This is a genomic window from Streptomyces sp. NPDC002309, assembly GCF_053593375.1.
On the sequence record NZ_JBSFCI010000027.1, the window covers coordinates 1 to 111,412 of the forward strand.

General features: G+C 72.9%; 101 protein-coding genes, 4 pseudogenes and 1 riboswitch (1 of these 106 cut by a window edge). Of the genes and pseudogenes, 52 read left to right on the forward strand and 53 right to left on the reverse strand.

The annotated features are described in order from the left end of the window. From ACWCPM_RS22590 to ACWCPM_RS22600, 3 genes are all read right to left on the reverse strand, one after another. The coding region (locus ACWCPM_RS22590) for a phytoene desaturase family protein (RefSeq protein ID WP_450978035.1) at positions 1-1,652 on the reverse strand (1,652 nt) is incomplete at its 3' end. Between the two features lie 78 nt (positions 1,653-1,730). Continuing rightward, positions 1,731-3,929 carry a tetratricopeptide repeat protein gene (locus tag ACWCPM_RS22595; protein WP_450978036.1) on the reverse strand — a complete coding sequence of 733 codons (2,199 nt, stop codon included), beginning with the start codon at positions 3,927-3,929 and terminating at the stop codon, positions 1,731-1,733. Between the two features lie 62 nt (positions 3,930-3,991). After that, positions 3,992-4,789: an oxygenase MpaB family protein gene (locus ACWCPM_RS22600; RefSeq protein WP_450978129.1), complete on the reverse strand. Its 798-nt coding sequence runs from the start codon at positions 4,787-4,789 to the stop codon at positions 3,992-3,994. A 372-nt stretch (positions 4,790-5,161) separates the two neighbouring features. On the opposite strand from ACWCPM_RS22600, the gene ACWCPM_RS22605 reads away from it, so the two are divergent. After that, positions 5,162-5,848 (forward strand): SDR family oxidoreductase, encoded by a 687-nt coding sequence (locus ACWCPM_RS22605; RefSeq protein WP_450978037.1) that lies wholly within the window; start codon positions 5,162-5,164, stop codon positions 5,846-5,848. A gap of 106 nt (positions 5,849-5,954) precedes the next feature. After that, positions 5,955-6,713 carry an SDR family oxidoreductase gene (locus ACWCPM_RS22610; protein ID WP_450978038.1) on the forward strand — a complete coding sequence of 253 codons (759 nt, stop codon included), beginning with the start codon at positions 5,955-5,957 and terminating at the stop codon, positions 6,711-6,713. Positions 6,714-6,738: 25 nt separating this feature from the next. Here ACWCPM_RS22610 and ACWCPM_RS22615 read toward each other — a convergent pair whose 3' ends face one another. Next, a complete protein-coding gene (locus ACWCPM_RS22615) occupies positions 6,739-7,917 on the reverse strand; it encodes an acyl-CoA dehydrogenase family protein (protein ID WP_450978039.1) in 1,179 nt (392 codons plus the stop codon). 91 nt (positions 7,918-8,008) lie between these two features. After that, positions 8,009-8,383: a ferredoxin gene (locus tag ACWCPM_RS22620; RefSeq protein WP_450978040.1), complete on the reverse strand. Its 375-nt coding sequence runs from the start codon at positions 8,381-8,383 to the stop codon at positions 8,009-8,011. 98 nt (positions 8,384-8,481) lie between these two features. Here ACWCPM_RS22620 and ACWCPM_RS22625 point away from each other — a divergent pair, with 98 nt between their 5' ends. After that, complete coding sequence (locus ACWCPM_RS22625) at positions 8,482-8,847, forward strand: DUF6479 family protein (RefSeq protein WP_450978041.1); 366 nt, start codon at positions 8,482-8,484, stop codon at positions 8,845-8,847. A 59-nt stretch (positions 8,848-8,906) separates the two neighbouring features. Here the strand turns inward: ACWCPM_RS22625 and ACWCPM_RS22630 are convergent, their stop codons facing one another. The 9 genes from ACWCPM_RS22630 to ACWCPM_RS22670 all read right to left on the reverse strand — a co-directional run bounded on the left by ACWCPM_RS22630 (position 8,907) and on the right by ACWCPM_RS22670 (position 17,851). Then, the gene (locus ACWCPM_RS22630) at positions 8,907-9,362 is read right to left on the reverse strand and encodes an RpiB/LacA/LacB family sugar-phosphate isomerase (RefSeq protein ID WP_450978042.1); all 456 of its coding nucleotides are present in this window, start codon (positions 9,360-9,362) and stop codon (positions 8,907-8,909) included. Positions 9,363-9,448: 86 nt separating this feature from the next. After that, positions 9,449-10,339, reverse strand: a complete 891-nt coding sequence (locus ACWCPM_RS22635; protein ID WP_450978043.1) for an NAD(P)-dependent oxidoreductase — start codon at positions 10,337-10,339, stop codon at positions 9,449-9,451. A gap of 101 nt (positions 10,340-10,440) precedes the next feature. Continuing rightward, positions 10,441-12,810, reverse strand: a complete 2,370-nt coding sequence (locus ACWCPM_RS22640) for a glycoside hydrolase family 65 protein (protein WP_450978044.1) — start codon at positions 12,808-12,810, stop codon at positions 10,441-10,443. 173 nt (positions 12,811-12,983) lie between these two features. Next, positions 12,984-13,388 carry a luciferase domain-containing protein gene (locus ACWCPM_RS22645; protein ID WP_450978045.1) on the reverse strand — a complete coding sequence of 135 codons (405 nt, stop codon included), beginning with the start codon at positions 13,386-13,388 and terminating at the stop codon, positions 12,984-12,986. 70 nt (positions 13,389-13,458) lie between these two features. Next, on the reverse strand, positions 13,459-14,427 hold the full coding sequence (locus tag ACWCPM_RS22650; protein WP_450978046.1) for an ATP-grasp domain-containing protein: 969 nt from the start codon (positions 14,425-14,427) through the stop codon (positions 13,459-13,461). A 320-nt stretch (positions 14,428-14,747) separates the two neighbouring features. Continuing rightward, positions 14,748-15,191: a DUF7144 family membrane protein gene (locus ACWCPM_RS22655; protein WP_450978047.1), complete on the reverse strand. Its 444-nt coding sequence runs from the start codon at positions 15,189-15,191 to the stop codon at positions 14,748-14,750. A gap of 57 nt (positions 15,192-15,248) precedes the next feature. Next, on the reverse strand, positions 15,249-15,731 hold the full coding sequence (locus ACWCPM_RS22660; protein ID WP_450978048.1) for an SHOCT domain-containing protein: 483 nt from the start codon (positions 15,729-15,731) through the stop codon (positions 15,249-15,251). A 113-nt stretch (positions 15,732-15,844) separates the two neighbouring features. Further along, positions 15,845-17,179 carry a hypothetical protein gene (locus ACWCPM_RS22665; RefSeq protein WP_450978049.1) on the reverse strand — a complete coding sequence of 445 codons (1,335 nt, stop codon included), beginning with the start codon at positions 17,177-17,179 and terminating at the stop codon, positions 15,845-15,847. 12 nt (positions 17,180-17,191) lie between these two features. Further along, positions 17,192-17,851 carry an HdeD family acid-resistance protein gene (locus tag ACWCPM_RS22670; protein ID WP_450978050.1) on the reverse strand — a complete coding sequence of 220 codons (660 nt, stop codon included), beginning with the start codon at positions 17,849-17,851 and terminating at the stop codon, positions 17,192-17,194. Positions 17,852-18,051: 200 nt separating this feature from the next. On the opposite strand from ACWCPM_RS22670, the gene ACWCPM_RS22675 reads away from it, so the two are divergent. Both ACWCPM_RS22675 and ACWCPM_RS22680 read left to right on the forward strand, forming a co-directional pair. After that, entirely contained in the window at positions 18,052-18,594 is a 543-nt protein-coding gene (locus tag ACWCPM_RS22675) for a potassium channel family protein (protein WP_450978130.1), read from the forward strand. Beyond that, positions 18,591-20,000, forward strand: coding sequence for a DUF2252 domain-containing protein (locus ACWCPM_RS22680; RefSeq protein WP_450978051.1), 1,410 nt, complete (start codon positions 18,591-18,593; stop codon positions 19,998-20,000). Before ACWCPM_RS22675 ends, ACWCPM_RS22680 begins: the two co-directional genes overlap by 4 nt. A gap of 6 nt (positions 20,001-20,006) precedes the next feature. Here ACWCPM_RS22680 and ACWCPM_RS22685 read toward each other — a convergent pair whose 3' ends face one another. The 4 genes from ACWCPM_RS22685 to ACWCPM_RS22700 form a co-directional block, all read right to left on the reverse strand. Next, positions 20,007-20,204 (reverse strand): hypothetical protein, encoded by a 198-nt coding sequence (locus tag ACWCPM_RS22685; protein ID WP_450978052.1) that lies wholly within the window; start codon positions 20,202-20,204, stop codon positions 20,007-20,009. A 115-nt stretch (positions 20,205-20,319) separates the two neighbouring features. Further along, a complete protein-coding gene (locus ACWCPM_RS22690) occupies positions 20,320-20,844 on the reverse strand; it encodes a hypothetical protein (protein ID WP_450978053.1) in 525 nt (174 codons plus the stop codon). An 87-nt stretch (positions 20,845-20,931) separates the two neighbouring features. After that, complete coding sequence (locus ACWCPM_RS22695; RefSeq protein ID WP_450978054.1) at positions 20,932-23,604, reverse strand: LuxR C-terminal-related transcriptional regulator; 2,673 nt, start codon at positions 23,602-23,604, stop codon at positions 20,932-20,934. 293 nt (positions 23,605-23,897) lie between these two features. Continuing rightward, complete coding sequence (locus ACWCPM_RS22700) at positions 23,898-24,461, reverse strand: PadR family transcriptional regulator (RefSeq protein WP_450978055.1); 564 nt, start codon at positions 24,459-24,461, stop codon at positions 23,898-23,900. Positions 24,462-24,605: 144 nt separating this feature from the next. Here ACWCPM_RS22700 and ACWCPM_RS22705 point away from each other — a divergent pair, with 144 nt between their 5' ends. After that, the gene (locus ACWCPM_RS22705) at positions 24,606-24,998 is read left to right on the forward strand and encodes a nuclear transport factor 2 family protein (protein ID WP_450978056.1); all 393 of its coding nucleotides are present in this window, start codon (positions 24,606-24,608) and stop codon (positions 24,996-24,998) included. Between the two features lie 27 nt (positions 24,999-25,025). Here ACWCPM_RS22705 and ACWCPM_RS22710 read toward each other — a convergent pair whose 3' ends face one another. After that, positions 25,026-25,316 (reverse strand): zinc-ribbon domain-containing protein, encoded by a 291-nt coding sequence (locus ACWCPM_RS22710; protein ID WP_450978057.1) that lies wholly within the window; start codon positions 25,314-25,316, stop codon positions 25,026-25,028. A 224-nt stretch (positions 25,317-25,540) separates the two neighbouring features. Between ACWCPM_RS22710 and ACWCPM_RS22715 the strand changes: the two genes are divergently transcribed. From ACWCPM_RS22715 to ACWCPM_RS22745, 7 genes are all read left to right on the forward strand, one after another. After that, complete coding sequence (locus ACWCPM_RS22715) at positions 25,541-25,783, forward strand: DUF6411 family protein (RefSeq protein WP_450978058.1); 243 nt, start codon at positions 25,541-25,543, stop codon at positions 25,781-25,783. 149 nt (positions 25,784-25,932) lie between these two features. After that, positions 25,933-26,517 (forward strand): AMIN-like domain-containing (lipo)protein, encoded by a 585-nt coding sequence (locus ACWCPM_RS22720; protein ID WP_450978059.1) that lies wholly within the window; start codon positions 25,933-25,935, stop codon positions 26,515-26,517. A gap of 712 nt (positions 26,518-27,229) precedes the next feature. Further along, positions 27,230-27,724 (forward strand): DUF2617 family protein, encoded by a 495-nt coding sequence (locus tag ACWCPM_RS22725; protein ID WP_450978060.1) that lies wholly within the window; start codon positions 27,230-27,232, stop codon positions 27,722-27,724. Next, on the forward strand, positions 27,721-28,122 hold the full coding sequence (locus tag ACWCPM_RS22730) for a DUF4247 domain-containing protein (protein ID WP_450978061.1): 402 nt from the start codon (positions 27,721-27,723) through the stop codon (positions 28,120-28,122). Before ACWCPM_RS22725 ends, ACWCPM_RS22730 begins: the two co-directional genes overlap by 4 nt. Before the next feature lie 84 nt (positions 28,123-28,206). Further along, a complete protein-coding gene (locus ACWCPM_RS22735; protein ID WP_450978062.1) occupies positions 28,207-28,644 on the forward strand; it encodes a DUF350 domain-containing protein in 438 nt (145 codons plus the stop codon). 10 nt (positions 28,645-28,654) lie between these two features. Then, a complete protein-coding gene (locus ACWCPM_RS22740) occupies positions 28,655-30,253 on the forward strand; it encodes a polyamine aminopropyltransferase (protein ID WP_450978063.1) in 1,599 nt (532 codons plus the stop codon). 59 nt (positions 30,254-30,312) lie between these two features. Further along, a complete protein-coding gene (locus ACWCPM_RS22745) occupies positions 30,313-30,969 on the forward strand; it encodes a hypothetical protein (protein WP_450978064.1) in 657 nt (218 codons plus the stop codon). A 61-nt stretch (positions 30,970-31,030) separates the two neighbouring features. Here the strand turns inward: ACWCPM_RS22745 and ACWCPM_RS22750 are convergent, their stop codons facing one another. Next, positions 31,031-31,537, reverse strand: coding sequence for a DUF6584 family protein (locus ACWCPM_RS22750; protein ID WP_450978065.1), 507 nt, complete (start codon positions 31,535-31,537; stop codon positions 31,031-31,033). A gap of 405 nt (positions 31,538-31,942) precedes the next feature. On the opposite strand from ACWCPM_RS22750, the gene ACWCPM_RS22755 reads away from it, so the two are divergent. The 6 genes from ACWCPM_RS22755 (at position 31,943) to ACWCPM_RS22780 (ending at position 38,827) form a co-directional block, all read left to right on the forward strand. Next, the gene (locus tag ACWCPM_RS22755; protein ID WP_450978066.1) at positions 31,943-33,469 is read left to right on the forward strand and encodes a hypothetical protein; all 1,527 of its coding nucleotides are present in this window, start codon (positions 31,943-31,945) and stop codon (positions 33,467-33,469) included. A gap of 41 nt (positions 33,470-33,510) precedes the next feature. Next, positions 33,511-34,557 carry a hypothetical protein gene (locus ACWCPM_RS22760; RefSeq protein WP_450978067.1) on the forward strand — a complete coding sequence of 349 codons (1,047 nt, stop codon included), beginning with the start codon at positions 33,511-33,513 and terminating at the stop codon, positions 34,555-34,557. Next, positions 34,554-35,720 carry a CbiQ family ECF transporter T component gene (locus ACWCPM_RS22765; RefSeq protein ID WP_450978068.1) on the forward strand — a complete coding sequence of 389 codons (1,167 nt, stop codon included), beginning with the start codon at positions 34,554-34,556 and terminating at the stop codon, positions 35,718-35,720. Before ACWCPM_RS22760 ends, ACWCPM_RS22765 begins: the two co-directional genes overlap by 4 nt. Further along, positions 35,717-37,333, forward strand: a complete 1,617-nt coding sequence (locus ACWCPM_RS22770; RefSeq protein ID WP_450978069.1) for an ABC transporter ATP-binding protein — start codon at positions 35,717-35,719, stop codon at positions 37,331-37,333. The genes ACWCPM_RS22765 and ACWCPM_RS22770 overlap by 4 nt, the downstream gene beginning before the upstream one ends. An 8-nt stretch (positions 37,334-37,341) precedes the next feature. Further along, entirely contained in the window at positions 37,342-38,208 is an 867-nt protein-coding gene (locus ACWCPM_RS22775) for an ECF transporter S component (RefSeq protein WP_450978131.1), read from the forward strand. A gap of 85 nt (positions 38,209-38,293) precedes the next feature. Then, the gene (locus tag ACWCPM_RS22780) at positions 38,294-38,827 is read left to right on the forward strand and encodes a flagellar hook-length control protein FliK (protein ID WP_450978070.1); all 534 of its coding nucleotides are present in this window, start codon (positions 38,294-38,296) and stop codon (positions 38,825-38,827) included. Between the two features lie 235 nt (positions 38,828-39,062). On the opposite strand, the gene ACWCPM_RS22785 is transcribed toward ACWCPM_RS22780, so the two are convergent. After that, positions 39,063-39,602 carry a GNAT family N-acetyltransferase gene (locus ACWCPM_RS22785; RefSeq protein WP_450978071.1) on the reverse strand — a complete coding sequence of 180 codons (540 nt, stop codon included), beginning with the start codon at positions 39,600-39,602 and terminating at the stop codon, positions 39,063-39,065. A gap of 237 nt (positions 39,603-39,839) precedes the next feature. Here ACWCPM_RS22785 and ACWCPM_RS22790 point away from each other — a divergent pair, with 237 nt between their 5' ends. The 4 genes from ACWCPM_RS22790 (at position 39,840) to ACWCPM_RS22805 (ending at position 46,207) form a co-directional block, all read left to right on the forward strand. Continuing rightward, positions 39,840-43,574 (forward strand): S8 family serine peptidase, encoded by a 3,735-nt coding sequence (locus tag ACWCPM_RS22790; protein ID WP_450978072.1) that lies wholly within the window; start codon positions 39,840-39,842, stop codon positions 43,572-43,574. A 598-nt stretch (positions 43,575-44,172) separates the two neighbouring features. Next, positions 44,173-45,165, forward strand: a complete 993-nt coding sequence (gene dhaK, locus ACWCPM_RS22795; RefSeq protein WP_450978073.1) for a dihydroxyacetone kinase subunit DhaK — start codon at positions 44,173-44,175, stop codon at positions 45,163-45,165. 39 nt (positions 45,166-45,204) lie between these two features. After that, entirely contained in the window at positions 45,205-45,804 is a 600-nt protein-coding gene (gene dhaL, locus ACWCPM_RS22800) for a dihydroxyacetone kinase subunit DhaL (protein WP_450978074.1), read from the forward strand. Beyond that, a complete protein-coding gene (locus tag ACWCPM_RS22805; RefSeq protein ID WP_450978075.1) occupies positions 45,797-46,207 on the forward strand; it encodes a PTS-dependent dihydroxyacetone kinase phosphotransferase subunit DhaM in 411 nt (136 codons plus the stop codon). Before dhaL ends, ACWCPM_RS22805 begins: the two co-directional genes overlap by 8 nt. Positions 46,208-46,298: 91 nt before the next feature. Here ACWCPM_RS22805 and ACWCPM_RS22810 read toward each other — a convergent pair whose 3' ends face one another. Further along, positions 46,299-47,000, reverse strand: a complete 702-nt coding sequence (locus tag ACWCPM_RS22810; protein WP_450978076.1) for a glycoside hydrolase family 75 protein — start codon at positions 46,998-47,000, stop codon at positions 46,299-46,301. A gap of 361 nt (positions 47,001-47,361) precedes the next feature. Between ACWCPM_RS22810 and ACWCPM_RS22815 the strand changes: the two genes are divergently transcribed. Both ACWCPM_RS22815 and ACWCPM_RS22820 read left to right on the forward strand, forming a co-directional pair. Next, entirely contained in the window at positions 47,362-48,342 is a 981-nt protein-coding gene (locus ACWCPM_RS22815; RefSeq protein ID WP_450978077.1) for a fibronectin type III domain-containing protein, read from the forward strand. Between the two features lie 168 nt (positions 48,343-48,510). After that, positions 48,511-49,062, forward strand: a complete 552-nt coding sequence (locus tag ACWCPM_RS22820; RefSeq protein WP_450978078.1) for a hypothetical protein — start codon at positions 48,511-48,513, stop codon at positions 49,060-49,062. A 19-nt stretch (positions 49,063-49,081) separates the two neighbouring features. Here the strand turns inward: ACWCPM_RS22820 and ACWCPM_RS22825 are convergent, their stop codons facing one another. From ACWCPM_RS22825 to ACWCPM_RS22835, 3 genes are all read right to left on the reverse strand, one after another. Continuing rightward, positions 49,082-49,645, reverse strand: coding sequence for a PadR family transcriptional regulator (locus ACWCPM_RS22825; RefSeq protein WP_450978079.1), 564 nt, complete (start codon positions 49,643-49,645; stop codon positions 49,082-49,084). Positions 49,646-49,673: 28 nt separating this feature from the next. After that, positions 49,674-51,689, reverse strand: a complete 2,016-nt coding sequence (locus tag ACWCPM_RS22830) for an FAD-dependent oxidoreductase (RefSeq protein ID WP_450978080.1) — start codon at positions 51,687-51,689, stop codon at positions 49,674-49,676. Between the two features lie 100 nt (positions 51,690-51,789). Further along, the gene (locus tag ACWCPM_RS22835; RefSeq protein ID WP_450978081.1) at positions 51,790-52,164 is read right to left on the reverse strand and encodes a hypothetical protein; all 375 of its coding nucleotides are present in this window, start codon (positions 52,162-52,164) and stop codon (positions 51,790-51,792) included. A gap of 318 nt (positions 52,165-52,482) precedes the next feature. Between ACWCPM_RS22835 and ACWCPM_RS22840 the strand changes: the two genes are divergently transcribed. Then, on the forward strand, positions 52,483-54,561 hold the full coding sequence (locus ACWCPM_RS22840) for a SpoIIE family protein phosphatase (RefSeq protein WP_450978082.1): 2,079 nt from the start codon (positions 52,483-52,485) through the stop codon (positions 54,559-54,561). 28 nt (positions 54,562-54,589) lie between these two features. On the opposite strand, the gene ACWCPM_RS22845 is transcribed toward ACWCPM_RS22840, so the two are convergent. Further along, a complete protein-coding gene (locus ACWCPM_RS22845; protein WP_450978083.1) occupies positions 54,590-55,372 on the reverse strand; it encodes a putative protein N(5)-glutamine methyltransferase in 783 nt (260 codons plus the stop codon). 450 nt (positions 55,373-55,822) lie between these two features. Between ACWCPM_RS22845 and ACWCPM_RS22850 the strand changes: the two genes are divergently transcribed. The 6 genes and pseudogenes from ACWCPM_RS22850 to ACWCPM_RS22875 all read left to right on the forward strand — a co-directional run bounded on the left by ACWCPM_RS22850 (position 55,823) and on the right by ACWCPM_RS22875 (position 60,718). Beyond that, positions 55,823-56,428: a sulfite oxidase-like oxidoreductase gene (locus tag ACWCPM_RS22850; protein WP_450978084.1), complete on the forward strand. Its 606-nt coding sequence runs from the start codon at positions 55,823-55,825 to the stop codon at positions 56,426-56,428. Next, entirely contained in the window at positions 56,421-57,176 is a 756-nt protein-coding gene (locus ACWCPM_RS22855) for a ferredoxin reductase (RefSeq protein WP_450978085.1), read from the forward strand. Before ACWCPM_RS22850 ends, ACWCPM_RS22855 begins: the two co-directional genes overlap by 8 nt. A gap of 142 nt (positions 57,177-57,318) precedes the next feature. Continuing rightward, on the forward strand, positions 57,319-57,903 hold the full coding sequence (locus ACWCPM_RS22860; protein WP_450978086.1) for an Rv1733c family protein: 585 nt from the start codon (positions 57,319-57,321) through the stop codon (positions 57,901-57,903). Between the two features lie 85 nt (positions 57,904-57,988). After that, positions 57,989-58,489, forward strand: a pseudogene (locus tag ACWCPM_RS22865) (acetylxylan esterase); the annotation flags it as partial. A gap of 164 nt (positions 58,490-58,653) precedes the next feature. Beyond that, positions 58,654-59,820 carry a serine hydrolase domain-containing protein gene (locus ACWCPM_RS22870; protein ID WP_450978087.1) on the forward strand — a complete coding sequence of 389 codons (1,167 nt, stop codon included), beginning with the start codon at positions 58,654-58,656 and terminating at the stop codon, positions 59,818-59,820. Between the two features lie 151 nt (positions 59,821-59,971). Then, on the forward strand, positions 59,972-60,718 hold the full coding sequence (locus ACWCPM_RS22875) for a GntR family transcriptional regulator (RefSeq protein WP_450978088.1): 747 nt from the start codon (positions 59,972-59,974) through the stop codon (positions 60,716-60,718). 43 nt (positions 60,719-60,761) lie between these two features. Here the strand turns inward: ACWCPM_RS22875 and ACWCPM_RS22880 are convergent, their stop codons facing one another. Next, positions 60,762-61,487 carry a class I SAM-dependent methyltransferase gene (locus tag ACWCPM_RS22880; RefSeq protein WP_450978089.1) on the reverse strand — a complete coding sequence of 242 codons (726 nt, stop codon included), beginning with the start codon at positions 61,485-61,487 and terminating at the stop codon, positions 60,762-60,764. Positions 61,488-61,867: 380 nt separating this feature from the next. Between ACWCPM_RS22880 and rho the strand changes: the two genes are divergently transcribed. Continuing rightward, positions 61,868-63,010 (forward strand): transcription termination factor Rho, encoded by a 1,143-nt coding sequence (gene rho / locus ACWCPM_RS22885; RefSeq protein WP_450978090.1) that lies wholly within the window; start codon positions 61,868-61,870, stop codon positions 63,008-63,010. Between the two features lie 45 nt (positions 63,011-63,055). Here the strand turns inward: rho and ACWCPM_RS22890 are convergent, their stop codons facing one another. The 3 genes from ACWCPM_RS22890 to ACWCPM_RS22900 all read right to left on the reverse strand — a co-directional run bounded on the left by ACWCPM_RS22890 (position 63,056) and on the right by ACWCPM_RS22900 (position 64,987). Further along, positions 63,056-63,346 (reverse strand): MarR family transcriptional regulator, encoded by a 291-nt coding sequence (locus tag ACWCPM_RS22890; RefSeq protein ID WP_450978091.1) that lies wholly within the window; start codon positions 63,344-63,346, stop codon positions 63,056-63,058. Beyond that, entirely contained in the window at positions 63,312-64,037 is a 726-nt protein-coding gene (locus ACWCPM_RS22895) for a hypothetical protein (RefSeq protein ID WP_450978092.1), read from the reverse strand. Before ACWCPM_RS22895 ends, ACWCPM_RS22890 begins: the two co-directional genes overlap by 35 nt. A 248-nt stretch (positions 64,038-64,285) precedes the next feature. Next, complete coding sequence (locus ACWCPM_RS22900) at positions 64,286-64,987, reverse strand: hemerythrin domain-containing protein (protein WP_450978093.1); 702 nt, start codon at positions 64,985-64,987, stop codon at positions 64,286-64,288. A gap of 72 nt (positions 64,988-65,059) precedes the next feature. Between ACWCPM_RS22900 and ACWCPM_RS22905 the strand changes: the two genes are divergently transcribed. Further along, a complete protein-coding gene (locus tag ACWCPM_RS22905) occupies positions 65,060-65,683 on the forward strand; it encodes a TetR/AcrR family transcriptional regulator (RefSeq protein ID WP_450978094.1) in 624 nt (207 codons plus the stop codon). 444 nt (positions 65,684-66,127) lie between these two features. Here ACWCPM_RS22905 and ACWCPM_RS22910 read toward each other — a convergent pair whose 3' ends face one another. Both ACWCPM_RS22910 and ACWCPM_RS22915 read right to left on the reverse strand, forming a co-directional pair. Next, a complete protein-coding gene (locus ACWCPM_RS22910) occupies positions 66,128-66,544 on the reverse strand; it encodes a cupin domain-containing protein (RefSeq protein ID WP_450978095.1) in 417 nt (138 codons plus the stop codon). A gap of 925 nt (positions 66,545-67,469) precedes the next feature. Beyond that, positions 67,470-68,687, reverse strand: coding sequence for an NAD(P)/FAD-dependent oxidoreductase (locus ACWCPM_RS22915; protein ID WP_450978096.1), 1,218 nt, complete (start codon positions 68,685-68,687; stop codon positions 67,470-67,472). Between the two features lie 251 nt (positions 68,688-68,938). Between ACWCPM_RS22915 and ACWCPM_RS22920 the strand changes: the two genes are divergently transcribed. The 3 genes from ACWCPM_RS22920 (at position 68,939) to ACWCPM_RS22930 (ending at position 73,682) form a co-directional block, all read left to right on the forward strand. Then, complete coding sequence (locus tag ACWCPM_RS22920; protein ID WP_450978097.1) at positions 68,939-69,424, forward strand: RrF2 family transcriptional regulator; 486 nt, start codon at positions 68,939-68,941, stop codon at positions 69,422-69,424. Positions 69,425-69,540: 116 nt separating this feature from the next. Then, positions 69,541-72,219 (forward strand): pyruvate dehydrogenase (acetyl-transferring), homodimeric type, encoded by a 2,679-nt coding sequence (aceE, locus tag ACWCPM_RS22925; RefSeq protein WP_450978098.1) that lies wholly within the window; start codon positions 69,541-69,543, stop codon positions 72,217-72,219. A gap of 380 nt (positions 72,220-72,599) precedes the next feature. Further along, positions 72,600-73,682 carry a DUF6518 family protein gene (locus tag ACWCPM_RS22930; protein WP_450978099.1) on the forward strand — a complete coding sequence of 361 codons (1,083 nt, stop codon included), beginning with the start codon at positions 72,600-72,602 and terminating at the stop codon, positions 73,680-73,682. Positions 73,683-73,933: 251 nt separating this feature from the next. Here the strand turns inward: ACWCPM_RS22930 and ACWCPM_RS22935 are convergent, their stop codons facing one another. Beyond that, positions 73,934-74,515 (reverse strand): hypothetical protein, encoded by a 582-nt coding sequence (locus tag ACWCPM_RS22935; protein WP_450978100.1) that lies wholly within the window; start codon positions 74,513-74,515, stop codon positions 73,934-73,936. A gap of 60 nt (positions 74,516-74,575) precedes the next feature. On the opposite strand from ACWCPM_RS22935, the pseudogene ACWCPM_RS22940 reads away from it, so the two are divergent. Further along, a pseudogene (locus tag ACWCPM_RS22940) lies at positions 74,576-75,412 on the forward strand (D-alanyl-D-alanine carboxypeptidase family protein); the annotation flags it as partial. 83 nt (positions 75,413-75,495) lie between these two features. Here ACWCPM_RS22940 and ACWCPM_RS22945 read toward each other — a convergent pair. The 10 genes and pseudogenes from ACWCPM_RS22945 to ACWCPM_RS22990 all read right to left on the reverse strand — a co-directional run bounded on the left by ACWCPM_RS22945 (position 75,496) and on the right by ACWCPM_RS22990 (position 83,964). Continuing rightward, positions 75,496-76,851 carry a glycosyltransferase 87 family protein gene (locus tag ACWCPM_RS22945; protein ID WP_450978101.1) on the reverse strand — a complete coding sequence of 452 codons (1,356 nt, stop codon included), beginning with the start codon at positions 76,849-76,851 and terminating at the stop codon, positions 75,496-75,498. Then, the gene (gene mptB / locus ACWCPM_RS22950) at positions 76,848-78,242 is read right to left on the reverse strand and encodes a polyprenol phosphomannose-dependent alpha 1,6 mannosyltransferase MptB (protein WP_450978102.1); all 1,395 of its coding nucleotides are present in this window, start codon (positions 78,240-78,242) and stop codon (positions 76,848-76,850) included. Before mptB ends, ACWCPM_RS22945 begins: the two co-directional genes overlap by 4 nt. Before the next feature lie 93 nt (positions 78,243-78,335). Continuing rightward, positions 78,336-78,815: pseudogene (locus tag ACWCPM_RS22955) on the reverse strand (glutaminase); the annotation flags it as partial. 100 nt (positions 78,816-78,915) lie between these two features. Continuing rightward, complete coding sequence (locus tag ACWCPM_RS22960; RefSeq protein WP_450978132.1) at positions 78,916-79,935, reverse strand: asparaginase; 1,020 nt, start codon at positions 79,933-79,935, stop codon at positions 78,916-78,918. A gap of 47 nt (positions 79,936-79,982) precedes the next feature. Further along, a complete protein-coding gene (locus tag ACWCPM_RS22965; protein ID WP_450978133.1) occupies positions 79,983-80,660 on the reverse strand; it encodes a FadR/GntR family transcriptional regulator in 678 nt (225 codons plus the stop codon). 224 nt (positions 80,661-80,884) lie between these two features. After that, a complete protein-coding gene (crcB, locus tag ACWCPM_RS22970) occupies positions 80,885-81,259 on the reverse strand; it encodes a fluoride efflux transporter CrcB (RefSeq protein ID WP_450978103.1) in 375 nt (124 codons plus the stop codon). 13 nt (positions 81,260-81,272) lie between these two features. Further along, positions 81,273-81,704, reverse strand: a complete 432-nt coding sequence (gene crcB / locus ACWCPM_RS22975) for a fluoride efflux transporter CrcB (RefSeq protein WP_450978134.1) — start codon at positions 81,702-81,704, stop codon at positions 81,273-81,275. Positions 81,705-82,026: 322 nt separating this feature from the next. Beyond that, entirely contained in the window at positions 82,027-82,992 is a 966-nt protein-coding gene (locus tag ACWCPM_RS22980; protein ID WP_450978104.1) for an SMP-30/gluconolactonase/LRE family protein, read from the reverse strand. A gap of 78 nt (positions 82,993-83,070) precedes the next feature. Next, positions 83,071-83,544, reverse strand: coding sequence for a GNAT family N-acetyltransferase (locus ACWCPM_RS22985; RefSeq protein WP_450978135.1), 474 nt, complete (start codon positions 83,542-83,544; stop codon positions 83,071-83,073). Positions 83,545-83,676: 132 nt separating this feature from the next. Beyond that, positions 83,677-83,964, reverse strand: coding sequence for an ArsR family transcriptional regulator (locus ACWCPM_RS22990; RefSeq protein ID WP_450978105.1), 288 nt, complete (start codon positions 83,962-83,964; stop codon positions 83,677-83,679). Positions 83,965-84,190: 226 nt separating this feature from the next. Between ACWCPM_RS22990 and ACWCPM_RS22995 the strand changes: the two genes are divergently transcribed. Together ACWCPM_RS22995 and ACWCPM_RS23000 are read left to right on the forward strand one after the other, a co-directional pair. Continuing rightward, entirely contained in the window at positions 84,191-84,580 is a 390-nt protein-coding gene (locus ACWCPM_RS22995; RefSeq protein ID WP_450978106.1) for a MarR family winged helix-turn-helix transcriptional regulator, read from the forward strand. Positions 84,581-84,741: 161 nt separating this feature from the next. Next, positions 84,742-85,011, forward strand: coding sequence for a hypothetical protein (locus ACWCPM_RS23000; protein ID WP_450978107.1), 270 nt, complete (start codon positions 84,742-84,744; stop codon positions 85,009-85,011). A 13-nt stretch (positions 85,012-85,024) separates the two neighbouring features. On the opposite strand, the gene ACWCPM_RS23005 is transcribed toward ACWCPM_RS23000, so the two are convergent. The 4 genes from ACWCPM_RS23005 to ACWCPM_RS23020 all read right to left on the reverse strand — a co-directional run bounded on the left by ACWCPM_RS23005 (position 85,025) and on the right by ACWCPM_RS23020 (position 90,372). Next, on the reverse strand, positions 85,025-85,894 hold the full coding sequence (locus ACWCPM_RS23005; protein WP_450978108.1) for an MBL fold metallo-hydrolase: 870 nt from the start codon (positions 85,892-85,894) through the stop codon (positions 85,025-85,027). 93 nt (positions 85,895-85,987) lie between these two features. Further along, positions 85,988-86,395 (reverse strand): SseB family protein, encoded by a 408-nt coding sequence (locus tag ACWCPM_RS23010; RefSeq protein WP_450978109.1) that lies wholly within the window; start codon positions 86,393-86,395, stop codon positions 85,988-85,990. 1,030 nt (positions 86,396-87,425) lie between these two features. After that, on the reverse strand, positions 87,426-89,492 hold the full coding sequence (locus ACWCPM_RS23015) for a galactose-binding domain-containing protein (RefSeq protein WP_450978110.1): 2,067 nt from the start codon (positions 89,490-89,492) through the stop codon (positions 87,426-87,428). 229 nt (positions 89,493-89,721) lie between these two features. Next, positions 89,722-90,372 (reverse strand): DUF4360 domain-containing protein, encoded by a 651-nt coding sequence (locus ACWCPM_RS23020; protein ID WP_450978111.1) that lies wholly within the window; start codon positions 90,370-90,372, stop codon positions 89,722-89,724. Between the two features lie 331 nt (positions 90,373-90,703). On the opposite strand from ACWCPM_RS23020, the gene ACWCPM_RS23025 reads away from it, so the two are divergent. Next, positions 90,704-91,159: a DUF6174 domain-containing protein gene (locus ACWCPM_RS23025; RefSeq protein WP_450978112.1), complete on the forward strand. Its 456-nt coding sequence runs from the start codon at positions 90,704-90,706 to the stop codon at positions 91,157-91,159. A gap of 387 nt (positions 91,160-91,546) precedes the next feature. Here ACWCPM_RS23025 and ACWCPM_RS23030 read toward each other — a convergent pair whose 3' ends face one another. Beyond that, entirely contained in the window at positions 91,547-92,518 is a 972-nt protein-coding gene (locus ACWCPM_RS23030; protein WP_450978113.1) for a quinone oxidoreductase family protein, read from the reverse strand. Positions 92,519-92,848: 330 nt separating this feature from the next. Continuing rightward, a pseudogene (locus tag ACWCPM_RS23035) lies at positions 92,849-93,640 on the reverse strand (MFS transporter); the annotation flags it as partial. A gap of 274 nt (positions 93,641-93,914) precedes the next feature. On the opposite strand from ACWCPM_RS23035, the gene ACWCPM_RS23040 reads away from it, so the two are divergent. The 8 genes from ACWCPM_RS23040 (at position 93,915) to ACWCPM_RS23075 (ending at position 102,623) form a co-directional block, all read left to right on the forward strand. After that, the gene (locus ACWCPM_RS23040; protein WP_450978114.1) at positions 93,915-95,468 is read left to right on the forward strand and encodes an ABC transporter substrate-binding protein; all 1,554 of its coding nucleotides are present in this window, start codon (positions 93,915-93,917) and stop codon (positions 95,466-95,468) included. Positions 95,469-95,488: 20 nt separating this feature from the next. Next, positions 95,489-96,457, forward strand: a complete 969-nt coding sequence (locus tag ACWCPM_RS23045; protein ID WP_450978115.1) for an ABC transporter permease — start codon at positions 95,489-95,491, stop codon at positions 96,455-96,457. Between the two features lie 14 nt (positions 96,458-96,471). Beyond that, entirely contained in the window at positions 96,472-97,368 is an 897-nt protein-coding gene (locus ACWCPM_RS23050; protein WP_450978116.1) for an ABC transporter permease, read from the forward strand. A 122-nt stretch (positions 97,369-97,490) separates the two neighbouring features. Beyond that, positions 97,491-98,513, forward strand: a complete 1,023-nt coding sequence (locus ACWCPM_RS23055; protein WP_450978136.1) for an ABC transporter ATP-binding protein — start codon at positions 97,491-97,493, stop codon at positions 98,511-98,513. After that, entirely contained in the window at positions 98,506-99,204 is a 699-nt protein-coding gene (locus ACWCPM_RS23060; protein ID WP_450978117.1) for an ABC transporter ATP-binding protein, read from the forward strand. The genes ACWCPM_RS23055 and ACWCPM_RS23060 overlap by 8 nt, the downstream gene beginning before the upstream one ends. 216 nt (positions 99,205-99,420) lie before the next feature. After that, positions 99,421-100,539 (forward strand): MFS transporter, encoded by a 1,119-nt coding sequence (locus ACWCPM_RS23065; RefSeq protein WP_450978137.1) that lies wholly within the window; start codon positions 99,421-99,423, stop codon positions 100,537-100,539. Further along, positions 100,536-101,513, forward strand: coding sequence for a sugar ABC transporter permease (locus tag ACWCPM_RS23070; RefSeq protein WP_450978118.1), 978 nt, complete (start codon positions 100,536-100,538; stop codon positions 101,511-101,513). Before ACWCPM_RS23065 ends, ACWCPM_RS23070 begins: the two co-directional genes overlap by 4 nt. Before the next feature lie 222 nt (positions 101,514-101,735). Next, entirely contained in the window at positions 101,736-102,623 is an 888-nt protein-coding gene (locus ACWCPM_RS23075; protein ID WP_450978119.1) for a septum formation family protein, read from the forward strand. A 45-nt stretch (positions 102,624-102,668) separates the two neighbouring features. Here the strand turns inward: ACWCPM_RS23075 and ACWCPM_RS23080 are convergent, their stop codons facing one another. Then, entirely contained in the window at positions 102,669-103,847 is a 1,179-nt protein-coding gene (locus ACWCPM_RS23080) for an acyl-CoA dehydrogenase family protein (RefSeq protein ID WP_450978120.1), read from the reverse strand. A 111-nt stretch (positions 103,848-103,958) separates the two neighbouring features. On the opposite strand from ACWCPM_RS23080, the gene ACWCPM_RS23085 reads away from it, so the two are divergent. Then, on the forward strand, positions 103,959-105,701 hold the full coding sequence (locus tag ACWCPM_RS23085; RefSeq protein ID WP_450978121.1) for a CoA transferase: 1,743 nt from the start codon (positions 103,959-103,961) through the stop codon (positions 105,699-105,701). Next, entirely contained in the window at positions 105,698-107,374 is a 1,677-nt protein-coding gene (locus ACWCPM_RS23090; RefSeq protein ID WP_450978122.1) for a class I adenylate-forming enzyme family protein, read from the forward strand. Before ACWCPM_RS23085 ends, ACWCPM_RS23090 begins: the two co-directional genes overlap by 4 nt. A gap of 70 nt (positions 107,375-107,444) precedes the next feature. Here ACWCPM_RS23090 and ACWCPM_RS23095 read toward each other — a convergent pair whose 3' ends face one another. From ACWCPM_RS23095 to ACWCPM_RS23105, 3 genes are read right to left on the reverse strand one after another with little or no spacing between them, the layout of a single operon-like run. Continuing rightward, on the reverse strand, positions 107,445-108,263 hold the full coding sequence (locus ACWCPM_RS23095) for an ABC transporter substrate-binding protein (protein ID WP_450978123.1): 819 nt from the start codon (positions 108,261-108,263) through the stop codon (positions 107,445-107,447). Next, a complete protein-coding gene (locus ACWCPM_RS23100; RefSeq protein WP_450978124.1) occupies positions 108,221-109,090 on the reverse strand; it encodes a metal ABC transporter permease in 870 nt (289 codons plus the stop codon). Before ACWCPM_RS23100 ends, ACWCPM_RS23095 begins: the two co-directional genes overlap by 43 nt. Continuing rightward, positions 109,087-109,722 (reverse strand): ATP-binding cassette domain-containing protein, encoded by a 636-nt coding sequence (locus tag ACWCPM_RS23105; RefSeq protein WP_450978125.1) that lies wholly within the window; start codon positions 109,720-109,722, stop codon positions 109,087-109,089. The genes ACWCPM_RS23100 and ACWCPM_RS23105 overlap by 4 nt, the downstream gene beginning before the upstream one ends. Before the next feature lie 155 nt (positions 109,723-109,877). After that, positions 109,878-110,099, forward strand: a riboswitch (cobalamin riboswitch). 170 nt (positions 110,100-110,269) lie between these two features. Here ACWCPM_RS23105 and metE point away from each other — a divergent pair. Next, positions 110,270-111,412 carry the 5' portion of a 5-methyltetrahydropteroyltriglutamate--homocysteine S-methyltransferase gene (gene metE / locus ACWCPM_RS23110; RefSeq protein WP_450978126.1) on the forward strand. The gene runs 1,176 nt beyond the window's last position, so the window shows 1,143 of its 2,319 coding nt (coding positions 1-1,143); it begins with the start codon at positions 110,270-110,272; its stop codon lies off the right edge, out of view.

A 111,412-nucleotide genomic window follows, 5' to 3' on the forward strand; every position in this document is an offset into this window, starting at 1 on the left:
CAGCGGACGCCCTCGAACTGGGTGTACTCGTTCATCGCCTTCGGGAAGGTGGTGTCCGGGTCGATGCCCGACTTCTCGAAGCCAGCATCAGGGCCCGCCTCCAGCACCGCCATGGCCGCGTTGTGCCCCGGCACCCCGCTCACCCCGCCGCCGCGCACGGCGCCCGCACCGCACAGCAGCACGTTGGCGTGCCGGGTCTCCACTCCCCAGCGGCCGGTGCCCTCCTGGGCGTACGGCCAGGACAGGTCGCGGTGGAAGATGTTGCCGCCGGGCAGCCGCAGGTCGCGTTCCAGGTCGAGCGGCGTCTTGGCCTCGATGCACGGCCGCCCGTCGGCGTCCGTCGCCAGGCAGTCCGCGAGAGGCTCGGCGAGGTGGGCGTCGAGCTGGGCGAGGGTCGGCTTCAGCAGGGCCTCGCGGGCGGCGGCGTTGTCCGCGGCGAACAACCGGGCCGGTGTGTGCAGTCCGAACAGCGTGAGGGTCTGGTAGCCCTGCTCGACCAGCTCCGGGGCGAGGATCGAGGGGTCGGTCAGGGAATGGCAGTAGATCTCGGAGGGCGGGACGGCCGGCAGTTCACCGGCGGCGGCCTGGGCGTGGGCGGCGGCCAGCTGCTCGTACCCCTCGGCGATGTGGAAGGTGCCGGCGAACGCCTCGCGCGGGTCGACCGAGGTGTCGCGCAGTCTCGGCAGCCGCTTCAGCAGCATGTTGACCTTGAGCTGGGCGCCCTCGGCCGGGGCGGGCGGGGCGTCGCCGGTGAGGGCGGCCAGTTCCTGTGGCGAGGCGCCCACGAGGACGTGCCGGGCGACGGCGACGCCCTCGCCGTCGTGCGTGCGGTAGGCGACCTCGGCGGTGCGCCCGTCGGTGTCGATCCGCAGGACCTCGTGACCGGTGGCGATGACGGCGCCCGCCTCCCGGGCGGCGGTGGTGAGCGCGCCGGTCAGGGCTCCCATACCGCCGACGGGGACGTCCCAGTCGCCGGTGCCGCCGCCGATCACGTGGTAGAGGAAGCACCGGTTCTGACGCAGTTCCGCGTCGTGCGCGTCGGCGAACGTCCCGATCAGCGCGTCGGTCAGGACCACTCCGCGCACCAGGTCGTCGGCGAACCGGTCCTCGACTGCGACGCCGATGGGCTCCTCGAAGAGCATCCGCCAGGCGTCCTCGTCGTCGACGCGCCGGCGCAGCTCCTCCCGCGTGGGCAGCGGTTCCGTCAGCGTGGGGAAGACCCGCTGGGCGACGCGGCCGGTCATGCCGTAGAAGCGCTGCCAGGCCTCGTACTCGCGGTCCCCGCCGGTGAGCCGGGCGAATGCCTCCCGGGTCCGTTCCTCGCCACCGCCGACGAGCAGCCCCGTCGGACGTCCGTCGCGCTCGACGGGGGTGTACGACGAGATGGTGCGGGAGCGCAGCCGGAAGTCCAGGCCGAGCTCCCGCACGATCTTCTGCGGGAGCAGGCTGACCAGGTAGGAGTAGCGCGAGAGGCGGGCCTCGACGCCCGGGAAGGGGCGGGTGGAGACGGCGGCGCCACCGGTGTGGTCCAGCCGTTCCAGCACCAGTACCGACCGTCCGGCGCGGGCCAGGTAGGCGGCGGCGACCAGGCCGTTGTGGCCGCCTCCGACGATGACGGCGTCGTACGCGCGGGATCCCTCGTGTGCAGGCATGGTTCTTGGTAACACGTGATGATCCCGACCGGCCAGGGCGGGTCCGGCCCAGGCCCGTCAGACCCCGTGCCGGTCCCCCTACCGGCGCAGCTCCGCCACCCTGCGGTACAACTCCGCCGCCTCCTGCCCCCGGCCGAGCTGTTCCAGGCAGTGCGCCTCGTCGCCCCGGCCCGCGAGGGTGTCGGGGTGGCCGGCGCCCAGGACGCGTTCGCGGGCGTCGGCGACCGCGCGGTACTCGGCGAGCGCGTCGGCCCAGCGGCCCAGCCAGCCGTGCCCGACGGCGATCTCACGGCGGCTGACCAGGGTGTCGGGGTGGTCGGGGCCGAGCACGCGGTCGCGGATCGCGCGCACGTCACGGGACTCGGTGAGGGCCTCCTCCCAGCGTCCGAGACGGCCGAGGTTCACCCCGAGGCCGTGCCGGGCGCGCAAGGTCTCCGGGTGGTCGGAGCCGTGGAGGCGCGTGCGGTCGTCGACCAAGGCGCGGTACACCTCGAGCGCCTCCACGCCGCGGTTCAGACGGCCGAGGCTGATGCCGATCTCATGGCGGGCGGCGAGGGTGTCGGGGTGGTCGGCGCCCAGCGCCCGGCCGCGGGCCTCGGCGACCTCCCGGTAGGTGTCCAGCGCCTCCTGCCAGCGACCCAGCTGACCGAGCACGTAGGCCACTTCGTAGCGGGTGACCAAGGTGTCGGGATGTCCGGCCCCGAGCACCCGGGCGCGGGCCTCGGCCACCTCGGAGGCCAGACGGTGGGAATCCTCCAGGCGGCCGAGTCTGCTGAGGTTGAAGGCGAGGTTGTGACGGCAGCGCAGCGTGTCGGGGTGGTCGGCGCCGACAGTGCGCTCGCGCACCGTGAGCACCGACGTGTACACCTGGTGCGCCTCCAGGGGCCGCCCCAACTGGCCGAGTTCGTACGCCGTCTCCTGCCGGGCGGCGAGGGTGTCGGGGTGCTCGGTGCCGAGCAGCCGCTCACGTGCCCGGGCCACGTGCGTGTACTCGCGCAGGGCGTCGGCCGCGCGGCCGGTGCGGCTGAGGGTGAAGGCGACCTCGTAGCGGCTCGCGAGGGTGTCGGGGTGATCGGCTCCGAGGAGGTGCTCGCGTTCGGCCGCGACCGCGCGGTGCACCTCGCCCGCCTCCGTCCAGCGCCCGAGGCGCGCGAGGCTCAGGCCCGCGTTGTGGCGTCCGGCCAGGGTGGTGAGCGCCTCCTCGGGCGGGTCGGGCGGGATGTCCGGCACCGGGAGGGGCGTGGGGACGGTGGCGGGGCGGGCGATCCACTCGCCGGTGAGTCCGTCGCGGGCGGCGTCCGGCGGCGGGGTGCGCAGCGCGGCGCCGGCCGCCTTGTGGCCGGTGGTCATGCCGTGCGTCCAGGACGGCAGCCGGGCCTGGCGGGTGGAGGGTTCGACGGCGAGCACGGTCGGGACGTACGCGGGTGCGGTCCGGGCCGCGCTGATTCTTCGCCCCAGTTCACCTGCGTCACCGGGCCGTTGCTCCGGTTGCTTGGCGAGCAGGTCCAGGATGATCCGCTCCAGGTGGGCGGGCAGGTCGGCGCGGTGGCTGCGCGGCGGCACGGGCGGGGTGTCGCGGTGCCCGACGAGGATCGCCCAGGCGTCACCGAGGTCGAACGGCGGTACTCCGGTGGCCAGTTCGTAGAGCACGCACCCCAGGGAGTACAGGTCGCTGCGCTGGTCCACGTCCTCGCCGCCGATCTGCTCCGGCGACATGTAGTGCGGGGTGCCCATGGCGACACCGGTCCCGGTCAGCCGGGAGGTGAAGCCGATGTCGGCGCCCAGGCGGGCGATCCCGAAGTCGCAGATCTTCACCGTGCCGTCGGTCAGCCGCACCATGTTGGCGGGCTTGAGGTCCCGGTGCACGATGCCCTGCCGGTGGGTGTACTCCAGGGCCGCGGAGACCTGCTCGGCGATGTCGACTATGTCCGGGACGGGCAGCGGACGGCGTTCGTCGTCCTCCAGCACCTGACTGAGGTTGCGGCCCTGGAGCAGCTCCATCACCAGGTACAGCACCCCGTCGGACTCGCCGAAGTCGTGCACGACGGTCACCCCGCGGTGCTGGAGCCCGGCGGCCACCCGGGCCTCACGGCGGAACCTCTCCCGCAGCACGCCGGTGAAGGACTGGTCGTGGAGCGGGCCGAGGGGCTTGAGGCACTTCACGGCGACATGCCGGCCGAGCGACTCGTCGCGCGCCCGCCACACCTCGCCCATGCCGCCGCGCCCGATCGGATCCAGCAGCCGGTAGCGGCCATGGATCAGCCTGGTCTCCCCCATCGCGTGCTGTCGCCCCCGTCGCTGTGAGCCCCGCCCTCCCCTGGCACGAACAGTATGGCCACCTACGGTGCGAGTTTGTACGGCGCGGGGCGGGCGGCCGGGCCGAGCCGGGCCATGGCGCGCAGGATGTGCCGGGGCGGAAGTTGCCATCGCACATGTGCGGGGACGGCTCGCAGCAGTGCGCCGGTGCGGCGCAGACGGCGGGTGACGACGTCGGGCGCGGGTGCCGGACGGCCGTACAACTCCCGTGCGTACGGCGGCAGTGAGGCGTACGCGAGGCCGGCGACCCGGCTCCACAGCAGTTCGCGCAGTGGCACCAGCGCGGTGGGGGCCGGCGGGCGGCGCAGGAAGGCGTCGACCTCCATGGCCTCCGGCCCGGCGGCGAGTTCGTGCCGTACCTCGCCGAAGTAGGCGGCCAGCTCCGCCCGGTCGCCCGGTACGCCGCCGGGATCGAGGCCGACCAGGCGGGCGCCGACCCGCTGTTCGCGTACGTAGCGGTCGGCCTGGGCGTCGGAGAGGGGGTATCCGGAGCGGCGCAGCACGTGCAGATACGAGTCGATCTCGGCGCAGTGCACCCACAGCAGCAGGCCGGGGTCGTCCACCGGGTACGCCTCGCCGGTCTCCGGGTCGGTGGCGCGCAGCATGGCGTGGATCTTCCGGACACGGGCACCGGCCCGCTCCGCGGCGTCGCTGGTGCCGTACGTCGTGGTGCCGACGAAGTTCGCGGTGCGCATCAGGCGCCCCCAGGCGTCGCGCCGGAAGTCGCTGTTCTGCAGGACGCCGCGGACCGCGCGCGGGTGCAGTGCCTGGAGGTGGAGCGCGCGGATGCCGGCGATCCACATCATCGGGTCGCCGTGCATCTGCCAGGTCACCGAAGCGGGGGTGAACAGTCCTGGATCACCCGCCGCACGGGTCCGCGGTCCGGTCTCCGGGACGGCGGTGCGGCGCCTGGTGACGCCACCGGACCTCCGTGCTGCCAACGAACTCACCTCGCCTGGGATCCGCGTGCCGCGATCGCCTCCCCACTCTCCCTCAGCCGGCGCGCCCGCGATACGTCCGCCGCGAACACGTCCGCCGTGGTACGCCTCCCGCCGCACCGGCGGGGCGACGGCCGGGCCCGGCTCGCCACATGCAGAGCCCGGGCATCCGGTGCAGGCTGGCAGTGGAGGAAGGGTGCGTCGCTCTCCCCGATCGCCCGTCGGCCCCGCGGGCGCCGGCAGGAAGGAAGCGCGATGGAGATCGCAGGATCGATCGCCCTGGTCACGGGAGCCAATCGCGGCATCGGACGAGAGTTCACGCGCGCGCTGAGAAACCGCGGCGCGGCCAAGGTGTACGCCGGTGCGCGCGATCCGGCGAGCGTGCGGGACGAGGGCGTCACCGCGCTGCGCCTGGACGTCACCAGACCCGAGGAGGTCGCCGCGGCGGCGGAGGCGGCGGGGGACGTCACCGTCGTGGTCAACAACGCCGGAGTCGGGGGTTTCACCACGCAGCTGTTCAAGGGCCCGCTGGACGGCGCCCGCGAGGCGATGGAGATCAACTACTTCGGCACCTGGATCGTCTCCCGCGCCTTCGCCCCCGTGCTGGCCCGCAACGGCGGCGGAGCCCTGGTGAACATGCTCTCGGCGGCGTCCTGGGCCTTCCGGCCGCAGTATCCCGGGTACGCGGCCTCCAAGGCGGCCCAGTGGTCGCTGACGGGCTCGCTGCGTGAGGGCCTGCGCGACCAGGGGACGCTCGTGATCGGGGTGCACGCCGGTTTCGTGGAGACGGAACTGAGTTCCTTCACGGACGCGCCGAAGATCAGCCCGGCCGACGTCGTGGAGCAGACCCTGGACGCCCTGGCGGACGACCGCGTCGAGGTCCTCGCCGACGAGCGGACCAGGCAGGCCAAACAGGCCCTGTCCCGACCCCTCGAACGGTGAGCGGCGCCGGTGCCGCCCCCGACGGGTGGATGCCGTGCCCACTCCTGGCACGGAGGAGTCACCGGATCACCGCTCGCATGCTCGCGCGCACCGCTGAGGAGGGTTCATGAGTGTCGAGCCGTCGGCGGGCCGCGGCCCGCGGGAGCCGGCCCTGTCCGGACAGACCCTGGTCGTGATCGGCGGGAGCGCGGGCATCGGGCTGGCGACCGCCGCGCACGCCCGTGCGGAGGGAGCGGAGGCCGTCCTCACCGGACGCGACCCCGAGCGGCTGCGTGCCGCGGCCGAGGAGGTGGGCGCGCTCGCCACCGCCGCCTTCGACGCGGGCGATCCGGCGGAGCTGCGGCGCTTCTTCGGGGAGCTGTCCCGTCCGGTCGACCATGTGATGGTCACGGCGGGACACCCGACCTACGGGAATCTGCTGGACATGGACGACGAGGAGGTGCGCGCGGCGATCACGGGGCACATGGTGCTGGCCGTCGACGTCGCGCGCAACGCCGTGGGGGTGGTGCGGCCGGGCGGCTCGCTGGTGCTGCTGGGCGGCACGGGCGCCCGGAAGGTCCGCGCCGGCCTCGGGAGCGCGCCCGCGGCCACCGCGGCGATGCCCGCCCTCACCGCGAGCCTGGCGCTCGAACTCGCCCCGGTCCGGGTCAACCTGATCGCGGCCGGGTTCGTGGACACACCGCTGTCGGCCAGGCTCCTCGGCGAGGGACTGGACGACCGCCGTGCCGAACTGCGGGCCACGCTGCCGATCGGCCGTGTCGTCGTACCGGCGGACGTCGCGGCGCTCGCGGTCCACCTGATGACCAACACGGCACTGACCGGCGCGACCTACGACGTCGACGGCGGCCAGCAGTTCGTCGGCTGAGCTCGCACGGGGCGGTCCGCAGCGGTCAGCGTCGTACCCTCGGCATGCCCAGGCCGATCCAGGAGATGATCTCGCGCTGGATCTCGTTGTTGCCGCCGCCGAAGGTGAAGATGACCGCGGAGCGGTAGCCGCGCTCCAGTTCGCCGTGCAGCACCGCGCCGGCGGAGCCCTCCTGCAGGGCGCCGGTCGCGCCCACGACCTCCATGAGCCAGGCGTAGGCGTCGCGGCGTGCCTCCGAGCCGTAGACCTTGACGGCGGAGGCGTCCTGCGGGGTGAGGGTGCCGTGCTGGACGGCGCTGACCATCTGCCAGTTGAGCAGCTTCATGGCGTCCAGGCGGGTGTGGGTCCGGGCCAGTCGGCGGCGCACCCAGGGCAGGTCGATGACACGGCGGCCGTCGGTGAGCTTGGTGCGGCCCGCCCAGCGCCGGACGTCGTGCAGGGCGCGGATCGCCATGGTGCCGTGCGCGGCGAGGGTGACGCGTTCGTGGTTGAGCTGGTTGGTGATCAGCCGCCAGCCCTGGTTCTCCTCGCCGACCCGTCGGGAGACGGGGACGCGGATGTTCTCGTAGTAGCTGGCCGTGGTGTCGTGGCCGGCGAGGGTGTTGATGAGGGTGCACGAGTAGCCGGGGTCGGAGGTCGGCACGAGGAGCATGGTGATGCCCCGGTGCGGCGGGGCGTCCGGGTCGGTGCGCACGGCCAGCCAGACCCAGTCGGCGGTGTCGCCGTTGGTGGTCCAGATCTTGTGGCCGTCCACCACGTAGACGTCGCCCTCGCGCACCGCGCGGGTCTTGAGGGCGGCGAGATCGGTGCCCGCGCCGGGCTCGCTGTAGCCGATCGCGAAGTCGATCTCCCCGGCGAGGATCTTCGGCAGGAAGTACGCCTTCTGCTCCTCGGTGCCGTACTGCATGATCGTCGGCCCGACGGTGTTGAGGGCCATCAGCGGCAGCGGCACGCCCGCCTGGGCTGCCTCGTCGAAGAAGATGAACTGCTCCATGGCGGTCAGCCCGCGTCCGCCGTACTCCTCGGGCCAGCCGACGCCGAGCCGGCCGTCCCTGCCGAGCCGGCGGACGGTGTCGCGGTAGAAGCGCTTCTGCGCGGCGGGCCCGTCGTGCCGCACATGCGCGTCGTCCGGCACCAACTCGGCGAAGTAGGCGCGCAGTTCGTTGCGCAGCTGCTGCTGCTCGGGCGTGTAGTCGAGGTGCACGGCGCCTCCAGGCTCCCCAGGGCCGGTCCTGCCTGACGGCGCACACCGTAGAACGTGTTCCAGAAATTGGGAATGGCGGCGGTACGGGAAGTCAGCCCAGCGCGCTCAGGAACTCCGTGCACGCCCGGGCGCAGCCGCGGCACGCCTCCGCCGCGCGCTCGGCGGCGGGGTGTCCGTCGAAGACGTGCGCCGACTCCAGGCACACGGCCCGGCACCACTCCAGCTGGACCCGCAGTCCGCCCTCGTCGGCGAGGCTCTGCTCGGACAGCATCCGGCAGGTCGCGTCGCAGACCTCCGCACACATGATCCCCTTGCGGCGCAGGAGTTCCTGATCCTCGGTACCGTCCGGATCCACCAGGCTCGCACGCAGCGCGCACGCCCGGGCACAGTCGGTGCACGCCTGCGCACAGGCGAAGCGGTCCTCCAGGAACCGGAAGACGTCCTGCTGCGAAGTCGTCGAAGTCACACCGCGCGGGTAGCCCTCGAGGCCACTGCCAAACCCCTACCGGGAGGGTGGGATCCGGCGGCCGGATTTGATGTCTGATTTAAGGGTATTCAGCCGATATGAACACAGCCTCCATGCAGCTGGCAGCGCCGAGTGGGCTGCTCAGCCTTGTCCTGTTCGTGGTCGCCATCGCCGTCGTCGGGGTGCTGGGGGGAAGCTTCTGGCTGGGCAACCGGATCAAGTTCAACGAGCCCCCTCGCCCACGCCCGGAGGAGCAGCCGAAGCTGCCGCCGGAAGGCGCCGTCCACGAGGTCCGCCAGAACCGGGAGCCCGACGAGGTGCCCGTGATGCCCAAGGGAGGCCGCCCGCTCACCCCGTACGAGCTGACCAACATGCAAACGAAGCCCGGTACCGGCACGGACCGGCGCCGCTGGAGCACGGGCACGACCGGCTCGTTCGGCGGAGGCGGGCTCGGCGCGCACTGACCGCCGCACCACCGCGTCAGCGGCCGCGGGGCACCGTGCCTCGCGGCCGCCGGGACGCGTCAGGGCAGGGCGCGGACGTCGTCCAGCTGCTCGACGCGCGCCACGTTCCCCCGGTCCTCGGCGTCCTCGCTGAGCTCTCCGGCGAACCACGCGTCGAGGATCTCCTTCAGGACCGGCCCGGAGGTCAGCCGCAGACTGAGCGCCAGCACGTTGGCGTCGTTCCAGCGGCGGGCGCCGTCGGCCGCGTAGGCGTCCCCGCACAGGGCGGCGCGGACGCCCGGCACCTTGTTCGCCGCGATGGACGCGCCCGTGCCGGTCCAGCAGCACACCACGGCCATCGCCGAGGTCCCGTCAGCCACGTCCCGCGCGGCGGCCGACGAGCACGCCGCCCACTGCGGGTCGTCGCCGGGACGCAGGGCGCCGTGGGTCAGCACCTCGTGCCCACGGCTTCGCAGCTCCGTGACGAGCAGGCGGGCGACGGGTTCGTCCATGTCCGAGGAGACGGAGATCCGCATGTCGCGGAGCCTACGCCAGACGCGGCTCGGGCGGAGGCCCGCTCGCCGCCCTGCGGGGAGCGCCGACCGGGCCGGAGGGAGGGCTGTCAGGCGGGCGGCGCCTCGTCGAAGCTGGCGAAGTACGCGGCGGCCATGTCCTCGTCGCCGTGACCCTGCTCGGCGGCGCGGGCGAACCGCCTCGCCCCCGCGGCCGCCAGGTCGAGCCGCACGCCGTTGCGCTCCCCCGCCTCGACGATCAGCCGGGCGTCCTTGGCGGCCGTGGTCACCGCGAACTGGGGCGGGGACAGCCGTCCGTCGAGGATCATTCCGCTCTTGACGCGCAGATAGCCCATGTCGAGCCCGCCGCCGGCGATGGCGTCGAAGAAGTGCTGCGGGTCCACACCGAGCGCCCGGGCCAGCGCGAGGGTCTCGCCGGCCGCGTTGGTGACGGCGAGGACCCAGCTGTTGGCGACCAGCTTCAGCCGGGTCGCGGTGCCGGCGGCGCCGTCCTCGCCGGTCCACACCGTACGCGCGCCGACCGCGTCGAAGACCGGGATGACCGCTTCCCGGCCCTCGACGGGACCGGCGGCGAGCACCAGCAGTTGTCCGTCCTCGGCGGGCTGACGGGTGCCGAGGACGGGGGCGTCGTAGAAGGCGAGGCCGTGCTCCCGTGCGAAGGCGGCGAGTTCGCCGACGGACTCCACGCCCGCGGTCGTCGACTGCGACCATGCGGTGCCGGCGCGCAGGGCGGGGGCCGCCTGGCGCATCACGTCCAGGGCGGTCGCCCCGTCGTAGAGGATCGTGAGGACGACGTCGGCGCCCTCGACGGCCTCCGCGGGGGTGTCCGCGACGTGAGCGCCGACGGCGGCGAGCGGTTCGGCCTTGGCGCGGCTGCGGTTCCAGGCGCGGACGGTGTGTCCCGCCCGGGCGATGTTCCGGGCCATCGCGGCGCCCATGATGCCGGTGCCCAGGACGCTCACGGTGAGTGTGTCGGTCATGCTCGACTTCCCTGTCGGTGCGGTGTCGGGTGGGATGGACGTGGGGTGATCGCTGTCGTGGTCGGGCGGTCGTCCCCGGAGGTGCTGGTGTCGCGCCGCGCTCAGTCCGGCAGCAGCAGGCGTCCCGTCTCCCCCGGCTCCAGACGCACCGCCCGGTCCGGCAGGCGTACGTCGACCGGGGTGGCGTCGGACGACGGGACGGTGATCTCCAGACGGCCGTGGCGCAGACGCAGGCGGACGCCCCAGTTGCCCTGGTACCGCAGGGAGAAGCCGTAGGACGACAGCTCCGGCAGCGGGACCGGATCCAGCCACAGGGCGCCCTCGCGGGTCTCCAGACCGGTCAGGCCGCGCTGGACGAGGTCGAGGGTGCCGGCCATGGCGCCGAGGTGGATGCCCTCGCCGGTGGTGCCGCCCTGCACGTCGGCGATGTCGCCGCGCAAGGCCTCCTGCACGAACTGCCAGGCCTCGGCGCGCCGTGCCCGGGCGAGGATCCAGCCGTGCACGAGGCCGCTGAGGGTGGAGCCGTGACTGGTGCGGTGGAGGTAGTAGTCGACGGTGCGCCGCCAGGTCTCCTCGTCGACGCGCACCCCCAGCCGAGCGAACACGCCGTGCAGTTCGTCCGGTGAGAACAGGTAGCCGAGCATCAGCACGTCGGCCTGCTTGGACGCCTGGTAGCGGTTGACCGCGTCGCCCTCGGCCTCCAGGATCCGGTCCAGCCTGCGGATGTCGCCGTACTCCTTCCGGTACCGGTGCCAGTCGAGCTCGGCCAGGGCGCCGAAGCCCTCGAACTGACTGATGACACCGTCGTGGAAGGGCACGTGCAGGGCGCGGGAGACCTCCTCCCACTGGTCGAGTTCGGCGTCGTCCAGGCCCGTGCGCTCGGCGAGTTCGCGGCGCCGTGGCTCGGGCAGGCCGCTCAGCAGCTCCAGTGTGCGGGTGAGCACCCAGGAGGCGGTGACGTTGGTGTAGGCGTTGTCGTCCAGGCCCGGCCGCTCGGCGCCGGGGTAGGCGTCGTGGTATTCGTCCGGGCCGACCACGCCCCGGATGCGGTACCGGCCGAGGGCCTTGTCGTAGTGCGCCGCGTCGGCCCAGAAGCGGGCGATCTGGAGCAGCATCTCGGCGGCTTTGGTGTGCCGGAACTCGATGTCGCCGCTGGTCTCGCAGTACTGCCACACGTTGTACGCGATGGCCGAGCCGACATGGTGCTGGAGGTGGGAGTTGTCGGGCAGCCAGCGGCCCGAGCGCGGGTTGAGGTGGAGCTGCTGGGTCTCCTCACGGCCGTCGCTGCCGCTCTGCCAGGGGTACATCGCGCCCCGGCGTCCGACGTCCAGGGCGGCGGTGCAGGCCTGTTCGAGGCGGCGGTGGCGGTAGCGCAGCAGTGCCCGGGAGACCTCGGGGAAGTGCAGGTTGAGGAAGGGCAGGACGAACAGCTCGTCCCAGAAGACATGGCCGCGGTACGCCTCGCCGTGCAGTCCCCGCGCGGGCACGCCGACGTCGAGGTCGGCGGTGTGCGGGGACAGCGTCTGGAGCACGTGGAACAGGTGCAGCCGCAGGATGCTGCCGGCCTCGCCGGCGACGTCGAGGTCGGCGCGGCGCCAGAGCTGGGCCCAGGCGGTGCGGTGGCCGCGCAGCAGGTCGTCGAAGCCGGGGGCGCGGCCGACCCGGGCGACCGCCGCGTACAGCGGATCGCTGATCGCCGGGTCGCGCGAGGTGTGCAGGGCGACGGTCTTGTCGACGGTGGCGGTGCGGCCGGGCACCAGGTTCAGCCGGATCCGCTGGGTGGTGCGCGGCCGGGCGTGCCGGACGGTGACGGGCGCGTCGGCCGTGAGCCGTGACGCGATGCCGACGCGGATGTCGGAGGTGCGGGTGCGGCAGCGCAGCCACACCGTGTCGTGCTCGGCGGTGCCCGCGTGCTCGTGGGTGAGGTGCCGGCCGTCCAGGTCCCGGTAGCGGCCGACGCCGGCGTTGCGGACGCCGCCGTCGAGCCCGGCCTCGACGTGCAGTTCGCCGGAGAAGCCGTCGGCGGTGAACTCGGTGCGCAGCGCCGCCAGATGCGGGTCGCCCATGTGCACCATCCGCTGCTGGCGCACCGTGAGGGCCCGCCCGTTGCCGAGGCCGAAACGGGTCAGCCGCTCCAGCACCCCCGAGGACAGATGCAGCACCAGACGGTGTTCGAGCACGGTCGCGGTGTCCGGGGTGAGCCAGGGCCGGCCGCGCAGCCGGAAGCGCAGCTGCAGCCAGTTGGGCAGGTTGACCATGTCCTCGTTCTCGACCCTGCGACCGCCCACGTCGGAGACGAGCCGGTTGTAGCAGCCGGCCACATAGGTCCCGGGGTAGTGGACGTCGTCCGCCGAGCACTCGGGAAGCGCTCCCCGGGTGGCGAAGTAGCCGTTGCCGAGTGTGCACAGCGACTCGCGCAGCCGCTCGTCGGCCGGCTCGTAGCCCTCGTACTCCCAGGTCCAGGCCGTCACCTCGGTGCTCCTCCCGCAACGGGCGGCGCGCCGAGATCCGGTACGGCCGGCTCGGCACCGTGCGCAAGCAGTGTCTCCCCGGCGCACTGCCCAGGGGTGTGGCCCACGCCGGTGACGAGCGGGAACCGCGCCGAAGGGGTCCTGACCCGCCCGCGGGGCGGCCTGCCCCGTCCCTAGGGAGCCGGTTGCGCCACGCCGGCCGGGTCGCGGCGCAGGACCGTGACCCGGTGGAGGTTGCACCCGGCGGACGGGGCGGGTTCTCCCGGGGGCTCCTCCTGAGCCTGGAGGGCGACGCTCACCAGGCCCAGCAGCAGGTCGACATCCGTTTCGCAGTCGAGGTGGACGGTCACCCACCGGGAGCCGGGTACCAGCCGGATCGCCGAGGAGACGGTGAGGTCCTGGGCGAACCGCCCGACCGCCCGGCTCGTGAGGTTGACGTCCACGTCATGGGCCGTGTGGAAGTGGGCTATCTCGCTGCGGGTGGAGCGAACTGCCCGCCCTGTGCCGCAACCGGCCGGTCCCGCCGTGAGGTCGGGCCAGGATTCCAGTTGCTCCAGGGCGCGCTGGACCAGAGTCATGTCCCCATCGTCACCGCATCACCCCACGGATACCAGTGGTTGGACACTTCGTAACCCAGGCGTGAGGATCTCAGGCGGGCAGCCGCCGTGCCGGACGCGCCCTGCGGGCCGCCGCCAGGGCGTTGAGATGCGCCTCGACGTAGGGCACGGCCGCCGTCTCGACCTCGCCCTCGACGAAGGCGGGCTGGACGTTCACCTCGAAGACCACCCCGCCGTTCTCGATGGCGAGGTCGACCCCCGCGAAGGGCAGCCCGACCGAGGCGGTGGCCGCGACGGCCAGCTGGGCGAGGCGCGGCGGGAGGGCGGACGGGGCGATGGGCACGGCGGTCGCGCCCTGGCAGGTGTTGCAGGGGATGTCCGGCTCGGGCTGGACGTGCTCGCGGGCGTGGATGACACGGCCGCCGAGGACGAAGACGCGGTACTGGTGGCGTGAACCGTCGGCCGTGACGTTGCCGGCGTCCCGGGACAGCAGCCAGTCGGTGCCGCGGTCGGCGTAGAAGGCGGTCGCCCGCTCCACCTCCTCCTCGGTGGTGACGTGGAAGGTGTCGCCGCCCCCGGTGCCGACGACGGGCCGGGCCCAGGTGTCCCGGCCCAGCTTGTCGAAGGCGGCCAGCGCCTCGGTCACTCCGGGCCGGGACAGCACGGCGGTCTCCATGTGGGCGATGCCGTCCCGCCGGAAGCGCTCCACGGTGAGGTCCTTCTCGGTGGCGGTCCGCCAGGCGGCGACGCCGGTGCCGAGGGTCACCACGTCGTGGTGTTCCAGGAGGCGCTGGAAGGCGACCAGTTCGCTGCGGCGGTGCGGGGGGATCTCGTAGAGCAGGATGATGTCGGGCACGAGGTCGAGCTGCTCGTCGGGGACGTGCAGCCGTAAGCCGTCCCCGGCCGGGACGCCTCGACCGGTGCCACCGGTCGCGAAGTGGCGCGAGTCGATGGGGACGGGGGCGGCACCGGTGAGCAGCTCCACGGCGCGGGTGAGGTACTCGGCGCAGCCCTCGGGCGAGGTGGGGTCGGTGATCAGGGCGATGCACGGGCGGGACACGGCGGCCTCCAGTGGTTCTCGACGCACGGGTGCCGCACACACTCGGTCGCGCGGTCCGAGCCAACTCACGGGGTGGTCCCGGCCGCGCGGGCGGTCGGCGGCGGCCCTCGCTGCGGGGCCACGCGTGCCGGACACCCGGCGCGGACCGGGGCGCCACACTGTAGGCGCACGGCGGAACGCCATGACAGGGCGCACACACGCCCGCCGCCTGCTCCCGTCTCTGCGCCGTCCGCCCCCTGGTGTGCGCCTTGCGGGCGGTGGCGACAGCCGCTGCCGGACACCGGGTCCGGGGTTCGCGCCGGCGGGTGTTCCCCCGGGCCTCACCCGTCACGCGGCCCGCGGCCGAGCGGGGCGAGGTCCTCCTTCCGGGCGACGCACAGCGCCCAGATGACGAACCCGGAGAACGCGATCATCAGGACCGACCAGAGCGGGGAGTACGGCAGCGAGAGGAAGTTCGCGATGACGATGAGTCCGGCGATCACCACGCCGCCGACCCGCGCCCAGGTCGCCGCCTGGAACAGGCCGACGCTGACGGCCACCGCGACCGCTCCGAGGACCAGATGGATCCAGCCCCAGCCGGTGAGGTCGAACTTGAACACATAGCTCGGTGTGGTGACGAAGACGTTGTCCTGGGCGATCGCCATGATCCCGCGGAAGACGGCGAGTATCCCGGAGATCATGAGCAGGATGGCCCCGAAGACCATCAGCCCCGCGGCCCACTGGTGCCGCGTCGTGTGCGTGCCTGGCGTGTGTGTGGCGGTCATGTCCGTCCTCGGCTTCCTGTCGCTCGGTCGTGGTGGTGTGGTGGTGCGTTCGTGGGGTCAGTGGTGGGCCTCGGTGCCGGTCGGGGTGCCGGCCGCGGTGCCGGTTCCGGGCTGGGGGCCGTGGCCGGCCAGGACGAGTTCCTTGGCGCGGCGGAACTCGTCGTCCGTGATGTCCCCGCGGGCGCGGATCTCGGACAGCTTGGCGAGTTCGTCGGCGCTCGTCGGACCGCTGCCGCCGCCCGCCGTCTCGCGGATGTAGGAGTCGAACGCCTGCTGCTGCGCCCGGGCGTGCTTGATCTCCCTGCCGCCCATGCCCTTGCCTCGGGCGATGAGGTAGATGAACACGCCGAGGAACGGGAGCACGATGACGAGCACCAGCCAGCCCGTCTTGCCCCAGCCGCTGAGGCCGTCGTCGCGGAAGATGTCGCCGATGATGCGGAAGAGCAGGATGAACCACATGATCCACAGGAAGAACCAGAGCAGGGTCCAGAACATGCTCAGCAGCGGATAGTCGTAGGCGAGGTAGATCTGAGTGCTCATCCTTCGTCTCCGTTCGGAGCAGGGCACGACGGGCGTCGCCCGCCGATCCAGGCTGCGCTCGGCGTCGCGCGGGGGCCTCACCCGGCGGGGGTGACCCGGCCGGCGCGGACGCCTCATGGCGCCCGGGGCACGGTCCGTCCCGGCCCGCCGGCCGCCGCGAGGAGCGCGAGGACCACCAGGACCAGCAGGACGAGGCCGACGACGAGGGCCACGGCCCCGACCGTCGGGTAGTTCCACAGCACGAGGGTGAGGACGCCGGCCGCGACGACGATGCCGGTGGTCCACGAACGGTGGGTTCCCAGCCACTCTCCGGCGGCCCCGGTGCTCAGGCCCCGGCGCCGCAGCGCGCGGCCCGTGGCGTCGGTGCCGCGCGTCACCGTGCGGCGCACCCAGAGGGCCGCGCGCCCCGGGCCGTACAGGTAGGCGGCGAGCGCGGTGACCACGGCGACGACGAGCAGGGTGCGCGTGCTGTCACGCAGGAAGCGCACGAAGGTGTCGTAGATCGCCTGGGCGGCGTCGGGCGGCAGCGTCGTGGGGGGTACGGCGTCCAGGTACACCCGGCGCATCACGGCCAGGGCGATCAGCAGGAGCACCATCATCAGGGCCACGCCCGTGGCCGTGACCAGCAGCATCGCCCGGTGTGCCGGGGCGGTCCACACCGCCAGGGCGGCGAGTACGACGGCCAGCACGGGCAGCCACAGGCCGACGACGTCCAGCACGCGCATGCCTGCCTGCGCCTCGGAGAGTTTGTCGCTCTCGAACAGGGTGATCTGCCGGTCCGGATCGGGGATGGCGGAGGCACGCTCGAAGCCCGCGTCGACGAGCCGCTTCTTGACCTCGTCGATCACGGTGCCGAGGTCCAGGACGACCTTGTCCTGCTCGGCGCGCACCGCCCCGGTCCGGCTCCCGGTGAGGACGTCGACCACCGCCGTGTGGGCGCGCCGGTTGGCGGCGACCCACGCCTGCTCGAAGACGTCGCTGGTGACCACGCGGTCGACGACGCTGTGCACGGCGCTGGTGACGGCGGCGCGAAGGGGACCGGTGAGCACACCGCTCCGGTCGACGACGGCCGGTGGTGCCCCGGCGTCCGCGAGTGCCTCGCCGAGCCACTTCGTGACCGCCTCGACGTTCACCTCGGCCACGACCCGGTCGGTCAGCCGGTCGGTGATCGCCGACTGCACTGCCGGATCGGAGCCCAGCGGCGCGACGGTCTGCACGTACCGGTCGGTGTCGGCGACCTCCGAGTCCACCCAGGTCGCGACCACGGCGAGCGGCGACAGCAGGAGGGCGACAAGGAGCAGGACCGACGCGCCGGCGTAGCGGGCCTTGCGGTGGTGCACGGCGGCGGCGCGACGGAGCCTGCGGTACTCGGCCTGCTCCTCGGCGGTCAGCGTGACCCGGTTCTCCGCGTCGCCGCCGGAGGGTGGAGGTGCGGGGGTGTGGTCCATGGGGTCTCCTCCTCACGCCTCGGCCGGCGGGCCGGCGCCGCGGCCGAGGCCCGCCTTGCGCAACGCGGCCCGCCAGGCGAGGGCGACGGCCACCTCGACCAGGCCGAGCAGCACCAGCCACAGCCCGAGCAGCCTGGTCAGGGCGACGGCCGACTCCGTGGGCAGGGCCAGCACGACGACGCCCGCGACGACACCGAGGGCTCCGGCGCCGAAGAGGACGCCGCGGTGGGGCAGGGTCTTGGCGGCGAGGGCCGCGTAGGCGGTCAGCATGCCGGTGACGAGCCAGACGATCCCGACGATCAGGGACAGCGCGGCGATCGTCTGCAGCGGATGTCTCAGGCACAGCACTCCCGCCAGCACGTACAGCACGGCGAGGAGCAGACCGGGCAGCCTCTCGCCGTGTTCCTGGGCGAAGACGGCGACGAAGCGGAAGCCCCCGGTCACCAGGAGGTACAGCCCGATGAGGACGGCCAGGACGTGCAGCGTCCCCTGCGGCCAGACCAGGACGAGGACGCCGGGCACCAGCGCCGCCAGCGCCGAACCCAGCAGCCACGTCCACGAGCCGCCCAGCCGTGCGAGCAGTTCCTCGGGGTCCCCGCCCGGGGCGGGTGTCGCGCCGCCGGCCGAGGGGCCCGGCGCGGACCGGGCTGCCGGATCGGGCGAAACGGTCATGGCTCCTCCTCGCGGGGGTCCGGCGCGGCGCGGGGCTGTCGGTGCGACAGGTGCGCGGTGCCGTCCTGACGTGCCACCGGGTCAGCGTCGCGCCGCCCGCGGAGGCACCGGATCACCCATGGCGGGTGATCCGCGGACGGCGGCGCGGCGCTGAGGTGGTTGCGGTGCACGGTTCCCGGCGGAACGGAGCGGAGATGGACATGCCGTCGCGTCCCGGCCGGCGGATGGCGCTCATGGCGGTCGTCCGCGGGAGCGTCATCACGGCCGGTCTGGTGACGGCCTACTTCCTGATCCCGATGGAGAACGTCGACGCGGAGACCGTGGCGTGGCTCGTGTGCGGCCTGCTGGCCGTCGTGGTCGTCTTCTCCTGGGAGATCCGCACCATCGTGCGCTCGCCCCATCCGCGGCTGAAGGCCGTGGAGGCGCTGGCCGCCACCGTGCCGCTGTTCCTGCTGCTCTTCGCCAGCGCCTACTACCTGCTGGGCCGTTCCTGCCCCGCCGCCTTCAGCGAGCCGTTGACCAGGACGGACGCCCTGTACTTCGCCCTCACCACGTTCGCCACCGTGGGCTACGGCGACATCACCGCCCGCTCCCAGACCGGCCGGGTGCTGGCGATGCTCCAGATGACGGGCGGGCTGCTGCTGGTGGGCGTCGCCGCGCGGGTGCTGGCGGGCGCGGTGCAGGCGGGGCTGGCGCAGCGGCGGAGCCGTGCGGTGGACGACGCGGGAGGACGACGACCATGACCCTGCCGACCGCGTTCGCCGTCCCCCCGACCGTCGCCGAGCGGGCGGCGTACGGCCGGGCGGCACGCAGCCGCGCCTCGCGTTCGTGCCACGGCTGGTTCGAGGCGGATCAGCGACGACCCGATCCCGTGGACGTCCTGGAGCACCAGTCCGCCGGCCGCGTCCGGGAACTCGTGCCCGTCCGGTACGGGCGGATGCTCGAATCACCGTTCCGCTTCTACCGGGGCGCGGCGGCGGTCATGGCGGCGGACCTCGGCCCGCTGCCCAGCAGCGGACTGACGGCGCAGTTGTGCGGAGACGCCCATCTGCTGAACTTCCGCCTGCTCGCCTCGCCCGAGCGGCACCTGGTCTTCGACATCAACGACTTCGACGAGACGCATTCCGGTCCGTTCGAATGGGATGTGAAACGCCTGGCGGCGAGTTTCGTCATCGCGGGGCGGGCCAACGGGTTCTCGCTGGTGGAACAGAACCGCGCCGTCGACGCCTGCGTCCGGGCGTACCGCAAGCGGATGCGCGCGTTCGCCGGCATGGGGACGCTGGACGTCTGGTACGCCCAGGACGACGTCCGCCATCTGCGCGCGCTGCTGGAGGCCCCGATGGACAGGGAGGCCCGGCGGCGCACCGCCCGGGCCTCGGCGAAGGCCCGTACCCGCACCCGTCTCCAGGCCTTCGAGCAGCTCACCCGGCCCACGGCGCAGGGCCGGCGCATCGCGCCGGACCCGCCGCTGATCACTCCGCTGCGCGACCTGGTGCCCGGCGCGGGCGAGGAGGACCAGGCCCAGGAACTCGGCGCGCTGCTGGACAGGTACACCCACAGCCTGTCCTCCGAGCGCCGGCTCCTGCTGCGCCGCTACCGGCTGGTGGACGTGGCCCGCAAGGTGGTGGGGGTGGGCAGCGTGGGCACGCGCTGCTGGATCGCGCTGCTGCTCGGCCGGGACGACGACGATCCGCTGCTGCTGCAGGCGAAGGAGGCCCAGGAGTCGGTGCTGGCCCCGCACACGGGCGGCGAGCGGTACGACAACCAGGGCCGCCGGGTCGTGGCCGGGCAGCGTCTCATCCAGACGTCCAGCGACATCTTCCTCGGCTGGACGCACACGGTCGGTCTCGACGGCCGGGACCGGGACTTCTACGTCCGTCAGCTGCGCGACTGGAAGGGGATCGCCCGGCCGGAGACCATGGACCCGGGCCTGATGGCGGTCTTCGGCGGACTGTGCGGGGGTTCGCTCGCGCGGGCCCACGCGCGTTCGGGCGATCCCGTCGCCATCGCCGCCTACCTCGGTGGCAGCGCCCGTTTCGAACGGGCGCTGACCGAGTTCGCCCAGTCCTACGCCGACCGCAACGAGCGGGACCACGACGGGTTGAAGGCCGCCGCCCTGTCCGGCCGCGTCACGGCCGACGGGTACTGAGGAGCGTCACTGCGCCAGCCGGCGCATCTCCACCACGGTCAGACCGAGCGCCTGGAAGCGGGCCAGCAGCCCGTACAGCTGCGCCTCGTCCACGACCGGGCCGTAGAACACCGTCTGACCGGCCATCACCACGTGCTCCAGTTCGGGGAAGGAGGCGGTCAGCGTCTCCGACACCTGCCCGTCGACGCGAATCTCATAGCGCATGGGCTGCTCTCCCGCGGGCGACTTGCACCGGGCCGGCTGCGGCCACCCTGCGATCGTGCGCCTCCGGGGCCCGTGCGGCCTCACCCCGGGCAGGTGACCTCGCGGATTCCCGGTGTCAGTGGGTCACCGCGAGTTTGAAGCCGACGATCAGCATGCCGATCACGAAATTCACCACCGCGGCGACGGCCAGCATGCGCGCGCTCGCCCCGGCGCGGCGGGCCGCGGCGATCGACCAGCCCACCTGGCCGGCCACGGCGACTCCGAGCGCCAGCCAGGCGGCTCCCGGTACGTCCAGACCCAGCAGCGGGCTGATCGCCACCGCCGCGGCGGGCGGCACGGCGGCCTTGAGGATCGGCCACTCGTCACGGCAGACGTGCCCGAGCACCCGGCGGCTGAGGGGCTGCTGCGCGAGCCGCGCCCCGAACACCTGGGCGTAGACGTGCGCCATCCAGAAGACCGCGCCCGTGAGGAGGAGCAGCAGCACCAGATGCACCAGCGGGAACGAGCCGAGGGTGCCGGTCCCGGCCACCACGGAGGCGGCGAGCATCGATCCGTAGACGCCGCCCGTGTAGTCGGTGTGCGCCCGCCGCTCGGCCGCACGCGCGGCCCGGTCGGATGCCTGTCGTCCGCGGGCTTTCACCGTCCGGCCTCCTCGGGTCGCGCGGGCCCGGCGACGGGCGGCGGCACCCTGGTCATGGACCACCGCCGGGAAGGCGGTCGCTCGGCCTCACAGCAGCCGCAGTTCGCGGGCACGGCGCACCGCCTCGCCCCGCCGGTTGACGCCGAGCTTGCGGTAGGCGCTCTTGAGATGGGTCTTCACCGTGTTCACGGACACCCGCAGGTCGTCCGCGATCTCCTGCGTCGACATCATGCGCGCGAGGCGCCGCAGCACGTCCCGTTCGCGTGCGCTCAGTTCTTCCACGACAAGCGCCGAGGACGCCTGCCCGGCGGGCCGGGTGGTGTCACCGCCGGTGCCGGGACCGGCGGTGAGCCAGCCGTGGGTCAGCTCCCGCAGCGGGTCCGCTGCCAGCAGCGGCCGGATCCAGGGACCCGCCTCCAGGAACGGTCCGCACAACCGCTCACGCCGCGCGTCGAGCAGCGCACGGGCGACGAGGCGCCGCGCGGCGGCAAGGTCCCCCGCCCGGTGGGCGACCTCGGCCCGCACCAGCGTGGCTCGCACGGTCACCGCCGGGCCCGGCCGGTCGCCGCCGGGAAGGTGGTCGATCAGGTCGCGGGCCTCGTCGAGCCGGCCCGCCGCCAGGCAGGCGCGTGCCGCGGCCACGGCGGTCACGGCCCGGTCGCCCGAGGCGCGGCGCAGGTCGTGGAGGGCCGACTCGGGGTCGTTCCGCGCCAGATGGGCGGCGGACGCGATCAGGGCGAGCTGCTCCTCGGCCCAGGGGGAGCCGGCGGCGGCGGGCAGGGCGCGGTCCGCCGTCTCCAGCGCGGCCCCTGCGTCGCCCCGCGCCAGGCGGAGGCGCCCCTCTGCGACGGCCCGGCCCGCCGCAGCCACCGGGTCCCGGGAACCGGGGAGGTCGGCCGCCTCCTTGAGCAGCGCCCGGGCGCCGTCCAGCTCGCCCCGGTCGACGGCGACGGCCGCCAGGACCAGCGTGCCGATGCCGGACCCGGCGCCCTGGGCCAGGCCGTGCCGTTCCGCCTCGGCGGCCGCCGCCCGCGCCCTGCGCTCCGCCCGGTCCGGCCGGCCGGTCAGGTGGTCGATCAGCGCGAGGTGGCCCAGGGACTCCAGCCGGGGCAGCGCCGTCGACGCGCCGCCCGGGGATTCGGCGACCATGCCCAGGGCCGCGCGGGCGGAGTCGAACCGTCCGGCCCACAGCCGCGCGCAGCCCAGGTGCGTCAGCAGCAGGGCGGTGAACTCCGGGTGCGCGTCCAGGAGGTCGGCGGGCACGTCCGGCCTGATGGCCTCCACCGCCCGGGCCGCCCGCTCCGCCGCGTCCGGCGCACCGGTCAGCCGCGCGGCGAGCGCTTCCAGCAGGGCGCAGCTGAGCCGGGTCGCACCCGAGGCGAGGCCGTCCCCGGCCAGGGACTCGCGGGCGCGGTCGAGAGCGGGCAGAGCGCGCGGGAGATCGTGCCGGTCCAGTGCGCGGGCGGCGCGGACGAGGTCGGCGGCCGGGCCGGCCGTACCGGGGTCCATGTGCGCGAAGAGGTCGCGAAGATCCCGCGCGCGCAGCCCGGTGAAGAGCTGCCCGATCGCGAGGTCGTCGACGAGGGCCCCGGCGGCGAACTCCCAGTCGCCCGCGGCGGCGCTCTGGGCGAGTGCCTCGGGCAGGGCCCCCGACCCGCGCAGCCAGCGCGCGGCCCGGCGGCGCAGTTCGGGCTCCAGCCCGGGCTCGCGCTCACGCAGATGTGCCCTGAGGATCTCCGCGAACAACGGGTGCAGGCAGTACCAGGAACGGTCCCCCAGCCGCTGGAGGAAGGTGTTCTCGCGGTGCAGCGCGGCCAGGTGGGCCTCCGCGTCGGTCCGCAGCGTCAGCGCGTCGGCCAGTTCGGGGCAGAACCGGTCCAGGACGCTCGCCCGCAGCAGCAGGTCCCGCCGCTCCGCGCTCTGCCGGTCCAGGACCTCGGCCAGCAGGAAGTCGGCGACGGTGCTGCGGCCGGCCTCGAACTCCTTGAGGTACGTCTCCGGATCCGGGCTCTGCCCGGCGGCCAGCGCGCACAGCCGCAGACCCGCCGCCCAGCCCTCGGTGCGCCGCACCAGCGCCCGCGCCGCGCTCGGCGGCAGGGACAGTCCGTGCAGCGTCAGCAACTGCGCGGCCTCCTCCGGGGTGAAGGCCAGATCCGCGTTCCGGATCTCCGTCATCCGGCCCGCCGCGCGGTACCGGTGCAGCGGCAGCAGGGGCTCGGCGCGGCTGACGAGCACCAGCCGCAACCCGCGCCCCGCGTGGTCGAGGACGAAGCGCAGTTGCTCGGCGACCTCGGGGGTGCTCACACGGTCGTACTCGTCGAGGACGAGCACCACGGGGCGGTCCCGTGCGGCGAGTCCGGCGGCGAGACGGGCCAGCAGCCCGCCGTCGACGCGTCCGGCCTCCGCGGGGCTGCCGACCTCGGAGGTGACCGGCGGCGCGGCGCCGTGCAGGGCCTCCAGCACGTAGGCCCAGAACACGCCGGGGGCCCGGTCGGCGGCGTCGCAGGTCAGCCAGGCCAGGGGGTGCGGGAGGCCGGCGGCCCAGTCGGCGACCAGGAGTGTCTTGCCGCCGCCCGCGGCCCCGTCGACCAGGGTCAGCGGCACCCGCAGGGCCTGGTCGAGGCTCCGGGTCAAGCGCTCCCGGCGCAGGAACGTGGCGGGCCTCGCGGGCGGTGCCAGCCGGGTGCGCAGATAGGGCACGCCCGCCGGGTCGACGCGCGAAGACGCCGGCTCCTCGTCGTTGTCGTTCCTCACCGTCACGGCGCTCACCACCGTTGTCCGTCAGGTGGTCGGGGGCAGCGATAGCCCCCTCATGATCCCAGCGTTCGGGCACGCCCGCATGCCCAGCCGGTCCGGCGCCCGTGTGCGTCCGCGTCGGGCCGGCGCCCGTGGGCGTCCGGGTCGGGCCGAGGCCCGTGCGCGTCCGGGTCAGGCCGGCGCCCGTACGTACTCGCGTCGGGCCGGCGCCCGTACGTACTCGCGTCGGAGCCGGAAGCGCCGTGCGTCACGGGCCGTCACGGCATGCCCGCGCGGCGGTGGCGGACCCCTTCGGCTCAGCGCGGCGCCGCGCGCTGTTCCAGCCGCCGCAGGGCCAGCTCGCCCCAGCGCAGGTTCTCCCGCTCGAAGGACATGCCGCGCAGGAGCGTGAGATAAGGCCCGATCCGCTCGGACCGCGCGAAGTACTCGTCCTCCGTGCGCCCGTCCAGCATCCGCTCCCGCGTGCGTTCGTAGCGGGCGAGCTTCGCGGCGGCCCACTCCTGCCGCTCGGAGATCGCCGCGCGTACGGCGTCCAGGTCGCCGACGTCCGCGCACTGCACCTTGACCAGCAGCTCGTCCCGGATCGCGATCGGGCGGGCGGGAGGCTCGGCGACATAGGCGCGGACGGCGGCGAGGCCGGCCTCGGTGAGCGAGAAGAGCCGCTTGTTGGGGCGCCGCTCCTGCTCGACCAGCCGCGCGGCGACGAGCCCCTCGCTCTCCATCCGCTCCAGCTCCCGGTAGAGCTGCTGAGGGGTGGCCATCCAGAAGTTGGCGACGGACGCGTCGAAGCCCTTCGCGAGGTCGTACCCGGACGCCTCGCCCTCCAGAAGTGCGGCCATCACCGCGTTGCGCAATGCCATCGCGCCAAGTTAGCACCGCGTTGACTAGTCAACGAGTTGAACATCCAACCCCTGGACAAGGCCGGCGCAGCCGCCGTAGCCTCGCAGCCACCTATTCAATTCGTTGACTGTCTTGTCGACTCCCGAGTGCCCAAGGTGAGCCCGATGCATCCCTTCCGTCAGGCGGTCGAACGCAAGGACATGGACGCCGTGGAGGCCATGCTGGCCGACGACGTCGTCTTCACCAGCCCCGTCGTCTTCAAGCCGTACCCCGGCAAAGCCATCACCGCCGCGATCCTGCGCGCCGTCATCGAGGTCTTCGAAGACTTCGCCTACGAGCGGGAGATCGGCGCCCCGGACGCCCGCGACCACGCCCTCGTCTTCACGGCGACGGTCGGCGGGAAGCAGCTCCAGGGCTGCGACTTCCTGCGCCTGGACGAGACCGGGAAGATCAAGGAATTCATGGTCATGGTCCGTCCGCTCTCGGCCGCCCACGCCCTGGCCGAGGCGATGGGCGCCCGGTTCGACGCCATCACACGAGAGGCCGCCGGGCGCTGACACCGCGTCGGAACGCCCGGTCCCCCGTCAGGACCCGTAGGGCTGCTGCTGCGGCTGCCCGAACGGCTGACCACCCTGCCCGCCGGTCGCCTGCGCCTGCAGCCGCTCCGCCTGCTCCTCGGTCACCCTCTGCTCCGCCCCGCAGAAGGTGCACTGGGTCGCGTACTTGGTCGAGAACGGGAACAGCGGGACGAAGAACAACGTGAACTTGGTGACGCGCTTCCTGAGGGTGTGCGCCGCGGGGTTGCCGCACTGACCGCACAGCAGCGTCAGTATCGCGAGCTGGTACAGGTATCCCTTGGTGCCGAAGATGATCATTCGGTCGTTCCTTCCCGGGGCGGCGACTGCCGGCGGCGAGCCGGCGAGCGGCGCGGAGCGCTCACGGAACACAGCCTCGTACACACCGGCGCACGGGGCCAAATGCCGTGCGGACAGCGCTCTCACGCCCGGTGGCACATTCCCGCCCACGCGGACACGGTGCGTGGTCACGGCGGATCGGGGCATGCGGTTCCGGTGTCCGTAACCGCGACCAAGGAGTCCGCATGATGATCGTTGCAGTGATATTCGCCTGCGTGGTGCTCGCCGTCCTCGCCTTCCTCCTCCCGCGCCTCTCCCGGCATCCGCAGAACGGCGCCCAGCGCACCCTCGGTCTCGGGTCGCGCGCCGGTTCGAAGGCGCCCGGCGTGCTGGGCCGGCTCTTCAGCAAGTCCCTCCAGGCCGGCTCCCGGGCTCTCGGCCGCAGCGGCTCGGCGGGCCGCCGGGCGCGGGGCCGTATGCCGTTCTGACGCGCCCCCGCCCGCGGACCGCGGCACGACCCCGCCCCGGGGCGTGACAGCGCGTGATCGCCGCGTACAACCTTCCCCCGGTCCCGTGTGTCATAGGAGATATCGGCAACATGCACACCTTGGGGGATGCAATGGCGCGAAAAGGAACGGTGAACAGGACCGCGAAGGGGACGGTCTGGGTGACGCTCGCACTGCTGGGCGCGACCTCGGCCGTGGCGGTCGCTCCGGCACAGGCCGCCCCGGCGGCCCGCGCGGCGGCGACGGCCTGCCCGACCGGCTGGGGCAGCACGGTCGAGTCCCGTGCCACGGGCACGACGGAGTCGGTCACGGACGTCAGGACCGGCAGTCACGCCTGCTACGACCGGATGGTCGTCGACGTCCCCGGCGCGGGCACCGGGCTCGGCTACTGGGTCGGCTACGTCGACCGGCTCCACCAGGACGGCTCGGGGACCGTCATACCGGTCGGCGGCGGAGCGATACTGGAGGTCCGGGTCACCGCACCCGCCTACGACATCGAGACCGGCGCGCCGACGTACCCGGCCCGCGCGGGCCGTCCGCTGCCGGGCGTGGACATCACCGGATACCGCAGCTTCAGGGACACCCGGTTCGCCGGCAGCTTCGAGGGCGACACCCAGATCGGGCTCGGGCTGCGGGCGCGGCTGCCCTTCCGGGTACTGGTGCTCAGCGACCGCGTGGTGGTGGACGTGGCCCACAACTGGACCGGAGCACGCTGAGATCCGCGGCCCGCCGCGACGGACTTCCCCGTTCGCGCGTTCCGGACCTGGCGCACTCTTCGATCCCTGCGCGCGATCCGAACCCTGTGAACGCTCGAAACCCTCGAACCCTCCGAACCCTCCGAGTCCTTCTGATGGCACTGGCGAAGCTCGCCCGACTCCACGAGCGCGGCGAGCTTCGCCAGTGCCCTGCGCGTGCCGGCCCCGTTGTCAGCGGCCGGCCGGAGAGGCGAAGGATGCGGAATCACCGGAGCCCGGCAAAGACCCGGCCGCGAGGGCCAGTTCGTCCATCTCAGCAGTCCGACGCCAACGGTTCTCCTCGGCCAGTCGCAGTGCCACCGTCAGGCGCCGCACCACAGGCGCCTCCGGCGGAGCCGTCCGCCGCGGCCCGCCGCACACTCGGCAGATCCGGACCGACCGGAGCCCGGACCCCGTGCGAGGCTGGGCACGCTCCGCGAGACCGGACCCGCGCGATCATGCCGGGGACGGCGTGGGCGGGCGGGCTTTGAGCGACAACCCCCGGCCGGCCCGGCCCTCCCGACCGGTGGGGCCAGGGCCCCTTGCCCCGCGGCCCCGACCCCACCGCGCGGCGTCCGACCCATGTGCCATACTCGGCCGCGTTCTGCATGGTCCAATCCGGGGGATCTTCGTTGAGGTTGCGGTGTGCGCGCTCCGTCGCAGGGGCGCGGGTCGAGTTCCGAGGCTGTGCCGGATGAGCGGTATAGCCCTCGCCACGCCGTATCTCGACACCGACGCCGACCAGTTGTCGTTCACGCTCGGCCATGCTCCTCACCCCGCGCTCGCCGTGCGAGATCTGACGGTCGGGGGACTGGAGGTCCAGCTCAGACTGCTGGGCGCCTCGCACCAGGTCCTCGCCGGGCCGGTCCGGGAGACCGTGGCCTGTCTGCCCGGCGTCGAGGGGGGCCTGCCGGACACGGCGGAGCACGAGGTCGACGGCTGGAACTACCGCTTCGACGCCCGCGTACTGCGCTTCCCCGAGGGCGAGTTCGGCGCGCGGGTGGAGGACATCCGCCGCCGGGCGGAGGCACACCCGCACGCGCTGTGCGGGATCTTCCCCGGCTCCCCGGACGCGGTCACCGCGCTGACCGTCGCATGGCACGGCACCGGACCGACCTGGAGCACCTGGCACACCTACCCGCAGAGCCGCACGATCGTGGCGACGCACACTCGGCTGGAGGTCCGTTGAAGTCCGCCCGACGCCTCGGCGTCCTGTTCCTCGCCACCGCGGCGCTCGCCGCCTGTTCCGGCGGCGGCTCCGACGGCAACGCCGTGCCGTCGAGCTGGATCCGCAGCGAGTACCGGGCAGGCGGCGGGGGGTACCTCGATGTGAGAGACCCGGCGCCCACCGTCGCGAACGAGATAGACCGGCACACCTCGGCCCAGGACCGCACCACCAGCGGCTCCATGGTCTTCCTGCGCTACCGGGACGACATCGTCGCCATCAGCCCCTACGGGAACGGCAGCCTGATCGAGATGGACGACTACCGCAGCGGTTACCACCGCTGGCGGAAGCACGTGAGCTCGGTGTGGCCGGATCCCGACAGTGACTCCTTCCGCGGCGGAGGCCCCGGCTCCGGCAAGTGAGCCGCCGTACCGACGGCCACCGCCACCCCGCACGCACCACAAGCCACCGCAGTACACCAATCCTCAGTCCTCGAAAGGCACCCCGTGGCAGAGATCTTCGAGTCCGCAGGCACTGCCCTGCTCTACGGCCTGGTCGGTTTCGTGGTGATGGCGGTCGGTTTCATCGCCCTCGACCTCGTCACCCCCGGCAAGCTGGTCCATGTGGTGTGGACGGAGCGCAACCGGGGAGCCGCCGTCCTCCTCGCCGGGCAGACGCTCGCGATCGGCCTCGTCATCGACGAGTCCATCCGTGCCAGCGAGTCCGAACAGGGCCTCGAGTACGGCCTGTTCAGCACTCTGCTGTACGGCCTGGCCGGCGTCGTCGTCATGACCCTGATCGCGTGCGTGGTCGGGCTGCTGACGCCCGGGCGCCTCGGCCACACGGTCCTGGACGACCAGGACGGACGCCCGCACCCCGCCGCCTGGGTCCAGACGGCCATGTACGTAGGTGCGGCCTTCATGGTCGGCGCAGCGGTCTCCTGAAACCGGCACCGTGAGTACCACCGCCCTGGACCGCACCGATCCGGCCGTCGCGCCCATACCCCCGGGACACTCGCGTGCGGCGCGTTTCCTGCTCCTGCTCGCCGTGTTCGTCTGCGCCGCCTGCGGTCTCGTCTACGAACTGGCGCTGACCGCGCTGGGCAGTTACCTCATCGGCAACTCCGTGACGCAGACCTCCGTGGTCATCTCCGTCATGGTCTTCGCCATGGGCATCGGCTCCCTGGCCGCCAAGCCGCTGCAGCGGCGGGCGGTCGGGGCCTTCGCCCTGCTGGAGGGCGCGCTGGCGCTCGTCGGCGGCCTGTCCGTGCTCGTCCTGTACGTGACGTTCGCCTGGCTGCGGATCTACATGCCGGCCATGGTGACCATGTCGTTCGTGGTCGGCCTGCTCATCGGGGCGGAGATCCCGCTGCTGATGACGCTGCTCCAGCGGATCAGACGGCAGGAGGCGGGCAGCGCGGTCGCCGACATGTTCGCCGCGGACTACGTCGGGGCGCTCGTCGGCGGGCTGTGCTTCCCGCTGTTGCTGCTGCCCACCTTCGGGCAGCTCAAGGGAGCCCTGGTCGTGGGCGCCGTCAACGCGGTGGCCGGGGTCGTGGTGGTGCTGTGGATCTTCCGCCGGGAGACCCGGCGGGCCGTGCGCCTGTCGCTCCTGGCCGGGGCCGCCGCCGTGCTCGCCGTCCTCGGCACGGTCTACGTACTGGCCGACGACATCGAGGTGACGGCACGTCAGAAGCTGTACCGGGACCCGATCGTCCACGCCGAGTCCACGCCGTACCAGGACATCGTCATCACCCGGTCCACCGCGTTCACGGGGAGCGCCGACACGCGGCTCTTCCTCAACGGCGACCTCCAGTTCTCGTCCGTCGACGAGTACCGCTACCACGAGGCACTCGTCCATCCGGCACTGTCGGGCAAGCGCTCCTCGGTCCTGATCCTGGGCGGCGGCGACGGTCTGGCCCTGCGCGAGGTGCTGCGCTACGAGGACGTCGAGAAGGTCACACTGGTCGATCTCGACCCGGCGATGACCCGGATCGCGCGCACCTTCGGGCCGTTGTCCGAGCTCAACGGCGACGCGTTCGGCGACCCTCGGGTCACGGTCGTCCACGCCGACGCCTTCAACTGGCTGCGGGACGTCGGCCGGCGTCATGACGCGGTGGTCATCGACTTCCCCGACCCGGACACCGCGGCGCTGGCCAAGCTCTACAGCGTCGAGTTCTACCACCTGCTGCGGCACGCGCTGACGCCCGACAGCCGGGTGGTGGTGCAGGGCGGATCCCCCTTCTTCGCCCCCAAGTCGTACTGGTCCATCGCGGCCACCGTCGAGAAGGCCGGGTACCGCACCGCGGAGTACCAGGTCGACGTCCCCAGCTTCGGCAACTGGGGGTACGTCCTCGCCGTCCCCGGCGCCGACGGTCCCGCGCCGGCACTGGAACTGGCCGAGGACAGGCCACGGCTGCGGTTCCTGGACGACGCCGTGCTGGAGGCCGCCACCGTCTTCCCCCTCGACCGCCGCCCCCAGGACGTCCGGGCGAGCACCCTGATGGATCCCGCGGTGCTCGAGTACACCCGGCACGAGTGGCAGAACTACTGAGCCCGCCAGGGGTGGCACGACCGCCGAACGCGGGTACCCGGCATGCCGGGAGGTGAGCCATGGACGGCGGCGGTCGGGTTCCGGCCCGTCCGGGGGCAGGGCCGGCACGGCGGGTGCGGCTGCGCTTCGACGGCTGGATCGCGGGGCTCGGCACCTCCTCCGGTACCCGGATCGTGCTCGGCCACTGGCCCGGGTCGCCGTTCGGGCCGTTCAGCGACGTGATGCTGGAACGGCCGGACGGGCACCGGCTCCTGCTGGCGCCCTCCTCGGAGATCGCGCGTTTCGTCGCCGCCACATACGTCTTCGACGACGTCCGGGTCGTCCCGGTCCGTGTGCGGGTCGCGGGGGCCGAGTGGAGCGTGACGGCGGCGGCGCTGACCCTGCGTTTCGTCACCGGCCGGCGAGGTCCCCTCGGCCACCTCCTCGGCGCCGTGCCCGCCGCCCTGGCCGCCCGTCCGGCCTGGGCCGCGGTCATGGCACCGCCCGCCCGTCTGCTGGGCCTGCGCACCCGCGGCAGCGCCCGCGACGGCCGGCGCGAGTGGTACGGCGCTCAGGACCTGCACAAAATCACCCGAGCCGCCGCCACGTACGAGGGCGCGGACCTCGGCCGTCTCGCCCGGGTGGAACCCCCCGTCCGCTTCGGGTTCGGCTCGACGCCGCGCAGGCCGTGTGTCGTACGCGTCACCACGACGGTGGCGTTGCCCGCCGGAGCGTGATCGGACGGAACCTCGCCCGACGACGACCCGGCCCGCCGCTCACCGCCCCCCGTGACCTGAGTCAGTCGAAGAGCGCGACGAGTCCGTTCACCCAGAGCCCGAGGCACACAAGGACGGCCACCAGGCATCCGGTCCCTGCCAGGAAGTCGGCGAGCGGCCTTCGCTTGTAGTCCTCCCTCCACCCGGACGGCACGGTGTCCCAGTCGACGGGGCGGCCCATGGCCTCGGAACAGGCGGCCCGCACCGCCGCCAACTGCTCCCTGGCGAAGGCTGTCGGAGCGAGCGACTCAGGACCCCGCCAGGCGAGTGCCCTCATGCGCTGCTGCGGTGTGAGGTGTCGCGTCTCGAAGGCGGAGGTCTCAGCCGGGTCCCTGTCCTGTTCGAGGTACATCCAGCGACCCGCTTCCGCGGGCTCTCCGTACAGGCGGTACACCTCGGCCAAGCGCCGACGCAGCGTCAGGTCGCCCGGGAAGGACGACACCAACCCGCGCAGGCGCTGCCGCGCCAGGGGAACCCGGCCGGCGGCCAGGTCGGCATCGACTCGGGCCAGAGTGTCTCTCAGAGGCATGCACGCATGATCGGACACCGCTCCGACCCACGTCGACCTGGTTTCCCGGCTCGGCACGCAACCTCCCGCCGCACGGGGTGGGGTGGCCGAAATCGCACGAGGGCGCGTACTATACGGCCGATCCGCCTGCGGGCGGATCCACAACTGAATGCGTACGCGACCAGGGGAAAGCCGGTGTGAATCCGGCGCTGACCTGCAACCGTGAGCGGCGGAACACCACTTGCCGCGAGCCGGAGCACCCGGTGCCGTACGTGTACTGCTTCTCACTGTCATGGTCTGCAGCGTGGAGCCCGGCAACTGCTTCCCGGGCCCTGCCGTGTTCGCCTTCCGAACGCGTGCCAGGGTCCTTTTCGTGGCAGCGCCCCGGGAGCCCGGCGCAGACCTCTCGTCGAAGGGATCTGTGCCATGGTCGGCGTCAGACCACCGGTCGGACTCGTTGCCGCACTCGGCGCCGGAGGCTCGTTCCTCACCGCGGGCCTGATCGCCCTCAGCCCCCATGCGGTCGCCGAGCCGAGGCCGGACACCGCACTCGCCGCCGCCCGCTGGCAGGCCGGCGAACTCGACAACGGCGCGATACCCGGCTTCTCCCCCGGCATGTACGACTGGGGCCTGACCATCGACACCCTGGTCGCCCTCAAGGCGACAGGCGCGGACGACAAGGCGGCCGACGAGGCCGTCGCCCAGCTCAAGCTGCATGTGCGCGAATACAACAGCTACGACGCCTGGGGTGAGCCGGGACAGCGGGTGGCGGGCGCCACCGCCAAACTGCTGTACGCGGCCGTGGTCGCGGGCGAGGACCCCGCGAAGTTCGGCGAGTACGACCTGCGCCAGGAGACGCTCGACCTGATCGCCGGGCCGCAGGCGGGGCTGGAGGAGGGCCGCGTCAAGGACAAGGTCCTCGGCGGCGGCGACACCAGCAACACCTTCGCTCAGTCCCTGGCCGTTCTCGGGCTCGCGCGCAGCGGTGACGTGCCGCAGAGCACCGTCGACTTCCTCATCGACCAGCAGTGCGCCTCCGGTGGCTTCCGTCTCTACCCGTACGCCTTCGGCAGCGGCCCCGTGACGGGCGACTGCGACGCGGAGGGCCCAGGCGCCGTACTCGACCCGGACTCCACCGCCATGGCCGTACAGGCGCTGCTCGCGGCGGCCGAGGACGGCGCGGAGGGCGCCGCCGCGGCGGCGCGGAAGGGCGGTGACTGGCTCGCGGGGATTCAGCGGGACGACGGCGCGCTGATCGGCTCGGGACCCACCGCGTTCCCCAACGCCAACAGCACGGGCCTGGGCGGCCAGGCGCTCGCGGCCACGGGCCACCAGGCGGCCGCCGACAAGGCCGCCGCGTGGATCGAGGCACATCAGATCACCTCGTCCAACGCGGGCGCCGCCACCGCGGAGATCGGCGCTCTCGCCTACAACGACGAGTCGCTGACGGCTGCCCGGTCCGACGGCATCCCCGAGTTCCAGCGTGACCAGTGGCGCCGGTCGACGCCGCAGGCACTGCTCGCGCTGGCGCAGATCCCGCTGGGCGAGATCGGCCTCACCGACCCGGGGCCGAGCCCCGATCCCAGTGGCGACCCGTCGGGCAGCCCGTCGGGCGACCCGAGCGGCACTCCGTCCGGCGACCCGAGCGGCACCTCCTCCCAGGACCCCAGCGGTGACCCGTCCGACAGCCCGAGCGGGGACCCGTCGGACAGCCCGAGCGGGGACCCGTCGGACAGCCCGAGCACCACGCCCTCCGACGGCGGAACCGGCGACCCGACGCCCACGACCGGCACCACCGTCACACCGAACGACCCCGCCCCCGCCGGCGGGAGCGGTCCGCTGGCCAGCACCGGCGGCAGCGCTCTGGTCCTCGGGGGCACCGCGCTCGCGCTGGCCGCGGGCGGCTACGCCGTGTTCCGCACCGCCAGGCGCAGGCAGGGAGCCCACACGTGACGTCCCCGGCTCCAAGAGGGCGCCGGCTCCGCTCCGGAGTCATGGCGCTCGCCCTCACAGGCACCTCAGCGGTGATCGGCGTGGTCGGCGCACCTGCCGCCTACGCGATCGACCACAGCAAGGGCACACCGGGCTACTGCCCGAACGCCGACGGCGTCACCGTGATCGTCGACTTCCAGGAGCTCGGTGGGACGACCGTCATCCGCTGCGCCCCTGGCGACCAGGCAACCGGCCATGCGGCGCTGAAGAACGCGGGCATCCAGATCGCCGGCACCAACCGCTGGGGCGAGGCGTTCGTCTGCCGCATCGAGGGCAGGCCGGGGCCGGAGAGCGAGCCGTGCATCGACACGCCCCCGGCGACCGCCTACTGGTCGTACTGGCACGCGCCGAACGCCGGCGACTGGACGTACAGCCAGTGGGGCGTGATGAACCGCAAGCCGCCGCTGGGCAGTTTCGAGGGCTGGTCCTTCTCCAAGGACAAGACGTCCACCACCAACCCGCCGCCGCGGATCGCACCGGTGCGTCCGGCGGCCGAGCCGCCGTCGGGCACGGGCGGATCCGGCAACTCCGGTGGTTCCTCCACCACGGGGGGCGGCTCCGGTGGTTCCTCCGGCACAGGGGGCGGCTCCTCGTCGGGCGGCTCCTCGTCGGGCGGCTCCACTTCGGGTGGCTCCACTTCGGGTGGCGCCGCCGACGGCGGTTCCACCCATGGCGGTTCCTCGGCCGGAGGGAACACCGGGGGCTCCGGCGTCACTTCGCCGGGCGCGCGTACGGAACCCGGAACGAGGACTCCCACCGGCGACAAGAGCCCCAAGGCCGACAGGTCCCCCCGCGGTGACTCCGAGGCCTCTCCTTCGACGTCCGCCTCCGAGGGACCACGGCCGGGGACCGAGGTCCTCCCCAGCGAGGCACCGGAATGGACCGGGGTGGGCGAGGACGGGATGCGGTCGGTGAACGCGTCCGCCGACAACGGCGTTCCGATGAGCACCCTCGCCGGGATCGGCGGCGCCGTCGCCCTCGCGGGCGCGGCCGGGATCACCGCCTGGCGCCGGCGCCGGGCGGTCGCAGGGTCCGGCGACACCCCGTGACCCATCGGCTCCTGCGCTTCCACCCGCCGCTGCCACGCACCGTCCACCCCGGTGCGTGGTGGCTGTGGGCACTGTGCATGGCCACCGCGGCCAGCCGGACAACGAACCCACTGCTGCTCAGCCTGATCATCGCCGTCTGCGGCTATGTCGTGGTGCGGCGACGCGGTGACGCCCCCTGGGCGCTCGCGTTCCGTATGTATCTGCTGCTCGGTGCGTTCATCGTCACCATGCGTGTGGTCTTCCGCATCGTCTTCGGCGGCGGGCAGGGCGACCACGTCCTGTTCACCCTCCCCGAGATCCCGCTGCCCGCCTGGGCGGCCGGCATCCGGCTGTTCGGCCGCGTCGCCGTCGAGCAACTGCTCGGCGGCTTCTACGACGGACTGCGTCTGGCCGCGATGCTGGTGTGCGTGGGCGCGGCCAACGCACTGGCAAACCCCAAACGGATGCTGAAGGCGCTGCCCGGCGCCCTCTACGAGGTCGGTACCTCCGTCGTCGTCGCGCTGACCTTCGCTCCCCAACTCGTCGAGAGCGTCCAGCGGGTACGCCGCGCACGGCGGCTGCGGGCCGGCGGCCAGAAGGGCGCCCGCGCGTTGCGCGGCATCATCATCCCGGTCCTGGAGGACGCGCTGAACCGCTCGCTGGCCCTGGCGGCGGCGATGGCCTCGCACGGCTACGGGCGTACCGGCCGCATCACCCCGGCCGCGCGATTCCTCACGGGCTTCCTGGTGATCACCGGTCTGCTGGGCGTCTGCGCCGGACTGTACGGCGTGATGGACGCCTCCACCCCGCGCTTCCTCGGGGCCCCCATGCTGGCCGGCGGGCTGCTCGTGGCCACGACCGGGTTTCTGCTCGGCGGCCGGCGGATGCGTCGCAGCCGGTACCGGCCCGACGCGTGGCGACCGGGCGAACTGGCCGTGACGGCCTCCGGTCTGGCCGCCGCCACGCTCATGTACGTCACCACGAAGATCGACGCGGCGAACCTCTACCCCTCACTGAACCCGCTGACCTGGCCCGAGCTCTCGCTCCTGCCCACCGTCGCGGTCCTCATCGGCATGCTGCCGGCCTGGCTGGCTCCGCCGCCCGAGTCCACCGCGGACCCGGGCGGGACCGACGCCGTCGGCGACCCGGCACGTCCAGCGCAGCTCAAGGAGCCCGTCGCATGATCGAGTTCAACGCGGTGACGTTCTCCTACGCGGGAGCCGAGCGGCCCGCGCTCCGCGACGTCGAACTGTCCATAGGCGAGGGCGAGCTCTGCCTGGTCACGGGCCGGACCGGTGTCGGCAAGTCGACGCTGCTCGGCGCCGTCAACGGCCTGGTGCCGCGCTTCACCGGCGGTCATCTGCGAGGCAGGGTCACCGTGGGCGGGCAGGACACGGCGCATTACCCGCCGCAGGAGTTCGCCCATCTGGTCGGCGTCGTCGGCCAGGATCCCCTCGCCGGGTTCGTCACCGACACGGTCGAGGAGGAACTGGCATACGGCATGGAGCAGTTGCGCCTGCGCCCCGAGATCATGCGCAAGCGTGTCGAGGAGACCCTCGATCTGCTCGGCATCGCCGAGCTGCGCCGCCGCGCCCTGCGCACCCTTTCCGGCGGTCAGCAGCAGCGCGTGGCCATCGGCTCGGTGCTCACGACGCATCCGAGGGTCCTGGTCCTGGACGAGCCGACCTCCGCGCTGGACCCCACGGCCGCCGAGGACGTACTCGCCTCGATCATCCGTCTCGTGCACGACCTGGGCACCACGGTTCTGGTGGCCGAGCACCGGGTCGAACGCGTCCTCCAGTACGCGGACCGGCTCCTGCATCTGACGGGGGACGGCCGCGTACGCGACGGCGCTCCCGCCGACCTGATGTCCGACAGCGACGTCGCCCCGCCCGTCGTACGTCTCGGCCGGCTCGCCGGGTGGCGGCCCCTTCCCCTCTCCGTACGCGATGCCCGCCGTCGGTCGGCCGGGTTGCGCGAGCGTCTGGACGGACGGCGGCCCGCCGCACCCGCGACGACGCCCGGCGGCACGGCGTTGTCCGCCGAGAAGGTCACCGTCGCCTACGGGCATCACCTCGCCGTCAGGGGGGTCTCCCTCGACCTGCGCAAGGGCGAGGTGATGGCGCTGATGGGCCGCAACGGCTCCGGCAAGTCCTCTCTGCTGTGGGCGCTGCAGGGCTCGGGTCCGCGCCGCTCCGGCACCGTGGACGTGTCCGGAAGCGACCCCCGCAAGGCCTCGGCGCGCGAGGCGAGAGCACTGGTCGGCCTCGTCCCCCAGACCGCGAGCGACCTGCTCTACCTGGAGACCGTCGACGCGGAATGCGCCCAGAGCGACACCGAATCGGCGGCTCCGCCCGGCACCTGCCGAGCCCTCCTCGACTCCCTCGCTCCCGGAATTCCGGGCAGCCGGCATCCCCGCGACCTCTCCGAGGGGCAGAAACTGGCCTTGGTCCTCGCCGTTCAACTGGCGGCCGCCCCAGGGGTCGTCCTTCTCGACGAGCCGACGCGCGGGCTGGACTACCACGCGAAGGAACGCTTCACGGAAGTCGTACGCGGCCTCGCCGCCGAGGGACGCGCGGTCGTCGTCGCCACGCACGACGTGGAGTTCGTGGCGGGCGCGGCGGACCGGGTGGTCGTGATGGCCGAGGGAGAGGTCGTCGCCGACGGGCCGACGGCCGATGTCGTCGTGGCCTCCCCGGCCTTCGCCCCGCAGGTCGCCAAGGTCCTCGCCCCGCAACCGTGGCTGACCGTCGAGCAGATCACCCAGGCCCTCGACGCCGAGGAGATCCCCGCGTGAGCACCGCGATGAGCCGGGCTCGGACAGACCGGCGCCAGGAGCCGGTCCGCCGGGTCTCGGTACTGCGTATCCGGCTGCGCACGTCCGTCGTGCTGACGCTGGCGAGCGTCGCCGGACTGGCGATGTTCTTCTGGCCGTTGTTCGCCCCGCCGCAGCCCGAGGCCATGGCCCACTCGGCCGACGCCCCGCTGCTGTTCATCGTCGCGATGCCCGTCATCCTGGCCGTCGTGCTCGCCGAGCTCGGATCGGGCGGCATCGACCCCAAGGTCCTCGCGCTGCTGGGCGTACTGTCCGCCGTCAACGCCGGCTTGCGCCCCCTGGGCGCCGGCACGGCGGGCATCGAGACGGTCTTCTTCCTGCTGGTGCTGGCCGGACGCGTCTTCGGCCCGGGGTTCGGCTTCGTGCTCGGCGCCGTCTCGCTCTTCGCCTCCGCACTGCTCACGGCCGGGGTGGGACCGTGGCTGCCGTTCCAGATGGTCTCCTCCGCCTGGATCGGTCTCGGCGCCGGACTGCTGCCCCGACGGGTCACCGGACGGGCCGAGATCGCCATGCTCGCCGGCTACGGGGTGTTCTCCGCCTATTTCTTCGGCTTCATCATGAACATGTGGTTCTGGCCGTTCACCGCCGGAATCGGCACCCAGCTGTCGTTCGACCCTGCCGCCTCGGTCACCGAGAACCTGCACACCTTCGCCCTCTTCACCCTGACCACCTCCACGTTCGGCTGGGACACGGGCCGCGCGATCACCAACCTCGTCGCCATCCTCGTGACAGGGCCCGCGGTCCTGGCCGTCCTGCGGCGCGCGGCTCGCCGGGCCGCGTTCGACGCGCCGGTCACCTTCACACCGAGTCGCCCCGACGCCCGCACCGAAGCCTGACGCACCGCCGACCTCGGCGGCGCGACGACCGTTCCGGGCCGCGGCACCTCCCGCACGGCCCTCAACAAGAAGGAAGAGCACCCCTATGAGATCGGCCTACCTCCAGGCGGTGCGCGCGCTGCGCGCCGCCGCGCTGTCCGTCGCGCTGCTCCTGGGATCCACCGGAATCGGTCTGGCGGCGGCGCCCCAGGCCGCCGCCCTGACCGGCAAGGGCCTGCCCGGCTACTGCCCCGACGGCAACGGCGTCACGGTCGTCGTCGACTTCCAGGAACTCGGCGGCGCCACGATCATCCGCTGCGCTCCCGGCGACCAGGCCACCGGCCTCGCCGCGCTGAAGAACGCCGGCTTCGAGATCACCGGAACCGCGCGCTGGGGCGAGGCCTTCATCTGCCGGATCGAGGGCAAGCCCACCGCCGCCACCGAGCCCTGCGTGAACACTCCCCCGGCCTCCGCCTACTGGTCGTACTGGCACGCCCCCAACGGCGGCAACTGGACGTACAGCCAGTCCGGCGCCTCGAACCGCAAGCCCCCGCTGGGCAGTTTCGAGGGCTGGTCGTTCTCGCTGAACAAGACCCCGACCACCAACCCCACTCCGCGAGTCGCCCCCGTCCGCCCCTGACGGCCTCGCACATGTACGACAGGTGCCCCACGTCATGAACTGACGGACCGGCACGACGAAGGGCTCCCGCGAGCAGGTGTCGCGCGGGAGCCCTTCGTCATGCCTCCCGCCCGCCGGTCGAACGCATCGACGCGGGCCACTTCGTCCGGGAGGAGGCCGCGGACGAGTACCCGCCACCGTCACCGAGTGGTGGCGGGACAACTGACGGGTACCGCCCGGCCGTTCCGTCGCACGCTCAGCCGGACGGCGTGACCGGGGACCGCATCCCCAGCCACTGCTCGGCCCCCCACGCCTCGAACCGCTCCACCTCGGTGAACCCGAGCTTCGCCGCGAGACGCATCGAGCCGGTGTTGGCGCTCTGGGTGGTGAGCACCACCGGCTCGCCGGGCAGCGCGCCGTCGAACCAGGCCAGTGCCGCCGCGCACGCCTCGGTGGCGTACCCGAGCCCCCACGCCCGCGGCAGGAACAGACAGCCGAGATCGGCCTTCCCCGCGGCGGCGGGGCGGCGGTGACCCATCGCTCTCCTGAGCAGGATCTGACCGATCATCGCCCCGTCGAGATCGACGACGAAACTCCCGGGCCACCGCCCGGGCACCTCGGGCATCTCGCGCTCCAGTTCGTCGCGCGGCCTGGGTCCGCCGAGATAGGTGTGCACCTCCGGCGAGGCGAGCAGTTCGACGAACACCGCACGGTCCCGAGCCTCGGACTCACGGAGCACGAGCCTCTCGGTCCGTATCGGCTCGGGCGGCCAGGCGACAGGTCCCAGGGCTTCCATCCGCGCACGCTAGCAGGCGGCCGGACCGGCCGAACGCCAGCGCTCGACTCCACCGAACGGATGGAGGACCGGTGGGTGTCGCCGGCAACCAGTGTTGGCGATCATGTGACTTGGCGGGTATGCGCCATGACGATCTCTATTACTGCGTCAACTTCATCCGGTAGACGACAACTTGGACAGCGGTCGAAGCCGAGTCCGGTCGTTTCACCTGGTGCACTGTGGGAGTTGGTTCAGGGGATGAGATCCAGATCGAGGACGGCCGCCGTTGTGGCGGCCACCGCGGTGGCGATACTGGCCACCGGGCTGCCGGCCACGGCCGAGCCGGAACCGGGACCGGCTTCCGGTACCGGCCGTTTTGCGATGCCGTCGGGGGTCGCACCGGGGCAGCGCACCGTCACACTGGTCAGTGGCGACCGCGTCGCGTTCACGGGCAGTGGGGACGCGCTCCAGATCAGCGGGGTCACTCCGGCCAGGGGGCGTGAGCACGTCGCGTTCACCCGTGTCAGGGCCGGCGGTCACGAGTACGTGATTCCGGTCGACGCGACGGAGGCACTCGGTGCCGGTCGGCTCGACCGGCAGCTCTTCGACGTCACCGCGCTCGTCGCTCAGGGCTTCGACGACACCGCCCGCGCCGACATCCCTCTGATCACGACGGCGCGGACGGGGCCCGCCCTGCGCGGTTCGGCGCAGGGGGAGACCTTTCCCTCCCTCGGGCTGACGGCGCGCACGGTGCGCAAGTCCGAAGCGGCGACAGCTTGGCGGGGCTTCCTGGCCGCCACGGACGGCACGTCGCGCACCGCCGGGTCCGGCAAGCTGTGGCTGGACGCCGAGGTGGAGGCGAGCCTGGACCGCTCCGTCGCCATGACCGGCGCGCCCGTCGCCTGGGGCAAGGGCCTCGACGGCAAGGGCGTGAAGGTCGCGGTGCTGGACACCGGCTACGACCCGGACCACCCCGACCTCAGGAACAGGGTCGTCGCGGCCGAGAACTTCAGCTGGGACGAGACCACCGACGACCTCAACGGTCACGGCACGCACGTCGCCTCGACCGTCGCCGGCAGCGGCGCGGCTTCCGGCGGCCGGTACAAGGGCGTGGCTCCGGGAGCCGATCTCCTCGTCGGCAAGGTGCTCGACGCGAGCGGCTCCGGCGCCGTCAGCGCGATCCTCGAGGGCATGGAATGGGCCGTCGCCCAGGACGCCGACATCGTGTCCCTCAGCCTCGGCACCAGCATCCCGAGCGACGGAAGCGACCCGCTCTCCCAGGCGGTCGAGACCCTGTCGGCCGACGGCGGCCCGCTGTTCGTGGTCGCCGCGGGCAACGAGGGCGCGCCGCGCACCATCGGGTCGCCCGCGGCGGCGCCCAGCGCCCTGACCGTCGGGTCGGTCACGAAGGACGGCGCGATGTCGTCCTTCTCCTCACGCGGCCCCGCGGTGGCGGACGGCGGCGTCAAGCCCGAGATCACCGCGCCGGGCAGCGCGATCACCGCCGCCCGTGCCGCGGGCACGCTGGCCCCCGCCGCGAACAGCGAGTCCTATGCGACGATCAGCGGCACGTCGATGGCGACGCCGCATGTCTCGGGAGCGGCCGCCATCCTCAAGCAGCGGCATCCCGACTGGGACGCCCGGCGGCTGAAGGCGGCGCTGGTCGCCGCCGCGGACCCGGTCGACGGCGCGGGCGTGTACGAGCAAGGGGCCGGCAGCGTCGACGTTCCCGGGGCGCTGGCGTCCCGGCTCACCGCCTCCCCCGCCGCCGTCTCCGCCGGACTGGCCTGGCCGTACGGCGCGGACGTGACCCGCACCCTGAGGTACCGCAACGACGGCGACAAGGACGTGCGCCTCACGCTCTCCGTCACCGGCACGGCACCCGTCGACCTCGTCACCCGGAAGCTGACCGTCCCGGCGGGCGGCTCGGCCGAGGCGGTCGTGCGTATCGACACCGCACGTGCGAAGGCCGGAACCCACGGCGCCTGGATCACCGCGCGGGGCAGTGACGGCAGCACCGTGCGGACACCCGTCGGTGTCGACGCGGAGGGCCCCAGCGCGACGCTCAGGCTCGAACCCGCCGCGCAGCGACCCGGAGTCGAGACGACGTACGCCACTCTGGTGGTGCAGAACGAGAAGACCGGCCACGAGGAGCTGGTCGACCTCAGCACGGGCCCGAAGGAGCTCCGGCTCCCGCTCGGCGACTACCGGGTCTTCGGCGGGGTGTGGGAGTACGTCCGCCTCGGCGCGGCGAGCGTGCCCGACAGGTCCGTCGTCGTCGCCGAGCGGGTCTCGCTCACCGGCGACCGCACGCTGAGGTCCGACATGTCGGCCGCGAAGCCGGTGACGACGGGCATCGACGACCCGGAGATGCGGATCAACGAATACGGGTCCGCGGCGGGAGTCGTGTCGTCGGCCGCCGAGGGCACCCCGGCCGGGCTGGCCGCACCGCTGTACAACGGTCCCTACAAGATGTACACGGTCGGCAGCGGCCGCATCCCCGGGCTGACGTACTTCGCCGCCGCGTCCTGGGAGAAGCCCTACGTCCTCGCCACCACCTCGTCCGGGGGCGGCCCCGTCGACATCCCGGTGCATCTCGTCTCCTGGCAGCGCTTCGAGTGGGACATCGAGGGCAAGGTCACCGACGCGGGCGCCGGGGACGAGCTCGAGGGTCTCGAGATCGAGGACCGGATCGTGCTCTTCGAGCCGCACTGGAGCCTCCCGTGGGAGGAGGCGGGCCGGCGGTACGCCGCGATCAAGGCGCGGCAGCCCGCGGCGATCCTCCTGGCGGGCTCGGCGTCGACCGACGCGGCCGACCCGACCCTGGGCATCGGCGCACAGGGGACGGCGCTGCTGCGCACCCGGCTCGCCGAGGGCGACGTGGTGCTGCGGATCAAGGGCGAGCGCGGAGCCGAGCGGACGTACTTCACCTTCCACACCCACGAGGACGGCGTCCCGGCCGGGGCGCGCTGGCAGGACCGCCGTGCCGAACTGGCCCGGGTGGAGCACGACTTCCGTACCACCGGCTTCCCCAACGACCCGAAGAGCCTGTACGGCTGGGTGACCCACCGCGGTCTGCGCCTCGCGCAGCAGTCGACGGCCTTCCGGACCCCGGAGCGCATGACGGCGTACTACACGCCCGGCGTGCCGTGGACGACGGCCACACTCGAGTACACGATCGACCACGTCGGGGCGCTGGGCGCGCAGTACTCCGGCCCCACCGTCCACCGCGGGGGACGGACCGTCAGCGACAACTGGCTGACCGGACCGTTCAACCCGTCGCTGTCGGTGACGGGACCCGACGGCCGGGCTCAGGCCACCCGTGACGGGGACAAGCTCCGGCTCGCCCTGCCGATGTTCTCCGACGCGGCGGGCCACCGGTCCGATCCGTTGCGGAACCTGGAGTCCGGGGAGACGGTGCTGCGCGACAGCTCGGGCCGGACGGTGGGCCGCAACGACGAGCCGGGGCAGGGCGTCTTCGACGTCCCGGGGCGCGGGCAGTGGTACGAGCTGACCTCGACCGCACACCGCGACCACCCGGACTGGTCGCTGGGCACGCACGTCACGGACGTCTGGCGGTTCCGCTCGGAGCGCACCTCCGAGGAACGGCCGCTGCCGCTCCTCGACACGCGCTACGACATGGCGGGGCTCGACGGCGACAACTCGGCGCCCGAGGACCGCGAGTTCACCTTCGGTCTCTCACTCGCGCGCCAGGCGGGTGTGCGGGGCGGCGCGGACATCGGCCGGGTCGCGGTCAGCTACTCCACGGACGACGGGGCCACCTGGCGGTCGGCGACGGTCCGCGGTCACGGCGACGACCGCCAGGTGACCGTACCGGCGCTGAAGTCCGGCTGGGTCTCGCTGCGAGCGACCGCCGAGGACCGGTCGGGCGCGTCCCTCACGGAAACGGTCGTCCGGGCGTACCGCGTCGGCTGCCCCGCGGACTGGTGCGGGTACGAGCCGGACTGGCCGCACTGGCCGAGCGCACGCTAGCGACTCGTCGGGCACGCTCGCCCGGCCCTCGCCCCGCGTGCCGCGCCGCCCGGAACTCCTGATCGCCTCGCGGCGAGGACTTCCGGGCGGCCGAGCGGCGAAGGGTTCCGGGCGACCCTCGTCGAGGCGCGGGCGACCCGTTCGCGGCACCAGCGGAGCGGGCCTTCTCTCCCGCGGAGGTCATCGGTCAGGATGGCCTCCGCGGTCGGACCCGCTCTCGGCACGCTGTACGCCCGCCGCACAGCGGTCGTCCACCTGTCGGCTCCCGGGAGAGAGTCACGACCGGCGAGCGCCGCCTCACCACCGCTCCTGACGCCCGACCCACCGGCGAATGCCCCGAACCGCGACCGGGGCGCGCCCAAGGCGTTCTCGCGCGTGACCTTCGCCACCGCAGGGCCGATACTTCCGACAGCAGCAACCCGGCCGGCGCCCTCCCGACCTGATGTGCCATCAGAGGAGTCCGCACCGCGTCGGCGTCAGTACCGCCGGAACCCGCTTCAAGCCGCCGTGGACCGCCAGGATCACGCATCACGCACACCGCCCTGACCAGCGAAGAGCAGGTCGTGGACTCGTCCGCCGACCTTCCCAGGAGGTACTCATGAAGATGCTCATCAACGTCCCGGAGACCGTCGTCGCGGACGCGCTGCGGGGTATGGCGGCGGCCCATCCGGAGTTGACCGTCGACGTCGAGAACCGGGTGATCATGCGGCGGGACGCACCCGTCCAGGGGAAGGTCGGGCTCGTGTCCGGCGGCGGCTCGGGGCACGAGCCGCTGCACGGCGGATTCGTGGGACCGGGCATGCTGTCGGCGGCCTGTCCCGGCGAGGTCTTCACGTCCCCCGTGCCCGATCAGATGGTGCGGGCGGCGGCGGCTGTGAACAGCGGGGCCGGGGTGCTGTTCATCGTGAAGAACTACACCGGTGACGTGCTCAACTTCGACATGGCCGCCGAACTCGCCGAGGACGAGGGCATCCAGGTCGCCAAGGTGCTGGTCAACGACGACGTGGCCGTCACCGACAGCCTTTACACCGCCGGGCGGCGGGGTACCGGCGCCACCCTGTTCGTCGAGAAGATCGCGGGCGCCGCCGCCGACGAGGGGCAGCCGCTGGAGCGGGTCGAGGCACTCGCCCGGCAGGTGAACGAGAGCTCGCGCAGCTTCGGCGTGGCGCTGAGCGCCGTCACCACGCCCGCGAAGGGCTCCCCCACCTTCGATCTGCCGCCGGGCGAGCTGGAGTTGGGCATCGGCATCCACGGCGAGCCGGGCCGGGAGCGGCGGGCGATGATGACCTCGCGCGAGATCGCCGACTTCGCCGTGCACGCCGTCCTGGAGGACCTCGACCCGCGCAGTCCGGTGCTGGTCCTGGTCAACGGCATGGGGGCGACGCCGCTGCTGGAGCTGTACGGCTTCAACGCCGAGGTGCAGCGGGTGCTCACCGACCGCCGGGTCGCCGTCGCCCGCACCCTGGTCGGCAACTACGTGACCGCCCTCGACATGGCGGGCGCCTCGGTCACCCTGTGTCAGGTCGACGAGGAGCTGCTGCGGCTGTGGGACGCGCCGGTGAGCACGCCGGGGCTGCGCTGGGGCATGTGAGACGGGACGATCGAGGCACCTACAACGCGAGGAGACCCAGTGCTCGACGCCGACTTCTTCCGCCGTTGGATGACGGCGACCGCCGCGTCCGTGGACCGCGAGGCGGAACGGCTCACGGCCCTCGACTCCCCCATCGGGGACGCCGACCACGGCAGCAATCTGCAGCGCGGGTTCACCGCCGTCGCGGCGGCCCTGGAGAAGGAGGCCCCGGCCACGCCGGGCGCCGTCCTGATCCTGGCGGGACGGCGGTTGATCTCGACGGTCGGCGGGGCGTCCGGGCCGCTGTACGGGACGCTGCTGCGCCGCACGGGAAAGGCGCTCGGTGACGCCGCCGAGGTCGACCGGGCGCAGCTCGCCGCGGCCCTGCGGGAGGGTGTGGACGCCGTGATGACGCTCGGTGGGGCGGCACCCGGCGACAAGACGATGATCGACGCGCTCGTGCCGGGCGTGGACGCCCTCGCCGACTCCTTCGGTGCCGCGCGCGGCGCCGCCGAGCAGGGCGCGCTGGCGACGATCCCGTTGCAGGCCCGCAAGGGCCGGGCGAGCTATCTGGGCGAGCGGAGCGTCGGGCACCAGGACCCCGGTGCCACCTCGTCGGCGCTGCTGATCGCGGGGCTCGCGGAGGCCGCCGGTGAGTGACGGGGAGCTGGTCGGGATCGTGCTGGTGTCGCACAGCGCCGAGGTGGCCGCCTCCGTGGCGGAGCTGGCGCTGGGGCTGGCGGGCGGCGGTGCGGCGGTGCCCGTCGCCCCGGCGGGCGGCACCGAGGGCGGCGGGCTCGGCACGAGCGCGGAGCTGATCGCGTCCGCCGCGGCGTCCGTGGACCGCGGGGCCGGGGTGGCCGTCCTCACCGACCTCGGGAGCGCGGTCCTCACGGTGAAGGCGCTGCTGGCGGAGGGGGACGAACTCCCCGCCGGGACACGCCTGGTGGACTGCCCGTTCGTCGAGGGCGCCGTCGCCGCGGTCGTCACGGCGAGCACGGGAGCGGACCTGGACGCGGTGGCCGCGGCGGCCTCAGAGGCGTACGACTACCGGAAGGTCTGAGCCCTCGGGGCGCCCCGCGGAGCGGCGGCCGGGTCACTGGCGGTACATCCCGCTCACGCGCCCGGCCGCCGTACCGCCCCGGCCGGAACAGCTAGCCGCCGTCCACGAACCGCCGCGCCAGTCGCCGCCCTTCCTCCACCGCGGCGGCCTCGTCCTCGAGGGGCGAGATCCGTGAGCCCTTGAAGACGACATAGGTGACGTCCGAGTCCGTCCCGCCGCCGCGCGGGTCGGGCGGGATGCCTAGGGCCTGGGCGGCCGCGTACGACGCCTCGCCGATGACCTCGCGCGGCCCGGTGTCACCGACGACGGCGTAGCGCACCCGGTCGCGGTGGACGAGGGCCACCACGGATCCGTCGCGCACCCCGTGCTCGCGGTAGTCCCAGATGCGGCTCGGGGCGGGCACGACGACGAAGGGCAGGCGTTCGGCGTTCAGATCTCGGCCGTCGGAGTCCTGGAACGCCGTTCCGGCGGAGAAGTAGGGGTCGGTGCGGCGGTTGCACAGGCGGCCGGGGCGGCCGTCGCAGTCGATGTCCAGATCCGCCGTCCAGAAGACGGCGTCGTCGGAGCCGCAGACGCGGACGGTCGCCGGGCTGTCGGCGTCGGTGCGGTAGCGGCCCGTGGACAGGGGGGCGCACCCGCGCACCCGGGCCAGCAGGTCGGCCGCCCGGACCGGGCTCTCCGCGGATCTCTCGTGCCGTGTGCGGGGTTCCTTGGGCGGGTGGGCGGTCGAGGTCGTCGCCGGGGCGAGCAGGGCGGCACTTGCCGCGGCCAGCACGAGGGACTGGACACGCACGATAGGGGACTCTCTGCTGGGGGGCACTGACGGTCGCTCAGCACCATCGGATGCTGTTTCCGATCATGGGGCCACCCCAGGGGTCCGGACGGTGCACGCCACGCCCGTCCCCCGCGGGGGCGGGGGCCGGAGCCCGTGTCGGCTCCGGCCCCGGCCGCACCGGCCGACGCGGATCGGCGACGACAGCGAATCCACACCGGAAGCGCGAACTCCCCTTCTTGGAGGTGCAGTTCGGCCGTGCTTCCTCCAGCATACGGAACGGCGGGAAATGCCCGGCACGGACCGCCCCCTTGATGTGGCCGCGTCAGAGGGCGCATATTGGTCCGGACCTTTGCCGCCGCGCCGCCCTGGAGGCCGAGTCGTGCGACGCGTTCCCCTGCCCGCCGCCCTGACCGTCGCCGCGCTGCTGTTCGTCCCGTCCTGCGGCTGGGGCGGCGCGGGGGACGGCGACGAGGGAGGGCTGCCCGCCGCACCGACGGGGGTCACCGCGGCGGCGGGCAGCGCGACCAGCGTCCACGTGATGTGGAACGCGCTGTCGTCCCGGGATGTCAGCGGTTACGAGGTGTACCGCGGCGCCACGAAGGTCCAGGAGGTCCCGGGCTCCGCGCACATGGTCGACGTGACCCGACTCGACCCGTCGACGACGTACGTCTTCACCGTGCGGGCCAAGGACGCCCGGGGACGGCTCGGGCCGCGCAGCCGTGAGGTGCGCGCGCGGACCCCCGCCGCCGTCGCGGCCGACGCCTCGGCCCCCTCCCGGCCGGGCGGCACACAGGGGCGAGCCGCCGGAAGCCGGGCCGCGCAACTGTCGTGGACCGCGTCGAAGGACGACCGGGGCGTGGCCTCGTACGACGTCTACCAAGGGACCGCGAAGATCCACAGTGTCGGCGGCGGACAGACCGCGACGGTGGTGACCGGGCTGCGGCCGGGCACGCGCTACACCTTCACCGTCCGGGCGCGGGACGCCGCGGACAACGTCTCGCCCGCCGGCGCCGCCGTCCGGCTCACCACCGCGCCGGGCACGGACGACGGACGCGACACGGCACCGTCCGACTTCCGCGCCACGACCCGGCGCGCCGACGGGGCTTACCACATCGACCTGTCGTGGGTGGCGCCCGAGGTGGACGGGGTGGTCACGGAGTACCAGGTCCAGCTCGACGGCCGTGCGGCCACCTCCCTGGTCTTCGGCGGCACACCTCCCCGGGGCAGGGCGACGTACAGCTTCTACATCGGGCAGGAGGCCGGGGAGAGCCATCGGGTGCGTATGCGTCCCCGGTTGCCGGACGGCACCTGGGGCGGCTTCTCGGCGGAGCGGACGGTGACGACCGGCGACGGGCGCTGAGCGGCCCCCGCGTCCCCCGGACGACGGTACGCGTCACCTGAGCGGGTGCGGTCCCCATGCGCGCCGGGCCGGGGACACGTTGGCTGCTCTGTGTGAAGCAGCACGGGCGTTCCCCGACCCAGGCGGCGCAAGGGATGTACCGCCACCGTGCCGCCGGAGGGCAGTCCCATGCGTACTTCTCAGCCTCTCCTCGGGGCGGCCGTGGCAGCCGCCGCGCTGCCGCTGGCCCTGGTCGCCGGGCCGGCCGCCGCGATCACCGGGATCTCCGTGAGCACCAGCGGCTCCACGGTCTCGGTCACCACCAGCGCCTGCACCCAGCTGAACGGCAGATGGGGCACCGCGTCGCTCCTCAACAGCAACCAGGCGAACTTCGCCCAGGGCCGTCAGGTGGTGCTCTCCGGTTCGACCGCCCTGCAGGGCTCGGCGTGGACGAACGTCACCGCGGGCACGTACACGGTCATCGTCATGTGCTCCAACGGCAACACCGCCGGGACCCAGTCGGTCGTGGTCGCCGGCGGGACCACGCCGACCGGCGCGGCGACGCCCACGGCCGCCGTCACGGCCACGGCCTCCCCGACCCGCGGAGTCGTCGGCGGTGTCGGCGGCGCCGCCCGGGAGTACGGCGCGCTGACGCTGATGGGAGGCGGGGCACTGGTGGTCACCGCGCTGGTCGCCACAGCCTGGTTCCTGCGCCGCCGCTCGAAGCCGTACCGCCTGTAGGACGTACCGCCTCCAGTGCCTAGTCGCCCTCCTCCGCGCCCTGCTCTGGCGGCAGTTCGGCGAACTCCGCCAGGGCGTGCTCCAGCCAGCCGGCCCAGAACGTCTCCAGATCGATGCCGGCCCTCAGCACCAGATGCTGGATCCGGTCCTGGGGGCTGTCCTTGCCGGGCGGGAAGTCGCGCCGCTCGATCTCCTCGTACCGCGCGAGCTGGGCCCGGTGCAGGTCGAGATGGCGGCGCAGGTCGGCCTCCAGGCCGGCCGTGCCGACCACGGCAGCCGCGCGCAGCCGCAGCAGCAGCGTGTCGCGCGGCGGCCTTGGGTCCTGGGCGGCGGCCGTCCAGCGGGACAGTTCGGCGCGGCCCGCCGGCAGCACCTCGTAGCTCTTCTTCTGCCCGCGGGCCGGCTGCTCGGCCGGCAGCGCCCTGATCAGCCCGTCGGCCTCCAGCTTTCCCAGCTCGCGATAGATCTGCTGGTGCGTCGCCGACCAGAAGTAGCCGATCGACCTGTCGAAGCGGCGCGTCAGTTCCAGCCCCGAGGACGGCCTTTCGAGCAGGGCGGTGAGGATCGCGTGCGGGAGGGACATGGGGCCATCCTAGGGACGCTCCCGGCCCCTACAGCGCGGCCGCCAGTTCGGTGCCCTGCTTGATGGCGCGCTTGGCGTCGAGTTCGGCGGCCAGGTCGGCGCCGCCGATGAGATGCGCGCTGCGCCCGGCGGCGACCAGCTCCTCGTACAGGTCCCGGCGGGGCTCCTGTCCGGTGCACAGCACGATGGTGTCGACCTCCAGGACCGTGCTGGTGTCGCCGACGGTGACGTGCAGTCCGGCGTCGTCGATCCGGTCGTAGCGGACGCCGGGGACCATGGTGACCCCGCGGTGCTTCAGCTCGGTGCGGTGGATCCAGCCGGTGGTCCTGCCGAGGCCCGCGCCGACCTTGGTGGTCTTGCGCTGGAGCAGGTGGACGGTGCGGGGCGGGGCGGACCGCTCCGGGGCGGTGAGGCCGCCGGGGCCCTCGTAGGCCATGTCGACGCCCCACTGGCGGAAGTACGTCGCCGGGTCCTCGTGCGCCTTGTCGCCGCCGTCGGTGAGGTACTCGGCGACGTCGAAGCCGATGCCGCCGGCCCCGAGGACGGCGACGCGGTCGCCGACGGGCACCTCGTCGCGCAGGACGTCGAGGTAGCCGACGACCTTCGGGTGGTCGACGCCGGGGATGTCCGGGGTGCGCGGGGTGACGCCGGTGGCGACGACGACCTCGTCGTACCCGGCGACGTCGGCGCTCGCCACGCGGGTGTTCAGGCGCACGTCGACGCCGTGCGCGTCGAGCTGGTGCCGGTAGTAGCGCAGCGTCTCGTCGAACTCCTGCTTGCCGGGGACCTTGCGGGCGACGTTCAGCTGCCCGCCGATCTCGGCCGCGGCGTCGAACAGCGTGACCTCGTGGCCGCGTTCGGCCGCGCTCACGGCGCACGCGAGGCCCGCCGGGCCCGCGCCGACGACGGCGACGCGCTTGCGCAGCCGGGTCGGGGAGAGGATCAGCTCGGTCTCGTGGCAGGCGCGCGGGTTGACCAGGCAGGAGGTGATCTGTCCGCTGAAGGTGTGGTCGAGGCACGCCTGGTTGCAGCCGATGCAGGTGTTGATGGCCTCCGGGCGGCCGGCCGCGGCCTTGGCGACGAACTCGGGGTCGGCGAGCATCGGGCGGGCCATGGACACCATGTCGGCGCAGCCGTCGGCGAGCAACTCCTCGGCGAGTTCGGGGGTGTTGATGCGGTTGGTGGTGACGAGCGGGACCGACACCTCTCCCATGAGCCGCCGGGTGACCCAGGTGTAGGCGCCGCGCGGCACGGAGGTGGCGATGGTCGGGATGCGGGCCTCGTGCCAGCCGATGCCGGTGTTGATGAGGGTGGCGCCGACGGCCTCGACGGCCTTGGCGAGGGTGATGACCTCGTCGAGGGTGGAGCCGCCGGGGACGAGGTCCAGCATGGACAGCCGGTAGATGACGATGAAGTCCTCGCCGACCGCCTCGCGCACCCGCCGGACGATCTCCACCGGGAAGCGCATGCGGTTCTCGTACGCGCCGCCCCAGCGGTCGGTGCGGTGGTTGGTCCGCGCGGCGATGAACTCGTTGATCAGGTACCCCTCGGACCCCATGATCTCCACGCCGTCGTACCCGGCCTGCCGGGCGAGGCGGGCGCCGCGGGCGTAGTCGTCGACGGTCCGCTCGACCTCGGCGTCGGTCAGCTCCCGGGGCGGGAAGGGGCTGATCGGGGCCTGGAGGGGGCTCGGGGCGACCAGGTTCCCGTGGTACGCGTACCGGCCGAAGTGCAGCAGCTGCATCGCGATCCGGCCGCCCTCGCGGTGCACCGCGTCGGTGACCCTCCGGTGCTCCGCGGCCTCCTCCTCGGTGGTCAGCTTGGCGCCGCCCTCGTAGGGCCGGCCTTCGTCGTTGGGCGCGATGCCGCCGGTGACGATCAGGCCCACTCCCCCGCGGGCCCGGGCGGCGTAGAACTCCGCCATGCGCTCGAAGCCGCGCTCGGCCTCCTCGAGACCGACGTGCATGGAGCCCATCAGGACGCGGTTGGGCAGGGTGGTGAAGCCCAGGTCGAGCGGGCTCAGCAGGTGCGGGTATCGGCTCATGGCCCCTCCGTGCGCGGTGACGTCCCTCTGTTGTAGAGGACCGCGCACGGTTTATGCAACTAGTTGCACAACGGAAGGGGTGTCCGTCGCGCCACATCGGTCAGCGGTTCTCCAGCCTCACGTGCAGCTCCCGCTCCTGGTCGCCCGAGGCCGTGCTGAGGTCGTGGACCCTGAAAAGCTCGTGCAGGGTCGTGCGGAAGCGGTCGATCGCCCAGTACCCTCCGTGCGCGTCGGCCTCGACCGAGGCCGAGAGCCGGGGGGTGGCCGGGTGCGCGCCCTCGTGCGGCGCGGCGACCTCGTAGGTGCCGAGCCAGACCGTCGGCCGGACCTCGTGCCAGTCACGCGGCACGTCGTCCGAGCATCGGTCCGAGTCGAAGTACGCGCACAGGCTGTCGAAGACGATCCGGGCGTCCTCCTTGCTGCATCCACTGATCTCCAGAGAGATGGGTTCCGGGTGCAGTCGCTCACTTTCCATCGTGGTGGCTCCTCTCCTGGCCGCGCCGCGGTACGGCGGACGAGTTCCCCCGCGGCGCCGGGCGCACTCCCGGAGAACCACCGGATTCCCGGATGTACAGCCCCGAAAGGAACCGCGTCCCGGGCCTCCTGCGAGAGATGCCGGCCGGGCCGCGCGAACGGGCCGCGCCGAACCCGGTCCCGACGCCGGACACCCCAGTCATGCTGAGGGATGGTGGAGTAGGGCGATCGTGGCGTATGAGAGATGGTTGAGCGCGGGCGGCAAGGGGAGTCGGCACGGGACGGCGTGCCGTGGCGCAAGGCGAAGGCGGTGCGTGCGATGGGACCAACCGGGCCACCCGTGACGGACGGGGCCGAGCCGGGCAGTGGGCCGGGGCGGCCCAGCGGGCTGCTCGACGTGCTGGGGGTGGCCTCGGTGGTGCTGGACACCGAGGGCCGTATCGTCCTGTGGAGTCCCCAGGCCGAGGAACTGTTCGGCTACCCGGCACGGGAGGCGCTCGGCACCTACGCCGCCCGGGTGATGGTGCACGAGGAGCACCTCGGCCTGGTCAAGAAGTTGTTCGCCGACGTCATGGCCACCGGCCAGGGCTGGGCCGGCGCCTTCCCGGTGCGGCGCAAGGACGGCAGCACCCGCCTGGTGGAGTTCCGCAACATGCGGCTGCTGGACGACCAGGGCGCGGTCTACGCCCTGGGCCTGGCCGCGGACCAGTCGACCGTGCGCCGGCTGGAGCAGGACGTGGCCCTGTCCACGCGGATGATCGCGCAGTCACCGATCGGGCTGGCGGTTCTGGACACCGGGCTGCGCTATGTGTCCGTGAACGCGGCGCTGGTACGGATCAACGGCGTCCCCGCCGAGGAGCACATCGGCCGCCGCGTCGACGAGGTGCTGCCGATGCTGGACCTGGGTCCCCTGGACGCCGCGTTGCGGCACGTCCTGGAGACCGGGCAGCCGCTGGTCGACCATCCCCTCTCCGGCCGTACCCCGGCCGACCCCTACGAGGACCACGCCTGGTCGGTCTCGCTCTACCGCCTGGAGGACGCGCTGGGCACCGTGCTCGGCGTCGCCAAGTCGGTCACGGACGTCACGGAACAGCGCCGGGCGGGCATCGAGGCGGAGGCCGCGCGGCGTCGGCTGGCGCTCATCGCGGACGCCTCGGCCCGGATCGGCACCACTCTGGACCTGGACCGCACCGCCGGCGAACTGGCCGACGTGGCGGTGCCCGAGCTGGCGGACGTCGCCGCCGTCGATCTGCTGGACTCGGTGATCGGCGGCCGGCGCGGCAGCGACGACCCGTGCGCGCCGGCCGTGATCCGCGCGCTGGCCGTGCGGGCGGACAACGCTCCGGAGGCGCTGCGCGCGGCCGACACCCCGGGGCAGGTGGCCCGCTACGATCCCGACCGCCTGATCACCGAGTGCCTGCGTTCGGCGCGGCCGGTGATGGTCCCGCAGGTCAAGGACGAGGACCTGCCGCGCATCGCCCGGTCCCCGGAGGCCGCCGCCCTGCTGGCCGACGCCGGCGTGCACTCCTATCTCGCCGTGCCGCTCATCGCGCGCGGCGAGGTGCTCGGCGCCCTCGACCTCAAGCGCATCCACAATCCGCTGCCGTTCAGCGAGGACGACCTGCTGCTCGCCCGTGAACTGGCCGCGCGGGCGGCGGTGCAGATCGACAACGCCCGCTGGTACCAGAACGCCCGCGACACCGCGATCACCCTCCAGCGGAGCCTGCTGCCCACCCACCCGTCCGTCACCGGCGGCCTGGAGGTCGCCTCCCGCTATCAGCCCGCCGGCGCCGCCACCGAGGTCGGCGGCGACTGGTTCGACGTCATTCCGCTGGAGGGCGGCAAGACCGCGCTCGTCGTGGGCGACGTCATGGGCAGCGGCATCACGGCCGCGGCGACCATGGGCCGGCTGCGTACCGCCACGACCACGCTGGCGTCGCTCGACCTCGACCCCGCCGTGCTCCTCGAGCACCTCGACCGGATCACCTCGGGCCTCGACCACTCCATCGCGACCTGCGTGTACGCCGTCCACGATCCCGGGCAGGGGCGCTGCCTGATCGCCAACGCGGGCCATCTGCCGCCCGTCCACGTCCGGGGCGACGGGACACGGGAGCTGCTCGACCTGCCGACCGGCGCCCCGCTGGGCGTGGGCGGCGTCGAGTTCACCACCACCGCCTTCACCCTCGGCCCCGGTGACCAACTCGTCCTGTACACCGACGGACTGGTCGAGACCCGCACGCACTCCCTCGACGAACGGCTGGACACCCTGCTGCACCTCCTCGACGATCCGGCCCGCCCCCTGGAGGCGGTGTGCGAACTCCTCGTCCGCACCCTCCACCACCCCGACAACCACGACGACGTGGCCGTCCTCATCGCACGGGCGCAGCCGGGCGACTGAGGTCCGCCCGCCGCGCCCGCGCCCCGGATCAGCGGGTGCCGATCACCACGTGCGCGTACCGGTCCGCCGACGCGGTCACCCGGGCCGTCAGGCCGGCCCGGGTGAACACGGCCACGGCCTGCGGGGCTTGGCGTTCGCTCGTCTCCGTGAGGAGGCAGCCGCCCGGCGCGAGCCACTCGCGGGCCCCGGCGGCGACCCGGCGCAGCACGTCGAGTCCGTCGGCGCCGCCGTCGAGGGCGACGGTCGGTTCGTGGTCGCGTGCCTCGGCGGGCAGGAGGGCGACCTCGGCGGTGGGGACGTAGGGAACGTTCGCGGCGAGGATGTCCACGCGGCCCCGCAGCGGGCCGGGAAGCGCCGCGTACAGGTCGCCCTGGTGGACCCGTCCGCCGAGCCCGGCGACGTTGCGCCGGGCGCAGTCCACCGCGGCCGGGTCCACGTCGGCGGCGTGCAGTTCGACCCGGCCCAGAGCCGCCGTCAGGGCGGCGCCCACCGCACCCGAGCCGCAGCACAGGTCGACGACGACCGAGGCGGCAGGGACGGCGGTGAGGGCCTGCGCGACGAGGAACTCGGTGCGGCGGCGGGGCACGAAGACGCCGGGTTCGACGGCGATCCGCAGACCGCTGAACTCGGCCCAGCCGAGGACGAGTTCGAGCGGCAGGCCGGCGGTGCGGCGGGCCACCATCGCGGCGAGTTCGTCCGGGGAGCGGGCGGCGCCGAGGATCAACTCCGCCTCGTCCTCGGCGAAGACACAGCCGGCGGCGCGCAGGGCGGCCACCACGTCGGCGGGAGCGGGGGAAAGCGGCAGGGGCATGCGGGGCGCGGGCCTCTCGGGAGCCGGAGGGCGCTCTCGCGGTCGTCTACTGCCGGTGTTCCGAGCCGACATGAGAGGAGAGCACCCGAACTGACACAGCGGTGATGGGGCTCACCTCCTCGGTCACGCGCGGCTGGGACCGCCCTCAGCCGGAGGGCCACACTACCCCAGAGGCCGGACGGACACCGTCCCGTTCCCCGCCGCCCCTCCCGGCCCGCGGTCGCGTCGCGCGACCGGACACGGGAGGGGGTGCCGCGCCCAGGACGCGTGGGACCGCCGGACCTTCGGCGGTCCGCCGGGGGCCGGATGTCCGGATGTCCGGAGCGGTACGGCGCGAGGGCCGCCGGCGGTTGCGGGGGCCGGACCGCGTACCCGTACGGTGGTACGCGTACGCACTGATCAGGCTCTGTCCGCGGGGCCGCCGCGCAGGCGGTCTGGAGGCACCACCGCATGAACGTCACCCGAGGCTTCACCGGGCGCCCGCGCGTCGACGACCCGGGGCTGCCGCCCGGGCAGTACGACGCGGGCGACGACTGGCCCGTCCTGTCGGCCGAGGTCACCCCCGCGCTCACGCCGGCCGAGTGGACCTTCCGCGTCGACGGCCTGGTGGCCGAGCCCCGTACCTGGGACTGGGCGGAGGCGCACGCGCTGCCCGCCTCGGTGCACGAGGGCGACATCCACTGCGTGACGGGCTGGTCGAAGTTCGGGGTGCGTTTCGCGGGCGTCTCGCTCGACACCTTCCTGGAGCGGGTGGGCCCGCTGCCGACCGCCACGCACGCCGTCGCGTACGCGCACACCGGGTACACCGCGAACCTCCCGCTCGCCGACCTCACCGGCGGCCGGGCCTGGGTCGCCTGGGAGTACGACGGCCGGCCGCTCGCGGCGGAGCACGGCGGCCCGGCGCGGCTGATCGTGCCGCACCTGTACTTCTGGAAGAGCGCCAAGTGGATCGCCGGAATCCGCCTGCTCGGCGCCGACGAACCCGGTTTCTGGGAGCGCAACGGCTACCACGCGCGGGGCAACCCGTGGGAGGAGCAGCGGTACTCCGGTGACTGACACCTTCGTTCCCCCTACGCGCTTCGCGGTGCCCGGGCGCATCGCCGTGGACGGGACCGCCGCCGTCCGCTGGCAGACCGCCACGCTCACCGGCGTCCGCCGTGAGACGCCGGGCGCGGCCACCTTCCGGTTCGCGGTGCCCGCCTGGGCGGGGCATCTTCCCGGCCAGCACCTGCTGCTCCGGCTGACCGCCGCCGACGGCTACGTCGCCCAGCGCCACTACTCGATCGCGTCGGCTCCGGACGACTCCGGACACATCGAGCTGACCCTGGACCAGGTCGAGGGCGGTGAGGTCTCGGGCTGGTTCCACGGCGAGGCCCGGCCCGGTGACCGCGTCGAGGTGCGGGGTCCACTGAGCGGCTTCTTCGCCTGGCCCGGCGACCGCCCCGCGCTGCTGATCGGCGCCGGTTCCGGGGTCGTCCCGCTGATGTCGATGGTGCGGCACCACCGGGCGCGCGGCCTGTCCGTGCCGCTGCGGCTGCTGGTGTCCGCGCGCGGGCCCGGGGACCTGATCTACGCGCGGGAGTACGGCGCCGAGACGACGCCCGTCTTCACCCGTACGGCCCCGGCGGGCGTACCGGTGGGCCGGATCACCGCGGCACATGTGGCACCGCTCCTGGCCGCCGCGCCTCCCGGCGGGTGGGAGGCCTATGTGTGCGGGTCCAACGCCTTCGCCGAGCACGCGTCTCGCCTGCTCGTCGCGGCAGGCCAGCCGGTGGACCGCATCCGGATCGAACGCTTCGGCTGAGGATTCCGCCTTCCCGCCGCCCTCTGCCCGTGCGGGAACCCGCTGTGGCGGGGTACGACAGTCATGTGGCACTCGCACACCTACACGGGCCCGAGGGCGGCGGCTCCGCTCCCCCGGCTCCGGTGAGGGCGAGGAGGCGGAGATGCGGACCGGGGTGCGCGGCTGGCGCTGGCGGCGCAATGCGCTGCGGCGCAGGTCGGACGTGATCGAGGCGTGGACGGTGGTGGCCGTCGCCGTCCTGCTGTTCCTGGGCGCGCCGCTGGCCGGGGCGCTGACGGGCTGGTGGGCGCACGGCGAGGCGCGGCGCATCGCGGTGGCCCAGGGCGAGGACCGGCGGCACGTCCGGGCGGAGGTCGTCGGCAGGACCCCCGACACCCTGCCCGCGGTGCAGGCCGGGCGGGAGTACACCTACCGCGCGACCGTGCGCTGGACAGAGCCCGGCGAGGGTCCCCGTACGGGCACGGCGCGGGTCCCGGCGGGGACGAGACCCGGGGAGAGCGTCGACGTGTGGTTCGACGGACGGGGCCGCAGTGTGCCGCCGCCCCCGAGCGCCACGACGGTGTGGCAGCACGCCCTGACGCTGGGCGTCTGCGCCACGGCCGGCTCGGCCGGGGTGGTGCTGCTGGGGAACATGGCCGTCCGGCGGGCGGCGAACCGGCGCCGGATGGCCGAGTGGGAGCGCGCCTGGGCGCGTACGGAACCGGAGTGGACGCGCCGCCGGGCCTGAGGCGGCGGGGCTGAGGCGGCCCTGACGCCGACCCGTCGGAACGTGCCGGTGACGCCCCTGCGGGGTCGCCGGAGGCGGTTCCGGCCGCCGGGTGTTCACGGACGCGGTGCGCGCGGTCGAGGCGGCCCGCTCCCATCCGCTCTCCGACGCGGCCAGGACCGTCGCGCTCGGCACCAGCCAGGGCGGCGGCATCAGCATCGCCGTCGGCGGTCTGGTCCCGGACCTGGTGGCGGTCGCGCCGGACGTGCCCTTCCTGTGCGACTACCCGCGCGCCACGACGCTGACGGACCGTCATCCGTACCCCGAGATCGGCCTCTACCTCAGGACGCACCGCGGCCGCGCCGAGGACGCGCTGCGCACGCTCTCCTACTTCGACGGGGTGCACTTCGCCGCGCGCGGCCGGGCCCCCGCCCTGTTCTCGACGGCGCTGGAGGACCAGACGTGCCCGCCGTCCACGGTCTTCGCGGCGTTCAACGCCTGGGCGCACGAGGACAAGGCGATCGAGGTGTACGACTTCAACGACCACGAGGGCGGCGGCCCGTTCCAGGCCGCCACCAGGATGCGCTGGCTGCGGTCGTACGTCTGAGCGACCGGGAGCGGCCGTCAGGAGCCGCCGGGCCCGCTCTTCCTCACCCGACCCGTCGCCCGTCGCGCGACCCGCCCTTCCGCGCCGTCCGACCAGTCGGTACGTTCAGGGAGCCCCGGTCCGCAGGGTCGTGGACCGGGCTTCCCACGGACGACGGAGGCTGTATGTCCGAGCGCGAGCCACAGATCCACGGCCACTGCGACGCCCGCTTCACGGCGGTGCGTTCGGCGTTCGAGGAGAACTTCCGGGAGCGGCAGGAACTGGGCGCGGCGGTCACCGTCGTCGCCGACGGCGTGACGGTGGTCGATCTGTGGGGCGGCTGGGCCGATCCGGCCCGCACCCGGCCCTGGGAGCGCGACACACTGGTCAACGTCTGGTCGACGTCCAAGGGCCCGGTGGCACTGTGCGCGCACCTCCTCGCCGACCGGGGGCTGCTGGACCTCGACGCGCCGGTGGCCACGTACTGGCCGGAGTTCGCCGCGGCGGGCAAGGAGAAGGTGCTCGTCCGGCATCTGCTCTGCCACCGCGCCGGACTGTCCGGCCCGCGGGAACCGCACTCGTTCGCCGACCTGTGCGACTGGGAGGTGACGACCCGCCGGCTCGCGGCCATGGAGCCCTGGTGGGAGCCGGGGACGCTGTCGGGGTACCACGCGCTGACGTACGGCCATCTGGTCGGGGAGGTCGTGCGGCGCGTCTCGGGGCTGCGGCCCGGCGCGTTCCTGGCGCGGGAGGTGACCGGGCCGCTCGGCATCGACTTCGGTATCGGACTGGCGGAAGGGGAGGCCGGACGGGTGGCGGAGCTGACGCACCGCAGGGTCGCGCCGAGCAGCGAACAGGCGGCGATCTTCAGCCAGTTGTCGCCCGCCGCGCTCGCCGCCCTGACCAACCCCGCGGTGGGCGCGGCCGAGGCCAACACACCGGCGTGGCGGGCCGCCGAGATCCCCGCCGCGAACGGCCACGGCACCGCGCGGGCGGTGGCCGCCCTGTACGGGATCCTCGCGGGCAGGGGGACGTACGACGGCCGCCGTGTCCTGTCCCCCGAGGCGGCCGAGCGGGTGCGCGAGGGGCAGGGCAGCTGCCGTGACCTGGTGCTGGGCGCCGGTTTCGAGGCCGAGACGGAGATCGGCCTCGGCCTGTGGCTCAGCGGACCCAACGGCTCGTACGGGCCCAACCCGCGCGCCGTGGGGCACGACGGGTTCGGAGGTTCGGCCGGGCTCGCCGACCCGGAGGCCGGCGTGTCACTCGGTTATGTGATGAACCGCATGGGGCCGCACATAGCCGACGATCCCCGCAAGATGGCACTGGTGAACGCCGTGTACCGCGCCCTCTGAGGGTGCCGCTCCCCTCCTGCGGCCGGTTCGCGCCCGGTACGTTTCGGCCGAACCGCCCGACCGGTCTTCCCTGGTGGTTTAGACCAATGCTAGATCTGGTGGCGCAATGAGCCCGCACGGCTACGGCACGTCATCAACAGGAGGGCGCGGCATGGCCCGCACCACCCCGCACGATCACCAGCACCCCGACGAACAGCCCCTGTACTGGTGGGTCGCCAGGGAACTGCTCGGCGAACTGGGCGACGGCACGATCCCGCCCGGTGAACGGCTGCCCGCCGAACGGCAGTTGGCCGAGCACTTCGGGGTCAGCAGAGAGACCGTACGACAGGCGCTGGAGGTGCTGCGCCGGGACGGCCTGGTGGCCACCGACCGGCGCGGCAGCCACGCCACCCTCCCCGGTCCGCCGGTCGAGCACCCGGCCTCGCCGGCCTTCCCCATCGGCGTCCGGCGCGGCCCCGTCGGACGCGCCGTGGACCGGGCGACCGTCACCTGGGAGACACCCCCACCCGCGCACGCGGCGGCCCTCCTGCTCGCCCCGCACCGGCCGACCCTGATGCACCACTACGAGTCCGCCTCGGCCGACGGCCGCGGCCTGCGCAGCGCCGTCAGTTCCTTCTCCGCCGTCGCTCTGGCCGAGGTGGACCAACTGGGCCGCTACCGCGAGCGCGCCGACGGCACCTCGGCGGCCCAGCTGCGCCGCGCCTACGACTGGATGCGGACAGCGGGCCTGACCCTGCATCACCGCGACGCCATCACCCGGCCGGCGGACAGCCCCTCGGTCCGGGTGACCCGTCTCGTGCACGACCAGCACGAGCGGCCACTGGAGTTCACCGAGCTGGTCGTGGACGCCCAACGGGAGGCGCTCGTCTACGAGTTCACTCTCGCGGCAGCGGTCTGACCGTCCGCGGCGGTCGCGAGGAACCGGCTGCGGGTCCGGGCCCTCACCCGAGGCGCCGGGCGACGACCATACGCACCCGCGGGCTTCCGTCCGGTCGCCACCCGAAGCCGGGCAGCGGGCGAAGCTCCACCTGGAACCCGGCGCCTTCCAGCTCCCGCAGGAGATGCCCGAACCGTACGGACCGGTAGTACATGACGAACGGAGGCCGCCACACGGCGTTGCGGACCCGCATCACCAGGTCGAAGCCCAGCAGCATGCCGTTGGTGAGCGAGAGCGTCCTGGGCGGGCTCACGACCGGGAAGACGAAGCGACCGCCCGGCCGCAGCACGGAACGGACCTGCGCGAACAGCCCGGGCAGTTCCCGCGGCAGGAAGTGCCCGAACGCCCCGAAGCTCACGGCGACATCGAAGGCGGGCCGGAACGGCAGGGCCCGGGCGTCCGCCCGCACCCAGGACACCCGGGGCGCGCCGGAGGGGACACGCTCCCGGGCGACCGCGAGCGTGCCCGCGCTGAAGTCGACCCCCGTGACACTCCTCTCGCACACGTCCCGCAGCACATCGGCGCCCGCGCCGGTGCCGCAGCAGACGTCGAGACCGTCCTCGAACGGCCCGATCCGCCGCAGCTCCGCGGCGACGGCGTCCAGCACCGAGTCCGGCGTGCGGAAGGGCGTGTGGTCGAACTTCGGCGCGAGCAGGTCGTAGCCGCGCTCGACCGACGACAGCGCCTGGACGGCGAGTTCGCGCAGGCTGGGACCTTGGGGGCTGAACATCGGCCTCAGCTTAGTCCCGCCCGCCCGACGACGGCGTCAAGAGCGGGACAGGCCGTACGGAGCCGCGGCCGCCCGAACCGCTGTCGCAGACGGCATGGCACCGGCACCCTGTCGGATGGTATGGTCGCTTCGGCACTTGTGTACGCCCGGTCGTGGCGCCGGTGCCGTTCCTTCCTCAGCACGCACATCACCGCCGTTCCCGGCCGGTGCAGCGGCTTTCCGACACCACCTCCCGCGTGGACCTCCACATCCACTCCGAGGTGCTGTCTCCCGCCGCCCGGAGGCCTGTACGCACGCCTCGTCCGCGGCCTTCCCCCCTTCCCTTCGCTCAATGCCGCCCGTGACGCGGGCCCGCGAGTCCGTGAAAGGACCGACACTCCATGACCACCACTCTCGAACACCCTCCCCTGCGGGGAGCCGCCGCGGCCGAGTCCGTCACCGGTGTCCTCGACGTCGACCCGGGCGGCAAGGGGCGTCTGCGCGGCCCCGGCCTCCTGCCGTCGCCCGCCGATCCGCACGTCCCGGCCGCCCTGATCCGCAGGTACGGGCTCCGCAAGGGCGACCTCGTCGAAGCAGCGGGCGGCTCCCGGGGCACCGTGAACGAGGTCGAGCGCGTGAACGGCGAGGCACCCGGTCGGCTCCGGGACCGCCGCAGCTTCCCCGACCTCACCCCCCTGCACCCCCGCGAGCGGCTGCGCCTGGAACACCCGGCGGCCGGCCTCACAGGACGCGTCGTCGACCTGCTCTCCCCCGTCGGCAAGGGGCAGCGCGGGCTGGTCGTGGCCCCGCCCAAGACCGGCAAGACCGTGCTGCTCCAGCAGATCGCGGCCGCCGTCGCCGGAAACCACCCCGAGTGCCGGCTGATCGTCGTACTGCTCGACGAGCGTCCCGAGGAAGTCACGGACATGCGGCGCTCGGTGCGCGGCGAGGTGTACGCGTCGACCTTCGACCGGACACCCAGGGAGCACATCGCGCTCGCCGAGCTGGTGATCGAGCGGGCCAAGCGGCTCGTCGAGAACGGTGAGGACGTCGTGATCCTGCTCGACTCGCTGACCCGGCTGTGCCGGGCGCACAACAACGCGGCCGCCGCCGGTGGCCGCACTCTCTCCGGCGGTGTGGACGCGGCGGCGCTGCAGGGACCCAAGCGGTTCTTCGGTGCCGCGCGACTGGCCGAGGAGGGCGGTTCGCTGACCGTCCTCGCCACCGTCCTGGTCGAGACCGGCTCGCGGGCCGACGACTTCTTCTTCGAGGAGCTCAAGAGCACCGGCAACATGGAACTCCGGCTGAGCCGCGAGCTGGCCTCACGACGTGTCTTTCCCGCGGTCGACATCACCGGCTCCGGCACCCGCCGCGAGGAACTACTGCTGCCCCCGGCCGAGTTGGCCGCCGCGCGCGGGCTGCGGCGGGCCCTGCGGACCCGGGACGGCGAGGCCGGTCCGGAGGCGTTGCTGGAGCGGATGCGGCAGACCCCGGACAACGCGGCCTTCCTGCGCCACGTCCGGCCGACGCTGCCTGGCGGCTAGCGGCTCGGGGCGATGCGCTCCAGTACCTCCGCAGCGGCGGCGACGTCACACCCCCTGCAGTCGGGAGAAGACGTGCCGCCGGACGCCGGCGAGATTCGTGGGCCATGCCTGTTCGAGTCGGGTCCGCCCTGAGGGAGTGAGCAGCAGGAGCAGGGACCGTCGGTCCTCCGGGGACCGCGCGCGTCGCACGAGTGCCTGCTCCTCGATGCGGTTCACCAGCCGGGACATGTCACTGCCGGACAGCCCGCAGGCATCGGCCAGCTCGCTCGTGGAGAGCCGGCACCGTCGAACCGCGCTGTGTCTACCGCGTGCCCTCGGTGAAGATGTCGGTGTCATCGCTGAAGATGACGATCTTTTCGATCAGATCGCCCTTGAGGTGGAGGACCTCGGATCCCAGTGCCGTCTTGTTGCCCGGGAAGCCGAAGTTCCAGCTCCAGTGGATGTATTCCTTGTTCTGAGAGTGGCTGACGAGCCGGGCGCTCAGGGGCGGAGCCTTGCGCTGGACGATGTCGATGTAGTCGCTGATCACTTCTCGGCCTACGAAGACGTCCTCAGGTTCCATGACCGTGATGTCTTCGGTGTAGATGTCTTCCATCGCCTTGGCGCGGGCGGTCGCGTCCGGAATCATCCAGATCTCGAGGTGCTTGGCGATGAGCAGGCGGGCACGGTCCGATCCGCCGGTCAGAGTCAGGTGGAGCTGGGAGATCCGCCCTTCGGAGTCGAGGGTCGCGGTGACGTGGCCGCTTCCGGAGCATCCGTTGCCCCTCAGGTCCAGGCCGGCCTGACTCCATTTGCCGGTGACGGAACCGTCGGCCTGTATGGAGGTCGCCCAGTGGTGGTTGGACTCCTTCCACTTGGCAGCCTGGTCCCGGTGGAAGTCGATGGCGTGCTCCCGGCCCTGGACCATTTCTCCGGCGTGCATCAGCAGCACGTTCTCGGCGAAGATGTCCCGAAGGCCTTCCAGAGCGGAGAGGCGTTGGTCGGCCCGGTCCAAGATCTCGAAATACTGGTCGAGAACGGTCGCCATAATAAAAGTCCTTTCTAGATTCTTGTGTGTGAATTCAGCCCGATGCTGAGCCGGCGGAGGGCGTGTCGGCGTCCTGCCGCCTTGCCGTAGGGGGCACTGCCGCATCGAGCACTGAGCCCGGTGGTGAAACCGGTCGCTCATGGTCGGCCGAGGCGCTGTCGAGGCGAGGTGTTCATCGGTCGGGGGTGGAATGGCGGCCACGTCCGCAGGACGCCGCTTTTCTGCGCCCGGCACCGAGGGTGCGGAGATCAGTCGCTCACGCCGCGCAAGATTCGCAGGTCTTCCGTCGCTTGCAGACGCATGACGGGAAGCAGTGGGCGCAGCGGCTCCGGCAAGCCGGCGAGCACCAGCTCCACTTCCGCGGGCGTCCCCACTTCATCGAGCAAGCCGATCATCAGGTGCCCTCCCACGGGCGGTGTGGTAGCGATCACTCGCTGTGCGAAGTCCTGCCACTGGGCTGGGCTGATGTGGTCGCTAAGTGCGGGGAACAGGAGGGGCTCTTCACTGGCGAGGTGGTCGTGCACCGTGTCGCGTACTGCGACGGCCGCCTCTCGCAGCGCGCTGCGGACCTGGTCCGTCACAAAGCCGCCGCCGGTACCTGTGCGCCCGGACGGGCCGATTTCGGCGCGGACATCGTTGTCGTCCAGGTCCACCGCGGCCAGCTGATCGAGCACCTCCTCGAGGTGCTCGTGCTCCTCGCTCAGCATGGCGAGCGCGTGAGCCGTGTCCGGCGCCATGGCGACGATCCGCGGCCACAGGTCGTTGTCCTCGGTCTCGTGGTGGTGGCGCAGGTTCGCGACGAGGAAGTCGCGCAGCTGCCCCAGCGCGCTCAGCGGTACTGAGGGGCGCGGGGCGGCCTCGGCCAGAAGGGTGGTGGCGACACGGTGGACCTCGTGAGCAAGCCGAGTCTCCACGACCGCCGGAACGTGCTCAAGGGCATCTCTGGGCATGGAGAAGACCATATTCATTGGATGCTTATATAGTCAATATAGTGACATGCCTCACGGAGGTATGGTGTGCCGATGACTACTCGCAAGTACGACTCCCCTCGCCGAACGAACTCGGCAGCCGCCACCCGTGAGACCATCCTCGGCAACGCGCAAAAGCTCTTCCTTGCGCGCGGGTACACCGGCGTCACCATCGGGGAGATCGCCGAGGCGGCGACAGTCGCCGTCCCGACGGTGTACAGCAGCGTGGGGAACAAGCCGAGCATCCTGACGGCCCTGCTGGAGCCGATACTCGCCGGGCCGAGCATCACCGACGCCGTCGTCGCCTTCGAGGCCAGCGACGATCCCCGTGCCGTCATAGACCTGATCGCCGAAGGCACCCGCCTTGTCCATGAACGCCATTGGGACCTCTTGTACGGACTCCTCTACCGGAAGCCACCGGGGGAACCCGCCGTCAAGGAGGTTCTGGACACGGGAGCCGACGTATACCTCCAGGCCCTGACCCGTGCGACCGACCGCCTCTTGGCGCTCGGCGCACTTCGTGCCGACGTCCCTCGGGCGGAAGCCATCGACCTGCTCTGGTTCTACCTCGGCCCGCAAGCCTGGATGACGCTCGTCGGCGACCGCGGCTGGCCGTTCGACCGTGCCCAGACCTGGACCACCCGATCCGCCTGCCAGGCACTGCTGAAGGACCGCTGAGTCCGGTCCACGGTGCCTCGTGCACCAATCCGACGCCCCCATCGCAGGCCGGCGTCAGGCCGGACGGGCGCGAAGCATCACCGGACTGGGCCTCACCTCAGCAAGCCGGAGGATCTCGGCGGCCCGCCCGTTCCGGAAGAACCGGCACACCGACTCCCGATGAGCTCATGAGTCCGCCGGACGCCCGCGGCAGTGAACGATCACCGTGCACGGGCCGTCGCCGGCCTTGACGGCGCGAGGCCCTCGTCGATGCCCGGAGCGATGAGAGCGTACGCAGCAGGCCGTGAGGAGACCCGGCTTACTCACCACGCTCTTCGTGAACGGTCGACGGGACCGCGAACTCTCACCCCCCACCGGATGGACGCCCCGCACGACGCTCCCCCGCCACGCACCCGATACGTGCCGAGCGCCGACGACCGACACCCACGTGACAGGGCCGCGGTGTCAGGGCTCTGGAACCTTGAGCTCGTCCCCTGTGTTCGAGATGAAGACGACCAGGAGCTTCGCAGGTTCCGTCTTGCTGGTGTTCTCCGTCAGCACGTGATAAGCGCCCGGTTGCTCAACCCAGTGTTCGCCCTGGTGATACGTACGGGCCGGCTCGCCGTCGAGCTGGCTGCGCATCGTGCCGTCGAGTACATAGGCGTAGACGAACGCCTCGCCATGGCGGTGTGGCACCGCGCGTGCGTCGGGCGGGAAGCTCACGAGCGCCGACGTGAAGGTTTTCCCCTGAATATTCGGGATCGCCTGTTCGAGAATGGGTGTCAGCGTCTCGGACGGGCGTTCCGAAGTCACTGCAGCGACCGGCACCTTGCCGCTCGCATGATCCATCGCAGGGGCACACGAGAGCGCAACGGTGGCCATCCCGGCAGCCAGACATCCACAAGAGACACGTATTCCGTTCATTGTTCTCCCGTTCGGTCCTTCAGCCCCGGCGAACACACGCCACATCTCAGCCAGTCCGGTCATGGCCGCGGCGGCACGTCCGCGTCCCGAGCACGCTCAGGCACTGTGGGGGATTGACGAGAAGTGAGACAAAAGAGTCGACTGGGCTCAGGCCGGACACTGATGACGCTGCGTCGGTCACGAACTCGCCGTGCCCAGGGGTGCGTCTGACGGCGAGGGGGTTGTGCGGCCCGTCGCCATTGGCCTGGACAGCGCACATACCAAAACCGTACGACTGGACCCGCGTCCCCGCACGGCGGCATCCCGACATCGGGCCGCCCCTGCGCGCCCGAAGGCGGCCATGGGCCGTACTCGAGTACGGCCCATGGCCGCGAGAATCCAGGGCGCCGACGCATGACTGGACTGGCCGGCCCAGCTCCGCATCGCCACTGGTACGAGATGCCGTCGTCCACACTGCTCGACACCCTGCGACCGGCCGACGCATCGCGACGATCACGTCGCACACGGTGCGCCGCGCTTGTAAGGGGCGACGGGCGAGCACCCGGGTCACTCTGCGGCGACGGACCCGGGCACCGCGCCCCGCGAGGTAGGGCACCGCCGGGTCCAGGTGCCCGAGGGCGGCCGGCCCGGCGCTGCTCGCGGGCCGCGCCCCTGCCGGATCGCCGGTACGGATCAGCCGGATTCACCGTCAGGGAGCGGTCCCCCATCGACCCGTCCCCCACGCACTCGCCACACGATCCGATCCTTCATCCACCGACCCGGCAGACCTCCGGTCACGGCGCCGGCAAGACGGTCGTCCCCGTCGATGACGTGCGCTTCCGACGGATGCGCGATGGTCTCCGAGAAGCGCGGTGTCCGTCGTGAAGAAGCCGACGGTCTCGCTTCAGGACCTGACGTCCTCCATCGACCAGGAGTCACCATGGTCGGCGAGTTCGAGGATGGCCTCGGCGTCGTCGACCGGCGGATAGATCCATTCGGCATTGATCTGCCGCTTGAGGGCCTTCCCCTGGTCGCCGGTCTTCTCCACGACCCGGTCCCAACCGGTGGTGACCACCGCTCCAGCGGGACCGAGGTCCAGACACGTCACGTAGGGATTCGGCGCGAAGGGCGCCAATTCCATGCCAAGTACATCGGCAGCCACGTTGTGCCCGGCGAACTTGCCGAGAGGGATGGCGTGTTGGCAGCTCTGCGTCACTGTCTTCCCCTCCCCAGCGGCAGCTGCCGCCGTGTCACCGGACGCGAACACCCCGGGCACTCCCCGTACGCGCAGGTACTCGTCCACTCGCAGCCGCCCGTACCGGTCCCGCTCCGCGGGGATGTGCTGGGTGAGCGGGCTGGCAGCCATACCGGCCGTCCAGATCACAGTGGAGGCGGGAATGGTTTCACCGTCGGAGAGCTCCACCTCGTCCTCGGTCACCCTCACGACTGTCCCGCCCAGACGCACCTCGACTCCCAGCTCGCGGAGAGCGGAGCTGATGTGCGGGCGCGGGCCCTCACCCAGCTCGGGCCCCACGGCTTCGGCGCGTTCCACCAGGACAACGCGGACATCGGCGGTTTCGCCCGCCAGTTCACGCAGTCGGCCGGTCAGTTCCGTGGCGAGCTCCAGGCCGGTGAAGCCCGCTCCGATGACGACCGCGGTGAGGGATCCCGGCGTCGACGCGCGCTGCGGCAGACGGCGCAGATGGTGGTCCAGTGACGTCGCGGCATCGAGGGTGTCCACGTCGAAGATCCACTGGGCGCCGGGAATCGTCGGGCGCACCACCTGGCTGCCAGAGGCCAGCACCAGTCGGTCATAGCTCAGCACGGTGTCACGTCCTGTGCGGTCGACCGCGTTCACCGTCCGGGTGGCGGTGTCGATGCCGGTGACCGTCGCCGCGATCCGCCGGACGCCGATCGGCCCCAGGACCCGGTCCAGCGCCACGCGCTTCTCCCCCGGATCGGACTCGTAGAGCCGCGGACGGATCACCAGGTCGTCGCCGCTGCTGACCACCGTCACCTGCAGCTCCGACTGCGGCACGCCGTGGGCGCGTGCCGCGCGCACAGCCGCGGCCGCCGACCACACACCTGCGAACCCACCACCGATAATCAGGATGTTTTGCATCCAGAATCACTCCATACAAAGATTTGCGCCAAGGGCGCTGGACAAAAGATCTCCTCGAACGCCCGGATCAAGTGGGACGCAAGAGGCGAGCGGGCGCTCCAGGCGCCGACCGGGGCGCACAGCCTGGCGTCCATCCGGATATCTGGATATTAAACATCTAGATTCAGCGGGTCAACCCAGCCCACGCCATCCCCGCCGACGGCACGGGTGGGCGGTTTGCACTCGAGAACCCGGATGTGTAACATCCAGGTATGCGAACCGGTAAGGGTGTGGAATGGGCGCTGCACACACTGCTCAACCTCGCGTGGCTGCGTGGCGACGAGCCCGTGCCCACCGCGCAGCTTGCAGCCGGGCACGACCTCTCACCCTCCTACTTGAACAAGCAACTGCAGCAGCTTGTCAAGGCTGGACTGCTGGAGTCCGTACCCGGGGCACGGGGCGGCTTCCGGCTGGCCAGACCGCTGGAGGCGGTATCACTGCTGGACGTGGTCATCGCCGTGGAAGGCGATGAGCCCCTCTTCCACTGCGCGGAGATCCGCCGCTGCGGGACCATCGGCGAGAGATGCCCGGACACCTCCTTCGTCCGGCCGTGCGCGGTGAGGACCGCCATGGGGAAGGCCGAGACCGCGTGGCGGAAGGCTCTGGCCGAGCAGAGCCTCGCCGACATCCAGGCCACGACCGACGCGTACATCCCCGCCATGGGGAAGCGGGTACGGCAAGCCATCGGGGACGATTGATCCATTTCGCGCGCGGCCCCGCCGCGCGTCTTTCGCGGACATGAATCTGGATGAAATCTATCCAGAACAAAATTCCGGGGGACGTTACTGCCAGGAGCAGGAAAGAGGCGATCAAGATGATGGAGAACACACAGGGCCCGAGCGAACTCGATCAGGTTCCCGACCGGGATCCCGACGAGACCGCCGAGTGGGCGGCCTCCCTGGACGCCGTCGTCGCCGCGGCCGGGCCGCAGCGCGCCTCGTACCTCCTGCGCCGCACCATCGAGCATGCGGAGCGGGCCGGCCTGCACCCGCCGAAGCTCATGGAGAGCGACTACCTCAACAGCATCCCCACAGCCGCGGAACCGCACTTCCCGGGCGACGAGGACCTGGAACGGCGCATCACCGCGTGGAACCGCTGGAACGCGGCCGCGATGGTGACCCGCGGCAGCCGCCTGGGGCTCGGCGGGCACATAGCCACCTTCGCATCCGCCGCATGGCTCTACGAGACCGGCTTCAACCATTTCTTCCGGGGCAAGGAACCGGACGGCTCGGGCGACCAGCTCTTCCTCCAGGGGCACGCCTCCCCCGGCATCTACGCCCGCGCGTTCCTCGACGGCCGACTCACCGAGGAGGACCTGGACCGCTTCCGGCAGGAACCGGGTGACGGAGGCCTGCCCTCCTATCCGCACCCGCGCCGGCTCCCGTGGCTGTGGGAGTTCCCCACCGTCTCGATGGGCCTGGGCCCGCTGTCCGCGATCCACCAGGCGCGGTTCAATCGCTACCTGCACCACCGCGGCATCAAGGACACCGCCCTCTCCCGCGTGTGGGCGTTCCTGGGGGACGGTGAGATGGACGAACCCGAGTCGACCGCGGCCCTGGCCCTCGCGGGCCGCGAAGGACTGGACAACCTCACGTTCGTCGTGAACTGCAACCTGCAGCGACTCGACGGACCCGTGCGGGCCAACTTCAAGATCGTCCAAGAACTCGAGGCCCAGTTCCGTGCGGCCGGATGGAACGTCGTCAAGGCACTCTGGGGCAGCGCCTGGGACGACCTGTTCACCCTGGACACCACCGGCGCACTCGTACGCCGACTGCGCGAAGTCCCCGACGGACAGTTCCAGACCTATGCGACACGGGACGCGGCCTACATCCGACAGCACTTCTTCGGTGCCGACCCGGCCCTCGTCGAGATGGCGAAGGTCCTCACCGACGCGCAGATCAGCGACTGCTTCCACACCTCCCGAGCCGGGCACGAACCCCGCAAGGTCCACGCCGCGTACCGGGCGGCGGTCGACCATCAGGGCGCGCCGACGGTCGTACTCGTCCAGACGGTCAAGGGCCACACGCTCGGCAGCGGGTTCGAGTCGCGCAACGCCAATCACCAGATGAAGAAGCTGACCGGCAGGGAGTTCCGCGCACTGCGCGATCTGCTCGACCTGCCGATCCCGGACAGCAGGCTGGACGACGAACTGGTGCCCTACGCCCACCCGGGTGCCGACTCCCCGGAAGTTCGCTATCTCCACGACCGCCGAACGGCACTGGGTGGCCCGGCACCGACCCGCAAGTTCCATCCTGTGGCGCTGCCCGCCCCGTCGGCCAAACCCTTCGAGGCTCCGGCCAGGGGATCGGGGGACCAGGAGGTCGCGACGACCACCGCACTCGTCCGCCTGGTCAAGGACCTGATGCGCGAAGCGGACACCGGCAGGCGATGGGTGCCGATCGTGCCGGACGAGGCCCGCACCTTCGGCATGGAGTCCTTCTTCCCCACCTTCGGGATCTACTCCCCGGTCGGCCAGAACTACGAGCCCGTCGACCGTGACCAGCTGCTCTACTACAAGGAAGCCCGCAACGGCCAGGTCCTCGACGAAGGCATCACCGAGGCCGGCTCCATGGCCTCCTTCACGGCTGCCGCCACGTCCTACGCGACACACGGCGAACCGATGATCCCCTTCTACATCTTCTACGCCATGTTCGGCTGGCAGCGCACCGCTGACCAGATGTGGGCACTGGCCGACCAGCTCGGCCGGGGGTTTCTGGTCGGAGCGACCGCCGGCCGCACCACCATGACGGGAGAAGGTTTGCAGCACGGCGACGGCCATTCGCACCTGATCGCCTCCACCAACCCGGCAGCCGTCGCCTACGACCCCGCCTTCGCGTACGAGATCGCCGTCATCGTTCGTGAAGGACTGCGGCGCATGTACGGGGCGAAACCGGAGGATGTCTTCTACTACCTCACCGTCTACAACGAGCCCAGGATCCAGCCGCCGATGCCGACCGACCCGGGCGTGGAAGAAGGAATCCTCAAGGGGTTGTACCGCTTCCGGCAGGCCGAGAACCGTCATGCGGCCGCGGACGTCCCGCGACTCCAACTCCTTGCCTCGGGCACGGCCATCCACTGGGTGCTGGAAGCCCAGCGGCTCCTTGCCGAGGACTGGGGCGTGGCAGCCGACGTGTGGTCCGCCACCTCGTGGAGCGAGTTGCGACGCGACGCCTTGGAGTGTGATGCCGCGTGGCGGCGGGGAGGCAAGCGGATTCCGTACGTCACGCGTGCGCTGGCCGGCGCGCCCGGGCCCGTGCTCGCGGTCAGCGACTGGATGCGGACGGTCCCTGACCAGATCAGCCAGTGGGTCCCCCAGGAATGGCACTCACTCGGCACGGACGGGTTCGGGCTGTCCGGCACCCGGGAGGCGGTGCGGCGCCACTTCGGGGTCGACCCCCACTCGATCGTGGTCGCCGCTCTCTCCGCCCTCGCGCACAGCGACACGCTCGACGTACAGACCGTGCGGGAGGCGCGAGCGCGGTACGGACTCTGAACCCGCGGCTCGTCGCATCGCTGCCGCAGCGTTCGTGGGCAGGCGCGCAAGTCACAGCTCCGGCGGTCAGGGCGGAGCCCGCCTCCGTGATGCCGCGCAGGGCAACGGTGTCGCAGGGGCGCCGTGCAGGGCTGCTCCGCAAAGGCAAGTGAGCGGGGCGTCGCTCTGACTGCCGCCCTCCCGTATCAATTGAGGTAGTGAATGATGTAATGAATGTAAGCTGCCTTGACGGGAGGGTGCGTGCGTTGACGTCCCCGTGTCGGGGGCTACCGCTCCGCAGCGCATCCTGTACCGGCGCCGGGCGGCCGCCGCCCTGGGTTCCCTGTGCTTCGGCGGCTCGAGGCGGCCCGAAACGTGCTCGCACCGACCGATCGGACACCATGGCAACGACGACGCCGACGACGCTCCCCGCAGTCCGCCCTCCTGCCTTCCGCGCCCCGGGTTGGGGACTCGGAACGGGACTCGCCCTCGGAGTGCTCACCTGTCTCGCCCAGGGATGGCTTCCCGGCTCCTGGAACCGGATAGCCAACTCCGGAGCTGTCTGGTCCGCCGCCGCCTTCGCCGTCACCGCGGTCTTCGCACGCCGCATCTCCGACATGGCCGCCGCCGTCACGGGCCTGCTGACCGAACTCGGCCTCGTAGTCGGCTACTACGGCTACGCCGAACTCGGGCGAGACGGCATGGGGGACCTCTACTGGCCCCTCGTCTGGGTGGGCGCTGCTTTCGTGGCGGGTCCCCTGTTCGGTGTAGCGGGCCGCTGGTCGCGCGCCGGCAGTGACAGCGCGCGACGTGTCAACGGGACCGCTGCCCTCGCGGCCGTCTGCGGCGGGGAAGCCATCTACAGTGCGCAGGCACTGGACAAATGGAACGAGGCCATCGCACTGTTCCTTGTGCTGCTCCTTGTCTCGCTCTTGGTGCCCCGCACGATGAAGGACCGCGCCCTGACGCTGGCAGTCGCCGGCGCCTTCTCCGGCCTGTCCTATCTCGCCGTGACCACGGCGGGCAAAGTGGTCGATCCTGTGCGGACAATCGGCCGGGTCGAGGGCTTGGGCGCCTCCGAACTTCAGGACAGGCTGGTCGCACTGGTGCCGCCCGGGCTCGAAGTGACCGAGCAAGGCGGTCAGCACGGCGAGAGCGCCTACGTCGTGGTCACCGACGACGGGGCTGCATCCCGTGTCGAGATCAATGTCCAGACGGGCATGTCCTGGGCGGAGGACGAACTGTTCAGCGATTCCACCCGCCTGCCGGACGGAACACTGCTGGCCACGTCGAAGCAGGAGGAGAGTGCGGGCGGCCTGGTCACCTGGTCGGCCGATACTCTGCGCCCGGACGGCCTGCGGGTCGTCGTCTCCGCCCACGACTCCGGCCAGATCGACCAGCCGGCCACCCGCACATCGCCGGCAATCACCATCGAACAACTCACCGCGATCGCCACCGACAAGCGATGGAATGAGCTCTCCTGACCGCGAGGCACTCCCCCTGATGAAGTGGGGCGAAGTGGCCCGCGCTGCGGGACGGGCCACTTCGCACTGCCTCGCGCAGCCTGCCGCCGGCCGTGACCGACCACGAGCGGAATCCGGTCAGCGTCTGTCGGTGAGCCGTGAACGCGTGGAGCGAAGCGTCCCGCGCTGCGACGACCGCGGCAGGTGTGCTCGGAGCGCGCTGGTTCGTGGGCCGCGCCCAAGCTCTCAGCAGTCACGAAATTTCCCGGGATCTACATGATCAGCGTCATGGAATCCCCCACTGGCAAGGCCGATTCCGAGCCCTCGGCCATGGCGCGGAAGGAACGCTTGGGGGCGAGGCTGCCGTCGGGCATCAGCTTGCACACCCCGTAGGAGGCCATGTCGAGGTCGGAGCGCGGGTCGGTGTGGTGCGGGTACTCGTAGCCGACGAAGGTGAACCAGAAGGCGGTGTCCACTCCCTCCTCGTCGAAGACGGCGAGCATCTCGCGCGGGCAGCCGGCCTGTTCCTCCTCGTCGCGGACGTGATCGCCGTTGATGCGGGGCGGATCGGCATCGTGATCGACGACATCGCCCCAGCCCCTTCCGCCGCGCTCGGCTGCACCCCGGTAGGTGCAGCAGCCGAACTCGGTCGCCGCGAGCGGCTTGCCGTGCCGGAAATACCCGCGCAGGCCCTGACGGAAGGCGTCACTGGAATCGCCGTAGGCATCCGCGCTGACGATGTCGAAGGGCGCCCGGTCGACCTGCTCCCACGTTCCGGAGGCGTAGGTGGCACCGGACAGCCCGCCCCTCCGGGCGGCGCGCCGTGCCGGGACCCGTGCGGCATCCGGGTGCACGCCGGCACCGCTCGGCCCGGCCAGCACCGATCACGGCCGGTCCATTCCTAGTTTGATCATATGACGATCGGATTCGCTTCTCGGGTGGCCGTGTCGACGTGTGGTCTCTGCCTGGCCGGTGCCCTGGCCCTCGCGCCCGCCGCCGCCGGCGCACCGGCCGGGGCCGACCCCGGAGCGCCGGGTGTGCCGCGCGGAACGGCGCCGGTGCCGGCCGTGCTGTACCGCCCCGGCACACAGGTGCGGCCACGCTCCGGCGCACCGGGGGTCCCGGACGTCTCCGCCCTGTCGTGGCTGGTCGCCGACGCCCGCACCGGCGAGGTGCTCGCCGCGCACGACGCGCACCGCAAGCTGCCGCCGGCCAGCACCCTGAAGACCCTCTTCGCCCTCACCGTGCTGCCCGTGCTGCCCGGCGGCATCCAGCACCGGGTCACCTACGGCGAACTGGCGGAGGTCGGCGAGGGCAGCAGCCTCGTCGGCGTCAGCGAGGGGCAGTCGTACCGCATCTCGGACCTGTGGCGCGGGGTGTTCCTCAGCTCCGGCAACGACGCCGTGCACGTGCTGGCCGGGCTCAACGGCGGCTGGGACGTGACCTCCCGGCAGATGGAGGCCAAGGCGCGGATCCTCGGCGCACGCGACACACGGGTCCTGTCACCCGACGGGTACGACGCGCACGGCCAGGTGTCGTCGGCGTACGACCTTGCGGTCTTCGGCCGGGAGGGGCTGCGCAACGCGGAGTTCGCCCGCTACTGCGCCACCCTGGAGGCCAAGTTCCCCGGGGAGAACGGCTGGGCCTACGACATCCGCAACACCAACCGGCTGCTCTCCGGCGACGACGGCGTACGCCGCTACCCCGGCCTGATCGGCGTCAAGAACGGCTACACCAGCGGCGCCGGGAACACCCTCGTCGCGGCGGCCCGGCGCGGCGGGCGCACCCTGGTCGTGACGGTGCTGAACCCTCAGTCGGGTGTGCCCTTCGACGTCTACGAGGAGGCCCGGTCGTTGCTCGACTGGGGCTTCGGCGCCGCCGGCCGGGTGGACCCGGTCGGCTCGCTGGACGCCCTGCGCGGCAAGCCCCGACCCGGCCCCGAGGCCGAGCCCGCCCCGGTGGCCGCCGGGGTCACGCCGGATCCCGCGCCCGGCTGGCCGGTGACCGCGGCGATCGCGGCGGCCGCCTGTCTGGGCGCGGCCGCCTCCGCGTTCGCCCTGCGGCTGAAGGTCTTCCAGGTCGAGGAGTGACCGACCGGCATCCCCAGCAGCAGCCCGAGGGTGATCCAGGTATAGGTGTTGCTGCCGAGGAACCCGTCGATCCCTGACGCGTCGTCGAACCACAGCCACACCACGCTCGTGCACATCAGCGCGTACAGCACGGCCGCGACCCGTGGCTGCCCGGCGCGGACCAGCAGCACGAACGCCGGCAGCAGCCACACGAGGTGGTGCACCCAGGTGATCGGGCTGACCAGACACGCCGTCAGGCCGGTGAGGGCGAACGCGGCGTACCAGTCGCCGACCGCCACGGCCTTGCGGGAGCGCCACACCCACACGCCGAGCACCAGCAGCACGGTGACCGCCCAGACCGCGCGGCTCTCGACGTCCAGCCGGGCCAGGATGCCCTGCAGGGACTGGTTGGAGACGTAGTCCAGACGGCCCACGCGGGTGGTGTCCCACATGGCCTGCGTCCAGTAGAAGCGCGAACCCCCGGGTGTCACCAGGGCCGCGAGCCCCGTCGCCCCGGCGGCCACGCCCGTCGCGACGGCGGCGGCACGCCGGCGGCCGGCGAGCAGCAGCAGTCCGATGAAGAGGGCGGGCGTGAGCTTGATGGCGGCCGCGAGGCCGATGCCGATGCCGGCCCAGCGGCCCCGCCCGGTGGAGAGCAGCCAGGCGTCGACCAGGACGAGGGCCAGCAGCAGGACGTTGACCTGCCCGAAGCTGACCGTGTCGCGCAGCGGCTCGTACAGCGCGAGGACGCAGGCGGCCAGGGCACAGCCGTACCAGCCGTGGCGGCGCCAGGCGCGGCCGGTCAGCACGCGCAGCGACACGGCCAGGGCCGCCAGGTTGAGCAGCAGTGCGATCACGATCGCGGTCCGCAGCCCGACGAGCGCCATGGGCAGCATCGCGACGGCGGCGAACGGCGGGTAGGTGAAGCCGTACATCGTGCCCGGCACCCGGTAGTCGTAGAGCCGGCCGCCGTCGTGGATCCAGTGGTGGATGGCGCCGTGGTAGACGCGCAGGTCGAACCAGTCGCGCAGCAGCGGCACGGTCGCGGTGAAGACGGTCAGGGCCGCGACGAGGAGCAGCACGAGCAGCAGCCGCCCGCGGTCGGTGCGAGGAGTTCTCATGCGGTACGCCCCAGAACCGGGGCCTGCGCGGCCTGGTGGGCCTGCCACAGCACGACCACGGCGAGCGCTCCGCCGGAGACGGCCAGCATCAGCTGCCCGAGGTCGGCCTGGCCGCCGCTGGGCAGGACGCCGAGCGCGAGCACACCTGTGACCGCCGCGAACCGCTGCCGTACCGAGGTGTCGGGGGCCGCGGCGGCGATGAGGAACAGGCCCCACAACGCGTACCAGGGCCGGATCGCCGGGCCGAAGGCGGCGACCGCCGCGAGGCTGAGGCCGAGGGCGTACACCGGGCGCGGGCGCAGCCGCACCCATATGACGAGCAGCAGGACCGCGGTGATCACCAGGCCGATCGTGTGCCAGACGGGCACCGCGAACGGCGCGAGATCGCTGCCCAGCCGCTCCAGCAGGGCGCCGGTGGCCCGGCCGAGCAGGCTCGTCAGGGCCCAGTTGTGCGGCGAGACGGGGGTGTTGAGGGCGGCGATCCACCCGTATCCCGTACCGGCGACGGCGGTCGCGACGACCGTCGTCGCCGCCGCGGCGGCGGTGGTCGTCAGCACCGCGCGTACGGCGCCGCGGCCCGCGCGGGTCTGGAGGACGACGATCGCGGCCAGTCCGAGCGCCGCGGGCGCCTTGACCAGCGCGGCGAGGGTGACGAGGACCGCGCCGAGAACGGGCCACCGGCCCAGCGCCGCGACCAGGCCCACGCCGAGCAGGCCGAGCATCATGGCGTCGTTGTGCGCGCCGGCCACCAGGTGCAGCAGCACCAGGGGGTTGAGTGCCCCGAGCCACAGCGCGGCGGCCGGGTCGGCGCCGCTGTGCCGGGCGAGGCGGGGCAGCGCGGCGGCCATCAGGGCCACGCCCAGCAGCGCCAGCAGCCGCATGCCCATGAGGCCGGCGGGGATCTCACCGCGGGTCAGGCCCGACAGCGCGGCGGCGGAGGCGAGGAACACCGGGCCGTAGGGGGCGGCGGTGTGCTGCCACACCGGGGAGACCTCGTCGGCGAGCGGGCCGCCGAGCTGGGAGGGGCCGTGCGCGTACACGTCGATCTGCGCATCGACCATGGCGCCCTGAGCCAGGTAGCTGTAGACGTCCCGGCTGAACAGCGGCGGCGCCAGCAGGAGTGGGGCCGCCCAGAGGGCGAGGACCAGCAGCAGGGAGCGGGGCGTGGGCGGTTCGGGGCCGCGCAGCAGCCTGCCGAGCAGGGCCCAGGCCGCGATCAGCAGGACGACGCCGAAGTAGACGCCGACCAGTCCGAGTGCGGCACCGGCCGAGGACGGTGACAGCAGTTCGCGGACCGGGAGGGCTCCGGCCGTCTCACCGCCCGACGCGAGAATGGCGGTACCGGCCAGACCGAGCAACTGGCAGCGGCGGAGATCGACGGAAGAAGCCATGGCCAACACTCGGTCAGGGTGTCAACGCCGGGTGGCCGGAAGACGACGCGCCGCCTTCGCGGGGTTAACCTGCGCATGACCTCCGCGTGATCGGAAGACCGACAGTCCGGTGACCGTCGTGCATCGGTCCAGGGCAGCGACCCCGGCCGACGAGTCGCCGCGCGCGTCGAGCCCCTGGGCTCCCCACGGACGATGTGCAGCGGCCCGGCACCACGGCGGCGATTCCTCCGCCCACGCCGCACTTGCCGGGCAGGCCGAACTTGCGGGGCGGGCCGACGCGGTGGGCGGGCCGACGCGGTGGGCGACGTCACCTGCCGCGTCGTACGTCCCGCAGGGCGTCGTCACCGCGTCGACCTGCTCGGCCTGGCCGCGGCTCAGCGGCCGCGAGCCGCCGGCGCGCACACCGTGCCGGGCCAGGAGGGCGGTGGCCAGGGCGAGATCGGCGCGGGGGCCTGGAGCGAGCGCTGCCGGAAGTACCGGTCGAGCGGCAGTGGACCCGGTCGTCGTTGTTGCCGCGGGAGGCCATGAGCTGCCCGCGCACCGGTCGCCGTGCGATCGAGCGGCCACGGCGACGCGGCCCCGCTCGGCGCCGGTCGGGCCCGAACGCCCCCGAGGGGCGGGAGAACGCGCGACCGGCCACGGACGACCTGCGGCGGGAACTGTACGAGCCCCCTCAGACGGAAGCGGCGGACTCCAGCGGATCCAGCGCCCGCACCGTGCGCACCGCCCCCACCGGCTTCCCTCCACCGAGCACCGGCTCGCCCACGAACGCGGTGAGCAGGCCCGGATCCACCCCGGCACGGGCCAACGCCGCGGCGGCCACCGGGACTCGCGCCCTGCTCGCCCCGTCGGCGATCTTCACCGCGACGGCCCGCCCGTCGGGGAGCGCGGCGACCTGGACGCCCTCGAATCCGTCCTTGGCGAGCAACCCGGGCACCGCCCGCATCAACGCGGCCACGTCCCGCCCGGCGCCGGAGGCCATCTCGGCGTGGTCGCGCATCGCGTCGGCGACCCGCGCCTCGGGAGTGCCGGGCGCGGCGGTGAGCATCCGGGAGGCCGCGCGGGCCAGTCCGCGCAGGGAGACGGAGAACAGCGGCGCGCCGCAGCCGTCGACGGTCACCTGGGCGATCCGCTGGCCGGTGAGTTCCTCGACGACCTCGGCGACGGCCTGCTGGAGCGGGTGCGCGGGGTCGAGGCAGTCGTCCAGGGACCAGCCGTTGAGCTTGGCCGTCCAGAGCATGGCGGCGTGCTTGCCGGAGCAGTTCTGCGCGAGCCGGGAGGGTGACCGCCCCTCGCGCACCCACGCGTCCCGCACCACCGGGTCGAAGGGCATGTCGGGCACGTTGCGCAGATCGCTCTCGGACAGTCCGGCGAGCTCCAGGATGCGCCGCGTGCCGGCGAGATGGCGTTCCTCTCCGGAGTGGCTCGCGGCGGCGAGGGAGAGCAGCTCGCCGTCGAGCGGCAGCCCGGCGCGCACCATGGCCGCGGCCTGCAGGGGCTTGAGCGCCGAGCGCGGGTAGAACGCCGCCTTGACGTCACCGAGCTCGAAGTCGACCTCGCCGTCCGCGCCGAGGACGACGACGGAGCCGTAGTGGACGCCCTCGACGATCCCGGCCCGTACGAGGTGGGCGACGGGGGCGTGGCGGGGCTCCCGGACGGGGGGCGCGTCCCCGGCGGAGCCGTCGCGCGTCACCGTCCCGACCTCGGCCACCACGGGGGCGAGCCGCTCCTGTTCACGTATCACGCGTCGGTTCCGCCTTCCGCGGGGCTGTCCGCGCGCGGGGCGCGGACGATGTCGGTGAGGGTGGTCTCGACCCGGTCGAGGTGGTGGGACATGGCGTCGATCGCGTCCTGCTCGACACCTTCCGTCAGCGCCTCGACGATGGCCCGGTGCTCCCGGTCGGACTGTTCACGCCGCCCGCCGAGCTCGTTCAGGAACGCCGACTGGCGGGCCAGCGCGTCCCGGATCTCCTCGATGACACGGCGGAACACCGGGTTCTGCGCGGACTCGGCCACGGTCAGGTGGAAGAGGGTGTCCATGGCGACCCACGCGGTGGTGTCCGTCTCCCGCTCCATCCGGTCCAGGAGGTGGCCGAGACGGTCGAGGTTCTCCGGAGTGCGGCGCTGGGCCGCGTACCCGGCGACGGGGATCTCCACGTGGCGGCGCACCTCCATCAGGTCGCTGGCCGAGTAGTCGCCGAAGGTGGGGTCCTCGACGCTGTCGGCGACGACGAAGGTGCCCTTGCCTGTCTTGGCGACGGTCAGCCCCATCGTCTGCAGGGCGCGCAGCGCCTCGCGCAGGACGGGCCGCGAGACTTCGAGCGTGCGGCAGAGCTCCGCCTCGGAGGGGAGTTTGTCGCCGATCGCGTAGTCACCGCGCTCGATGGCGCCGCGAAGGTGGGTGAGGACCGCTTCCATCGCGCTGACGCGCCGCGGACCCCCGCCGGCTGTCTGGCTGTCTGACAGGTTCACGGGAGTGATGGTCAGGTGCACCCGTGGCCCGTGTCAAGCTCCGGCCGGGCCGGCGGGGCGGCCTGACGTGCGGGAAGCCTCGGGGACTGCCCCGTTTCCGGCCTCGCAGCGGGAGGCACTGCGCCACCTCAGGAGCGTCGGGGTACCGCTGCGCGTGCCCGAGCACGCCTCTACGACCACACCGCCTCGGCGACCATGAGCCCCGTGTACAGCGCGCCGAGCCCCGCGCTCACGCTCGCCACGACGTTGAGCGCGGCGCAGAGCCTCGCCCCGGTCTCGGCCAGCCGCAGGGTCTCGTACGAGAAGGTCGAGTACGTCGTCAGGGCCCCGCACAGGCCGGTGCCGAGGAGCAGCCGCAGGTCGGAGTCCGCGGCGCCCGCGACCGCCGCGCCGGTCAGCAGGCCGAGGAACGCGCAGCCGACCACGTTGACGACGAAGGTGCCCCACGGGAAGACGGAGTCGTGCCGGGACTGTGTCGCCCGGTCGGTGAGATAGCGCAGCGGGGCGCCGACCATGGCACCCGCGACGACCAGCAGCCAGTTCACGACGGCGCCCCTCTCATCGCCGACTCCGGCCGAGGAGGCGGCGGGTCGCGCTCGCCGCGAGCCACACCGCGACGAGCGCCCCCGCCGCGGTGGCGGCCAGGTAGGTGAGGGCGGTGCGCGGATGACCGGTGACGGCCAGCTGCTGGATGTCCACCGCGTAGGTCGAGAAGGTGGTGAAGCCGCCGAGCACCCCGGTGCCGAAGAAGGGGCGGACCAGACGGTGGGCGGCCCACGCGTCGGTGATGATCACCATGAACACGCCCATCACGGCGCAGCCGGAGACATTGACCCAGAAGATGGCCCAGGGGAACCCGCCCGTCTGGGCCGGCCACCACAGGGTGGCCGCGTACCGTGCCGTCGCGCCGATCGCGCCGCCCACGGCGACCGCGGCGACGACGGGTACCTGGTCGCGCCGGCCGGACCGTCCTTGCGCAGGGGTGTCCATCGGGAGGCTCTCGGTCTGCCGGGCCACCGTGCCGTACGTCTCCTGCCCGCCCGGGGCCCGGACGGGCCGGGCGCCTCGCGAACAGGGACCGTCGCCGGCGCCGGCGCCGCGGGTCGGGTACGGCGGGGCCTGCCGCCGGGCCGCGCGGGCACGCGGCTGGGCCAAGGCTAACTTCCGGGCGGCACGGCGTCCTGTCCGGTCCGTGCGGCGGACCCCGCGGTGCGTACCTGCCGTGGCCGAGTCGCCGTGGCCCGCCCTCCGTCTCCGGCGTGCGTCGTTCCGCCCCGTCCGGCACCCGGCCCCGTCCCTCCCCCGCGACGCCTCACGTCGCGGCGGCCGGTGACCCGCACACCGCGACACCGCGTTCCCGGACACTGCCCATGACCAGCAGGCCGCCCGTCTCACAGACGCTGGTGACCATGCGGAAGCCGGGGCGGCGGTGGGTGAGGTGGTGGACGACCTCCCCCTCGTCGTCGAACGCCAGGACGCCGCCCTGGGCCGGAGGGCGGAAGGGGACGCGCACGGCCGCCCCGGCCACGGCGCGGCGCACCGCGCCGGGGGCACGGTGCAGCAGGTCGAGGGCGGCGACGCGGGGGCCGGCCAACGCCACCCAGAACGGGCCGTCGGGACCGCCCCGCCAGAGGTTGTCCGGCATGCCGGGCAGATTCTCGGCGAAGGGTTCGTGCTGCCCGGCACGTGGGCCGCTGAGCCAGAAGCGGGTGAGCCGGCGCGCACTCGTCTCGGCGACGACCAGGAACGAGCCGTCCCCGCCGACGGTGAGGCCGTTCGCGAACTGGAGCCCGTCCAGCAGTACTTCGGGTCGCTCACTGCCGGGCTCCAGCCGCAGCAGCCGGCCTGTGCCGCTCTGTTCGACGACCTCGCCGATCCAGTGCTCCAGCGGATACCGGCGGCTGGAGACGGTGAAGCAGACGCTGCCGTCCGGCAGGGCGACCGCGTTGCTGCAGAACCGCAGGGGCTCCCCCGCCACGGAGTCGGCGAGGACGCGTACGGTGCCTTCGGTGAGATCGGCGCGCAGCAGTCCGCGTTCGGCGTCGCAGACCAACAGGGCCCCGTCGGGGAGGAGTTCCAGACCCAGGGGGCGCCCCCCGGTCTCGGCGAGGGTCACGACCCGGGTCGCCGCGGGATCGGCGAGGCCGTCGATACGCAGGATGCGGCCGTCCTCGACACCGGTCAGTACGCGGCCCCGGGAGTCGGTGACGACGTCCTCCGGTCCGCGCGCACCGATGTCGACGTAGTGGAGCGGCACGAGCGGTGTGGGGGTGTGCATGGGCAACCGCCCTTCGCGGTCGGGGAGTCGGCCACGGGCGGGTACCCGCCGTGGCCGCACGCTCACGGATGGGGGGACTCAGCCGTCCAAGCGCAGCAGCAGCTCGTCGATCTCCGCTCCACGCGCGTTCGCGAAGCCCCGGTCCTCGCCGACGACCTCGAAGCCGCACTTCTCCAGGACCCGCAGCGATCCGGTGTTGTCCGCCGCCGCCCGGGCCAGCAGCGGTCGTTCGGGGACCTCGGCGAGCAGCCCCCGCAGCGCCGCGGTCGCGATGCCCCGCCCCCAGTAGTAGCGGTCGACGACATAGGTGACCTCCCGCTCGCCCGGATCGCCGTACACGGCCACGTGGCCGACCACGTCGCCGTCCGCGAGCACGGTGCGGGTGACGACGTCGGGCGAGTCGAGGATGCGCTTCCAATGCGCGTCGAAGTGGGCCCGGTCCGTCGGGTCCTCGGCGGTGAAGGCGGCCATCCGACTCGATTCCGGATCGCTCATGTGCCGGAAGAACACGGGCAGATCGCTGGAATGCACGGGACGCAGGGAGACATCCATGGAAGCCATGGGCCCGACCCTAACGACCTCGGGGGAAGGAGGGGAGCGGATCGGCAGCGTCTCCTCCACGGTCCGCCAGGTCGGACCCTCGCCCGCCGCGCGAGGCTGCACCGAGGTCGTCACCGGGCTCTCCTACCAGCCCTTCTCGAACATCCGGGCGACCTCGGCGATCCGGACCTCGTCGCGGCGGTAGTAGAGGCGGCACCGGACGCGCTTGACGCGCAACATGCCGAGGTTCGCCAGGAGCGTGAGGTGGGTGTGGGCCACCGCGCGGCGCACACCCAGCTTCGCGGCGACGGCGTGGACGCCGACGCCGTCGGTGACGAGGTCCGCGTGCCGCTGGCGCGGAAAGTGGGTGACGGGATCCTTGAGCCATTCCAGGATGCGCAGGCGGGCCCCGCCGACGGGAGTCCTCGGCATCGCGTCCCCCTTGTTCCGGACCCTCTCGGTGGCCCGTTCCCCACTGTGGCGGAGGGCGAGCCGTCACCACCGGCACACGGTCGGAGTTGACCGGGATCGAACGGGCCTTCGACTCAATGTCGCGGCAGGCCGGGCCGACAGCCCGTCGTCGCAGGGGACGGCACTTCTTGCGCACGCACTAGTTGCATCTTCAATAAGTGGCCGAATCGGTGCTACGGTGCCGGGCATGGCAGCGAACACGGTCCACGCGGGACTGGAGCAGCGGTGGCGCGACATCCTGTCGGTGCACGCCCGCACGATGGGGGAGATCGACCGCACGCTCCATCCGCACGGGCTCGGCGCCAGCGACTTCGAGGTGCTGGACATCCTCGTTGCCGAGGCACCCGAGGCGGGCGACCACTGCCGGGTGCAGAGCCTCGTGGGCCGGGTGCACCTCAGTCAGAGCGCGCTCTCCCGCCTCATCGGCCGGCTGGAGAAGGACGGCCTGGTCGAGCGTTCCGTCTGCCCGGACGACCGGCGGGGTGTCTGGGTCTCCCTGACCGACAAGGGCCGCACCCTGCACGCCGAGGTGCTGCCGTTGCAGCGGGCGGCACTGGAGCGGACGCTCACCGGTTGAGCCGGACGGGTCCGCTTCCCCCTGGCGGACGCTCACCCGTTGAGCCGGACGGGTCCGCTTCCCCCTGATGGGGGGCCACCGCCGGGGTCCCTGGTCGTGACGGGCTCCGCACCTCGGGAAGGCTGCCCTGACCGGGCCGCCGAACACGAGAGGTGCCGACCATGACCGACTCCGACCCGACCACGCTCGCCCTGCTGAGGGAGCGGGCCGACAGCGGCGATCCCGACGCCGTCGACCGACTGGTCGAGCTCGCCGGCGAACGGGGCGACCTGGAGGAGCTGCGCCGCCTCGCCGACCGGGGCAGCAGCGCGGCCACCGAACAGCTGATCGAGGTCGCCGCCGAGCGGGGTGACCTCGACGAGCTGCGTCGGCTGGCTGACGCGGGCGACACCACCGCGGCCGACCAGCTCCTGGAACTCACCACCGAGTGACGGCCACGGCTGTTCACAGGGCGAACTCGGCCCCGTCCGCGAGAACCTCGACCCCCGCCGCTCCCGCCTCCGCGGAGGCCGCCGAGGAGGGGTCGAGAAGAGGGCTGGCGTCGTCCAGGCGGGTGGGGACACGACGGAGCCCCGGCCGCCTCGCGGACCCGGTCTCGCCGGCGGTCGCGGACCCTGACCCGGCCTCGCCCACCCTCGCGGACCCGGACCCGCCCTCGTCCGGCGTCGTGAAGCGGCTCCCGTCCAGCACCGCGCAGTCGGCGCCCGCGAGCAGTTCGTCCAGCTCGGGGCACGGGGCGGCGAGGCGGGGCGCGTAGACGAGGACGCCGCCGGTGGCCAGGTCCTCGATGCGGTACGCCGTCACCCAGCTCTCGTGCGCCGCGCTGCGCGGCAGATAGGCCGGCGCCGACGTCCCGACGGGGTGCGCGGTGACGACCAGACCGCCGGAGAGCACGAACCCGCCGGCGGTGAGGCCGTCGCACCACTCCCAGGGCTCGTACCTGTCGACCATGGCGCGGGCGGGGGTGAGCGCGGCGAGCACCGGCGGAGCGGCGTACACCTTCAGGCCCGGTCCTCCGCGCAGCTCGGTCAGCCCCGACACGTGTTCGGGTTCGGCGTCCGTCAGGAGCACCCCGCGTACCGGCTGGGTCCGGAGCCCGGGCGCCGGCCAGAGCGCGGAGGTGGCGGCGAGCTGGGCGCGGATGTCCGGCGAGGCGTTGAGCAGCCACCAGTCCCGTGAGTTGCCGGTGACCGCCGCCGCTTCCTGGGTGCGGGAGGGCAGCTTGCCGTCACGGGCGGCGGCACACGGCGCGCAGCCGCAGTTCCACCGCGGGAAGCCGCCCGCGGCCGCGGTGCCCAGCAGGACGACCCTCAAGACGACTCCCGACGTTCCTTCGCTGTGGATCCTTCCGCCGGGCTCTTCCCGCCATGTGTGACAGGGGCGTTCACCCGAGGTGAACGCCCGGGCTCAGTGCTGCGGCCGTGCCAGCAGGGTGCGGACCCCGTCCGAGGTGAGCGTCAGACCGTGCGACGAGCTGCCGTCGATCGTGAGGGACAGGTCGTCCGAGGGCCACTGCGAGGCGAGCGCCCCGAGCGGCACGAGGCGGTAACGGGAGACGAAGGGCAGCAGCTCCGCCATCTCCAGCTCGGAGGTGAACACGGGCACCACCGAATGGCCGTCCGGCTCCTCCAGGACCGGCAGCGCCACCGCGCCCGGGTCGGCGGCCTCCTCCTCGACGGCGTCGTCCGGCACGGGGATCAGCACGTCGCTGCCGGCGAGCGTGTCCAGCGCCGCCTCGTCCTCGGTGTTCACGGCGAGCGCGTCCAGGGCCCGCTGGGCCGGTGTGGGGATGGGGTCGTTCGCGGGTGTCTCCATGACGGATTCCCTGATCGTCGGGTTCGGGGGCCCGCCCGGGCCAAGATCGGTCTCCGGTGCGGCCCTCGACGCGTACCCGGAGGGGCGCGGACCATGCCCCGCCGGGCCGAGGAATCCTGGACGCCCCTGCCGCCCTGTCTCGGTCACCCACCCCGGCGGCTGGGACCACCAGGCCCGCCCCCTTGCCGGGGACCGGTCCCTCCGCCACGGCCCGGCCCGGTGGCCCCGCGGGGGCGCGAACCCGTCCGCCTCGCACCGGGCCCCGCGCGGGGCCGAACCGTCCGCCTCGTCCCCGGAACCCCGCCGGGCCGCGTCGGCGACGTCTCCCGGCAGCGCAGCGCCCGGCGAACGGGCGGGCTCCGCGACCCCCGCAGGGTCGGACGGCGCACTGCCGACGGCCCCGACGCGTCCGACGCAGGGGTACGCGGGACCGGGCCAGGGGTGGACGGGGCCGGGCCGACGCCCGGTCCGCGCTCGCGACCCGCGATGACCGGCCGCGTACTCCGCGCCTGCCCGCTCGGTCGTCACGACCTCGCCGGTCGGCGCCGCGTCACCCCGCCGGCCCGGAGGGCTCCCGCCGCTTCGGGGCTCCACCCGTCACCCCGCCGGCGCGCCCGGCGCCGTAGTCCAGCTGCTGGGCGGTCCTCACCAGCGCGGCGAGAGGGTCACGCGAAGGAGCGCGCGGCACGACCCGGACACCCAGGGCCTTCCGCGCACGGAGACGGACCAGCCATCGTGCGGCCGTGATCCCGGTCAACCGTCCTCCCCTTTCCGGCACTCAGGGGACAGCGACGCCCGACGGCGCCGTGCGTCAGGGTAATTCGCCATGCCCCGCCACCCTCTCCACCGGATAGAAATATCCACCTGTACGGGCACGCCGAATCCAATCAGACCACCGGAAATTCGCACAACATGCGCGCCTGTCGTGCATACGTGCGTGATGTCAGGGCGGGCCGTGCCGGCACGGGACGCCGACGAGCGGGCCCCGCCGGAGATGACCGGTGGGGCCCGCGCGCCATGTGTCGCCGCGTCAGCTGCTGTGGACTCCGACCTCGTACAGCGAGTAGCCCCAGTCGGTGGCCCGGTCCAGGCCCTGGACACGGACGTACCGGGCGGGGGTCGCGGTGAACCGCGCGGTGTCCAGCCCGCCGTCACCGGCGGTGGTGGACCAGGCGGTCTTCCAGTTCGTGCCGTCGGCGGAGAGCTCGACGCGGTACGACCTGGCGTGCGCCCGCTCCCAGTCCAGCGTGACCCGGCCCACCAGGTGGGTGGCCCCGAGGTCGATCCGCAGCCACTGGTCGTCGTTCCAGTCGCTGGCCCACCGGGTGTCGCCGTCGCCGTCGACGGCCCGGCCCGGCGCGTAGCTGGTGAACGGGTTCCACTCGGCCGAACTGGCCGTGGCCGAGGCCCCTGAGGCGAGGTTCACGCCGGCCTGGTGCCGCTCGGACGCCCCCCAGGTGCCGAGGTAGGACTCGGCGCCCCGGAAGAGGTCGTCCACCACGCGCTGGCCGCCGACCCGGCGGATGTCCTCGATCCAGTCCGGTACGAGGCCGTAGTGCGCGGCGCCGTCGGTGTTGAGGTCCCAGGTGCGCTGCCCGGTGGTCTGCCGGTCCAGGACCGAGCCTCCGTCGACGCTGCGGAACGGGTACTGCACCGGGTTCGGGGCGTTCGCGCCGCGCGGTGCGGGCCAGCCGCCGACGCCGTTCATGTCGGTGCCGTACCCGTAGCCCACGTCGTACCTCTCGCGCAGGGCCCTGGTGCGGTCCGCCTCCGCGATGAAGCCCTCGGAGCCGTGCATGTACTGGGCGACGAAGCCGCCGAGGCCGTAGACCCGCTCGGTCCAGTCGAGGTCCATCCAGCTGTGCGAGGACAGCACGCCCGGGTACGACCCGGCCTCGAAGATGTCGAGGACCCGGCCGGTGGCCTTCACGCTCATGTGGTCGATCTCGAGCATCATCTTGCGTTGCATCATGCCGCGCACGGCGTACTCGCCGAGTGCGGTCAGCCCGCGGACGTTGCACTGGGCGTCCGCGGCGTAGGAGGGCACCTCCACGTCGGCAGGGAGTTCCTTCTCGGCCTCCGGGGCCGCCGCGCCGCCGATGGGGTTGTCGTGCTGCGGGCCGGTGCATGTCTCCGTCTTCCAGAAGGTGCCGGTCGACAGGAACTGGCCGACGTTGATCGCGGTGCCGAGACCGCCCGAGTCGAAGCGGACACCGCAGAGCGCGTTGTCGAACTTGTGGCACAGGAACATGCTGCGCACCCCGAGGGCGTGCAGTTCGTCGAGGCCTCTGTCGATGTCCTCCTTGCTGCACTGCGCGATGTCCAGGATCTGCTTGCAGCCGAAGGGTTCGGAGGTCTCGACACCCAGGACGACCGCCAGTTTGCCCTGCTGGACGACCTGGCGGGCCTGCGCGCTGTCGGTGACGATCCGGAACCAGCCCTTGCCGGGCCCGCCGTACATCTTGTCGACGTACGCCTGGAGGTCGTACGTCAGCTTGGCCTGCAGACGGATCGACGTCATCTCGTCGCAGCTGCGGTCCTTGAAGAAGTACACCGAGCAGATCACGCCGTTGGTGACGAGGTCGTTGACCATCACGCGCTGGCCGCCGCGCCAGGCGCGTTCCACCCAGGCGTAGTAGTTCTGCTGGTGGGTCAGCGAGTCGTGGGCCGGCCAGTCCTTGAACGTGGGCCAGCCGGCCGGGTCGTGCCTGCCGTCACCGCCGTTGGTGATGAAGTCGAAAATGGCGAGCGAGCCGTCGGGGTAGTGCTCGGGACAGTCCTTGAGGGCGTCGGCGACGCCCGCCTCGGAGAAGGTCTTGCCGCAGATGAGCCGCCCGCCGAACGCCTCGTTGGAGAAGAGGTGGTTGTGCGCGTCGACGAAGCCGCGCACCTCGCCCTGGGCGTCGGTGCCGGTGAACGGAGCGCCGGTGACGTTGATCTGCGAGTCCGGGGACGGCCGTGCGCCGGGGTTCCACCAGTCGGTCCCGGCCGCCGAACTCGGCGCGGGGCCGAGGACGGTGGCGAGCACGAGGAGCAGCAGCGACACGACGGTGACGTGTCTGCGGCGGCGGTTCGGGCTTCGTGGAGCCAGGGTCATTACCCACGTCCCTCGGTCGGCGGGATGGCGCGGTCGGTCGCCAGGGCCACTACCGGCGCCACTCCTGACGGGTTGTCATGGACGCCGCGAGATATGCGTCGAGGATGGCCAGCGGTGCATGGGACGTCAAGGGTCGTGCGTGGGGCGGCTGTCGGGGGCGGCGGACACGCCCGTGCCCCGGTCCGCCGGACGTCTCGGCGGGCCGGGGCACGGACCGGTGCGCGTCAGGTCACCTGCCGGGACACTCCTTCCACGCCAGGTGGTAGATGGTGCTGATGTCCCCGTCGGTGGAGTCCATCGTCATGAAGCTGGTCCGGGCCGGGTCGGAGCTGCCCGCGCTGACCCGCAGCTCGGTGTTGATGTTGAAGTTGCGCTGGACACCGCAGGGCGCCCAGACCAGCTGGGCCCAGTCGGTGGTGTCGGTGGCCTGCCAGTTGTCGTTGAAGGGGCCGCGGAAGGGGTGGTTCCTGAACTCCGTGTTGGAGGAGCCCTGGAAGTAGTACGAGGCCCGCTGGACGCTGGTGGCGCCCGGCTGGAGGGCGGCGAAGCCGCGGTAGTCGGCACTGGCGACCGCGTACGTGAAGCCCTGCGGCACATGGACGATCAGGTTGAGCTGGCAGTTCTTGCGGAAGGCCGTGGGGTCGGAGTTGCCGCCGACCTGGGCGAGGTACTCGCTGTAGGTCACCGTGAAGGCGGTGTTGTCCGGCGAGACGGCGACGGCGGCGGTGCCCTGCGGACAGCCGGAGCCGTTGACGGTGGCGACCTTGATGACGATGCGGTCCGGGGGCGGGTCGACGATGCCGGTCGACGGGCCCTGTGCGGGTACCGCCGTGGCGAGCAGCGCACCTATCGCGCTGCTCATGAGCAGGCCAGCAGCCATGGTTCTCCTCTTCTGCGCCTTCTTGTCGAGGCCCGCGTGCGGCCTCCGAGCGGGGGGGTGGCAACCACGATGGTTAAGTCATGAACATGTCAATCTTGCACTTGTCCATGTCGAACCGATCGCGCCCCCGACCCCCGGGAGGCACCTGTGAAGACGCTGTGAAGGTCGGGAGCGCTCGCATCGTAGGGGCACCGCCGATCGGGCGGCCAGGGCTGGATCCGGACATCCCCGCCGAGGTGACCGAACCTCCACCCGTGCCCGGCCACGAACGTTCCGGGGCGGGCCGGCATCATAGCGGTAGCCGCCCCATGGGTCGAAGGGAACTGCCGCCATGAAGAGTGCACGCCTCGGCAACCGTGCCGTGTTCGCCGCCGTAGTCGTCACCGGGCTGATGTGCGCGACCGCCGCCTGCGGCAGCGACACCGCGCCGAGCGCGACGACGAGCTGGGAGGAACCCTCCTCGTACACCTACACGCTCCACTCGAGCGGAGGGGAGCGGGAACTGATCGGGACCTTCCGCGTGACCGTCGAGGACGGCGAGGTCACGACGGCCGCCGGCCTGGACGACAGCGGACGGCGGCTGGTCCGCCGGTCCCCCGACGCGGTGCCCACTATCCGGGAGTTGCTGAAGGAGGCGGATCAGGCCCGGCAGGACGGCGCGCACAAGGCCGAGGTCGAGTACGCGGCGGACGGGCATCCGAAGGCCATCACCTTGGACTGGGAGAAGAACACGGTCGACGACGAGGCGTTCTACGTCATCAGCGCGTACCGGGCGGACGCGCGGTGAGGTGAGGCGTTGAGACCCGCTGCGGCGGGCTCGGGGCCGGGCCCGTCCGGGCCGCCCGGGTCCGCTGTGCTTGACAGCGGACTGTCCGGGCGGGTCGGGCGGTGGGAGGCTGCGGGTCGTGTCTGGGTTGATCTCGGACAAGCTCACCGAACCAGCCGATGAGGGAAGCGATCTGGACTGCGGGCACGCCCTCGTTCGCTGTGCGGGCCGTGTTGTGCCACCGACGGAATGGGCTTGCCCAGGTGACGAAACGCGGTCGACGGTCGGCCGGGCATCACGGCTCTGCCTGCGCTCGCACCGCAGCCGGCTCCCGTTAGCGGTCATCACCCGGGATCGACGCCTGACGGAAGCCACGTTCCTGCAGGTCAGTCTATTCCGTCGGTTGCCTTAGGGGATGACGAGTAGCTTGCCGGTGGTACGCCGAGCCTCCAGATCGCGGTGAGCTTGGGCGACCTCGGCGAGCGGGTAGCGGGCCGTCACGGTGGTCTCAAGCGCCTTGGTGCGCACCAATTCAAGCACGTCGGCGGCGCGCCGGAGCAGCTCGGACCGATCAGCGATGAAGTGGTCGAGGCTTGGCCGGATCAGGGTCAGCGAACCGCCCTGGGCGAGCCGAATGGGGTCGAAGGGCGGCACTGCACCACTCGCGGCGCCGAAGAGCACCAGGTGGCCGCGGGTTCGCAGGCTGGCGAGGCTCGCATCGAAGGTGTCCCTGCCGACGCCGTCGAAGACGACAGGCAGGCCCTGGCCGCCATGGAGCCGCTTCACCTCGGCCGCGAGATCGTCCACTGCCGAGTAGAGGATCACCTCGGCGGCCCCGGCGCGCCGCGCCAGCTGGGCCTTCTCCGGTGTCGAGGTTGTGCCGATCACTCTGCCGCCGAGATGGGTGATGAGCTGGGTCAGCACAAGCCCCATGCCGCCGGCAGCAGCGTGCACGAGCACCGTGTCGCCTGGCTGGACCGGGTAGGCGTCCTTGACGAGGTAGTGCGCCGTCATGCCCTGCAGCAGCACGGCGGCGGCGGCCTCGAAGTCGACGCCGTCGGGCAGGGGCACGAGCCGGGAGGAGTCCACGACGGCCTGCTCGGCATAGGTGCCGGGAATCTCCACCCAGCCGACCCGGTCTCCCACAGCGACGTGGGTGACGCCGGGTCCAACCTCGAGGACCGTGCCCGCGCCCTCAGTGCCCGGGGTGAAGGGCAGCGGGAGGGTGTACCGGCCCTGGCGGTGGTATACGTCGAGGAAGTTGACGCCGGACGCGGCGACCTCCACGACCGCCTGGCCCGGGCCCGGCATCGGTTGATCGATGTCGACCAGTCGCAGCACCTCGGGACCGCCCACTTCGGAAACCTGAATCGCTCGCATGACCCCTCCTGAAACGGCTGACTTCCCTCACCAACTCCGGTCGTGGCGATCCGATTCCCGCTCGCGGTGAGGTGTCGTAGCCGTCTCGTGCGCACGTGGGAGAAGGGTGCCACCGACGGAATGGGCCTGCCCAGGTGACGAAACGCGGTCGACGGTCGGCCGGGCATCACAGCTCTGCCTGCGCTCGCACCGCAGCCGGCTCCCGTTGGCGGTCATCACCCGGGATCGCGGACACAGCTGCGCGGGATCGACGCCGGGCGGAAGCCACGTTCCTGCAGGTCAGTCAATTCCGTCGGTGGCCCTTGTTCATGCACATTGATCCGTGCAGCTCTACGCGTCCTGCCGCGCGGATGCGGGCGCGGGTGCGTCGGCTTGAGGCTTGGGGGCGGTGGGTTCGGGCAGGGCGCGGAAGAGGAGCCGGCTCAGGGCAGGCATGGCGATCAGGGGGGTGAGGGCTGTCTTCAGGGAGGTGGAGTCGGCCAGGTGTCCCAGCAGGGAGCTGATGAGGCCGCCGATGCTGACGGTGAGGCCGAGGGTGACGCCGCTGGCAGTACCGATACGGGAGGGCAGGTAATCCTGGCCCAGGGTGACCTGGAGGAAGAAGGGGACGTACAGGCCGACGGACGTGAGGGCCACGAAGAGGAACATGGCCGGGCCGGGTGCGTAGATCACTCCGGTCACGGCGGCGACGGAGAGCAGGTAGGTCCAGCGGGAGACATGGACGCGGTCGTAGCGGTTGGCCAGGGACCCTCCCAGGACCGAGCCGACTGCGCCGCCCAGGAACAGCAGGAACAGCAGGAACAGGGCGATGGTGCCCGCGGTGGTGCTGCCCTGCATGCGCTGCTGGGCGTAGAGGGAGATGAAGGTGCTCAGGCCGGTGAAGACGATGGAGCGGAAGACGACCGCCAGGGACAGCTTCACGAACGAGGCCACATCATCGGCGCCCCGCGGTGCCTCCGTCTTGGACGCGCCGGCCGCGGGCCGGGCGAGCATCCGGAGCACGGGCACACACAGAGCGGCGCCGGTGAGCGCGGGCAGGACCAGGACGGGCGTCCAGCGCAGGGAGCCGTGTCCGATCACGGCCGACACCATGAGCGGGGCAAGTGCGAAGCCGATGTCGCCGGTGTTCCCCCGCCGCTGGATCCTCGCCGCCGGGCGCTTCGCCTCTCCGTCCGCCCCCTCCGTCGGCGGCCGGACGGGGATACGTACGCACGGCGGGAGCCGTTCGGCGCGCGGGACTTGGCGCCTCGGCTCCCGCGGAACCCGCTCCGATCTGCGGCGACTGACGGGCCGCGCGCATGGGTAGCTCTGCAGTCGCACATAATGTGCACGTACGATCGTCGAGTAATAGAGTGTGAGGCTCATGACCACGCGTCGAACGAGAGGTGCCGCCGTCATGGCGGCGGTTGCGGCCGGGGTCGCTGCCTGCTCGGCCCCGACCGAGAGCGGCGGTGACGCGAGTTCCGCCGACTCCGTGGTGATCGGCGTGGGCTACGAGCCGGACTCGTTCAGCCCGCTGCTCGGGTACGGCAAGGACGGCAACTCCAAGATCTTCGACGGGCTGCTCGCCCGGGACGCCGACCTGGAGCTGACGCCCGCCCTGGCGAAGTCCCTCCCCGAGGTCGGCGACGACGGTCTGACCTACACGTACACCCTGCGCGACGGCGTGAAGTTCAGCGACGGCGAGCCGCTGACGTCCGCGGACGTGGTCTTCACCTACCGGACCATCCTGGACGAGAAGACCAACAACACGGCCAGAAGCGAACTCGACGCCGTCAAGGCCGTCCGGGCGAGCGGTGCCGACAAGGTCGTCTTCACACTCAAGTACCCCTACGCGCCCTTCGCCGGACGGACGGTGCTGCCCATCGCACCCGAGCACATAGCCGGCGGGCAGGACCCCAACACCGGCTCCTTCCACACGAAGCCGGTCGGCACCGGGCCGTACATGCTCTCCTCCTGGAGCAAGGGCGAGAAGTTCACCTTCAAGGCGAACCCGAACTACTGGGGCGGCGCGCCGAAGGTGAAGACCTTCACCATGGCGGTCATCGAGGACGACAACGTCCGTGCGACCCGGCTCCGCTCCGGCGACCTGGACGGCGCGGTCCTGCCGCCCAACCTCGCCGCCACGTTCGCGCAGCAGAGCGGCACGAAGACGTACACGGCGAAGTCGTACGACTTCCGCACCGTCACCCTTCCGACCGCCGGCGAGGTCACCGGGGACCGGGCGATCCGGCAGGCGCTGGACGCCGCCGTGGACCGCGAGGCCATGGTCGACAAGATCCTCGACGGGGCGGGCACACCGGCGTACGGGCCGCTGCCCGTCGACGACCCCGCGTTCGCCGGGGACACCGTGCGCGAGCAGGACCTGGACAAGGCCCGCCGGATCCTCGACGCGGCGGGATGGAAGGAGGGCGAGGACGGCATCCGCGCCAAGGGCGCGCGGAAGGCCGCGTTCACCCTCTTCTACCCCTCCGGCGACAAGGTCCGGCAGGACCACGCCCTCGCCTACGCCTCCGACGCCAAGAAGGCCGGCATCGCCGTGACGGTGGAGAGCGCCACCTGGGAGGTCATCGAACCGCGGATGAAGGACACCGCGGTCCTCGCGGGCCTCGGCAGCACCGGCGACCCCGACTTCGGCCTCTACACCCTGCTGCACTCCTCGCTCGCCGGCGACGGGTTCAACAACATGGGCCACTACGACAACGCGGCCGTGGACGAGGCGCTGGACACCGGCCGGCGTACCCGGGAACCCGACGCGCGCAGGGCCGCGTACGAGACGGTCCAGCGCGAACTGGTGAAGGACCCCGGCTACACGTTCCTCACCCACATCGACCACCTGTACGTGCTCGCGGACCGCTGGAGCGGACTGACCACCCAGATCGAGCCGCACGAGCACGGCTTCGCCAGCGGGCCCTGGTGGAACATCGAGGACTGGCAGCCCAAGAAGTGACACCGCTGCCCTGGGCGGCGATGGCACGCCTGGCGGGACGGCGGACCCTGTTCGCCGTCCCCGTGCTGCTCGTCGTGACGTTCGGCGTGTTCGCCATCGCCGCCGCCTCCCCCTTCGACCCCGTCAAGGCGTACGCCGGCACCGCGGCGCTCGGCGCCGACCAGGAGACCCTGGACCGGCTGCGCGACAACCTCGGTGTGGACCGGTCGTTCCCGGCCCGCTGGTGGGAGTGGCTGACCTCCGCGCTCGGCGGCGACCTCGGCCATTCCAGCGTGCTGCGGCAGCCGGTGGCCCAGGTGATCGGTGAACGCCTGGTGTGGTCCTCGCTGTTGTGCGCGGTCGCGTTCACCGTGGCCGTGCTCGCGGGCACGGTGCTCGGGGTGCTCGCCGCCCGCCGTCCCGGATCGATGCTCGACCGGGCCGTCACCTCGCTCGCGTACACGCTGGAGGCCGCGCCGGTCTTCTGGGTCGCCCTGCTCGCCATGTGGCTGTTCGCCCTGCAACTCGGCGTACTGCCCGCGGGCGGCCTGACCGACACGGCCAGCGAACAGGTCACCGCCGGGCAGGTCGCACGCCACCTCGTCCTGCCCGCCGGAGTGCTCGCCCTCTCCCAACTCCCGTGGTTCGCGCTGTACGTACGCCAGGGGGTCGGCGACGCCCTGGCGGAGGACCCGGTGCGGGGCGCCCGCGCCCGGGGACTGAGCGAACACACCGTCCTGCTCGGGCACGCCCTGCGCTCGGGCCTGCTGCCCGTGCTGACGCTGATCGGCTCCCGCGTTCCCGAGCTCATCACCGGCGCCCTGCTGGTGGAGAGCGTCTTCAGCTGGCCCGGCATCGCCGCGGCCACCGTCTCGGCGGCCACCGCCGTCGACTTCCCGCTGCTGGCCGCCCTGACCGCCCTCGCGACCGTCGCCGTCCTGGCCGGCAATCTCGTCGCGGACCTGCTCTACGGCCTCTTCGACCCGAGGGTGAAGCTCAGTGACATGTGACCTCGGTGTTTCCCATGGCTGACACCGCGACCGAGACCGGGACACCTGCCGGAACGACCTGGCGCGCCGCCGGCAGTACCCGCCGCTCGACACGCACGCTGCGGGTGCGGGTCTCCGCCACGCTGCTGGTCCTGACCGTGCTCGCCGTCCTGCTCGTCCCGCCGCTGGTGCAACTCGACCAGCAGGCCGTCGACCTGGCCGCCAAGCTGCTACCGCCGTCCTGGGCACACCCCTTCGGCACCGACGACGTCGGCCGGGACCTGCTGCTGCGCTGCGTGTACGGCCTGCGGGTCTCCCTGCTCGTCGGCGTCGCGGCGGCGCTGACGGCGACGGTGGTCGGCACGGCGGTGGGCGCCGCGGCGGGCGCCCTCGGCGGCTGGTTCGACCGGGGCATCATGCGCCTGGTCGACACCTTCTCGTCCGTACCCCATCTGCTGCTCGGCGTCTTCATCGTCGCCATGTTCCGGCCCGGCGTATGGCCGGTGGTCGTCTCGGTCGCGCTCACCCACTGGCTGTCCACCGCGCGCATCGTCCGCGCCGAGGTGCTCTCGCTGCGCTCACGCCCGTACATCGACGCCGCCGTGTCCGGCGGCGCCTCGCGATGGCGGGTGGCGGTGCGGCATCTGCTGCCCGGGGTACTGCCCCAGGCCGCTCTGGCCGCCGTGCTGATGGTGCCGCACGCCATGTGGCACGAGTCGGCCCTGTCCTTCCTCGGGCTGGGGCTGCCCACCCACACCGCCAGCCTGGGCACGCTCATCCAGAGCGCGCGCGGCTCGCTGCTCGCCGGGCAGTGGTGGCCGACCCTCTTCCCCGGCCTGTTCATCATCGTGCCCACCCTCGCCATCGCCGGGCTGTCCGGCGCCTGGCGGGAGCGGATCAATCCCCGCCGCCGATCGGAGCTGATGCTGTGACCGAGGGACCGCCACAGCGACCGTCCCACCGAGCGGACGGACGACCGGCCCGGCAGGTGCCGCCGGGGCCCGCCGCGCGGCCGCCCGTGCTCTCCGTGCGCGGTCTCTCGGTGCGCTTCCGTATGCCCGGGGGACGCCACGTCGCCGCCGTCACCGGCGCGCACTTCGACGTGGCGGCGGGCGAGTGCCTGGCCCTGATCGGCGAGAGCGGCTGCGGCAAGTCCGTCCTCGCGTCCGCGTTGCTCGGTCTGCTCCCGGCCAACGCCCAGACGGCGGGCGAGGCGCGGCTCGGCGACCTCGACCTGCTCTCCGCCGGCGAGCGGACCCTCGCACGCCGGGTGCGCGGGCGCCGGATCGGGCTCATCCCGCAGAGCCCGGCAGCGCATCTGACCCCCGTCCGGACCATCCGTTCCCAACTGGAGGAAACGGTCGGCGCGCTGACGGGCGTCCGCGGCCGGGCCGCGCTGCGCACGGCCGCCGAGGCTGCCGCCGGCCGGGCGGCGTTCCCGCTGGACCACCTCGACCGTCACCCGCACCAGTTGTCCGGCGGCCTCGCCCAGCGCGCCGCCACCGCGCTCGCCCTCGTCGGCGACGCCCCGCTGCTGCTCGCCGACGAGCCGACGACCGGCCTGGACCGCGACCTGGTGGACCGTACGGTCGACGAACTGCGCCGCCACATCGACAGCCCGGGCGACCCGGACGGCACGAGCGCCCCGGACACCTCCGACGGCGCGCACGGCCCTCGGGACGCGGACGGCGGCGGACGGGCCCTGCTGATGATCACCCATGACCTGGCGGCGGCCGAGCGCATCGCCGACCGGATCGCCGTCATGTACGCCGGCCGTATCGTGGAGATCGCCGACGCCACGGCCTTCTTCGGCGCCGCCGGCCCCCGCCACCCCTACAGCCGCGGCCTCCTCCAGGCCCTGCCCGACCGCGCCTTCACGCCCGTTCCCGGCCTGCCCCCGGAGCTCGGCGACCTTCCCGCCGGCTGTGCCTTCGCCGCACGCTGCGACCGGGTCACCGACCGCTGCACCGTGCTGCCGCCTCTGTCCGAGGCGGTCGCCTGCCATCATCCGCTCCCAGGTCACGGCCCCGAGAAGCCGCGACCCGCCGCACCGGCTCCCGAGGACATCCGTGCTTGAACTCCACGCCGTCACCGCCGGATACGACCGCCACGCACCCGTCGTGCGGAACGCCTCGCTGACCGTCGCGCCGGGCGAGGCCGTCGGGCTGCTCGGCCCCAGCGGCTGCGGCAAGTCCACCCTCGCCCGGGTCGCCGCCCTCCTGCACCAACCCGACTCGGGCACGCTGCTCCTGGACGGTGAACCGGTACGGAAGTGGCGCCACGGCGCGTCGCGCGAGCTGCGCACCGCCTTCGGGGTCGTCTTCCAGCAGCCCCGGCTCTCCGCGGACCCCCGTCTGCGGCTGGCCGACCTGATCGCCGAGCCCCTGCGCGCCACCGGCCGGCGCGAGGAGATCCCGGCGCGGGTCGGCGAGCTGGCCGCGACGGTGGGACTCACCCCCGACCTGCTGGGCAGGCAGCCCCACGAGGTCAGCGACGGCCAGTTGCAGCGCGCCTGCCTGGCCCGTGCCCTGGTGCTGCGCCCCCGCTGGCTGGTGTGCGACGAGATGACCGCGATGCTCGACGCCTCGACCACCGCCGCGCTGGTCGCGGTCGTCGAGGAGTACCGCGCCGCCACCGGAGCGGGCCTGCTGGCCGTGGGCCACGACCGCACGCTCCTGCACCGCTGGTGCGACCGCACGCTCCCCTGGGAGACGGTCGTCGCGCCGGAGCCGGCGACCGTGGGCCAGCCCCGATCCGGCGGCTCCTGAACCACCGCGTCCGCCTGTGTGGCACACGCCACAGTCCGGGATCGCGACGGGGCGGAACCCGCACACGGTCCGGTCCGACTGCTGTTGCCGGGAGGTGTGTCCGTGACGACAGGCCGGAGCGGGACGGGTACGGCGGCAGAGACGGGCAAGGCGGAGGCGCGCGGCACGGGGGGTGCCCGCGCGGGTGGTGGCCTGACCGCGCTGCTGACCTGCGCCATGGCCTTCTCGATGATGCAGCTGTTCCTGCTGGGGGCCCTGGGCCCGCGGCTGGTGACGGAACTCGGTGTGTCCCCCACCGTGCTGGGGCTGACGACGACCGCTGGGTTCGCGACGGCGACCGTGCTCTCGCCCGTCGGCGGCCGGGTGGTGGACCGGCTGGGTCCGCGCCGGTGCCTCGTCGCCCTGCTCACGGTGTCGGCGCTCGCGCTGGCGCTCGTCGGCGCGGCGCCCGGCGCCGGCTTCCTGCTGGCGGCGGTGGCCCTCGGCGGGTTGCCGCAGGCGCTGGCCAACCCGGCGACGAACGAGGCGATCCTGGCCGCCGTACCGCCCGCCCGGCGTGGGTCGGTGACGGGGATGAAGCAGTCGGGCGTCCAGCTCGGGGCGTTCGCGGCGGGGCTGCCGCTCGCGGCGCTCGCCGGCGTCGCGGGCTGGCGGGTGGCGGTGTGGACGGCGGCGGGTGCCGCGCTCGCGGCGGCGTTCTGGGCGGCGCGTGCGCTGCCCGGCGACCCGCCGGCGAAGTCCGCTCCGGCCGCCTGGGTGCCGCGCGGCACGATCGCCTGGCTGATGGTCTTCTCCCTGCTGCTGGGCTGCGGGATCGCCTCCGTGAACACCTATCTGGCGCTGTACGGCGCGCAGCGGCTCGGTCTCGGCGCGACCTCGGCGGGTGCGCTCGTGGCCGTGCTGGGTGCGGCGGGGATCGTGGGCCGGGTCGGCTGGTCGAGGCTCGCCGGACGCCCCGGGCGGGCGGTGTGGTTGCCGGGGCTGCTGGCCACGGGGGCGGTGGGGGCGGCGCTGCTGCTCGTCCTCTCCTCGCGGGCTCCCTCGCTGGCCTGGGCAGCCGCGGTGGCCGTGGGGGTGTTCGCGGTGGCCGCCAACGCGGTCTCCATGGTGCTGGTGATGCAGCGTGCCGCGCCCGGGCGGGCGGGCCAGGACTCCGCGCTGGTCTCGGCCGGGTTCTTCGCCGGGTTCGCGATCGGGCCGCCGCTGTTCGGTCTGCTGGCACAGTCCGGCCGGTACGGCGCCGGATGGGGTCTCGTGGCGGGCGAGTTCGCGGGGGCGGGCGTCGTCGCCGTGCTGTGGGCGCTGCGCGAACGCCGTAGGAGCGACGGGGCATGACGGCTCCCGCCTGGGCCGAGCCCGCTCTCGCCGCCGTACTCGGCAGGGTGGCCGTCACCCGCGCGGCGGCCGGCGAGCGCTTCCCGTTGTTCGCGGACCCGGACGACGGAACGTGGACGACGACCGGGCGCGGTGCGTGGACCGGCGGCTTCTGGGCGGGCCTGCTGTGGCTGCGCTCCCGTCACACCGGTGCCCCCGCGGACCGGGAGGCGGCACGGCGGTGCACCGCGCGGCTCGCGGGCTGGGCGGAGGCGGACACCGCCACCCGGGGGCTGATCTTCTGGTACGGCACCCTGCTCGCCCCCGACGGCGGCTGCGGCCTGCGGGAGCGGGCGGCCCTGGCCTGCCGGGGCTCCTTCGACGCTGAACGGGGCCTGGTGCCCTGGGGTGCGGCGTTCGGCGGGCCCCGCATGCTCGCCCGTGTGGACGGCGTGCCCGGACTGGTGCCGCTGCTCGCCACGGTGGACGCGGCGGCGGCGTCGTCCCACCTGCGCCGCCACCTCGGCCTCTGCCTCGGGCGGGAGCCCCGGCACTGGGCGTGGCAGCACGAGGGAGCCGAGGGCTGGACCGCACGGGAGGATCCGCCGTCGGGCTGGAGCCGGGGGCCGGCCTGGCTGCTGCTGGCCGTGGCCGAGGCCGTCCGCATTCCGGGGGTGGGTGAACTCTCCTACGCGGTCGGCGAGTTGATGCCGGACGATCTCGTGCCGCCCGCCGACGCGGCGCGCCCCGAGGGCCCCTGTGACACCTCGGCCGCCGCCGTCACCGCCACGGCGCTGCTGCTCCTCGGACACCGGAGCAGGGCCGTGGCCGTCCTCGACACGCTCGTCCGCGTCCATCTGACCCGCGACGGCCGCCTGGTGGACGGCTGCTACGACCTGGCCTCCGCGACAGCCGTCCGGCACGAGCTGATCTGGGGCGACTTCTTCCTGGCGTACGCGCTCGCACTGCTCACCGGCCTCGTCCGGCCCGGGTGACCGCGGGCCGCCCTCCCGGGGCCCGCGCCCCGGCCTCCGACGGCGCCCGGCCGCACGGCGCCACATCCTTGTGACCAGCCCGGACACAACCCTCTCGGCCCGTCGCGAGTCGGAGACGCCGCGACGAGGAGAAGGAAAGAGCCTGCGTACGACGGGGCCTCGTGCATGGCATACGATGCGCACGCCCCCCGCGTAAAGATCAGATAAGAGGATGTTCACGTCATGACTGTCCGTGCCCCGTATCGTTCCCTTCGCGGCATATCCGCCGTCGCCGCCCTGCTCGCGATGGGCGCGGTGGGCTGCTCGGAGGTCACCGACGCCGTCGACAGCGCCAAGGACGGTGCGAAGAAGGTGGCCCGCCAGCAGTCGGTGTTCTCTCTCGACATCGGCGACTGCTACAACCCGAACGGCGAGGCCGAGGGCACGGCGTACGCCGTCGAGGTCGTGCCCTGCGCCGAAGCGCACGAGGGCCAGGTCGTCGGCGAGTTCACGATCGACGAGGGCGGGGAGTACCCCGGCGAGGACGGAGTCTCGGCGTTCGCCGACACCCGCTGCCCGGTCGAGGCGCAGAAGTACGCCCCGGACACCTGGGCGCTCCCCAAGGGCGTCGCCCTCTTCTACTACACCCCGACCCGGGAGAGCTGGGCGACGGGTGACCGCGCGGTGAGCTGTACCTACACCGCGGAGAAGGGCACGTTCACCGGCTCGCTGGACACCTCGAAGTCGCTCGAACCCGAGCAGAGCACGTACCTCACGGGTTCGAACGCGGTCTACGAGGCCCTGTGGGCGAACCAGTCCGAGAAGGAGACCGTCGAGGACGACCTGGCCGGCTACAAGGCGCAGGCCAAGGCCGTCGCGGCCGCCCTCGACGCGCATGTCGAGGAACTGGAGGGCATCGAGGGCACCGAGGTCGGCAAGCTCCGCACGACGCTGACGGAGGCGGCCGGCGACTGGAAGAAGGCCGCGGACGCCGCCGACGCCGACGCGTTCTACCTCGCCTACGACCCGGCGTTCACCGGCATCGACCCGGGCAAGTCCGTCGCCGCCCGCAAGGAACTGGGCCTGGCCACCACCGTCCCGGCCGACGAGGCCGAGGTCTGGGCGGGCTGACGCTCCGTCGAGGGCCCTGTCCGACCGTGATCGACCGGACAGGGCCTACGCGGCGCCCGTCCGCAGCACCCGCCGGGCCACCGAGGTGATGTGCAGTTCGTCCGGGCCGTCCAGGATGCGCGCGGCGCGCCCGGTGCGCAGCAGCGCGGGCAGCGGGGTGTCCGGGCCGAGCCCCTCCGCGCCGTACACCTGGATCGCCGCGTCGGCCACCTGCTGGAGCGTGCGGGCCGCCGACACCTTGGCCAGGCCCACCTCCACATGGGCGTCGAGTCCGGCGTCGACCCGGACGGCCGCCTCATGGACGAGCGGCCGGGTGGTGCGCAGGGCGAGCAGGGACTCGAAGAGATGGCGCTGGACCAGCTGGAGTTCGCCGAGCGGTGCGCTGGAGCGGCTGCGGGTGAGGGCGCGTTCCCGCAGCAGGCCGAAGGCGCGGTCGGCCTGTCCGAGCCAGCGCAGACAGCGCAGTGTGCGGCCCAGCTGGAGCCGCTCGCCCGCGACGGACAGGGCCTTGCCGCGCTCCCCGACGAGGTGGTCGGTGTCGACGGTCACCCCGTCCAGTGAGATCTCGTACTGGCCCCCCGCACCGAGCACCGGCAGGTCGCGCACCACACGGAAGCCGGTCGAACCGGTGGGCACCAGCAGCAGCGACAGCCCGTCCCGGTCCGGGGCCGCGCCGTCGGTCCGCGCCAGCACCGTCACCAGGCCGGCGTCCGCGGCCCCGCTGGTGAACCACTTACGGCCGTCGAGCCGCCAGACCCCGTCCGCGTCCTGCGCGGCGCGGGTGGCGGTGCGCGCGAGGTCGGTTCCCGGCACGTCGGGTTCGGTCATGGCGTAGCACGCCCGCACCTTCCCGGCGACGAGCGCGGGGACGTACGTCTCGCGGACGCGCGGGCTGCCGTGCCGCCACAGCATCAGGACGTCCAGCAGCGAGGCCGAACCGAGGGCCGCGGGACCGTGGTCGCTCGCCCCCTCGGCCTCCGCGACATGCGCGTACGCCCGCAACGGCAGCCCCTGACCGCCCAGTTCGGCGGGATGGGGCAGCGCCCACAACCCGGCGTCCTTGGCCTCCTTCCGCAGCCGTTCCAGTGCCGCGCCCGCCGCCGGCCCGCCCGCGTCCAGGACCGGCTCGTGGGGCACCACCCGCGTACGGACGAACTCCGCCACCCGGTCCCGCAACTCCACGACCTCGGGCGGGCAATGGGGCTCACCCTGCGTCACTCGCACCGCTTTCCTCCGCTCCCCGGGAACTCCGGCCCTCGCCGGTCCGACTGCTCTTGTCGTGGAACAGGTCGGGGGCGACCGCCCCCGGGTTCCCGAGCGTCAGGAAGGAACGGCATGGCAACTCCAGCCACACCCATGTCCTTGCGCACGGCCCGGCCGCTGGAAGGACTGCGCACGGAGTCCTCAGGTCCGCCGGGCCCGGCGGACGGGCTGGTCGCGGAGCATCTGCGGCTGCTGGGCGCCGAGGCCGACGGCCGTCCCGGCGGCCGGTTCGCCGTCTTCGGGTGGCGGTCCGGGCCGGAGGCCGTCACCGCCCGTACGACGTGGGGTGACGGCGTCGTCGACGAGGCGACGGTGCAGGCGGCGACCGGTGTCATGGCCGTGCACGGCCGTCGTGACGGCGCTCCCCGCGGCCTCGCCGTCGACTACGCGGCCACCGCCGCCGGCGTCCTCACCGTGCAGGCACTGCTGGCCGGGCTGCTGGCGCAGGCCCGCGGCGGGCGCCCGCCCGGCGCGGAGGTGAGCGCGGAGCGGGCCGGGCTGCTGGCCGTCTCGCAGTATCTGGCCGCCGCCGGGGCCGAGGAGGGCGAGGCCGCCGAACTCGCCCCGGGCGCGCCACCGTTCACGGCGGCGGACGGCACGCTCTTCGAGCTGGAGACGCTCGACCCGGCCGGCTGGGCCGCGTTCTGGCGGGAGCTCGGCGCGCCCGAGCAGGCGGTACGGCGCGGCTGGCGGCCCTTCCAGTTCCGGTACGCGACCGCCTGCGCGCCGCTCCCGCACCCGCTGCACGACACCGTGCGGGCGAGCTCGTGGGAGCGGGTCCGGGAGGCCGCCGCGCGCGCCGGAGTGGACGTGTGCCCGCTGACCCCGCTCGCCCGGCGTGCCGCCGAGCACGACGGAGCGCCACCGTGGGAGCTCACCGCGCACCCGGCGTCGTACGCGGGGACGACGGCGCCCCTCGACGCCCCGCTCGCCGGGCTGACCGTCCTGGAGGCCGGGCGCCGCATCCAGGCGCCGCTCACCGCCCATCTGCTGGGCCTGCTGGGCGCCGAGGTCGTCCGGATCGAGCCGCCGGGCGGGGACCCGCTGCGGGGCATGCCGCCCGTCTGCTCGGGGATCTCGGCGCGCTGGCTGGCGCTCAACCGGGGCAAGAAGGCCGTCGAAGTGGACATCAAGTCGGCGGCGGACCGTGAGCGGCTGCGCGAGACGGTCGCCGGGGTCGATGTGTTCCTGCACAACTGGGCGCCGGGCAGGGCGGCCCACCTCGGGCTGGACCATGAGCAACTGTCCTTCGTCAACCCGGCGCTGGTCTACGCGTACACGAGCGGCTGGGCAGGCCGGCTGCCGGGCGCGCCGATGGGCACCGACTTCATGGTGCAGGCCCGTACCGGGGTCGGTGAGGCCGCCCGGCCCGCCGGTGAGCCGCCGGCGCCGTCGCTGATGACCCTGCTCGACGTGCTGGGCGGCCTGCTGGGCACCGAGGCGGTGCTGGCGGGCCTGCTGCTGCGGGAGCGCACCGGGTGCGGGGTGCGGGTGGACTCGTCCCTGCTCGGCGCCGCCGACGTGCTCACCGCCCCCGCCCGCGCACGGGCGGCGCGGGGGCTGGACCCGCGCAAGCCGGCCGGTTTCCGCCGTCCGCTGCCGACCGCCGACGGCTGGATCGCCCTCCCGGACCACGCGGCGATCCCTCACGACCCGCGCGCGCTGTCCACGGCCCGGGCGCTCGACGACCTGCGGGGCCGCGGGATCGCGGCCGTCCCGGTCGTCACCGACCTCTCCGATCTGCTCACCGGTGGCTCGATCGGCCGTGACGCGCACGGCGCCCCCGCGGTCCCCGACCCCTGGAGCTTCATATGACCGTCGCCCTGCACGACCTGCTGCCCGCCGAGCTGCGCCGGTCCTGGGCCGTCGACGGCACCTGCCCCGACCTCGACCTCTACAGCCTCTACCGCGCCCACCAGATCGCCGACCCGCACCGCACCGCGATCCTCGACGCCAAGGGCACACTCTGTTACACCGCCCTGGACCGCAAGGCGCGATGTCTCGCCGCCGGCCTGTCGGCGCTCGGCATACGCGCCGGTGACGTGGTCGGCATACAGCTGCCCAACGGCAGGAACGCCGTCATCGCCGACCTGGCGCTGGCCGCCCTGGGCGCCGTCGCGCTGCCCTTCCCGGTGGGCCGGGGCGGACGGGAGGCGGCGTCACTGCTCGGCAGATCGCAGGCGGTCGCGGTCGTCGCCGCGACGGAGCACCGGGGCAACCGGCACGCGGCCGACCTGCTGGCGTCGGCCGGTGAACTGCCCGCCCTGCGCGCCGTGGTCGCGGCCGGGCCGGGCACCGCACCCGAGGGTGCCGTCGCGTTGTCCGCGCTGCTGCGCACCGACCCCAAGGCATTCGCCCCGGCCCGCCCGCACCCCGACTCCGCCGTCCGCATCCTGGTCTCCTCCGGCACCGAGGCCGAGCCGAAGATGGTGGCGTACTCGCACAACGCGCTGGCCGGCGGGCGCGGCAACTTCCTCGCCTCCCTGATGACCGGAGGGCGGCCGCCGCGCTGTCTGTTCCTGGTGCCGCTGGCCTCCGCGTTCGGCAGCAACGGCACCGCCGTGGCGCTCGCCCGGCACGGGGGCACCCTGGTGCTGCTGGACCACTTCACGCCCGAGGCCGCGCTGGAGGCGCTCGCCGCGCACGAGCCCACCCATGTCCTCGGTGTGCCGACGATGATCCGGATGATGCTGGACCGCCTCGCCGAGGGCGGCCGTCCGGAGTTCACCCCTCCCACCGCCCTGGTGGTCGGCGGCTCCCCGCTGGACGAGGCCACGGCCGACGAGGCCCGGCGCGTCTTCGGCTGCCCGGTCGTCGGCCTGTACGGCTCGGCCGACGGCGTCAACTGCCACACGGGGCTGGTGGCCGAGGGGACGCGACGGGAGGGGCCGGGCATCCTCGCGGGCCACCCCGACCCCCGCGTCGCCGACATCCGCATCGCCACGCCCGGCACCCGCGAGCTGCGCGAACTCCCGAGCGGCACGGTGGGCGAGATCGTGGCCCGGGGGCCGATGACCCCGCTGTGCTATGTCGCCGCCCCCGAACTGGACGCCCGCTACCGCACCGACGACGGCTGGGTGCGCACCGGCGACCTCGGGCTGCTGCAGGAGGACGGCACGCTGCGGGTCGTCGGCCGGCTCAAGGACGTGGTGATCCGCGGCGGGGCCAACATCAGCCCCGCCGAGGTGGAGATCGAGCTGGCGAGCCATCCGATGGTGCGGGACGTGGTCTGTGTCGGCGTACCCGATCCCCTGATGGGCGAGCGGCTCGCGGCGTGCGTGGTGCCGCGCGCGGGCCGGGCGCCCACGCTCGACGACCTGTGCGCCCACCTCGGCGGGCGCGGGCTGGAGCGGCGCAAGCATCCCGAACGGCTGCTCGTGGTCGCCGAGTTGCCGCTGAGCCCGGCGGGCAAGCCCGACCGCGCCGCGTTGCGGAAACGATGCGCCGCGCAGTCGGGTCCGGAGCGGCCACTCGCTCCGGCGGGCTGAGTCCGCCACGCGTCGAGGGGGCCGCCCGCGCCGGGCGGCCCCCTCGGTCTCCGGTCCGGGGCGACCGGCGCTATGACGCGGCCAGCGCCGCCTCCACCGTCCTCGCCGCGTCCCGGTACACGGCCAGCAGGTCCAGGTCCGTGCCCGGGTAGTTGACGATCTCGGCCTGTTCGGCGCCCGAGTCGGGCAGCACGGTGCCGGTCGTCATGTGCGCGTTGTCCACGACCAGCGAGGGCTTCTTCTTCAACAGGTCCGACAACTGCCGCGCGGTCACGGCCTCGGGCCCGAAGGTGCCGGCCACCTCCGCGCCCGCCATCTCCGCCGCCCAGGTCGCGAACACCTGGGCGACCACGGTGGGCCGCTTCCCGTCCGGCCACTTGGCCTTCAGACCCTTCCGCAGCGCGGCGTACTCCGAGTCGAAGGACGCGGTCCACCGCGCGGCGGCGTCCTCGGTGCCGAACAGCCCGGCCAGACGCGCGACTTCGGCCTTCGCCTTGTCGGCGTCGTTGTCGAGGTCCACCTCGACCAGCTCGGCGTCGGAGCCGGCCGCCTCCTTGATCTTCGCGGCGTACGGCTCGAAGGGCGCGTAGAGCACGTAGTCGGCGCCGGCCACCGCCGCGAGGTCGGAGGGCTTGGGATCGTAGTCGGGTGCGTGCTGCACCGACTGCGGGACGACGACCTGGACGTCCTGGGCGCCGGCCGCCTTGGCGAGGGCGCCCTCCCAGGTGGTGGTGGCGACGACGACCGGCGAGGAGTTCTTGTCGCCGGACGACGCGGAGGCCGGCGACGGGGACTCGCTCCCGCCCCCGCAGCCGGTCGTGGTCAGGGCGAGCCCCGCGGTGAGGGTCAGTGCGAGGAGAGAAGTGTCGCGGACGCGGGTGCGCGCCATCGGCTGATTCTCCGTTCGGGTATGAGATGGACGGCGAGGACGACCACGCCGGCGGTCAGGACGAGGACGGGCCCCGGCGGCCAGTCGAGGCGGAGCGCGACGAGGAACCCGGTGAGGTTCACGACGACACCGATGCCCACCGCCCAGGCGGTGATGGACCCCAGGGACGTGCCCAGGCGCCGGGCGGCGAGCGCGGGCAGCAGGGTGAGGGCGTCGACGAGCAGCGCGCCCGTCAGCTTGATGGCTCCGGCGACGGCCACCGCGACCAGGACGAGGAGCACCAGGGTGAGCCGCTCGACGCGTACGCCGGAGGTCAGGGCGAGTTCGCGGTCGTACAGCAGCAGCGCGAGGTCGCGGCGCCGCCACCAGAACAGGGCCGGGACGGCGACGGCCAGGGCGCCGATCACCCACAGGTCGGCGGTGCCCACCGACAGGATCGATCCCCACAGCAGGGCGAACGCCCCGGCCGCGTTGACGCCGGACACCGCGAGCACGAGCAGCGCGGCCGCGACGGCGAGGCTCATGAGCAGTCCCATCGCCCCGGACAGCCCGTCGGGGGTGCGGGCCAGCGGGGCGACCCCGGCCCCGGCGAGGGCGCAGGCCAGCAGCGCGCACAGCATCGGGTCGAGGCCGGTCAGCAGGCCGACCGCGATGCCCAGCAGCGCCACGTGCATCATCGCGAACCGCACCGGCATGATGTCGAGCCCGACGATCACGACACCGATGACGGGCAGTCCGACGGCGGCCAGCAGCAGGGCGATCCCGGCGCGCTGGACCGGGACGAGGTGCAGCAACTGGCCGACGTCGGCGGCCGCCTGGGCGTTCACCGCACCTCCCGCAGCCGGCCGGCGGCCATCTCCAGCACCTGGTCGCAGCGGTCGGCCAGGGCCCGGTCGTGGGTGACGACCACGACGGTCACGGGCAGGGACAGCAGGACGTCGGCGGCCTCCTCCTGTCCGGCGAAGTCGAGCGCGGCGGTCGGTTCGTCGGCCAGCAGCACCCCGGCGCCCGCGGCCACACAGCCGACCGCGCGTGCCAGATACATGCGCTGCAACTGGCCGCCCGACAGGGTGTGCAGCGGCCGGCCGACGAGGTGCCCGACGCCCAGCTTCGCCGCCGCCTCGACAGCCTCGGCCCGCGCACCGCTGCCGGCCAGCAACTCCCGCGCCGGCAGCGGGAACCGGCCGACCGCCGGCTTCTGGGGTATCCACGCGCACACCCGGCGCCGCCACGCCCACTCGGTGGCGCCGCGGGTGTCCCGGCCGCCCACCAGGATCCGGCCGCCCGTCCGGCGGTGCAGGCCGAGCACGGCCCGCAGCAGCGTGGTCTTGCCCGAACCGTTGGTACCGGTCAGCGCCACCCGCCGGCCGGCCGCGACGTCGAGGTCGACACCGCGGACGGCCTCCACACGGCCGTGCCTGCAGTCGACGTCGCGCATCACGACGTCCAGTGCTTCCATGCCGCCTCCTCGCTCCTCCACACGAGTCGGGAGGAGGGTGCGGATGGTTCCCGGCGTCACCGATCGCGTCGCCACCGGCGTGTGAGCGGTCGACGTCGTGTCCGGGTTCACCATCCGCATGCCGGACCTTGCCTCCGCTCCCCGGCGACGGCGCGTAGGGTGGTCGCGCAGCTGGTTCGCCCCGTCCGCCAGGCGGGGTGTCGTAAGAGGGAACCCGGTGGGAATCCGGGACTGCCCCGCAGCGGTGAGCGGGAACGACCGCCGTCATACGCACTGGGTCCGACGTACCGGGCCCGGGAAGCGACGGCCAGTAGGTGTCCTCCGGCGAGGAGGACGTGCCCGCGAGTCCGAAGACCTGCCGACTGCCCGTGTGCGGACCGTTCCGTGCGCGGACATCCCGGTGACCTCGAGGGCGGGTCGGCGTACACAACGGACGGAACCGCCGTGCTTTTGCCGCACGAGGTCGTTGCCGTCCGGGTCGCCACACCCTTCGCGCTCTCGTCCCGTCCCCGGGATCTCAGGGATTCATCTCGCGAAGGAGATCTCCGTGACAGCGAAGTCCGCGGCCGCGGCGGCACAGGCCACCGTGTACGGCTACCCCCGCCAGGGTCAGAACCGGGAGCTGAAAAAGGCAGTCGAGGGCTACTGGAAGGGCCGCGTCACCGCCGACGCCCTCCACGCCACCGCCGCCGAACTCCGCCGGAGCAACCGGCAGCAGCTCGCCGACGCCGGCATCCACGAGGTGCCCACCGGCGACTTCTCCTCCTACGACCACGTCCTCGACACCACCGTCATGGTCGGCGCGATCCCCGAACGGCACCGCGCGGCCGTCGCCGCCGACGCGACGGACGGGTACTTCGCCATGGCCCGCGGCACCCAGGACGTGGCGCCGCTGGAGATGACCAAGTGGTTCGACACCAACTACCACTATCTGGTGCCCGAACTGGGCCCGGACACCGTCTTCACGGCGGACCCCGCCAAGCAGGTCGCCGAGCTGGAGGAAGCCCTCGCCGAGGGCCTCACCGCCCGTCCCGTCCTGGTCGGCCCCGTCACCTACCTGCTGCTCGCCAAGCCCGCCCCCGGCGTCCCGGCGGACTTCGCACCGCTCACGCTCCTGGACCGGCTGCTTCCCGTGTACGCCGAGGTCCTCGCCGACCTGCGCGCGGCCGGCGCCGAGTGGGTCCAGCTGGACGAGCCCGCCCTCGTCCAGGACCGCACCCCGGCCGAACTGAACGCCGCCGCCCGCGCCTATCGCGACCTCGGCGCCCTCACCGACCGGCCCAGGCTGCTCGTCGCCTCCTACTTCGACCGGCTCGGCGACGCGCTGCCGGTGCTGGCCAAGGCGCCCGTCGAGGGGCTCGCCCTGGACTTCACCGGGGCCGCCGCGGCCAACCTGGACGCGCTCGCCGCCGTCGGCGGACTGCCCGGCAAGCGTCTGGTCGCCGGTGTCGTCGACGGCCGCAACATCTGGATCAACGACCTGCAGAGGTCGCTGTCCACGCTCGGGACCCTGCTGGGCCTGGCGGACCGGGTGGACGTCGCCGCCTCCTGTTCCCTGCTGCACGTGCCGCTGGACTCCGCGGCCGAGCGGGACATCGAGCCGCAGATCCTGCGCTGGCTCGCGTTCGCGAAGCAGAAGACCGCCGAGATCGTCACGCTCGCCAAGGGCCTCGCCCAGGGCACCGACACG

Excerpts from the sequence above, each read along its gene's own strand:
- ACWCPM_RS23070 (WP_450978118.1), top strand. The coding sequence starts at position 100,536 with ATGACGGCTCCCGCCTGGGCCGAGCCCGCTCTCGCCGCCGTACTCGGC.
- ACWCPM_RS23015 (WP_450978110.1), bottom strand. The coding sequence starts at position 89,492 with ATGACCCTGGCTCCACGAAGCCCGAACCGCCGCCGCAGACACGTCACC.
- ACWCPM_RS22610 (WP_450978038.1), top strand. The coding sequence starts at position 5,955 with ATGAGTGTCGAGCCGTCGGCGGGCCGCGGCCCGCGGGAGCCGGCCCTG.
- ACWCPM_RS22750 (WP_450978065.1), bottom strand. The coding sequence starts at position 31,537 with ATGCCTCTGAGAGACACTCTGGCCCGAGTCGATGCCGACCTGGCCGCC.
- rho (WP_450978090.1), top strand. The coding sequence starts at position 61,868 with ATGACCACCACTCTCGAACACCCTCCCCTGCGGGGAGCCGCCGCGGCC.
- ACWCPM_RS22985 (WP_450978135.1), bottom strand. The coding sequence starts at position 83,544 with ATGGATGTCTCCCTGCGTCCCGTGCATTCCAGCGATCTGCCCGTGTTC.
- ACWCPM_RS22630 (WP_450978042.1), bottom strand. The coding sequence starts at position 9,362 with ATGCGGATCTCCGTCTCCTCGGACATGGACGAACCCGTCGCCCGCCTG.
- ACWCPM_RS22600 (WP_450978129.1), bottom strand. The coding sequence starts at position 4,789 with ATGCACGGCGACCCGATGATGTGGATCGCCGGCATCCGCGCGCTCCAC.
- ACWCPM_RS22725 (WP_450978060.1), top strand. The coding sequence starts at position 27,230 with ATGAGCGGTATAGCCCTCGCCACGCCGTATCTCGACACCGACGCCGAC.
- ACWCPM_RS22945 (WP_450978101.1), bottom strand. The coding sequence starts at position 76,851 with ATGAGAACTCCTCGCACCGACCGCGGGCGGCTGCTGCTCGTGCTGCTC.
- ACWCPM_RS22990 (WP_450978105.1), bottom strand. The coding sequence starts at position 83,964 with ATGCCGAGGACTCCCGTCGGCGGGGCCCGCCTGCGCATCCTGGAATGG.
- ACWCPM_RS22635 (WP_450978043.1), bottom strand. The coding sequence starts at position 10,339 with ATGACCGACACACTCACCGTGAGCGTCCTGGGCACCGGCATCATGGGC.
- ACWCPM_RS22775 (WP_450978131.1), top strand. The coding sequence starts at position 37,342 with ATGAGCCGGGCTCGGACAGACCGGCGCCAGGAGCCGGTCCGCCGGGTC.
- ACWCPM_RS22655 (WP_450978047.1), bottom strand. The coding sequence starts at position 15,191 with ATGACCGCCACACACACGCCAGGCACGCACACGACGCGGCACCAGTGG.
- ACWCPM_RS22660 (WP_450978048.1), bottom strand. The coding sequence starts at position 15,731 with ATGAGCACTCAGATCTACCTCGCCTACGACTATCCGCTGCTGAGCATG.
- ACWCPM_RS23055 (WP_450978136.1), top strand. The coding sequence starts at position 97,491 with ATGCCCGGGGGACGCCACGTCGCCGCCGTCACCGGCGCGCACTTCGAC.
- ACWCPM_RS23095 (WP_450978123.1), bottom strand. The coding sequence starts at position 108,263 with ATGGCGCGCACCCGCGTCCGCGACACTTCTCTCCTCGCACTGACCCTC.
- ACWCPM_RS22625 (WP_450978041.1), top strand. The coding sequence starts at position 8,482 with ATGAACACAGCCTCCATGCAGCTGGCAGCGCCGAGTGGGCTGCTCAGC.
- ACWCPM_RS22930 (WP_450978099.1), top strand. The coding sequence starts at position 72,600 with ATGGCAACGACGACGCCGACGACGCTCCCCGCAGTCCGCCCTCCTGCC.
- ACWCPM_RS22665 (WP_450978049.1), bottom strand. The coding sequence starts at position 17,179 with ATGGACCACACCCCCGCACCTCCACCCTCCGGCGGCGACGCGGAGAAC.
- ACWCPM_RS22670 (WP_450978050.1), bottom strand. The coding sequence starts at position 17,851 with ATGACCGTTTCGCCCGATCCGGCAGCCCGGTCCGCGCCGGGCCCCTCG.
- ACWCPM_RS22980 (WP_450978104.1), bottom strand. The coding sequence starts at position 82,992 with ATGCACACCCCCACACCGCTCGTGCCGCTCCACTACGTCGACATCGGT.
- ACWCPM_RS22830 (WP_450978080.1), bottom strand. The coding sequence starts at position 51,689 with ATGAGCCGATACCCGCACCTGCTGAGCCCGCTCGACCTGGGCTTCACC.
- ACWCPM_RS22825 (WP_450978079.1), bottom strand. The coding sequence starts at position 49,645 with ATGTCCCTCCCGCACGCGATCCTCACCGCCCTGCTCGAAAGGCCGTCC.
- ACWCPM_RS22710 (WP_450978057.1), bottom strand. The coding sequence starts at position 25,316 with ATGATCATCTTCGGCACCAAGGGATACCTGTACCAGCTCGCGATACTG.
- ACWCPM_RS22755 (WP_450978066.1), top strand. The coding sequence starts at position 31,943 with ATGGTCGGCGTCAGACCACCGGTCGGACTCGTTGCCGCACTCGGCGCC.
- ACWCPM_RS22860 (WP_450978086.1), top strand. The coding sequence starts at position 57,319 with ATGCGGACCGGGGTGCGCGGCTGGCGCTGGCGGCGCAATGCGCTGCGG.
- ACWCPM_RS22605 (WP_450978037.1), top strand. The coding sequence starts at position 5,162 with ATGGAGATCGCAGGATCGATCGCCCTGGTCACGGGAGCCAATCGCGGC.
- ACWCPM_RS22845 (WP_450978083.1), bottom strand. The coding sequence starts at position 55,372 with ATGCCCCTGCCGCTTTCCCCCGCTCCCGCCGACGTGGTGGCCGCCCTG.
- ACWCPM_RS22995 (WP_450978106.1), top strand. The coding sequence starts at position 84,191 with ATGGCAGCGAACACGGTCCACGCGGGACTGGAGCAGCGGTGGCGCGAC.
- ACWCPM_RS23045 (WP_450978115.1), top strand. The coding sequence starts at position 95,489 with ATGGCACGCCTGGCGGGACGGCGGACCCTGTTCGCCGTCCCCGTGCTG.
- ACWCPM_RS23085 (WP_450978121.1), top strand. The coding sequence starts at position 103,959 with ATGGCAACTCCAGCCACACCCATGTCCTTGCGCACGGCCCGGCCGCTG.
- ACWCPM_RS23025 (WP_450978112.1), top strand. The coding sequence starts at position 90,704 with ATGAAGAGTGCACGCCTCGGCAACCGTGCCGTGTTCGCCGCCGTAGTC.
- ACWCPM_RS22965 (WP_450978133.1), bottom strand. The coding sequence starts at position 80,660 with ATGGAAGCGGTCCTCACCCACCTTCGCGGCGCCATCGAGCGCGGTGAC.
- ACWCPM_RS22900 (WP_450978093.1), bottom strand. The coding sequence starts at position 64,987 with ATGCCCAGAGATGCCCTTGAGCACGTTCCGGCGGTCGTGGAGACTCGG.
- ACWCPM_RS22840 (WP_450978082.1), top strand. The coding sequence starts at position 52,483 with ATGGGACCAACCGGGCCACCCGTGACGGACGGGGCCGAGCCGGGCAGT.
- ACWCPM_RS23030 (WP_450978113.1), bottom strand. The coding sequence starts at position 92,518 with ATGCGAGCGATTCAGGTTTCCGAAGTGGGCGGTCCCGAGGTGCTGCGA.
- ACWCPM_RS22760 (WP_450978067.1), top strand. The coding sequence starts at position 33,511 with ATGGCGCTCGCCCTCACAGGCACCTCAGCGGTGATCGGCGTGGTCGGC.
- ACWCPM_RS23065 (WP_450978137.1), top strand. The coding sequence starts at position 99,421 with ATGGCCTTCTCGATGATGCAGCTGTTCCTGCTGGGGGCCCTGGGCCCG.
- mptB (WP_450978102.1), bottom strand. The coding sequence starts at position 78,242 with ATGGCTTCTTCCGTCGATCTCCGCCGCTGCCAGTTGCTCGGTCTGGCC.
- ACWCPM_RS23010 (WP_450978109.1), bottom strand. The coding sequence starts at position 86,395 with ATGGAGACACCCGCGAACGACCCCATCCCCACACCGGCCCAGCGGGCC.
- ACWCPM_RS22770 (WP_450978069.1), top strand. The coding sequence starts at position 35,717 with ATGATCGAGTTCAACGCGGTGACGTTCTCCTACGCGGGAGCCGAGCGG.
- ACWCPM_RS22700 (WP_450978055.1), bottom strand. The coding sequence starts at position 24,461 with ATGGCATTGCGCAACGCGGTGATGGCCGCACTTCTGGAGGGCGAGGCG.
- ACWCPM_RS23090 (WP_450978122.1), top strand. The coding sequence starts at position 105,698 with ATGACCGTCGCCCTGCACGACCTGCTGCCCGCCGAGCTGCGCCGGTCC.
- ACWCPM_RS22895 (WP_450978092.1), bottom strand. The coding sequence starts at position 64,037 with ATGGCGACCGTTCTCGACCAGTATTTCGAGATCTTGGACCGGGCCGAC.
- ACWCPM_RS22820 (WP_450978078.1), top strand. The coding sequence starts at position 48,511 with ATGCGTACTTCTCAGCCTCTCCTCGGGGCGGCCGTGGCAGCCGCCGCG.
- ACWCPM_RS22835 (WP_450978081.1), bottom strand. The coding sequence starts at position 52,164 with ATGGAAAGTGAGCGACTGCACCCGGAACCCATCTCTCTGGAGATCAGT.
- ACWCPM_RS22685 (WP_450978052.1), bottom strand. The coding sequence starts at position 20,204 with ATGCGCTATGAGATTCGCGTCGACGGGCAGGTGTCGGAGACGCTGACC.
- ACWCPM_RS23000 (WP_450978107.1), top strand. The coding sequence starts at position 84,742 with ATGACCGACTCCGACCCGACCACGCTCGCCCTGCTGAGGGAGCGGGCC.
- ACWCPM_RS22890 (WP_450978091.1), bottom strand. The coding sequence starts at position 63,346 with ATGACACCGACATCTTCACCGAGGGCACGCGGTAGACACAGCGCGGTT.
- ACWCPM_RS22915 (WP_450978096.1), bottom strand. The coding sequence starts at position 68,687 with ATGCAAAACATCCTGATTATCGGTGGTGGGTTCGCAGGTGTGTGGTCG.
- ACWCPM_RS22715 (WP_450978058.1), top strand. The coding sequence starts at position 25,541 with ATGATGATCGTTGCAGTGATATTCGCCTGCGTGGTGCTCGCCGTCCTC.
- ACWCPM_RS22785 (WP_450978071.1), bottom strand. The coding sequence starts at position 39,602 with ATGGAAGCCCTGGGACCTGTCGCCTGGCCGCCCGAGCCGATACGGACC.
- aceE (WP_450978098.1), top strand. The coding sequence starts at position 69,541 with ATGATGGAGAACACACAGGGCCCGAGCGAACTCGATCAGGTTCCCGAC.
- ACWCPM_RS22850 (WP_450978084.1), top strand. The coding sequence starts at position 55,823 with ATGAACGTCACCCGAGGCTTCACCGGGCGCCCGCGCGTCGACGACCCG.
- ACWCPM_RS22880 (WP_450978089.1), bottom strand. The coding sequence starts at position 61,487 with ATGTTCAGCCCCCAAGGTCCCAGCCTGCGCGAACTCGCCGTCCAGGCG.
- crcB (WP_450978134.1), bottom strand. The coding sequence starts at position 81,704 with ATGGACACCCCTGCGCAAGGACGGTCCGGCCGGCGCGACCAGGTACCC.
- ACWCPM_RS22790 (WP_450978072.1), top strand. The coding sequence starts at position 39,840 with ATGAGATCCAGATCGAGGACGGCCGCCGTTGTGGCGGCCACCGCGGTG.
- ACWCPM_RS22870 (WP_450978087.1), top strand. The coding sequence starts at position 58,654 with ATGTCCGAGCGCGAGCCACAGATCCACGGCCACTGCGACGCCCGCTTC.
- ACWCPM_RS22595 (WP_450978036.1), bottom strand. The coding sequence starts at position 3,929 with ATGGGGGAGACCAGGCTGATCCATGGCCGCTACCGGCTGCTGGATCCG.
- ACWCPM_RS23040 (WP_450978114.1), top strand. The coding sequence starts at position 93,915 with ATGGCGGCGGTTGCGGCCGGGGTCGCTGCCTGCTCGGCCCCGACCGAG.
- ACWCPM_RS22780 (WP_450978070.1), top strand. The coding sequence starts at position 38,294 with ATGAGATCGGCCTACCTCCAGGCGGTGCGCGCGCTGCGCGCCGCCGCG.
- ACWCPM_RS23105 (WP_450978125.1), bottom strand. The coding sequence starts at position 109,722 with ATGGAAGCACTGGACGTCGTGATGCGCGACGTCGACTGCAGGCACGGC.
- ACWCPM_RS22920 (WP_450978097.1), top strand. The coding sequence starts at position 68,939 with ATGCGAACCGGTAAGGGTGTGGAATGGGCGCTGCACACACTGCTCAAC.
- ACWCPM_RS22745 (WP_450978064.1), top strand. The coding sequence starts at position 30,313 with ATGGACGGCGGCGGTCGGGTTCCGGCCCGTCCGGGGGCAGGGCCGGCA.
- ACWCPM_RS23050 (WP_450978116.1), top strand. The coding sequence starts at position 96,472 with ATGGCTGACACCGCGACCGAGACCGGGACACCTGCCGGAACGACCTGG.
- ACWCPM_RS22875 (WP_450978088.1), top strand. The coding sequence starts at position 59,972 with ATGGCCCGCACCACCCCGCACGATCACCAGCACCCCGACGAACAGCCC.
- ACWCPM_RS22645 (WP_450978045.1), bottom strand. The coding sequence starts at position 13,388 with ATGACTCTGGTCCAGCGCGCCCTGGAGCAACTGGAATCCTGGCCCGAC.
- dhaK (WP_450978073.1), top strand. The coding sequence starts at position 44,173 with ATGAAGATGCTCATCAACGTCCCGGAGACCGTCGTCGCGGACGCGCTG.
- ACWCPM_RS23075 (WP_450978119.1), top strand. The coding sequence starts at position 101,736 with ATGACTGTCCGTGCCCCGTATCGTTCCCTTCGCGGCATATCCGCCGTC.
- ACWCPM_RS23020 (WP_450978111.1), bottom strand. The coding sequence starts at position 90,372 with ATGGCTGCTGGCCTGCTCATGAGCAGCGCGATAGGTGCGCTGCTCGCC.
- ACWCPM_RS22680 (WP_450978051.1), top strand. The coding sequence starts at position 18,591 with ATGACCCTGCCGACCGCGTTCGCCGTCCCCCCGACCGTCGCCGAGCGG.
- ACWCPM_RS22675 (WP_450978130.1), top strand. The coding sequence starts at position 18,052 with ATGCCGTCGCGTCCCGGCCGGCGGATGGCGCTCATGGCGGTCGTCCGC.
- ACWCPM_RS22905 (WP_450978094.1), top strand. The coding sequence starts at position 65,060 with ATGACTACTCGCAAGTACGACTCCCCTCGCCGAACGAACTCGGCAGCC.
- ACWCPM_RS22705 (WP_450978056.1), top strand. The coding sequence starts at position 24,606 with ATGCATCCCTTCCGTCAGGCGGTCGAACGCAAGGACATGGACGCCGTG.
- ACWCPM_RS22910 (WP_450978095.1), bottom strand. The coding sequence starts at position 66,544 with ATGGCCACCGTTGCGCTCTCGTGTGCCCCTGCGATGGATCATGCGAGC.